This is a genomic window from Solibacillus ferritrahens (assembly GCF_037027585.1).
Taxonomy (GTDB): Bacteria; Bacillota; Bacilli; order Bacillales_A; family Planococcaceae; genus Solibacillus; species Solibacillus ferritrahens.
In genome coordinates this window covers 230687-346029 of record NZ_JAXCLE010000002.1, presented here as the reverse complement: position 1 = coordinate 346029, position 115343 = coordinate 230687, and the positions used below count along the sequence as shown (strand labels likewise).

The window sequence follows — 115343 nt, the reverse complement described above, 5'->3', positions numbered from 1 at the left end:
CCGCAATGGCATGCAAAGTTACCGTTGTTTTACCTGAAGACTCTGGTCCGTATACTTCCACAATACGTCCACGTGGATACCCGCCTATACCTAATGCGGCATCAATTGCGATAGAGCCTGATGAAGTTGTCTCCATATGTCGGTTTGAATTTTCACCCAACTTCATGACAGAACCTTTACCGAATTGTTTTTCTATTTGTTTTAACGCCATGTCTAACGCTGCTTTACGATCGCTCAAACTATTTCCTCCTTAAGAAAAAAGCTTTATTTAACTTATGTCTCTATTATACTTGCTAATGAGATAACATTCAAGAAAAAAGCGAACATATTTTCGCTTTTTCTTAGAAATCTTCTGAAAGCCTTATTTTCCGCTTCCAAAGGCTCAGTTTTCCAATAAACCTTAAACTAGATCAACTTTTTATAACCCTGTTTCGCTAGCTCTCTCATTAAATAGCTGAATGTAAATTTAACCGCCCTAATCCGGTTTGTGTTTCTGGATCCTGTTAGCTGCAAACGATACGTGAAGGGCTCAAGGTCGCAGATACTAATTCCTACCCAAATGGCCCCTGCAGGTAGACCGTCATGACTGCCTGGTCCTGCTGCGCCCGTTAGCCCAATACCAATATCTGTATGAAATTTTTCGCGAACTTTTGTAGCCATTGCAGCAGCACATTCACTACTTACAATCCCATATTCTTCAAGAAGGTCGGCAGAAATACCGAGCTGTTCTATTTTTGTTTCCTTCGTATACGTCACGACGCCGCCAATTAAAGCGGATGCGACACCAGGAATCTCCGCAAGTTCTGATTGGAACAGACCGGCAGTTAAACTTTCTGCGGCAGAAATCGTTAATTCATTTTCCAATAGCATTTGGACAAGATTAAAACCTAGTGATTCATCATTAACCCCGTAAAAATACTCTCCGACGATATCCAAAATTTCACGTTTCTTTAATTCAATTAAACGAAATGCTTGCTGTTCATTTTGCGCTTTCGCTGTAATCCGCAGCATAACTTCTCCATCTGAAGCAAGCGGCGCAACGGTAGGATTCGTTTGTTCATCCAATATTTTTTGTATACGGTGTTCCAGTTCAGCTTCCCCAATGCCATAAAAGCGCAGAACATGCGATAAAATAACGCCACCATCATGTAAAAGTGCCGCTAGCTTCGGCTTTGTTTCATATTGGAACATTGGCTCAAGCTCTTTTGGTGGTCCAGGTAACAAAATATAAATACGGTCATTTTCGGATAAAAACATTCCTGGTGCCATTCCATGCTGATTTAGCAGCACATCGCAGTCTTCCAATACAAGTGCCTGTTTACGGTTGTTTTCCGTCATAGGACGTTTTTGTTTCGAAAAGAACTCTTCAATTGCATATAGTGCTGTCTCGTCAAATACCAAATTACGATTTAAGTGCTTTGCAATCGTTTCCTTCGTTAAATCATCCTTTGTCGGTCCTAAGCCGCCAGAGAAAATGATAAGGTCTGCACGCTGTTCTGCAATACGGATTGCCTCTAGAAGTCGCGCCTCATTGTCTCCTACAACGGTATGATAATATACATTAATGCCAAGCTCAGATAGCTGACTTGAAATAAACTTTGCATTCGTATTGGCGATTTGCCCCAATAACAGTTCCGATCCTACCGCAATAATTTCTGCATTCATTCAAAGACCCCCTATATAAAATAAAAGAAAAACTAGATTAGAAAAACACTCCCCCGTACAAACGTAAAAGTGCGGGAATTTGTTTTATCCTATATGGATTCATAATACTACTATTCCTATCCATAAAGAAAATCTAACCTAGTTTTTGAAATATATTTATTTATTTTGAATCCAACAATACACGACGGTTAATGTAGAAATAATCCCATCCAGACCATACTGTAAAGAAAAGTGCAACATATAGCATAATCATATCAAATGGTATGCCAACTAAAGTAAAAATGGTATTGTGCAAAATCAATGCTGAAATCGCAACAATTTGGGCCCATGTTTTAATTTTACCAAGCTGATTTGCGGCCACTACTTCACCTTGACCAGCCAAAATCAGTCGTAAGCCTGTTACCGCAAACTCACGTGAAATGATGATAATGACAATCCAGGCAGGTGCTAAATCAATTTCCACCAATAATATAAAAGCAGCTGAAACGAGCAGTTTATCTGCAAGCGGGTCTAAAAACTTCCCTAAATTCGTCACTAAATTATATTTTCGGGCATAATAGCCATCTACCCAATCCGTTGCGGACGCTAAAATAAAAACGAGTGCACCAACAAAATAGTTCACTTGCATCGTTGCGCCAAACAACGTCATATTCCCCCAACCAAAATCAAACATCATTATAATCACAAATATTGGGATTAATAAAATGCGGGAGACTGTAATCTTATTTGGAATGTTCATTTGTTAACACCTTTCATCGAAAGAAAAGAGCCATCTTAATAGATGACTACTCTCCTTGTTGTTCTTCATTCACTAATTTCAAAATAATATTTTGCGTCATAAGATCTTGTGCGTATGTTAATTCTACATCATTTATATACACTTTAGCCACTTTTGAGTTTCCTAAACGAATTCTTGCATAGCCATCTGATGTTGAATCATTTTCCGCAATTTCTCCTGCTTTGTAAACACGTGCCGGGATTTTCTCATCACGATTTTCATTACGAATACCAACCCATGTATCGCCTGACACTTCAACACGGACATTTAATGTATCTGTTCCGGATACTTCAAACGTTGTATCTTCACCGGAAACAACACCTGAGCTAATAACTTGTGCAGGTTCAGGATCTTCTTCAATCGGTTCTACTACTGGTTCTTCATCTTCTTCGTTGTTTTCCACTGTATCTTCTACAGGTTTACTCGGTGTTGAGTTTGGATTTTGTTCATATTCAACGGGTTTATTATCTTCTTCCACTACATCTGGAACACTACCTATTTTTTTCATAGAAAGTGTAGTAATCACAATGATAATAACAATTGCAAATAAAGCTACTATTATTTTAGGCATTGTTTCCATCATTTTATTACTAGATGATGCCTTCATTGAACGTCGACTTGGACTTTGTGAGAAAGATTGCGCTACCTCTTCTTTCTGAATCTCCGGAATATCTTTACGATACTCTGTTAAAACTTCATCCGCATCCAATCCAACAGCCTCTGCATACTGCTTAATAAAAGCTCGTACATAAAATGACCCGGGCATAATCGCATAATTGCCCTCTTCTATTCCAATTAAATACCGCTTCTGAATCTTCGTGATATTTTGTAAATCTTCTAAACTATAGCCTCTAGCTAATCTCGCTTCTTTCAAGCGAGCTCCTAGTTCTGTCAAAAAAAACACCTACTTTTAATATATTAAACTAATTAATTCATAATAATATGAATTACTTTATTTTTAAAATTCAAATCCTCCAAAATGATCGGTACTTGATAACATATTGTTCTTTTCAATTATTTCATAAGTAATTTCTTCGTCTGGATCGTGGCGTAACTCAATAATATAATCGAAATCCTCTATTTTATATGATGAATGCTGTACAAAAAGATCTGGATGTTCAATGACTTTAATCGTCGGCATTCCCATGATTTCCCGAACTAACTGCTGATGCCTTTCATCAGTAGAACGACGCGTCACAGCACCATCTAAAATAAAAATATTATTCCCATTAAACTCATCGCCCATTAAAGCATTACGAACTGTTTGTTTAATCATTGTAGAAGAAATGAAAATCCATCTTTTGTTGGCACTAACACTTGCAGCAACAATCGATTCTGTCTTTCCTACACGAGGCATTCCTCGAATTCCAATTAATTTATGACCGTCCTTCTTAAATAATTCAGCCATAAAATCAACTAAAATTCCTAATTCATCCCGGACAAATCGGAATGTGTTCTTTTCATCAGCATCCCTTGGGATATAGTGCCCATGGCGAACTGCCAGCCGGTCCCGCAACTTTGGTTCACGAAATCTGGTCACATTAATATTTTCCATTGTGGAAACGATTGAAATAAACCGTTGAATTGATTCTTCGTTTTCTGTAGACAGCAACATACCTCGATGCCCTTCATCCACACCGTTAATCGAGACAATATTAACACGAAGCATCCCTAGTAGCGAAGCGATATCGCCTAATAAACCTGGTCGATTCACTTGAATTTCGTATTCAAAATACCATTCGCCCATTTTTTTATCTGTCCCCTCGTAATAGAAACGTTTTTATTTCTTATAAGTTCCATCATAGCGGATTTTGTACCTATTGAAAAGTTAGAAACCCACGTTTTTCTTAGATTTCTTGAAATTATTTTAGAAAAACCTCTTACAGAAATTTTAAGACCGAAAAAAATGCCGCTCACTGATTTGTGAGTGACATTTTTTTCAAAATTCAATTAATGTGTTGGCTTATTTTGAACAAGTTTCATTATACAGCTGGCAATTGCTTGCTTTTCATCTTTCTCAGCAACTGACCATAAATCTGATAATACACGCTCTTGCTCATTTTGTGGGTCAACGTTTTTCGCTAGATACTCACCAATCTGAACTGCGGCCTTCTCAATCATTTTAGTAGGCATGCCGCTTTCTTTTGCGTCAGATACTTGTTTACCTAAAAAGCTTGTCCATTGCTCCCAGTTTTGTAAAATTCCCATATGGCTTATCCCTCCTCTCGCACAAATAGTATGTGCGGATATCGGGAAATTATATGTACCATCCGCCATTAACACGAATTATTTGTCCGGTTACATAATTAGCTCGTCCACTCAAATAAAAAGCCGCCATATTCGCGATATCAATCGCCTCACCAAATGATTGCAATGGTATTTGACTTTCGATCATTTCGCGCTCTTCAGCATTTAACTTTGCGTTCATGCTCGTATTAATGATACCAGGTGCAATCGCATTAACGCGGATGCCGCTAAACGCCGCTTCCTGCGAGTATGCTTTCACGAAGCTGTGCTGGGCGCCTTTTACAGCTGAGTATGCGACTTCGCCGGCTGCACCGACATCACCCCATATCGAACCAATTACAAGTACATAGCTGACTTTATTCGCTCGTAATTTGTTCGCGAGCAATGCCGTCGTACGCATTGGATTTTGTACATGGACATGCCAAAGTTTCGTCATTTCCTCGGCTGGTGTATTTTCCAATAAATCATAAAATGCATGGCCGCTCGCATAGACGATCGCCTGCAACGAAAAAATTTGGGCGGCAATTTGCTCCGCCCCGGTGTCACTGCTGAAATCTGCTTTTACTGGCATAAATTCCTGATTCGGGTACTTTTCGGTAAAAATCTGAAGCATACCGTCAATGACAGTATGCCCAGTATGGTAATGCAGATAGAGTGACCAACCATCCTGTGCCAATTGCTGACAAATAGCTTGCCCAATCGCACCGGAAGCACCGCACACTAATGCAAATTTCTTCATTTTTTATCGCGCTCACTAATCGGCATGATTGTAAACACGGTTTGTTGGTCTTCACCTTGAATTGTTTCAAATGCTTTTTCAATATCTTCAACAGTAATTGTCTCAAGAACCGGGACAACATCGAATAAGTTCATATCGTTGAATTTATAACGTGTAAATTGATTTGCGATAAATTCAATTGAATTTAGTGCTCGCAGGAATAATCCGATTTTTTTGCGTTTAATTCGTTCTACATCTTCAGTCGTGAATAAGTTATCACTTTCTGCCTGTGCCAACTTCTCTTTAATCAAGTTAACAAGCTGCTCTGGCTGTTCTGTATCGGATCCAATTAAAGCAAAACCAAATCCTTTTTCCAAAGTAAAATCATATCCATATGACTCATCAATCAAGCCGTCTTCATAAACATCCGTATAAAACGAAGAAGCACGCCCGAATAAGCATTCTACGGCAATTTGTACAGCAAGTTCATGTTTGAGCATTTCTTCGCCGCTAAGATCGACTTGTTTAGCCTTTAATCCAACATAAACTTTCGGCTTTTGAACATCCATGTGAAGAACGCGTTCTGCTTTCGCAACATCTGTCGGCTCTTCATCAAACATTCTTGTTATATCAGTCGGTTCTGGGAACGTCTTTTTACGTTGATTGTCTTCAATAAATGCCATCATTTCAACAGGATCTACTGCCCCGATAACGAATAGCAGCATATTCGATGGATGATAAAATGTGTTGTAGCATGTGTATAAATGCTCCGCCGTTATACCATCAATTGATTCAATCGTACCGGCGATATCGATTTTCACAGGGTGATTATGATACATATTTTCAATTGCACCAAAATATAAACGCCAATCAGGCTGATCATCGTACATCGTAATTTCCTGACCGATAATTCCTTTTTCCTTATTAACCGTTTCCTCAGTGAAATAAGGCTCTTGAACGAAATTCAGTAATGTCTCGGTACTTTTGTATATATGATCTGTTGCCGAGAATAAATAAGCCGTTCTTGTAAACGATGTAAAGGCATTGGCCTGTGCACCTACTTCACTGAACTTTTGAAATACATCTCCATCTTCCTTTTCGAACATTTTATGCTCCAAAAAGTGGGCAATACCATCAGGGACTGTAATAGGCTCAGTCCCTCCAAGCGGTACAAAAGTACGGTCAACCGAACCATATTTAGTTGTAAACGTTACAAATGTTTTGGAAAAACCTTTTTTCGGCAAAATATATACGTCTAATCCATTATTTAATCGCTTAAAATATAATGTTTCATCTAGTTGCTGGAATTCAATTGTCTCCATGGATTACTCCCCCTTACCGCATAAGAAATACGTTGCTTGCAATTCGATTTGCTGCGCCATTTTCTGCACATCTTCTTTTGTGACAGATTGCCAGCGCAATGTCCACGTATCTAATGTAAACGGTTCGTCTAAAGTTTTATATTGGTCAAAAATTTCAATTTGCCCACGTGGCGAATCTAATGCTTCTTTTAACTGGTTAATGAGCATTGCCTTCGTTTGCGCCAATTCTAAATCAGAAATTTCACCGTTCTGCATCACTTTTAATTGTTCGTCAATTAATTTGCGCGCCTTTTCTTCATTTGCCGGTTCAATGCCTGAAACGACAAATAATAATCCGTAGTGTGAAGCATAGGAGCTTGAAGCATAATAAGCTAAGCTTTCTTTTTCACGCACATTCATAAATAATTTTGAATGTGCGTAGCCGCCAAAAATCCCGTTGAAAATTTGCATTTTCGGGAAATCTTCGTCTCCAAAACGTACAGGTGTCGAGTAGCCGATATGCAGCTTTCCTTGCTTCATTTCCTGTGTTTCTTTTGTATATGGCTCAACTTTTGTCGAAGTGGAATTTTCTTTTGTCGATTGTGGTACATTACGGTCAGCAAATGGGAATGCTGCTTTTAACTGCTCAGTCATTTCTTGAACATTAATATCACCTACAACATAAATATCAATCACATCATTTGCGATCATCTCTTCATATGTTTTTGTAAGTGATTGTGGTGTAATTGCTTTTACCGTTTCAATTGTTCCGTTCGCAGAAATAGACGCTGCGCTATTAGGACGCATAATTTCTGTTAAACGTTTTTGTGCATAGCGAGATTTGTCATCAAAAATCGATTGGATACGTTGGATGACCATTTCTTTTTCACGTTTTACAATGGCCTCTTTAAATACTCCGTTTTCAAAATTCGGTTTAAAGATGGCTTCCTGAATAAGGCTAATTACTTCATTTAGTACATTGCCATGCGATAAGTACTGGTCATTAACCGTTTCGACATTTAATAGTACAGTATGCTCTTGACCGCGCTTTGTCGTATCAAAATACAATACCGTCCCAAAAAGGTCATCTAAATAGCTACGGTAACTAGCCGCTGTTGGAAATTTCTCGTTACTGTGCTGCAGTACATTCGATAATACAGTACGCTCTGCCGCTGTTTCTTCATTTAATGGCGCTCTCCACTTGATCGAAAAGTTAACCGTCTTAAATTGAGCGGTTTGTCGTATATGAAGCGAAACACCTTTCGCAATTTCTGTCTTTAAAAACAAAAAAACTCCTCCTGACTACCTCTTGAATATGGATAAAATTGCTTCTTCTCTACTATACATGTGTTACCTTCATTTGTGCAAAGTTATTATACGTACTAAGTGTTCCCTAAAACGTGACAAATATGAACAAAAAGTATTTGCTGTTTTAAATTTAAAAAATTGATTTCTTTACACTTTCTGCTTTTCTTAATACGTTCGTTGTACTGCGTTCCGGGAAGCCAACACGATGTTGGTCACGAATGCGTTGTCACACGATGTGACGCTCTTAGCATTCGTTCCTTTTACCCTGAGGGCATGGCTCCAAAGCTTTGAATAAAGCTTTGCGACTAGTAACCGCAGGAGCAACCTGGATTTTCCGCGCATGCTTAATCCCCAAGGAGTCTGCCCCTCCACTCCGCACAACTAAGTTTTGATATAAGGTTTGAGCTAATTAGTTAATTTGAGTCAAGGTTCGTTGATTAGATTTATCTAATTACTCATATAATTTGCTAATAAAATCCGCGCTATCCACTTAATCGACACAAAAAAACTGTCTGCACAAAAGATACTTTGTACAGACAGTTTTTAAAATTTATCGTTTCCCTTTAATATAAGGAACCCCTGAAGCTTTCGGAGCAACTGCTTTACCGATGAATCCTGCCAACGCTAAAATCGTCAACACATACGGTAAAACTTGCAGAATAACGGATGGAATATCCTGAACGAAAGGAATGTTACCTCCACCGATACTTAACGTTTGTGCTAATCCGAAGAACAGCGCTGCACCTAATGTACCTAGTGGATGCCATTTACCGAAGATCATTGCTGCAATGGCAATGAACCCTTGTCCTGCTACTGTAGAACCAGAGAAATCACCAGATGATGTCATTGCTAATGACGCACCACCAACACCTGCTAATGCTCCGGAAATCATAACGCCGATATAACGCATTTTTGCTACGTTAATCCCCATTGTATCTGCTGCCATTGGATGTTCTCCAACTGAACGAATACGTAAACCGAATGGCATTTTGTAAAGAACAAACCATGCTCCTACCGCAACAACCAATGCAATAATGGTTGTGGAGTATACATTCTGGAACAATAGTGGTCCTAAAAACGGTATATCTGATAAAAACGGTATTTCAAAACGTTGTAATGGTGCAGAAACCATATCCGTTTGGCCTTTACCGTAAATTAATTTTACTAAGAATACTGTAATCGCTGCAGCAAGCATATTTACTGCTACACCTGTAACAGTTTGGTCTGCACGGAACGTAACAGCAGCAACCGCAATAATTAACGAGAACACTGCACCAGCTAGTAATGCTGCCAATAAAGATAGCCAAATGACGTTTTTCCCAAAGTCAGCATAGTATTCTAAGTTTATATAAATACCTGTAAATGCACCGACAATCATTAACCCTTCAACACCAAGACCAATTACCCCAGCACGCTCCGAGAATAGAGCCCCGATACCTGTTAAAATAAGCGGTGTTGCGTATAAAAGAGCGGAAGGGACGATAAAGTATAACACTTCTAAAAAGCTCATGTTACTTGCCCTCCTTTTTCTTTCCAAATTTCTCTAATGCGACACGCAGAATATAGCCTGATGCTACGAATAAAATAATAACCGCAATAATGATCGATACAATTTCTTCTGGGATTCCAGCTGCATTTGGCATGTTTAGAGAGCCGTATTTCAGGGAACCGAATAAAGAGGCACCGAAGAATACTCCGATTGGATTGTTCGCACCAAGCAATGCTACGGCAATCCCGTCAAATCCGATACCTGATGCTGCTGCTTTAATAGATGCATTTTGGTATGTACCCAATGCTTCCATCGCACCACCTAGACCAGCAAAAACACCGGAAATTGTCATAGCTAAAATAATATTGCGGTTTACGTTCATCCCTGCATATTCAGCAGCATTTTTATTGAAACCTACTGCTTTTAACTCATAACCACGAGTAGTTTTTTCTAAAATAAACCACATGACAACAACCATTAAAATAGCAACGATTATTCCTAAGTGAAGGCTTGAATTATCGGTAATTTCACGTAACCACTGATTACGTAATGTTGCTGATTCCAAGACAGTCGGTGTTTTAAAGCTACCACCCGACAATGATTTAATCGCAGCATTCGTTAAGTATAATGCTGTGTAGTTTAACATGATTGAAGCAATTACTTCGTGTACATGAAGTTTTGCCTTTAAGAAACCGACGATAAATGCCCAGAAAGCACCTGCTGCCGCTGCTGCAAGTAACGCCAATGGCAAATGGATAATTCGTGGCAGCCCTTCGATTGCATAACCTACATAGGCTGCTGCAAGCCAACCCATTAATAGCTGACCTTCTACCCCGATGTTGAATAAACCTGTACGGAAAGCAAATGCTACAGCAAGACCTGATAAAATATACGGTGTAATTTGACGAATGGTATTACCGATAGAATAGGCATCTCCAAAGATACCATTCCATAAGGCCGTATATCCTTCAATGGCGTCATAGCCACTAACAATCATAATGATACCACCAACCAGTAATCCTAAAATTACTGAGATGAGTGGAACGAGTATATTTACAACTCGATTTGACATTATTCGTTCCCCTCCTTGATAGCCTTTGCCTTACGCTTTTCACCGGCCATTAATAAGCCAAGTTCCTGTTCGGAAGTTTCTTTCGGGTAAACAGTATCTACAATCATTCCATCATAAATTACCGCAATACGGTCCGAAACGTTCATTACTTCGTCCAATTCAAAGGAAATCAATAATACGGCTTTCCCTTTATCACGCTGTTCAATTAAGCGAGAGTGAATAAACTCAATGGCGCCAACATCCAGTCCGCGTGTAGGAAGTGCAGCAATTAAAAGATCCGGATCACGATCCACTTCGCGCCCAATAATTGCTTTTTGCTGGTTACCACCCGAAAGTGCGCGTGCAGGAGTCATCTCACCTTGACCCGTACGAACATCAAACTCTTCAATTACTTGACGTGCTTTTTCACTGATTTTTCGGTAGTCCATAATGAAGCCTTTTGAAATCGGTGACTTGTAATAAGTCTGAAGTGCAATATTATGTCCAATCGGAAAGTCCAATACTAGTCCGTGCTTATGTCGGTCTTGAGGTATATGCCCTAGACCTGTTTCTGTAATATCACGCGGCTTTAAACCGGTAATATCTTTGCCGTTTAAAGTGACTTTACCACTTTTAATTTTACGTAATCCTGTAATCGCTTCGATCAATTCCGATTGACCATTCCCGTCAATACCGGCAATACCGACAATTTCACCTCGACGCACCGATAAGTTCAGACCTTTTACTTTATCAATATTACGGTAATCGGCTACGATTAGATTTTCTATATTAAGAATCTCTTCTGTAGGATGAGCTTCCCCTTTTTCGGTTTTGAATTCCACTTGACGACCTACCATTAATTCAGCAAGTTGATCCGGATTAGTTTCATCTGTTATAACGGTTCCAATCCCTTCACCTTTACGAATAATCGTTACACGGTCTGATACTTCCATAATTTCTTTTAATTTATGTGTAATAATAATAATCGATTTACCTTCTTTAATCAGAAGCTTTAAGATAGCTATCAATTCCGTAATTTCCTGTGGTGTCAATGAAGCTGTCGGCTCGTCAAAAATCAGAATTTCTGCACCGCGGTATAGTGTTTTTAAAATTTCTACTCGCTGCTGCATCCCAACTGAAATATCTTCAATTTTTGCATATGGGTCAACGTCCAAATTATACTTTTTGGATAAAGCAGCAATATTTTTTGCTGCATCCTTGATATTAATAGCTCCTAGTTTAGTAGGCTCACTACCTAGAATAATATTTTCAGTTACCGTAAAGTTCTCAACAAGCATAAAGTGTTGGTGAACCATTCCGATTCCTAAATCATTTGCTTTGTTTGGATCAGTAATTTTCACCGATTCCCCACGTACTTTTATTTCACCTGCTTCAGGTTGATAAAGACCGAAAAGCACATTCATTAAAGTCGACTTACCTGCACCATTTTCACCGAGTAGTGCATGAATTTCGCCTTTTTTTAATTGGAGGGTGATATTATTGTTCGCTACGAAACTTCCGAATTCTTTTCGGATTCCCAGCATTTCAATCACGTATTCCACAAGACTCACTCCCTTAGGCTTATTTATATTTTAAAAAATTTTTTTGAAATTAACACATGAAAGATTTTTTACAAAATCTTTCATCTATTAACTTTTATTCCAACCTTTTATTCCAATTATACCATTCGATATCATAACAATTATATCTTTTTCATTATTATATTGGAATAGAACGCTTACATTTTTACAATTTCCACAATTATGAAATTTCCGTTAATATAAATCATACTTTGCAGAATATTTAAAATTATTGTATACAGTAGAAAATCATCATAGGGGAATAATTCCCCCATGATGATTACTCCGTTAAAGTGTATATTATTGTTTTGGTTTTTCTTCAGAAACTGTAATTTCACCTGAAGCAATTTTTTCTTTATATTCTTCTACTTTATCCATTACATCTTGTGGAATTGCACCACGAGAATCTGCTAAGCCAACACCATCTTCAGCTAAACCGTAAACGATTGTTTCGCCGCCTGGGAAGTTACCTTCTTTAGCTTGTTTAGCTACATCAACTACTGCGTTGTTAACACCTTTTAACATAGAAGTTAATGTGATGTTTGTTGAACTATCTACTTGACCCTCAGCGTACTGGTCAGCATCTACACCAATTACCCATACGTTTGCATTTTTGTCTTTTGCTTTACGTTCTTTTGCTTCAGAGAATACACCGTTACCTGTACCACCAGCAGCGTGGAAGATAATATCTACGCCTGAAGAGTACATAGAGTTTGCAGCAATTTTACCTTTTGAAGCATCATCAAATGCACCTGTATAGTTTACTTGAATTTCGATATCCGGGTTAACTGCTTTTGCACCTTCAACAAATCCAGCGTGGAAGCGGTTAATTACTGGGATGTCAACGCCACCAACGAAACCAATTTTACCTGTTTGAGACATTTCAGCGGCAACTACACCCGCTAAGTATGCACCTTCTTGCTCTTTGAAAAGAATATTCACTAAGTTAGGCGCAGTTACGTCAGCAGAGTCAATTAATGCTAATTGTGAATCTGGATTTTCATTTGCTACTTCTAACATTGCGTCAGCCATCATGAAACCAACACCGAATACTAAATCGAAGTCACGGCGTAATAAGTTGTTTAAGTTTGTATTGTAATCAGCATCTGATTGTGACTGTAAGTAATCGAAACCACCGTTACCTTTAGATAAGCCGTTGTCAGCACCAAACTTCTGAACACCTTCCCAAGCTGATTGGTTGAATGATTTGTCGTCAACGCCACCAACATCCGTTACCATTGCGATAGAAAATACATCGTCGCCAGAACCAGTGTTTGTTTCAGAACCAGTATCATTGTTTGAAGTGTCTTTTGAATCCGTTTTTTCTTCGTCGGTACCACATGCAGCTAAGATTGCTCCAGTTGCTACTACAGATGAAATTAATAAACCAAATTTACGCTTTTTCATTAATGAGTCCCCCTCAAAGGTAATTGATATTAGCAGGAATTAAATAATAGAAATTATTGTTCTACACCCGTTTTCGTACTACATGGAAACTAAATTTGTCAGCTCTGAAATAATTTTTTGAATAAAGCACTACACGATCACTTTCGTCATAGTGTAGCTGTTTCAATACAAGTAAAGATGTTTCCGGGCCACATTTTAATATCGGCGATACTTCATCATGGAAGCCTACAGGATCAATATAGGTCACCGCATATGCGACACGGATGGCACCAGTTTGCTCTAATGCCGAAAATATTGAAACGTTTTGATCACTTATAAATTCTTTTGGCAGTAAACTTGCCGGTACTTTGTCTACACAGTAGACAACTGGCTCATTGTCTGCCGTCCTTACACGTTCAATCGTGATAACATTGTCATCAATGTCCGTTTGGAAGCGTTCCACATCATCTTCCGTTGCCGTTTCTTCCTTTGCACTAATAAAAATTGTGCCCGGCTTCATCCCAGCGTTTTCTATCATAGATGATACACTCGATAATTGTTCAATGCCTGATGAAAATACTGGCTTTGGATTTACAAATGTTCCTACTCCATGACGACGGACTATGATATTTTCTTCTTCTAACAGTCGAAGTGCTTCACGAAGCGTTGCACGACTTACTCCGAGTGTTTTTGAAAGTTCAAATTCAGAAGGTAATTTTTCGTTTTCACAATAAATCCCTTTATCTATATCTGATTTTAAACGGTCAATAACTTGTAAGTATAGATGACGATGATCCGCTTTAATTGTCATTTAGTATCACCACCATAACATAGAGATCAGACATCTGATGTACAACATTCCTACTAATTCGTGAATAATATAACACTTTCACCGTAAAAAGAAAACATATTTCTTTAAATGTGTTATGTTATTGTGAAAATTTAGCGAATTTATTTGAAAACTTATAGAAAATGATATATTCAGAAATATTGAAATAGTCCGTTATAACGGGCTTTCTAATACTTTAAAACTTGACGTGGTTTGCTTCCTTCTGGTGGTCCTACGATGCCGCGCTGTTCCATTTGATCGACAATTCGCGCAGCCCGTGAGTATCCGATTCTAAATCGGCGCTGCAATAAAGAGACAGATGCGGTTTGCATTTCCATTACAAGTTGAACTGCATCATCATATAATTCATCGGTTTCATCCATTGCATCTATTATCGGTTCATCTGTAGGAATCATTGCTTCCTCGTACTGTGCTTTTTGCTGCTGGATGACACTTCCTATCACTTTTTCCACTTCCTGATCACTTACAAAAGCCCCTTGAACACGTACTGGCTTGGATGCACCTGCTGGTAAGTACAGCATATCCCCTCGTCCAAGCAAACGTTCAGCACCACCCATATCCAAAATCGTCCGTGAATCTACTGCGGAAGAAACGGCAAATGCAATTCGTGATGGGATATTGGCTTTTATTATTCCAGTAATAACATCTACAGATGGTCGTTGCGTAGCAATGATAAGATGGATTCCTGCAGCTCGGGCCATTTGTGCAAGCCTTGTAATTGCGTCCTCCACTTCACTAGAAGCGACCATCATTAAGTCTGCCAGCTCATCCACAATAACGACAATATACGGTAGTTTTGGCTGTTTTTCAGACAACCCTTCATTGTTCATCTCAATGAAATCATTATAGCCTTCGATATTTCTTGTACCCGAGTGCGAAAATAAATCATAGCGGCGTTCCATTTCCGAAACTACTTTTTGCAATGCTTGGGCAGCTTTTCTTGCATCAGTTACAACAGGGGCCAATAAATGTGGAATCCCATTGTACACACTGAGCTCTACCATTTTTGGATCAATCATCATCATTTTCACTTCGCTTGGCTTAGCACGCATTAACACCGATATAATAATGCCATTAATACATACACTTTTACCACTACCTGTAGAACCAGCAACGAGTAAATGTGGCATTTTATTCAATTCAGCGGAAATGGATTGACCTGTGACATCCCGGCCTAAACTAACGAACAACTTTGAGCCTACTTTTACTTGTTCGTTTGCTTCAATTACTTCACGTAACGTGACCATAGCAACTTCACTGTTTGGAACTTCTATCCCAATGGCAGACTTTCCGGGTATCGGCGCTTCAATCCGAATATCCTTTGCAGCTAGCGCGAGTGCTAAATCATCCTGCAGACCAACTATTTTACTTACTTTCACGCCTGTATCTGGCAAAACCTCATATTTTGTTACTGCCGGTCCTAAATGGACTTGCGTAACTTTTGCTTTTACACCGAAGCTTAAAAAAGTTTGTTCCAGCTTTTTAGCGTTCATTTGAATGACCGAATATTCCCCACTTTGATCGTGTTCAGGCGGTGCATTTAATAATTGAAGGGATGGCAGCATATACGTTTGATCTGTATTGGACTCCATACTAATAATCGGCTCACTCAATGGTACTTCTTCCACATCGATGTCTTTTTGTTTCTCTTGTTTTACTTGCTCCACAAAATTTGAAATAATCGGCTCCTGTCGGACTGGTGCGGCTGTAATAATTAGTTGTTCCAAATCCGCGGCATCTTCTTCTTCCATGGGTGGCTCTACATTAGAACGTCGAACTTTTTTTTTGCTTTCGGCATTTGCCTTACTTAATTTGCTTCGTTTCGTTCTTTTCAATGTGCTCTTAATATCTGGTGCTTTTTCCATTAGTAACGGAACGAGTGCTTTACCGGTAATCAAAATAAAACCAATTGCCATTAATACGAATGCGGCAATTTTTGTACCCGATGCATCAAACAGCACATGGAACATACTAAATAAAATCCCGCCAATCATGCCACCGCCAAGAGAGTTACTACGATTCGTAATGCCCTCCATACTGATTAGTATTCTCCAAGTTTCCTTTAATACCGAATTTGACAGCAACGTATTTGTGGCAAGTAATTGTTCAAATAACAAGCCATGACTAAATATCGTTAAGCTTGCCCCGACAAAAAGCACTCCATAAACAACACGGGTATTAAAAGCGACTCCACGTCGTTTTACCATTAACATTCCTGCGACTAAAAAGCATAGTAACGGAATAATGAAATGCAAATTCCCAAAGAAAAACATCGCCAATGAATGGAGCCATCTACCAACCAGACCAAATTCTAAAAACTCGATAATAGCTATGGCGATCAGCAGCACTCCGATAATTTCATATGCAAGTGGATGCATTTCCTCTTTACTCTTTGCTTTTAAGGATGGCTTTGCTTTTGGTTTTGATTTAATATTTCTCTTTCTTTCCAATTGATGTTCACCTACTTCAAGTTGTTCCTAATGATAAACGCCGAACTTATACATTTGGCTTCCATTTTCCCTATAGTAATTTCATCATATCCTTCGTCTTTTGCTAGGATCGTACTGAAATTAAGTTAGAAAAAGGGTTTTCTCACGCAAATAGTAAGAAAACCCTTTTTATCTTCATTCAGCAGCTTGCACTGCCTTCAAACAAACTGACGCAATTACGCCATTGTGTAATTGAATTGATTAATATTCCATAATAATTGGAATGATCATCGGACGACGCTTTGTTTTTTGGAATAAGTATTGATTTAATGTATCTCGTATTTCCTGTTTAATATTCGTCCATTCAAACGTTTCTTTGCCAACGTATTTTTCAATTACTTCACGTGCCATGTCAGCCGCTTCTTCCATTAACTGCTCTGACTCACGCACATAAACAAATCCACGTGATAAAATTTCCGGACCTGATGCAATTTTCTTCTGTGCACGGTTCAGTGTCACAACGACAATAAAAATTCCATCTTGAGAAAGTAACTTACGATCACGTAGTACGATATTTCCTACATCGCCTACTCCAATTCCGTCAATCAGAACATTTCCGGCTTGTACACGGCCTGTCATGCGCATTTTACCGTTTTTGTATTCGATAATATCGCCTTTATCCGCGATGAAAATTTGTGACTTTTGTAAACCTACTTGTTGCGCCAACTTAGAGTGCGCAATTAGCATACGGTACTCTCCTTGAATTGGCACAAAGTATTTAGGCTTCATAAAGTTAAGCATTAATTTTAAATCTTCTGCACTACCGTGACCCGATACATGTACTTTCTTATTTGAAGTCATGACGTTTGCGCCCGCTTTTGCAAGCTGGTTCATTGTATTGTACATCTGCACTTCCATGCTTGGTGAAGGTGTGAATGTAATTAATACTGTATCTGTATTTTTTATTTTAATATCTCGGTGATGTTTACGGACAATTTTATCAAGTGCATCAAGTGGCTCGCCTTTATTGCCTGTTGCCATCACAATGATTTCATCGTCCTGATATTTATGGATTTCATTTACTGGCACAATGATTTCATCGTCCACTTCCAAATATCCTAAGTTAACCCCGATATCGACAATTTTCTCCAAAGATTTCCCTACTACTGCAACTTTTCGGTGCGATGAAGCAGCTTGTTTAAATACCTGCTGAATACGAATGAAATTGGAAGCATATAGTGCTACTATAATTCTGCCTGGTGCCGAGTGGAACGTTTTTTGCAATTCTTCTGCAACAACCGCTTCACTTGTTGTATAGCCTGGGCGTTCTGCTTCAATAGACTCCGATAAAAGCATAAAGACGCCTTCTTCTCCAAGCATCGCCATTTTCGCTAAATCCGGCTTAAACTTGCCTGTTGCCGATTGGTCAAATTTAAATTCACCAGTATGAACGATTGCCCCTTCGGAAGTATGGAACACAATACCTAAAGAATCAGGAATACTATGTGTCGTATGGAAGAATGTCACATACGTTGAATTAAAGTTCATACGGCTATTGCTCGTTACTTCAAAGAATTTCACCTGATATGGTGCCGGCAATTCTTTTAAATGCTCTTTTGCCAGTGCAATTGTTAATTTAGACCCGTACACAGGTGCCTTTACCTTTTTCAATACATACGCAATCGATCCAATTGCATCTTCATGTCCGTGCGTAAGGAAAATGCCTTTTACGCGATCTTTGTTTTCCTCTAAATAAGTAATATCTGGAATTACAATATCTATGCCCAGCATTTCGTCCTCTGGGAACATGAGCCCACTGTCTACTACGAATAGCTCTTCATCGATTTCTATTACATACATTGATTTTCCGATTTCGCCAACTCCACCTAATGGAATGACACGGATTAGTTCATTTTTTGTTTTTGTCACTTTATTTCCTCCTAAATTGTTCCGAACAGCAACCACTTAAACTTCATTATACGGTGAGAATGTCGTTAGTACAAATAAAAAAGTGATTTTATCTTTTTTATGAAAAATATGTAAAACTAAAACTATTACAGTGCCTAAAGAGTTTGTTATTCTCAATATAACATATTGTGCGTTCTAATCGATTTATATTACTTATAAAAAAACAACCACTACCTCCTTTTGAAAGTAGTGGTTGTTTACTTATTAGTTTGTTTGTAGAGCGCGGAACTGTTCTGCTTTTGCCTGATACGTATTCCAAATTTCATCAAATGCAGCTTTTTCTTCAGGTAGCATTTCCATCATTGGCATTCGAACATCTAATGTATCAAAGCCTAATTTTGTCATTGCATACTTAATTGGTGATGGATTAGGCTGTGCAAATAATGCACGGACTAGTGGTAGTAAGGCACGGTGAATCTGGGCAGCTTCCTGATGACGACCTTCTTCAAAAGCACGAATCATTTGCTGCATATCTTTTCCGACTACATGTGAAGCAACTGATATGATGCCACGACCGCCGATTGCAAGTAATGGTAACGTCAACCCGTCATCTCCTGAGTATACGAAGAAATCCGAATCGACATTTTCAATAATATCACCCATTTGATCTAAATTGCCGCTCGCTTCTTTAATGCATGTAATATTCGGTACATCCTTGCTTAATGCAATAGTTGTTTCCGCTAAAATATTTGCACCCGTTCGACCAGGTACATTATATAGCATTATAGGTAGTGTTGTTTCCTTGGCAATAGTTTCAAAGTGAGCATACATACCGCGCTGGTTTGGCTTGTTATAATATGGTGTAACGAGCATAATGCCATTTGCGCCATTTTCTTCAGCTTTATGTGTCATCATAATTGAATAGGCAGTTTCATTATCTCCTGTACCTGCAATAACAGGCACACGACCTGCCACTTTTTCCACAGTAAAACGAACGACCTCAATTTTTTCCTCTGTTGACATCGTTGGGTTTTCTGAAGTTGTTCCACAAGCGATAATTGAATCTGTGCCATTGTCAATCAAATGGTTAATAATTCGCTCTAATTCAGGATAATTAATCGTGCCGTCCTTTTTAAACGGTGTAATCATCGCTGTACCAATTCGTCCAAAATCCATTACTAAATCCTCCCCTTATAGTAAGTTATCCTCTAGCATAGCTTCTGCAATTTGAATTGAATTAAGTGCAGCACCTTTTAGTAAGTTATCTGACACAATCCATAAGTGGAATCCTTTTTTATTGTCCAAATCTTGGCGAATACGTCCAACGAATGTCGGTTCTTCGTTTTCTGCAAATATTGGCATAGGATAAACTTGCTGTGCTGTATCATCCTGTAAAACGATTCCTGGAGCATCTTTTAATACGTCGAAAATCTGCTGTACTGTCGCTTCTTCCTCAAGCTCAATATACACTGATTCCGAGTGGCCAGATACGACAGGAACACGGACACAAGTAGCAGCAACTTTTAATTCAGGTGCTTCCATAATTTTTTTTGTTTCGTTAATCATTTTCATTTCTTCATATGTAAAGCCATTATCCGTAAACTTATCAATTTGCGGAATGACATTACGAGCGATTGGATAATGCTTTTTATCGGATTTCACAGGAAGAACATTTGCTTCTACGTTTTTTCCTGCATCCCATTGTGTACTTTGATCGCGCAATTCTTCAATCGCTGCTATACCTGAACCTGATACAGCCTGATATGTCGATACGACAATTTTTGTTAAGCCGAACTTTTCACGGATTGGCTGTAATGCTGCGACCATTTGAATTGTCGAACAGTTTGGGTTTGCTATAATCCCTTTAGGAATTGTCTTTAATGCATGGCGATTTACTTCAGGTACTACAAGCGGTACTTCCGGATCCATACGGAAGTGGCTCGTATTATCAATTACAATTGCGCCGCGTTTTGCTGCTTCGGGTGCCAAAGCCTCCGAAACAGCGCCACCTGCAGAAAATAAAGCAATATCAATACCTTCAAAGCTTTCCGGTTTTGCTTCTTCTATTGTATATGTTTCACCGTTGAATTCTATTTTATTACCTGCCGAACGAGCAGAGGCTAAAAATTTAATAGATGCAATCGGAAATTTACGTTCCACTAATTTCTCCATCATTTTTGTACCAACTGCCCCAGTTGCTCCTACTACCGCAACATTTAACTTTTTCAACATGTCTCATCTCTCCTAAAAATATCGGTATGTATATAATGTTGGATATTGTATCATATATTATTTGAATTGTGTTAGATTTTTTGATTATTTAAAATATTGTATAAATATAGGTTGAATCTGTTTTTTATGAGCGAGCGTATATGCTACAGTATCGAGCATTTTTGTGAAATCTGCTATTAGCGATGTAGGTTTATTAATTGGATCATCCTGACCGAATGGAATGAAAAATATGTTTTTGGCATTCATAAGTTTCATTAAATTCATCCCATTTAAACCAAGTGCATCATTCGTTGATATACCAAGTACAACAGGTGAGCCATTACGCAATGTCGCCTTTGCAGCCATCAATACTGCACTGTCTGTAGCAGCATTGGCAAATTTACTGATTGAATTGCCTGTCATTGGTGCAATCACCATACAATCCAATGGATTTTTGGGTCCAAACGGCTCTGCCTCCGCTATTGAACTGACCACCTTTTCCCCCGCCTGCTCTTCTATTTTTGCAATCCACTCTTCACCTGTTCCGAATCGTGTTGCAGCATGTAATACAGAAGGAGTAATGATCGGTACTACCGTTGCACCGGCTTCCCGAAATTGTGAAATTTTCGGTACAACATCTTCATAGGTACAATGTGATGCAGTTATCCCTAAACCAATGCGTTTTCCTTCAAGCACTTGTTTCCTCCTTTCGCAATTCTAGTATTGTTTCTGTTAATAACTTGGCTGCAGCCTGCGGAAAGTATATACCAGGTAATCCAGGCAGCAACTCATACTGAGATAATTTTAAATCATCTAGACACCCTGGACTTGAAGCAAGGTCGTAAATAGGGCGAGTAGTCCATGATGCGTAGTCTTTTGTTAGCCAATTAGTTGGAATCGTATTTATAAGGAAATCAGCATCCACACTGTTTTCTCCCTTTAATTCTACGCCTTTGTAACCATATGCAAGCGCTTCAGCCTTCTGATGTTCGGACCTTACTGCGATAATGACTTTTGCATTTAAACGTGTTAAAAACAAAGCAAGCATTTTTGCTACGCGTCCAAATCCTGTGATGATGAATGTTTTATACTGCACATTTACTTTTGCCTGATATAAATGAGCTAAAAAGCTTTCTGCAGTAAGCGCCGCATTTTTCCAGATAAATGTTTCATCTGTTAAATAATAATGAATGCGTTTCCCCTGTAGAAGTTGTTGCCATTGGTCGTTAAGTTTTCCTGAAAAAAACTGCGCTTGGCGTATACCTAATAGTTCATCCACTTGAATCGTTAAAGGATGGATTGGCAGAACAATTTCTGTTGGGTGTAACTCTAATGCTACTTTGTTTAACGCTTCATCCCATACAGCAGTGTTCTTGTAATAAACCGTTCGTTCATTCGTAGATAAATGCTTTGCTAAAAAACGCATTCGTTCATCTGTTCCAATTATAAGCCAGCGTTCATTCATCATTTGCATGCTTTAAAGTTGATGTTGTTTTTTGAAATAATACCCGATCTTCGCCAATCAAAATAATTTCTTCCCAAGGAATATACTTCACCATACCCGGCTTTTTCTTTTGAAATGGCATTTTCACCATTTGTGGCGGCATTTCAAAGCCTGTAATTTTCCCTGTTTTTGCATCGAAAATACATTCGGTCTCTGCTAAAAAGCCATAACGAACCCCGTTCTCCATTTCGATCAATTCTTTCTCAGCGAGCTCTGATAAAAGCATTGTATCCCTCCTCTTGTAAGAGCCTACCATTACTATATGCATCAAGTCAGTTAGAAGTGAAATGGTTCTCATATTAAGTTTAAACGGCGGTGACTCCAGATTTACTAGGTATTTGCTTTGTAAAAATAGAGGTAAGAATTTCCCTTATTTGATAAATCTCATTAAAAACAGCTGAAATAGCGGTAGAAATTTCCCTTATTGAGTAAATATCAATGAAAAAAATTAATTTTTCGAAGGATAACGGAAATCTATTCCCTTATCTTCCTATAAAAATAAGTAATTTTTAAAATAAGGGTAAAATTTCCACTTATTTCAGTACATCCAAATTTTTCTAACTTTTCAGTAGACACACATCGAATAACTGTATATACTGTACATATACAGTTTTACATTAGGTGGTGAAAACAGTGATAATCAAATTAAGTAATAATAGCGACAAGCCGATTTATGAGCAAATTACCGACCAGTTAAAACAGGCTATATTGACTGGTGTTCTTGTAACAGGGGATTCCCTTCCTTCTATAAGAGCATTGGCGAAAGAGCTGAAAATTAGTGTAATGACGACAAAGCGGGCGTATGCGGATTTAGAACGGGATGGATTTATTGAAACCATTGCCGGCAAAGGAAGCTATGTATCCGAGCGCAATCAGGATTTTTTGCGCGAAGAGCTGATTCGTCAGATTGAAATTCATTTTACTAAAGCAGTATCCATTGCAAGAACGGCAAATGTGCAAAAACAGGAGCTGCATGACTTACTCGATTTACTATTGGAGGAATGACGATGAATGCAATTGAAGTAAAAAATGTATCGAAACAATTCAAGAATTTCCGGTTAAATAATATATCCTTTACTGTTGAAAGTGGAACGATTGCAGGTTTTATCGGGCAAAATGGTGCGGGGAAATCTACGACAATAAAAGTCATATTAAATTTACTCAAAAAAATAGAGGGCGATATTCTCCTGTTCGGAAAGGACCATATTGCGCACGAAGTGGAGTTAAAGGCTCAAATCGGGGTAGTGTTTGATGAACTGCACGTACCTGAAAACTTTACTACTAAAGAATTAGATGTACTTTACGGCAATGTGTACCCTACCTGGGATCGTCCTTATTTTAATGATTTACTAGAACAGCTAGATGTACAAAAATACGACAAAATCAAAACGATGTCCAAAGGAACTAAAATGAAGCTAGCTCTATCATTGGCATTGGCACATCGACCGAAACTTTTACTGTTGGATGAACCAACGGCCGGACTTGATCCGATTGTACGCGATGAAGTGCTGGGTATGCTACAAAACTTTATGGAACAGGAAGGCCATGCGATACTGTTTTCTTCTCATAATACAACTGATTTAGAGAAAATTGCGGATACGATTACGTTTATTCATGAAGGCGAAATTCTGTTTAGTGAAAACAAAGACGATTTGCTGTACGGCTATGGGATTTGGAAAGGATCACTTGAAGAAGCGAAAGTAATTCCGAATCATTCGATTGTCGGTAAACGGGATTATGTATTTGGAGTCGAGTACTTAGTTATGCGTGAATTTGTGAACCCTGTTATTGAACTGCAAAAACCGACGATTGATGATCTGATGCTGTTTTTCGTAAAGGGGCGACAACGATGAAACAGATGCTTTTCCGTTATTATGAACAAGAGTTGTCTGCATGGGTTTTATTTACACCGCTTGTGGCATCATTTTTCGCGCTCCCTCTATTATTTGAAGGTGGCGAACTCGCTGCCTATTTTATTCTGTCTATCAGCATAACGGTGCTGTGTGCAACTTATTTGGATTTACGCGAAAGCCAGCTCGTCATGACAAGTTTATTTCCTATTTCAAAAAAGACGTTTTTCATTGTGGATATTTCTTTTATCGGTCGGTACGCCTTGTACTATATACTTTATACAATCGTAGTAACTTCGGTTATTCAAACTTTACTAGAGCAGCAGCTTGTACTTCCTTCTGCCAAACAAATTTTGTTAAGCATTGTTATCAGCTTTTTAATAATTAGTATTTTCCTGCTGTTACGCCGTATCAAATATGGGTATTACGTTAACCTTTCCATGTTTTTTATCCCGTTAGCTTTTACACAATTAATATCCTTGATTATTAGGCTTTCAACATTTCACAGCATACTATTATTCTTTAGTTCACTAGTACTTATTATCATCGCAGCAAGCATCACTTATTTTCGTGAAAACAGGAGGGACGTCACATGATTTCACTGTTAAAAATACATTTTTATTTATCACGAAAGCTACTCTTTACCGCATTTTTATTCATTATAGGGCTCATAGCAATTCAGTGGGTTATCCTTAGAGAAATTAATTTAGGTTTTGTGACAATATATTTTATAAGCTTAACGCCCGTATTAAGTATTAGTTATTTACTCGAAAACCACTTCATAAGAAAGTTTCGGGTAATGCCGATTGCGCCTAAAGACTTTGTGAAAAGTTTATTTATTTTCAGTTTACTACAGATACTTATCATTCTGCTTCCTATTGGAATTTATCAAACGATTATATATTCGGATAATCAAATAGAGGCCTTTGAATTATCATTTATCGTCATCTTCTTTACTGCAGGAATTGCTTCTATTGGTTCGATGCTGAAAAACTATTTAAGCAATCCTTCACAGGGTACGAAAAGTATTTCAATTTGGTCCATTATCGGTTATTTGTTCATCTTTACTATTGTGCATTTCTTCATCATGCTTATATTTAGTATCATGGACATCAAACTAATGGGGGCAATCTTCTTGCCGATTATTGGGTTAATTGTTTACTATCAATACTATAAAACAGCCGTAACAAAATTTAAGACAGCTGAATTTTAAAAGGACAGCGCTTGCTAAATGTTAGCTGCGCTGTCCTTTCTTTTATTCGTTTTCCGGTCCGATAATGGCAATCGCGGGCTCGGTTAATAAAATTTGTGTAATGAGCTCATCGATGGTTTCCATTGAGATTGCATCAATTTTTTCCAATACTTCATTAACAGTACGATGGTTTTGATGAATAAGCTCATTAACCCCGTTACGGTTCATAAAGTCTTCGGTTCCTTCAAGGCCTAATACGAAGCCGCCTTTTAGTTGTTCCTTTGCATTATCAAGTTCAACTTCCGTTATCCCGCCTGTTACGAGATCAAATAAAGTTTGATCTATTTGCTGCTTTAACGCATCCAAGTTTTGTTTGGAAGCTGAAGCATAAATTGTAAATGTTCCAACATCCTCAAAACTTGACTGATAGCTGAATACGGAATACGCCAGTCCGCGCTCTTCCCGTACTTCCTGGAATAGACGAGAGCTCATATTACCGCCAATAATATTGTTCAGTGCAATAAAGCTGTACATTTTAGGATCTTTTACAGAAATCGCGGGAAATGAAATGGCGATATGTGCTTGTTCTGTATCTCTTACTTTTTCAATTTCACCTGGTATAAATGTAGGATAAGAAGGCTTGGAAACAATCGATTCCGAGCTTGCTTCATAGTTTCCAAATAAAGCTTCTACTTTTTCCAATAAATCTTTTTCAATATTACCAGCAATCGAAATGACAACATTTTGAGGACCGTAATGTTTCGCCATATATCCGCGAATCATCTTTTCGTCAAATGTTGCCAACGTTTCGGGTGTTCCTAAAATTGGTCGCCCTAACGCATCTTCAGGGAACATTACTCCCCATAATTTTTCATGTACATCATCAGCTGGATCGTCTTCACTCATATAAATTTCTTCTAGCACAACTTGTCGTTCCCGCTCGATGTCTTCCTGCGTAAATAAGGAATTAAAAAACATATCGGCTAAAATATCAACTGCCAGCTCCCCATGATGGTCCAGCACTTTTGCATAATAGCACGTATGCTCTTTTGACGTGAAGGCATTAATCTCCCCACCAATACGGTCAAATTCTTCGGCAATTTGACGGGCTGTCCGGTTTTTTGTTCCCTTAAATAGCATATGCTCGATAAAATGGGTAATCCCATTTTCTTCTTTCATTTCATAGCGTGAGCCTGCATTGACCCATATTCCGACCGATAAAGATCTGACATGAGGCATCTGCTCTGTCACAATGCGCACACCATTTTTTGCTGTAATTACTTGTACCATAAAATTTTCTCCTTTAATTCGACTCTTATTAATCATCTTATTTAAAAAAGAGGCTGTACAATAGTGTACAACCTCCCTTTTCATCTTGTTGAAAACGCTTGAAATTAATTATTTCCCTTGTTCTGCGCGCTCTTTTTCTTCTTTAATAACTACTTTGCGTGATAAGTTTACGCGACCTTGCTTGTCAATTTCAATACACTTTACAAGTAATTCATCGCCTAGTTTTAATACGTCTTCTACTTCTTTCGTACGTTCTTCCTGAATTTCCGAAATGTGTAGTAAGCCGTCTTTACCTGGGAAGATTTCACAGAATGCACCAAATTTTTCAATACGTTTTACTGTTGATAAGTAGTACTCGCCTACTTTAGCTTCACGTACGATTGATTCGATCATTTCTTTTGCACGGTTAATCATTGCTTCATCTGCTGAAGCGATGTAGATTGTGCCGTCTTGTTCTGTATCAATTTTAACGCCTGTTTCATCAATAATTTTATTGATTACTTTACCACCCGGTCCGATTACGTCACGGATTTTGTCAGGGTTAATTTTGATTGAAACGATTTTTGGTGCATATTGTGATAATGAAGTACGAGAATCAGAAATCGTTGACATCATATGATCTAAAATGTGCAAACGACCGATTTTCGCTTGAGTTAATGCTTCTTCTAAAATATTACGAGATAGACCATCGATTTTAATGTCCATTTGAAGTGCTGTTACACCTTTAGCTGTACCTGCCACTTTAAAGTCCATGTCACCAAGGTGGTCTTCCATACCTTGGATATCTGATAATACTGTATAGTGCTCGCCTTTTTTAACAAGACCCATTGCAATACCTGCAACTGGTGCTTTAATTGGAACGCCGGCAGCCATAAGTGCCATTGTAGAAGCACAAATCGATGCTTGAGAAGTAGAACCGTTTGATTCTAATACTTCCGATACACAACGAATTGCATACGGGAATTCTTCTTCTGATGGCATTACTGCTAAAATCGCACGCTCACCTAATGCACCGTGACCGATTTCACGACGACCTGGGCTACCGTATCGACCTGTTTCCCCAACTGAGAATTGTGGGAAGTTGTAATGGTGCATCCAACGTTTTGAATCTTCAATACCTATGCCGTCAATAATTTGTACATCACCTAAAGCACCTAATGTACAAATTGATAATGCCTGCGTTTGTCCACGTGTGAATAAAGCTGAACCGTGGGCACGTGGCAATAAATCAACTTCAGAAGAAAGTGGACGGATTTCATCTTGCTTACGACCATCCGGACGAACTTTGTCTTCTGTAATTAAACGACGCACTTCATCTTTTACCATTTTATCTAAAATAGCCTTAACTTGCTTCATCGTCGCATCATCAGCTTCTTGAGCTTCATATCCTTCGATAATACGTGTTTTTACAGCTGTAATATTTTCTTCACGTAATTGCTTGTCCACTGTTTGGATCGCTGTATTCATATCAGCTTCACATTCAGCTTTAATCGCTACTGTTAAGTCTGCATCTAGTTCATATAATGTTACTTCTAATTTTTCTTTACCTACTTCAGCAATAATTTGCTCTTGGAAGGCAATTAACTTTTTGATTTCTTCATGGCCAAACATAATTGCTTCAAGCATGATGTCTTCAGTTACTTCTAAAGCACCTGCTTCTACCATGTTAACCGCATCTTTATTACCTGCTACTGTTAAGTGAACAGTCGATTTTGCTGCTTGTTCCACTGTAGGATTCACAACGAATTTACCGTCGATATAGCCTACATGAACACCAGCGATTGGTCCATCGAATGGAATATCCGAAATAGCTAATGATAATGAAGAACCAAACATTGCCGCTACATCTGCTGGGCAATCTGAATCATTTGACATAACCATTAAAATTGATTGTACTTCATTACGGAAACCATCCGGGAACATTGGACGGATTGGACGGTCGATTAAGCGAGAAGTTAATACTGCCGCTTCTGATGGACGTCCTTCACGTTTAATGAAACCGCCTGGGATTTTTCCTGCTGCGTATAGACGTTCTTCAAAGTTAACTGTTAACGGGAAGAAATCTAATGGCTTTGGTTGTTTAGACATTGTTGCTGTAGCTAACACTGCTGTTTCGCCATAGCGTACCATTGCCGCACCATTTGCTTGTTTTGCTAACTGACCTACTTCTACTACGAGTGGACGACCTGCCCATTCATACGAAAAGACTTTTTTTTCGTTCATTAATTGAACCCCTTTCTTATTGAAACACTCTACGTATCATTTTATGTACCATAGTAAGTGTATCAAAAAAGCGTTTTCTATGCTAAATTTTTTGATTAAATTTATATAAATTTAATCATTATTTTAAACTTTCCAGCAATGGTTTAACTTCTTTCAACAGGCGTTTATACACCTGCTCAAAGAAGTTAAACATCGCACCATTGTTATGGAAAGCTGACTGATTTCAAAACATAATAAAAAGCGGGAAAAATCCCGCTTTTTATATTGTCAGATTAGCGACGTAATCCAAGTTTAGTAATTAATTCACGGTAACGAGCTACATCGTTTTCACGTAAATATTTTAATAAATGACGACGTTTACCTACCATTTTAAGAAGACCACGTTGAGAGTGGAAATCTTTCTTGTGAGTAGCTAAGTGAGCGTTTAAAGCGTTGATTTCTGCAGTTAATACAGCTACTTGTACTTCTGGAGAACCAGTATCTGTTTCGTGCACGCGGTACTCAGCGATAATTTCGTTTTTACGTTGTTGTGTAATTGCCATTTAAAATGACCTCCTAATAAATAAAATATCCCCAATAGCACAGCAATCGCTGGAGTTGCGTGAAAGCCGAGCTAAGGTTCATACGAGAGTTTCGTACTTATGAATAGTACCATAGTTCTTTATATGTGTGCAACTATTTAGCGCAGTTCTTCAAAATAGGCGATTGCTTGTTGTTTATCCATTTCGATTTGCTCAATTAAAGCTTCTATTCCGTTGAATTTCCGTTCACTGCGAATACGTTTATACCAGCCTACGATTACCTCTTCACCGTAAATATTTTTATCAAAATCCAAAATATGCACTTCGATGGATAGTCGCTTTTCGTCCGGATTGTGGAAAGTCGGTTTATAGCCAACATTGCATACACCTTTATACCACTCATTTTGCACTAAAATTTTTACTGCATAGACACCTGTAGCTGGTATGTAACATCCTTCCATTGCCTGCACATTTGCTGTAGGGAATCCCATCGTACGTCCGCGCTTATCCCCATGGACAACAATACCTGGAACTTCAAATGCACGCCCCAATAAGTTACGAACTTGCTCCATCTCACCGTCTTGTAACGCTTTTCGAATACGCGTAGAACTTATTTTTTCTTCAATATCTGAAAGCTTATCAATAACTGTCACACCGTATTTACCGTTTGATAATTGTGCCATAAGCTCCATATTCCCTTTTCCGAATGCTCCAAATGAGAAATCAAAGCCTGCAGTAACATGCAAAACGTTTAAATCAATAATAAAATACTCGATAAATTGTTCAGGTGTTAGCTTCGCAAAATCTGATGTGAAATTCACAACAAATACAGTATCGACATTTAGTTTTTCCAGCGTATCCAACTTTTGTGAAAGTGGCGTAATATAAAACACCTTTTCATTGCGTCCACCTAATACGATTGATGGATGTGGATCAAATGTCATGACAGCACTTTTAATATTTAGTTCTTCTGCTTTTTGTTTTGCAGCCTCAATAACCGCTTGATGCCCTTTATGTACCCCATCAAAAAAACCGATTGCCAATGAATAGGGCTGTTTTCCTTTTTGAGCTAATTGATGGGGGTATTTTAAATGAATAACGTTCATTATGTGCCTCCTAATTAATTTCGGGGAACATTTTATCTGGCTTCATTTGCCCTTGTTTAGTCGGATGGGCGATATAAACCGCAAATGCTCGTCCCTCTACACCATACACAATTTTATCATGTTCTTTTAATAATGCATGCATTGGGAGAACTTGTCCATTGAAAATTTGTTTTTCAATATCAGCCGTAATTTCAATAAAGGGATAATCCGACAAGGCATATTCAACAGGCAGTAAAAATTTCCCCTGTTCTCCGGATTCCATCATTTCAGCGATTTGTGCTAAAGTGAAACAATTGTCCTTTGTAAATGTACCTGAAGCAGTACGAACAAGTTCATGCATATGTGCCGGGTAGCCTAATGCTTCCCCAATTTGAACGGCTAATGTTCGAATGTAAGTGCCTTTTGAACATTTAATGCGGACCTGGAATGTCACTTCTTCTCCCTCAAATTTTTCGGCATCATCTAATAATTCCAGCTCATATATTTTAATTTTACGTGTTGGGCGCTCTACCGTCTGACCTGCCCGCGCATATTCATAAAGCTTTTTCCCGTTTACTTTTACAGCCGAGAACATTGGAGGCGTCTGTTCGATTTCTCCCGTTAACGTTGTAAGTGCCTGTAAAATATCAGCACGCGAGAAGGATTTAACATCGCTGTTTTGTTCGACAGTTTCCCCTTCTGCATCTTCTGTTGTAGTCGTACGTCCGATTGAAACGACCGCTTCATACGTTTTGCCTGCATCAGTTAAATATTCTGCAATTCTTGTAGCCTGGCCTATGCAAATTGGTAAAACACCTTCAACACCTGGATCCAGTGTCCCTGTATGTCCTACCTTTTTTGTCTTTAATATTTTTCGTAATTTAAACACGCAGTCATGACTTGTCATGCCGCGCTCTTTCCATAATGGCAAAATACCGTTCATATGCTTGCTCCTTTATTTGTACTCCATGTGTGCGAATCCCAGGTTAGTCGAAATTAAAATAACGGTAAGTTTTACTGTTATTTGTAGATAAGGTCTTATTTTGAGAGAAATAAGGGTAGATATTTCCCTTATTCATCGAAAAATCATATTTTTAAATGGTTTTTAGGTGAATAGAGGAAATTCCTACCGCTATTTTGACCTTTTTTCACTCGATTTTCCAAATAAGCGGAATTTCTCCTTAAATTTAATCAAAGTGAAGTGCCCGCTTTCCTGAGGTTGTGGCTCCAGCTGTATTGTGACTCTACCTTAGCATAAAATTTATTTCCTTCACAAAACTTCTGATTTTAAAGTAACTTCTAAAACAAAAAAGTCTGCCTGCATAGTTATGCAGTGCAGACTTCTTAGTTTTATTTATCTTCGTGTAATCCACGTAGTAATGCATCAATTTTATTACCGTATTCGATTGCTGTATCGAATTCGAATGCTAGTTCAGGCGTACGGCGTAAGCGAATACGTGAACCAACTTCAGAACGGATAAAACCAGATGCTTTTTCTAAAGCTTGCAATGTTTCCGAACGTTCTCGGTCATTACCTAACGATGTAATATAAACAGTTGCTTGCTGTAAGTCTCCTGTTACGGCTACATCTGTAACTGTAACGAAACCTACGCGTGGGTCTTTGATTTTGCGTGCAATGATTTCAGTAATTTCCTTTTTCATTTGCTCGCCAACTCGATTAGAACGTAGAGACATAAATGTCACCTCATTTAACTTGCGTAATTGATGTTTTAATTTCCACTATATGTGGACTTTACAAATATTCACGATAAAAATCCAACTGTTCCCATTGTGGATTTGACTGTAAAAAGTGTACTGCACGCATTAGCTCGCGTTCAGCAGCTTCTTTGGAAGAAGCAACTGACACAAGTGCTAATCTTGTACGCTGCCATACATCTTGATGGTCAATTTCAGCAACGGAAACATTGAACTTTTGTTTCGTCCGCATTACCATTCGTTGTAGAACAGCACGCTTTTCTTTTAATGAGTGGGCAGTCTGAATGATGAATTCAATCTCTGCATACACAATCATTACTTACGAACAATCTCTTCCATTACGAAGGCTTCGATAATGTCGCCTTCTTTAATGTCATTGTAGTTTTTAACTGTGATACCACACTCATAGCCTTTTGCTACTTCTTTTGCGTCATCTTTAAAGCGTTTTAATGAATCTAATTCGCCTTCAAAAACAACAACGTTTTCACGGATTACACGTACACCCGCATCGCGTACCATTTTACCTTCAATAACGTATGAACCTGCAATTGTACCGACTTTAGAGACTTTGATTGTTTGACGAACTTCCGCTTGACCAACGATTTTTTCTTCGTATTCTGGATCAAGCATCCCTTTCATCGCTTGTTCGATTTCTTCGATTACTTTATAGATGATACGGTGTTGACGAATATCTACACCTTCTTCATCCGCAGCACGCTTAGCGTTCGTATCAGGACGTACGTTGAATCCGATAACAATAGCGTTTGATGCAGCAGCAAGTGAAATATCTGATTCTGTAATAGCACCCGCACCTGTGTGGATGATTTTTACGTTAACACCTTCAACATCAATTTTCATTAATGAAGAAGCCATTGCTTCCACTGTACCTTGTACGTCTGCTTTTACGATTAAGTTTAATTCTTTCATCTCGCCTTGGCTCATTTGTTCAAATAAGTTATCAAGTGTTACACGTTGCTTTTCAGAACGCTGTGCTTGAATCGCAGTCATTGAACGTGACTCACCAACTTGACGAGCTGTTTTTTCGTCTTGGAATACAACGAAACGGTCACCCGCTTGTGGTACTTCATTTAGACCAGTAATTTCTACTGGAGTTGATGGGCCAGCAGTTTTAATACGACGACCTAAATCGTTTACCATAGCACGTACACGACCATATGCGTGACCAACTACGATTGGGTCACCAACACGTAATGAACCATCTTGAACTAATAATGTTGCAACAGCACCGCGACCTTTGTCTAATTGTGCTTCGATTACTGAACCGATAGCAGCACGAGTCGGATTCGCTTTTAGTTCCCCAACTTCTGCAGTTAAAAGAATCATTTCTAATAATTCATCGATTCCTTCACCTTTTAGTGCTGAAATTGGAACAAAGACTGTCTCTCCACCCCATGCTTCAGGAACTAAGCCATGCTCTGTTAATTCTTGCTGAACGCGGTCAGGGTTTGCTGAAGGTTTATCCATTTTGTTTACAGCTACGATAATTGGTACTTCGGCTGCTTTCGCATGGTTGATTGCTTCTACTGTTTGAGGCATTACACCGTCATCAGCTGCTACAACGATAATCGCGATGTCTGTTATAGATGCTCCGCGCGCACGCATTGTAGTGAATGCTGCGTGTCCTGGTGTATCTAAGAACGTAATTTTCTTGCCATTTTCAGTAACTTGGTAAGCACCGATATGTTGAGTGATACCACCTGCTTCGCCAGCAGTTACTTTTGTGTTACGAATTGAGTCAAGTAAAGTTGTTTTACCGTGGTCAACGTGACCCATGATTGTTACAACTGGTGGACGCTCTTCTAAAGCATTTTCATCCACTTCTACGATTGAATCATCGAAGTACGTATCTAAATCTGTTTTGTCGATACGAATTTCTTCTTCCACTTCTACACCGTAGTCAGCACAAATAAGCTCAATCGCATCTTTGTCTAACTCTTGGTTAATTGTTGCCATTACACCAAGCATGAATAATTTTTTAATAATTTCCGATGGCTCACGGTGTAATTTTTTTGCAAGTTCTGCAACTGACAAGCTTTCGTAGAACGTGATTTTTTCCGGTAATTCTTTTTGTACCATTGGCTGCGGTGCTGGGCGATGCGTACGACGTTTACCGCCATTAATTCCTGGCTTTCTACGTTGTTGGTAGCCACCCTTATTCTGCGTGTTACCGCCTTTATTATTACTATTATTTTGGTTCGTTCCGCCTTTGCGGTTGTTATTAGTATTTTGAGTCATATTTCGATTTTGGTTACCTTTTTCATTTCTTTGTTTTTCGCCTTGTTGCGATATTGTTTGCCCTTGGGCATTTGTTGATTTGTTCGGTTGTTGCGGTCTTGTTTGCCCTTGGGCATTTGCCGGTTTATTCGGTTGTTGCGATCTTGTTTGCCCTTGGGCGTTTGCCGGTTTATTCGGTTGTTGCGATCTTGTTTGCCCTTGGGCGTTTCTTGGTTTGTTCGGTTGTTGGTTAGTTGAAGCAGATTGTGGACGATCCTGCTTTAGATTCTGTTGTGCGTTTCTCTGCCCTTGCTCACCAGGTTTTGGCGATGCATTTACAGCTTTGACAGATGGTTTTGCAGGAGAATCTTTCGTTGGTTCTGCTGCTTGCTTAAAGACAGAATTTAGTTTTGATACCGCCTGTTCATCAATTACCGCCATGTGATTTTTCACTGGCAGATTGAAACTTGCAAGCTTCTCAATAACTTCCTTACTTGTTTTATTTACCTTTTTCGCATATTCATGAACTCTTACTTTGCTCATCTGCTCACCCCCGATTAATTTTCGTTGAGTAGACTAGACATTTTTTTAGCAAATCCGCTATCTGTAATAGCAATCGCTACACGGGCTTCCTTCCCGGTAGCATGTCCAAGATCATATCGATCTCCGAAAACATAATACTCAACGTTATAAAACGTACATTTATCTTGAATTTTTTTACTTGTATTCGCTGAAGCATCCGATGCTAAAAATACTAGTTTAGCTTTGCCATTACGAATTTCCCTTATGACAAGCTCTTCTCCAGAGATTGTTTTTCGAGCACGTGCCGCTAAGCCTAATAGCTGCAGCAATGCAGGGTTTGTCATAAAATCGACTCCCTGCGGATTAGTGTCAGCAATTCCTCATACACTTCATCCGGCACTTTTGCATCAAGCTGGCGATCTAAAATATTCTTTTTACGTGCGATTTCCACCGCTTGTTCCGTTTTAGAAACATATGCTCCACGACCGGATTTTTTTCCTGTAATGTCAACTGTTACTTCGCCTTCTTTAGAACGAACGACTCGAATCATTGACTTTTTTGGAAGCATCTCACCTGTTGCGACACATTTACGTAAAGGAATTTTTCTATTAACGACCATTTTGCTCACCCTCCTTGCAAAATCATTCCAACAGATGATTATTCTTCATCTTCACCATATAAATCAAATTGTACATCTTCATTATCTTCATGTGGTATGAATGTGCTCGTTTCAGAAGGATAGATTCCTAATTCACGTGCATCAGTTTCACTCTTAATGTCGATTTTCCAACCAGTTAATTTTGCGGCTAAACGTGCATTTTGACCGCGTTTACCGATTGCTAAAGATAGTTGATAATCCGGTACAACAACCGTTGTTGACTTTTCTTCTTCATTTACTTGAACGTCTAAAACTTTTGAAGGACTTAATGCATTTGCAACGAATACGACTGGATCCTCAGACCATTCAACGATATCGATTTTCTCGCCGTTTAGTTCGTTTACAATTGTTTGCACACGTGCACCTTTTGCACCAACACATGAGCCTACAGGATCTACTTCTTCATTATGTGCATATACAGAGATTTTTGAACGGTCTCCCGCTTCACGTGCAATTGATTTAATTTCAACTGTGCCATCATAAATTTCTGGAACTTCCATTTCAAATAGACGACGCAGTAATCCAGGATGAGTACGAGATACGATTACTTGTGGACCACGTGTTGTGCGCTCAACTTTAGTAATGTAAACACGGATGCGTGAAGTTGGCTTATACACTTCACCTTGAATTTGTTCGTTCACTGGTAATGCTGCTTCTACTTTACCGATGGATACGTAAATATTACGTGCATCTTGACGCTCAATTAATCCAGTAACGATATCATCTTCACGGTCTACATATTCTTCATAAATCAAACCGCGTTCTGCTTCACGTACACGTTGTGTTACAACTTGTTTTGCAGTCTGTGCTGCGATGCGCCCGAAGTTACGTGGTGTTACTTCTTCTTCTACGATGTCACCAATTTCATAAGCTGCATTAATAAACTTCGCATCTTCCAATGCGATTTCTAAGCGATCGTCTTCTACTTCTTCCACTACGTCTTTACGCGAATAAACGACCATTGAACCTGTTTCAAGGTTAAGGTCGACACGAACGTTTTGTGCTTGGTTGAAGTTACGTTTATACGCAGTTACTAAAGCCGCTTCAATCGCTTCAATCAATACATCTCTTGAAATACCTTTCTGCTCTTCAAGGGCAGTTAGGGCATCTAGTAATTCACTACTCATTTTGTTTTCACTCCTAAATTTGCTTATCTGAAAAATCGATGGCAAGACGTGCCTGCGCAATTTTTTCTTTTTCAATTTGTACTGTAACTTTACGTGTTTTAATACGGAATTCGATTTCTAAATATTCATCTGTATATGCGCGTAAATAACCATAGAATTCTTTTAAATCCTTAATTGGCTCATAAGTTTTCACAAAAATGTATTTGCCGATTGCTTTTTCAAAGTCCTGTTGTTTTTTTAATGGACGTTCGGCTCCTGGTGAAGAAACTTCTAAATAATAGTTTTGCTCGATTGGATCGTTTTCATCCAGTTTCTCGCTTAAACGCTCACTCACTTGTGCGCATTGTAAAATATCAATGCCGCCCTCAGGTGTATCAACGTAAATACGAAGGAACCAGTCGCGTCCTTCTTTTAGGAACTCGATATCAACTAATTCTAATTCAAGCTCTTCCACGATCGGTGTCACTAGCTCTTCAATGATCGACGTAACTTTGCTCATCGTATCCTCCCTAGCGTCTTTGTCTCTTAAAAATCATGATGTTATTTGTTAAACAAAAGACGAGTATTCATTGAATTGTTTCAATTGAAATTTGTGATATTCGCCAGTGGTTTATCTTCATTCAGCAAGCGTTTTAAAACGCTTGCTGAATGAAGATAAATAGTTGTGTAAACAACAGAAAAGAGCGGGAAAACCCACTCTTTTGCTGGCGAACTATCAACAAATTATTGATTTTAGCATAGCATAAAGGCTTATTGAATGCAAATATTGCCTTTTGCTGTATGCTACAATATAATTTCGTCTTAAAATAGTGAAAGCTGATTGGCATCCGGCATACCTTCAAGGCAGCCTAATTCATCCATGTACTCAATTAAAGTTTTCGATACACGACCACGTTGCTGTAAATCCTCTTTTGATAGGAATTCACCGTTTTTTCGCGCTTCTACGATTTGTTTTGCTACGTTTGTACCAAGTCCAGGTATCGCATCAAACGGTGGAATCAACGAATTCCCTTCAATTATAAACTCACTCGCATGTGAACGGTATAAATCCACTTTCTTGAAGCTCATGCCTCGTTCACACATTTCAAGCGCAATTTCCATAACCGTTAACAAACTTTTTTCTTTCGGAGCTGCATCGAGCCCCTTCATATTAATTTCATCAATTTTTTTACGAATCATGACAGAACCCTGTGTCATCGCAATTAAATCAAAATCAGATGCACGCACTGTAAAGTAGGCTGCATAATAAAGTATTGGATGGTGGACTTTAAACCATGCGATACGTACCGCCATTAAAACATAGGCTGCGGCATGGGCTTTCGGGAACATGTATTTTATCTTTTTACATGAATCGATATACCATTCCGGTACTTTTTTCGCGCGCATTTCAGCTTCCATTTCTTCTGTTAAGCCTTTTCCTTTACGTACAGATTCCATAATTTTAAAGGCAAATGATGGCTCTAAATCCTGATAGATTAAATACACCATAATATCGTCACGACAGCCAATTACTTCTTTTAATACACAAGTACCGTCTTTAATAAGCTCGGCTGCATTTCCTAACCAAACGTCCGTTCCATGAGAAAGTCCAGAAATTTGTACAAGTTCACTAAATGTCGTTGGTTTTGTTTCTTCCAGCATTTGACGAACAAACTTTGTACCAAACTCAGGAATGCCAAGCGTACCTGTTTTTGCACCTATTTGTTTATCTGTCACACCAAGTGTCTCTGTCGAACTAAAAATTTTCATGACAATTGGATCATCTGTTGGAATTGTCTTTGGATCAATTCCTGATAAATCCTGTAACATACGAATTACAGTTGGATCATCGTGACCGAGTATATCGAGTTTTAAAATATTATCATGAATCGAATGGAAGTCAAAGTGAGTTGTTTTCCATTCAGAGTCTTGCGCATCTGCAGGGAACTGTACCGGAGAGAAATCATATATATCCATATAATCCGGTACAACAATGATTCCACCTGGGTGTTGCCCTGTTGTACGTTTTACGCCTGTACATCCTTGAACTAAGCGATCTACTTCGGCATTGCGGTACGTTATACCATTATCGCTTCCATAACCTTTTACATAGCCATATGCTGTCTTTTCCGCAACTGTCCCTATTGTTCCAGCACGGAATACATATTCTTCACCGAAAAGCACCTTCGTGTAATTATGGGCTTGCGGCTGATATTCTCCTGAGAAGTTCAAATCGATGTCGGGTACTTTATCTCCCTTAAATCCAAGGAAGGTTTCGAACGGGATATCCTGACCGTCTTTTTTATACTGTGCCCCACACTCCGGACATTCTTTGTTCGGTAAGTCATAACCGGAGGCAACAGATCCATCTGCAATAAACTCCGAATGTTTACAATTAGGGCAGACATAATGCGGAGGCAACGGATTCACTTCAGTAATTTCCATAAATGTGGCAACGAGTGATGATCCGACCGAACCACGCGAACCTACTAAGTATCCATCTGCCAATGATTTTTTTACAAGCTTTGCCGAGATTAAATAAATAACGCCGAATCCATGTCCTAAAATGGATTTTAGCTCTTTATCGATTCGAGCTTGTACAATTTCCGGTAAATTTTCCCCGTAAATCAGATGTGCCATTTCGTATGTTAAATTCGTTACTTCGTCATCAGAACCTTCAATTTTCGGTGTATACAAGTCATCTTTAATCGGTTTTACATCACCAATCATATTTGCAACTAGCTGTGTATTCGTTACAACAACTTCTTTCGCTAAATCTGGTCCTAAAAAGTCGAATTCCTTCAACATTTCATTTGTCGTACGGAAGTGGACTTTTGGCAAAGGGTTACGATTCAGTGGATTTGCACCACCCATCGAACCGACTAGAATTTGGCGGAACTTTGCATCTGTTTCATGCAGGTAATGGACATTTCCTGTTGCAACAACAGGCAGGTTCAACTTTTTACCAAGTTTTACGATACGGCGAATAATATCCTCCAAAGCCCATTCATCATGTACCGTACCCCCATCAACCAATTGAGAGTAAACAGGTTTTGGCATGACTTCCAAATAATCATAAAACTTTGCAATGCGTTCGGCTTCTTCCTGTGTTTTATTCATCATTGTTTCAAACAACTCACCATTCGAACAGCCTGAACCGACAATTAAACCTTGGCGTAACCGCTGCAGATCCGAACGGCGAATACGTGGTACTCGATAAAATGTTTCCGTGTGCGATATCGAAATTAATTTGAAAAGATTCTTCAAGCCAGCATCATCCACTGCCAATACTGTACAGTGACTTGGGCGTGCCTGCTTATATCCTTCTTCGCCGCCTACATGGTCATTCATTTCAATCAGGTTTTTTATACCTAAATCGGCGGACTGTTTGAGTAAATGCAGGAATAGTTCACCGGTAGCTTCCGTATCGTAAATTGCCCGGTGATGCTGCGTTAATTCAATATTATATTTTTTCGTTAATGTTTTTAAGCTATGCGATTTTTGTCCGGGATTTACAAGTCGGGAAAGCTCGACCGTATCGATACCTGGATGCCTAACTTCAATGCCTGCGTTTTTGTAGGCAACATATAAGAAACCTAAATCGAACGCTGCATTGTGGGCAACGACAACCCCGTCGCCAATAAAGTCATGAAATTCACGGATTACATCATTAAGCTCTGGTGCATTGACGAGCATATCATCTGTAATATGTGTAAGTTCAATGATTTTTGCTGTTAGTTTGCGATGGGGATTTGAAAAACGTTCAAACGTATCTATAACTTGGCCATTTTTTATTTTTACAGCCGCTAGCTCGATAATCGTATCATATACATTTGAAAAACCTGTTGTCTCTACGTCAAATACGACGTACGTAGCTTCCTCCAAATCAATATCAATCGGATCATACACAATTGGCTTCCCGTCATCCACTAAGTTTGCTTCCACACCATAAATAACCTTTATGCCATTTTTCTTCCCTGCAGCATATGCATCAGGGAATGCCTGCACGACTGCATGATCGGTTATCGCAATTGCGGGATGCCCCCATTTTGCTGCTTGGGCAACTAATTTATCAACGGACGTCATAGCATCCATCTGGCTCATCGGCGTATGCAAATGAAGCTCAACTCGTTTTTCACCTTCTGGAGCATGATCTTTACGAGGTTCATGCTTAATTTCATTAATATCCTTCACCATCATAACTAAATCACGGGCAAATGTATCAAGTTGGATTGAGCCGCGTACACGAACCCACATTCCTTTACTTATTTGCTTCATTTTCACAACATCTTCGTCACCGTTTGAGAACATTTTTACGAGAAGAGAATCGGTGTAGTCGGAAATTTTAAGTTCCAATAATGAACGGCCACTTCTCAGTTCCTTCACTTCACAAGCAAAAATAAAGCCTTCCAATACAATTGAACGCTCTTCTTCCAACACTGTACGGATTTCAACTGGCTCTGGATTTTTTATAAGTGCACCAATTTGGAATGGAGCATCTCCTTGCATCGCAGCGCCCGGATTATTTGCCTTCTCTTTTTCACGTGCTGCAAAATCGGCCATTGCCTGTTTTGACAAACGTTCTTCCTCTTCTTTACGCTGCTCGTAAAAAGCTTCCTGCTGTGCGATGAACTCATCCGATTCCTCAATAAGTTGGAATTCTAATGGAATATGTGGAAAACCAAATGTTTTATAAGACTCCGCAATTTTATCCGTATACTTTGATTTTAATGATAAATATTCCACTTCCAGCATCGATGTCACTACAAGCTTATGACCTGTCCATCGTGGTGTTTGTTTCATGAGGTTTTCGCGCAATAATGGCGACATGTCGCTCATTTGTTCAATTGCCACTTGCCAATAGTCAAGAATATGCTGCTCATTCACTACAGGATTGTGGGATTCTACTGTTAATAGGACATTGGCTATATGAGAAAACTTCTCTGCTAGACGCATACGAAGTAATTGATACACTTGGAATGGCAAAATATTTTCTATTTTAATTTTAAAATGCCAAATTCGTTTCTTTTTATGGACGGTTACTCGTTCGAGTGTGCCATTTTCAAAAAAGGACATGTAGACATCATCAGTTAATTCAAGTTGTTGGATTAATAGTAGGAATTTTTGTCTTCCTTCCTGTTTTGACAATTGTTTCAACCCTTTCTTTTAATGCTTTTTTTCAATATGAGGTGGAGGAATTCCGGGCGGGCACAAAAAAAAACAATCCCCTTCGTTTAAAATAAGCGGAGTTTTTACCGTTATTTGCAGTTTGGGCTTCATTTGGATGTAAATAAGGGTAGTTTTTACCGTTATCCATTGAAAAATCAGCGTTTTTCATGTTTTTCAGTATGCATAAGAGGAATTTTTACCTCTATTTCGACTGAATTTCAATTAATTTACCAAATAAGCGGAATTGTTACCCCTAATCAGCTATAACAACCCCCGCCATCAATTATGGACCCTTCACATCCAATGAAAAAGAAAAGAAAGTACATGTAAATTGTACTTTCCCATTCTCTCTATCTTAACAAATTATTAGTTTTGACGGAAAAATTCGTTTAAACGATCTACTACTTCTTCTTTAGCCCATTCTGCCGATTCGCCAGTCGCACGGAACTTCACTTCTACTAAACCTTCAGAAGCTTTTTTACCTACTGTAATACGGACAGGCAAGCCAATTAAGTCTGCATCGGCAAATTTAACGCCTGCACGCTCAGCACGGTCATCATATAGCACGTCATAACGATACGATTTTAATACACCGTATAGTTCGTCTGCTAATTGTACTTGTGCTTCGTCTTTTGTATTAATCGGTACTAATTGTAAATCATATGGAGCTAATTGTGCAGGCCATACAAATCCGTTTTCATCTTGGAAATGTTCTGCAACAGCAGCTAATAAGCGTGAAACCCCAATACCGTAGCATCCCATAATAAACGGTTGTGCTTTCCCCTGCTCATCAAGGAACGTAGCATTTAATTTTGCTGAATAAGTTGTACCTAATTTGAAGATATGACCAACTTCAATTCCTTCAGCAAATTTAATAACTCCCTCACCATCTGGAGAAGGGTCTCCTACTTGGATAAAGCGAATATCTTCATAAGAACCGATTGCAAAGTCACGCTCAGGATTTACGTTTAATAAGTGGAAGCCATCTTCATTCGCACCGGCTACACCGTTACGAATTGATTTAATTGCATTATCGGCAATAACTTTTACATTGACCGGTAATTTAACTGGACCAATTGAACCTGGTGCGCAGCCCAGCAATTCTTTTATAGCAGCATCATCAGCTAACTCTACAGACGTAGCTCCCAATGCATTTTTAAGCTTAATATCGTTAATTTCGTGGTCGCCACGTGCTAAAACAACAACCAGTTCCCCATCAACATTAAATACTAATGATTTAATAACATTCGATGCTTCTACATTTAAGAATGTCGAAACTTCTTCGATTGTCTTTTGATCAGGTGTTGCGATCTTTTCAACTTCTTTCATTGGCGTTGTAGGTGCTGTATATTCTACAACAACTTCCGCCATTTCAATATTGGCAGCATAATCAGAAGAATCCGAGTAAGCAATTGTATCTTCACCAATTTCAGATAGAACCATAAATTCATGAGTACCTTTACCGCCAATCGTTCCAGCATCCGCAATTACTGCACGGAAGTTTAAGCCAAGACGAGAGAAAATATTTGAATATGCACGGTACATATCATCATAAGTCGCATCTAACGACTCACGAGAAGCATGGAATGAATACGCATCTTTCATGATAAATTCACGACCACGTAATAAACCAAAGCGTGGACGTTTTTCATCACGGAATTTACTTTGAATTTGATAAAGTGTTAACGGTAACTTTTTGTATGATTTTATTTCATCACGAACTAAAGTTGTAATTACTTCTTCATGTGTTGCCCCTAATGCGAAATCACGGTCATGACGGTCTTTTAAGCGCATAAGTTCTGGACCATATGCTTCCCAACGACCTGATTCCTGCCATAGTTCAGCTGGTTGAAGTGCTGGCATTAATAACTCAATGGAATTAACTGCTTCCATTTCTTCACGGATAATTTGCTCGATTTTCGCTAATACTTTGCGAGCTAATGGTAAGTATGAGTATACTCCCGATGCGTTTTGGCGGATAAAGCCTGCACGCATTAGCATGCGGTGTGATTTTACATCGGCATCAGCTGGATTCTCCCTTAAAGTAGGAATAAACGTTTTTGTTTGTTTCATAAGTAGTGCCACCTTTTTTAATTTAAGAATGATCTATATTTCATTATTATCTGCGCTATAGCCAATGATTGTTGAATACACATTAACTAAATTAAATGCTACTTCTATAATACTAATCAAATTTAGCTTTGAACGCTAGTATTATTCATACAAACGCTCAAAGCCGTCATTTTTAAACCTATTTTGTTTAAAAGAGATTCTACATCGACATGGGGTAGATTTCCATTACGGGTCGGACGCTTTCCGGGGGGCGTGGCCTGAGCCTGTAGTCTCAGGCGTCACGCTATTCCCCCAGGAGTCGCCTCCCCTTCATTCCAATCTACTTGCTGGTCACTTAGCTAAATCATCTTAATTAATTTTAGAAGAAGAATCGCTGGATATCGTTCCAGGTCACTACGACCATTAATATCATCAAGAGCAGAATTCCGACGAAGTGAACCATGCCTTCTTTTTGACGATCAATTGGTTTACCTCTTACCGCTTCTACTGCGAAGAATAATAGGCGGCCTCCGTCAAGTGCCGGTAAAGGAAGCAAGTTCATGATTCCCAAGTTTACGCTTAGCATTGCGGCGAAGTATAGAATATTATAAAGACCGAAAGTTACAACAGTTTCAGTTGTTTTATATATCCCTACCGGACCGGACAAAGCATCAATCGAGAATTGGCCTGTAACCAATTTACCAACAAGAGTACCAATGAGAACAATCATATTGTAAGTTTCCTCCACACCATAGACAACTGCCTTGAGTGGATTTTTTTCCATCGTACGCATAACACCAATTTGTCCATAAGTTGCGCCGTCTTCCTGCTCAACTTGTTTTGGTGTCAGTTCAATTATTTCATTTCCTGTTTCACGTTCAACTTCAAATGTTAGTGTTTTATTCGGATTATCGTATATTTGTGTTGATAATTGCTCCCAGGTAGAAATAGCTTGACCATTTACCTTCACGACTTTATCGCCTTCCATTATACCTGCATTGCTCGCAACGTTATTATCGATTACTTCTGCAATGATTGGCTCTTCGGAAGGGATTCCCTGAATAAGTCCGATAACAAGGAAGATGAAAAACGCTAAAATAAAATTGAATAATGGACCTGCGAAAATCGCCATTGCACGAGCACCGACAGATTTTGAATTAAATTGGCGGTCTAGAGGTGCAATCATTTGCTCCATTCCGTTCTCAACAACCATTGCTGTACGCGATACATTGTAGCGTACGAATTGGTCATCCTCATCATAGCCTTCAATCCAAAGTTCACGTTCTAAATCTGCTCGTTCCACTTCCAAAAATATAACATTTTGATAATGTGTTTTTTGATTTAGTATAATTTTTTCTACAATATTGTCTTCGTTCGTTATTAAAGCTACCCGATAACCCGGTTGTAATTCTACGGTATCAGTATCCTCACCAGCCATCCTCACGTAGCCGCCAATTGGCAAAAGACGCAGCGTATAAATGGTTTCACCTTTCGTCATACCGAAAATTTTCGGTCCCATACCTATCGCAAATTCGCGTACCATTATGCCCGCGCGCTTTGCAAGTAAGAAGTGACCTAGCTCATGGAAAAAAACGAGTGAGCCAAAAATTAAAATAAAGGCTATAACTGTTTGCATAATCTCCCACCTTCATTGGAACTGAGTCATAAAGTTAGTTCTCTTTTTTTCTAGCGTTAACTGATTAAAAAATACGCTCTATACGCATATGAATGTCCAACTAATAGTTGACGGACACTCTTTTTTCTCACACCTCACTATTTTACCATGCTTGCCACTGTTTTTCTTGTTTCACTATCAACATGTAAAATTGTTTCTAAATCTGGTAATGCGATATTGTTATGACTATTCATAATACGCTCAATACATTCTTCAATTTCTAAAAATGTTATTTTTTCTTGTAAAAATAATTCGACAGCCGCCTCATTTGCCGCATTCATTGCCGTTAAAATTGTACCGCCCATTCGACCGGCGTCATAGGCAAGTTTTAAGGCACGGAATCGATCAAAATCGACTTCCTTAAAGTGAAGTTGTCCAATTTGAGCTAAATTTAAACGTTGACCATTTGAAAGGGGCAAGCGATCCGGATAGCTTAGCGCATACTGTATCGGCACACGCATGTCCGGTGTTCCAAGCTGCGCTATAACGCTAGTATCTTCATACTCCACCATAGAGTGAATAATACTTTCACGGTGCAGTAATACATCGATATTGTCATACGGCATATTGAATAATACATGTGCCTCAATAACTTCAAGTCCTTTATTCATCATCGTTGCAGAGTCGATCGTAATCTTAGCCCCCATCGACCAGTTCGGATGATTCAGAGCGTCTTTTACCGTTACACCGACTAATTCATCACGTGCCTTATCGCGGAATGAACCACCTGAAGCTGTTAAAATGATCCGTTCAATACGTTTTTTATTTTCGCCGTTCATTGATTGAAAAACAGCAGAATGCTCACTATCTACAGGCAATATCGGTGCATTGTACTTTTGTGCTTCTGACATCACAAGGTGTCCTGCTGTTACAAGTGTTTCTTTATTCGCAATGGCAATCGTTTTTCCCATACGTATTGCTGCAAGTGTAGATTCCAACCCGACACTGCCTAAAACTGCATTGACAAGTACCGTTGAATCGGAATGTGTCGCAACTTCCACTAATCCTTTTTCACCATATGTAAAGGAAACGTGCGGAAATTCCTTCTGTAAAGTTTTCGCCGCTTCCTCTGTCTGCATTGAAACTAGCTCCGGTTGTAACTTTTGAATAATTTCACGGGATTTTTCAATATTTTTTCCGGCAGAAAAAGCAACAAGCCGAAAAGCATTTGGATGTGCAAGTAAAACATCAAACGTTTGCCATCCAATGGAGCCCGTTGCACCTAATAAACTGATTTTTTTCACAATGATACTTCCTCCTAACAAATCAATTGCGTTACAACGCAATTTCGTTTGATACAGCCTGTTTTTTTGCGTGTATCTACATACTTACTGAAAGAAATTAAGCAAAAAAGTGCAAGAAATGAAGTAAAGGCACTACAAATAAGAGGCTGTCAAAACGATCTAAAATGCCCCCATGCCCTGGTAAAATATTGCCTGAATCCTTCACACCGTAGTGTCGCTTAATTGCAGATTCAACAAGGTCACCCATTTGCCCGACAATCGATGCTACAATCGTTACAATAATTAATTGAATCCAACTTGAAGTGATCGGGTACATAAGTTGCAATGCGATAGCAAAACATACCGCGATGACGATGCCACCGACAAAACCTTCAACAGTCTTTTTTGGGGATATTTCCGGCCATAATTTATTTTTCCCTAGCTTACGCCCAACAAAATATGCGCCAGAATCTGTTGTCCAAACAATTAACAATACAAATACGACATATTCTAATCCGATAAACCGGGTTTCGATAAAATAATGGAAACCAAGTCCGACATAAAAGGCGCCAATTAATATAAAACCGATTTCATCAAAAGTCATTTTATTTTTTACAAGGACTGTATAAATTAATAATAAGGCAATTATACCGTATACAATCATTAAAGTTGATTCATATTGTAGAAATTCAACTACGTTTTTGGACCAATCACTCGGTACTACTAATAGTAACAATGCAAGTGTCCCTAACATTCCCGGAACGGATGCAATTGAAATTCCTTTCATTTTCAATAATTCATAAAAGCCAACAACTGCGATGATACTCATTAAAACCGCAAACGGTCCGCCTCCATAAATTACGAATGGAATAAATAGTGCTGCAGCAATTACTCCAGTAATGATGCGCTGTTTCAATTTGTTTCTTCTCCTTTCAGCCCTCCATAACGACGGTTACGGTTTTGATACACAGAAATCGCCTCTTTTAAACATGCTTCGTTAAAATCCGGCCAATGCGTATCAGTAAACCAAAACTCCGTATAAGCAAGCTGCCATAGCATAAAGTTACTTATGCGAACTTCTCCACTTGTCCGAATCAATAGATCGGGTTCTGGTAAATGAGCTGTCATTACATATTTTGAAATATGTTGTTCATTTAATTCGTCGATTGTCAGTCTTCCAGCTTCAACGTCATTCATCAGTTGCTGCATCGCCATAACAATTTCCGCGCGACCACCATAATTCATCGCAAAATTTAAAACTAATCCTGTATTATCTTTCGTTTCATTCATCGCTTTTTTAAGAGCTGATTGAGTATACTCCGGCAAGGAATCCATTACACCAATCATTTCGACTTTAATATTACGCTCCATAAGCTCCGGTAAAAAGGATGTTAAAAATTGCTCTGGTAAACGCATTAAAAATTCAACTTCTGATTTAGGCCGCTTCCAATTTTCCGTCGAAAATGCATACAGCGTTAATACTTTTACTCCTAAATCACAAGCACAACGTGTTATTTTCCGGACATTTTTCATTCCTTCATGATGTCCTGCAACTCTTGGCATCGAACGTTTTTTCGCCCAACGTCCATTTCCGTCCATAATAATTGCAATATGGGTAGGGATATCCTCTCCCTTAACTAAGTCCATACTTCCATCACTGAATGGTTGCTCTTTACTTGTATTTTTCCCAAAAAGTTTTTTAAACATAGTTAATTCCCCCAACTGCACAAATCGGACTACCTACTTCTCCATCATATCAAAAAAGGGATAGCATGTCCTTATCACATCACTAACTCTTCTTTGAAATAATCAAAATTGTCCTTTTATTAACTTGCATATGTATCATATTCACAATTTATACTTTAACTTCAGATAAAAGTTAACATAGATCATCTATCTCCATTATTAAAAAAACGTCCTTACTAACAGGACGTTTTAATCCATTTAAAGTTCTTTTAACGGTAGAAAAAAGATTTCGCGCTAAAGTGGTCCAATAGCGCGAAAGTGTCTTCACCGAGGAAAGTAAATTCCAATACGGATTCAATAACAATCTTTTAGTGAAGTTTTAGGATTAAACTGTTAAAATTTCTTTTTCTTTCTCTTTTACTAACTCGTCGATTTTTGTAATTGAGTTATCTGTTAGTTTTTGGATATCTTCACCGAAGCCGCGTAATTCGTCTTCTGTAATTTCTCCGTTTTTCTCTAACTTTTTCAAGTCATCATTTGCATCACGACGTACGTTACGTACAGCCACTTTTGCTTCTTCTGCTTCTTTTTTCACCTGTTTTACTAGCTCTTTACGACGCTCTTCTGTTAAAGCAGGTACTGCCAAACGAATAACATTACCATCGTTTGTCGGTGTAATACCAATATCAGAACGCATAATTGCTTTCTCAATTTCACCTAAAATAGATTTATCATATGGTTGGATAACTAAAAGACGCGCTTCTGGTACAGAAATACCAGCCATTTGGTTAATAGGTGTCGGTGAGCCATAGTAATCCACTGAAATTCGATCCAATAATGCAGCATTCGCTACACCAGCGCGAATTGAAGCTAATTCACGTGAGAAGGCACCAATTGATTTTGTCATTTTTTCCTGTGCTTGATTCAATACTTGTTTAGTCATTATGCATCTCTCCTAACAACTGTTCCAATTTTTTCGCCCATTGCGGCACGTTTAATATTACCACGTTCTGACAAGTTGAAAACGACAAGCTTAATATCATTATCCATACATAATGTTGAAGCTGTTGAATCCATTACTTGTAAACCTTGTTGAATAACGTCTAAATACGTAAGTGTGTCATACTTAACTGCTTCAGAATCTAATTTTGGATCTGCCGAATAAACGCCGTCCACGTTGTTTTTCGCCATTAAAATTGCATCTGCATTAATTTCTGCGGCACGCAATGCTGCTGTTGTATCAGTCGAGAAATAAGGGTTACCTGTTCCTGCAGCGAAAATTACGACACGTGACTTTTCCAGATGACGAACTGCTTTACGTCGAATATATGGCTCTGCCACTTGTGTCATAACGATTGATGATTGAACACGTGTTGGAACACCTAGATTTTCTAGAGAGTCTTGTAGGGCAAGTGCATTCATCACTGTTCCTAACATTCCCATATAATCTGCATTGGCACGCTCCATACCCATTTCAGCACCGATTTTCCCGCGCCAAATGTTGCCGCCGCCGACAACTAATGCGACCTCTACGCCTAAGTCGATAACATCTTTAATTTCTGCAGCGATTGATTTAATTACATCTGGTGAGAAACCGAAGCCCAATTCCCCAGCTAATGCTTCCCCGCTTAGTTTAATTACTACTCGTTTGTATTGTGACACACTCATAGTAGACCTCCGTTACTCATTTATTTATAAGGAAATACGATTGTATTTTCTATGTATCGTACTTCACTTAAATCAAAAATAGATTTCTTTAAAAATAGGGAACACGCAAATGGTGCTCCCTACTGTTTGCTTAAATTATGGTAAATTTAAGTTGTAATTTAATTAGTTGTTACCTTTAACTTGGCTCATTACTTCTTCAGCAAAGTTATCTTCACGTTTTTCGATACCTTCACCAACAGCATAACGAGTGAAGCTTGTTACAGTAGCATCTAAAGATTTCACGAAGTCACGTACTTTTTGATCTGAGTTTTTAACGAAAGCTTGGTCTAATAAACATACGTCTTCGAAATATTTACCAAGACGACCTTCTACCATTTTCGCTACGATGTTTTCTGGTTTACCTTCGTTTAACGCTTGCTCAGTTAATACTTTGCGCTCACGTTCAACTTCGTCAGCAGAAACTTCATCACGAGAAATATAAGTTGGGTTGATTGCAGCGATATGCATTGCGATATCTTTTGCAGCGGCAGCGTCAGTAGAACCTTCAAGAACTACTAATACACCAATACGGCCGCCCATGTGTAAGTATGAACCGAAAGCATCTGCATCTGATTTAGTTTTAATTTCGAAACGGCGTAATGAAATTTTCTCACCGATAGTTGCAGTAGCAGTAGAAATTTGATCAACGATTTTCACGCCGTCTTTTTCTAATTCCATAGCAGCTTCTACTGATTCTGGTTTAGCAGTTAATAATTGCTCTGCTAATGAAGAAACTAAGAATTGGAATTTGTCGTTTTTCGCAACGAAATCTGTTTCAGCATTTACTTCTAAAAGAATTGCTTCATTACCGTTTTCTAAAATGTAAGTTGTACCTTCAGCAGCGATACGGTCAGCTTTTTTGCCAGCAGCAGCTAAACCTTTTTCACGTAGGAAATCGATTGCAGCATCGATGTCACCTTCTGTAGATACTAAAGCTTTTTTACAGTCCATCATACCTGCGCCTGTTTTTTCGCGTAATTCTTTTACTAATTGTGCAGTAACGTTTGCCATGTTGAGTTTCCTCCTAGATATATTGAAAAATTTATTCACACTATTTCATACTTTAAGCGATAAATCGCGAAGTTTCAACGATTCACACATTTTTACATTCATTTCTCAAAAAAAGGTGATAAGGGGTTCATCCACTTATCACCTTTTTTAACAGTGAATTACTCAGCTGTAGCTTCTTCTACTTCTGGAGCTTCTTCTTCACCTTGTTTTGCTTCTAATAAAGCGTCAGCCATTTTAGCAGTTAATAATTTAACCGCGCGGATAGCATCGTCGTTTGCAGGGATTACGTAATCAATTTCATCTGGATCACAGTTAGTGTCTACGATACCAACTAGAGGGATGTTTAATTTGATTGCTTCTGCAACTGCGATACGCTCTTTACGAGGGTCTACTACGAACATTACGTCTGGAACAGCTTTCATATCACGGATACCGCCTAAGAATTTAACTAAGCGTTCGTGTTCTTTTTTAAGTTGGATTACTTCTTTTTTAGGAAGTACAGCAAAAGTACCGTCTTCTTCCATTTTTTCGATATCTTTCATACGTTTTACACGTTTTTGAATTGTACCGAAGTTTGTTAAAGTACCACCTAACCAACGTTGGTTGATGTAGTAGTTACCTGAACGTTCAGCTTCTTCTTTGATCGCTTCTTGTGCTTGTTTTTTCGTACCTACGAATAAAACTTTACCACCGTCTTGACCAACTTGACGCATGAAATCGTATGCTTCTTCTAATTTTTTAACCGTTTTTTGTAAATCGATAATGTAAATACCGTTACGCTCTACGAAGATATATTTCTTCATTTTTGGGTTCCAACGGCGAGTTTGGTGACCGAAATGTACACCAGCTTCTAGTAATTGTTTCATTGAAATTACTGACATGAGTGTTTCCTCCTAATATGTTTGGTTTTTTTCCTCCGCATTTTTCATCTGCAACAAGCTACCCGTAGACTTACGAGCACCACTTACTACATCAAAATACGTGTGTATTGTTAACACCGCTTGTAACTATATCATACTCGTCTTTCAAGTGCAACTCCTTTACGCATGGAACTTTACTAGAAGTTCAATTTCAGTTTTGCCTCGTTGCATAATTTTAGCAATTTCTTCTATTGACTTTCCGTTTCGGTAAAGCTCGACTGCTTGCTGTTCAGTTGTTAACGGTTTTGACGGTACATGTTCGGCATCTTTGAATAATTCTGTTTCCACGGACTCTTCAACCTCATCAAACTGCTGATTTTTTTGCTTCTTGTAGGCATGTGCAGCTTGCTTGACAGGAATAAATTTACGCGGTTCTGGTTCTGAAACCTGATTTATTTTGTTTGTTACAGTGGCAGCTTGATTTTGGCTCTTTACCATCTGTTCATCTGCAGAATACTGTGTACTACTCTGTTTATCTGTATTTAAATGCACTGATCTTTGAAGAACAGGCTGCTTTTTCAGTTCATTAATTAGTCGGTCATTTTCTTCTCTCATTTCCATTAAATACACACTAATGGCGTTATCCATCTCATTCACCAATTCATTTTGACGCTTTTCCAAATCATGAAATTCGGAAAGTTTGCTGTTCAAGATGACAATGGCAAAAATTGTTATTAATTGAACAAGAAAGAGCGTAACTATTAGTACTGTCGTCATAACTTCTCCTAACCACTAAAATCAAAAAGATTTCCCTTAAAAGGATGTTGTGCTTTTTGTTCCAATTGGTCTTTATTTTTCTTATTTTGCTGCGTTTGTGACTGATTGTGTTCAGATTGTTCGTCATCATCTTTTAGAGCATCCATTTTATCCGATTCGTTTACCGATAGTTGCTTGCGTTCTATTTCCTTTTTAAGTGTTTCATTAGCATGCATTTGCTGAAGAATATTGTTTTGTTGACGCTGATCCGCCATTTTGCCAGCATCAAATGTTTTTGGTATAGCAATTTGCAGCTCCAGCCCTTTTAGACTCATACAGACGCCTCCTTACGTATTAATCATTTCTGAAGATAATAATTTACGTAATTTAAACAGTGCTTTAGAGTGTATTTGAGAAATGCGTGACGTAGATAACTCCAATACTTCCCCAATTTCAGTCAATGTCATTTCTTCTGTGTAGAATAAGCTAATGACAAGCTGTTCTTTTTCGTTTAGCTTTTTTATATTTTCCGCCAAATCTCCTAAAAGCTCTAAATGTATTGTTTGCTGTTCGGGTGTCTTTGTTTGGTCATCGCGAATGACGAAAGATTTGCCTTCACTGTCTTCTTGATCAAGCTGTTCATTTATTGAGAGCACATTCGAAAAGAAGTGCTCCTGATAGGTTTGATAAACTTCTTCCACAGGTAAATTCATCTGTGCAGCAACTTCTTCAGGTGTTGCATGGCGCATGAGTTTTTGCTCAAGTGTTTCAATTTGAGCTTCCAACTTTTTAGCCTTTTCACGTGCTGAACGTGGAAGCCAGTCTTCTTTTCGCAGTCCATCGATTATTGCACCACGTACGCGAAAGGAAGCATACGTATCAAATTTTAAATCTCGATTTATATCAAATTTATTTAATGCGTCAAAGAGTCCCATCATTCCGAGACTCATTAAATCATTTCTCGAAACATTTTTAGGAAGTCCAGTAGCTATACGCTGAACATGATACGTTACAAGTGGCTTATATTTTTTGATTAAAATGTCTCCTGCTTCGGGATCTCGGTTTTTTGTCCAACGAATCCATAATGCTTGTTCGTCTCCATGTCCTTGCTCAGTCAAACGTACCTCCCCCTTTTATTTTAAAGTGAGTATAATTACTATTCATTATACCAAAAAGCCCAAAAATAAACATGTAAGGAACTGTGAGACACAACATCTACACATTTTCCTGAATACAAAAAAAGAGCCGAAAGTACGACTCTTTTATCGTGAAAGTGCCTCATCGCCATGCAACATCGTTCGAACAACTTGAGCAATATCCTCCGTATTTTCTTCATCAAATTCCATTGTGGACTGATTACTACGAGTTGTGAATTGCTGATTACTCTCGTCTATCGTTGTTTTACTTATAATCTCATCTTCGGTTTCTACAAAGACAGGAGTTTCCGGTGTATAGAAAACATAGCCTAGGAAATAACGAAGGAAATACGTACCACAAAATGCAATGAACGCGACTAAAAAAGATGTACTTATTATTTGGAATGGCAAAGCATATGGATTTTGAATTGCCCAAATAAAATAAACAGCGAACGATAGTAATGCTGCCCATAAGTTATAAAATATTGAACCAAACATCATATTTCACTCACTCCTTTATTAACTGTTCGGACATTGAGCATGTTTGTTACTGGACTAAACTCGATTGTGCGACCACTATTTCCACCAGTGTCTTCTGAAATAATGGGTATGTTCAGCTTTTTCAATTGGGTTTTTACGGCATCGACATTTCTTGGACCGATACGCATCGAATCTTTATCTGATGTAAATTGGAACATTTGTGCCCCACCGGCAATTTTAGCTTTCATTTTATAGCTTTGTGCCCCTTCTCGCTTTAAACTGTCTACTAAAGCAAGAATACCCGTATCAGCAAATTTGGCTTCATTAATAGTGTTGGTACGATTCAGGCTTGAATCAGGTAACATTACATGAACCATTCCACCTATTTTTTTAGATTCGTCATAAATAACAACTCCAACACAGGAACCTAGACCTGAAGTACGAATCGTATTAGGAGCTTTAACGATATCCATTTGTGCAATCCCTACTTTAATCACATCATTTAAATTAGTAACAATCATGTAGTAGGTACTCCTAATGCTTTAAAAATTGTTGCAAATGAATCCGGTTCCGGCATTAAAAAGAAATGCCCCTTCACCGCCTTATCATCGGAAATCGCTTCCTCATAAATAGATGTATTTATAACAATTACAGTGTCGCTTATTTGCGATAGTTCAATAAGCCCAATACTAATAATAGCCCCGAACATATCAATACTTAATCCCGGTACAGTCGGATAGATTTTAAGTCCAGTAAAATCAGATAAAGCAGATAAATAAGAGCCCGATAAAATATTGCCCATTTCCTGCATTGCAGATAAACCTAAGTCAGAATAAGGAGGCGTATTAAAATCAAAAGAATCATCACGTATTAAGCTACGAATAAATCGATTGGCCTGCTCAAGCGGTAGGATAAAAAACATACTCCCATTAGCATCACCTTCAATACGAAGATAAATTCCAACAACGACATTTTCCGCCCCACCCGCCAGTTCCATCATTTCATTAAATGAAACCATTTTTACATCTGGTACGCGCATATCTATTTTCTTCTGCAATAAATTTGATAATGCCGTAGCAGCATGTGCAGCACCGATATTTCCAATTTCCTTCAATACATCTAAATGGATCGAAGTAATATTTTCATTGAAGTTCATTTATAATCCCTACTTTAAATAGAATCCACATAAGATAATATTGGAAAATTTATTATTTCTCAATTGTATTTAACACTTTATCCAAATGAAGTAAAATCAATAAACGGTTTTCTAATTTGGCAACCCCTGCGATAAAATCCTCGTCAAGGGAGCCAACTACTTCTGGTTGCTGTTCAATAGATGTCGCATCAATGTCTAACACATCATTTGCAGAATCAACTATAAAACCAACTTCCATTGTTTCCAATGCTATTATAATAATTCGTGTTGTATCTTCATTTCCCGATATCGGCAAGTCAAAACGTTCACGTAAATCGATAACTGGTGTTACGACGCCTCGAAGATTAATCACGCCTTTAACATAACGCTCTGTTTTTGGTACACGGGAAATGTGCATTAATTTTTCAATTCCCTTAACGTGAGAAACAGGAATTGCATATTCTTTATCAGCTAATTGAAATACAATTACTTTTAAGTTTTTTTGCTCTATTGCATTCGTCATCTTTCACACCTCTTATCCTTTTTACTTCATTAATGCATTACAATCCACAATTAATGCCACTTGACCATTTCCTAAAATCGTTGCACCAGAAATCGCAAAAATATTTGTCAAATAATTCCCTAATGACTTCAGGACTATTTCCTGCTGTCCTATAAATGAATCCACTACTAATCCCGCTAACTTGTCACCTTTACGAACAATAACGACAGAATGGAAGCCATCATCATTTTTCTCTTCACGCGGTACTTCGAAAATCTCTTCAAGGAAGACAAGCGGTACAACTTTCCCACGGAAATCAATAACTTTTTGATTATGGGCATTTAAGATATCAGAAGTACGGATAATGGATGTTTCAATAATTGACGATAATGGAATTGCATAAATTTCCTTTTCAATTTCCACTAACATAACAGAAATTATCGATAGAGTTAATGGTAATTGGATAGAGAATACAGAACCAACATTTTGTGTCGATTCGATGGAAATATTACCACCTAATGATTCAATTGTCGTTTTAACAACATCCAAACCTACACCGCGACCAGAAACATCAGAAATGACATCCGCCGTCGAGAATCCTGACGCTAAAATCAGCTCATTAATTTGCTTGTCTGTCATAGCCAATGACTGTTCATGTGTTACGATTCCCTTAGAAAGGGCTTTTGCCAACACTTTATCACGATTAATTCCTGCACCATCATCTTCTATTTCAATAAAGACATAATTACCGCTATGGTAGGCGCGGAGTTCGACTGTTCCTTCTTCCGGCTTGCCTTTTGAACGTCGTACTTCCGGACTTTCAATGCCGTGGTCTACAGAGTTTCGAATTAAGTGGACGAGTGGATCTCCTATTTCATCGATTACTGTACGGTCAAGCTCTGTTTCAGCACCAACAATATTAAGTTCAATTTTTTTATTTAAATCACGGGATAACTGACGTACCATTTTAGGGAAACGGTTAAATACTGTTTCTACCGGAACCATCCTCATTGTCAAGACGATATTCTGCAAATCGCCCATTGTGCGACTCATACGTTCCACCGTTTCATTTAATTCTCCGTGATTGACTTCATTAGCAATCGACAATAAACGACCTCGATCAATTGCAAGCTCTTCAAATAAATTCATTAAAATATCTAGACGTTCAATATTTACACGAATTGTTTTGCTAGTAGTATGGCCGCTAGATTTACTGTTAGTATTTGATGCCGTTTTTTGTTTTTCGGCAGGAACAGAAACATCATTGGCTGACGGTGCCACCTCATCCTGAATAGGTACTTGTACGTCAATCGCATTTGTTTTTGTAACAAACACATCCTGATGAATTTCATTGACAATGACGCTATCAATTTCGGAAACTTTCATCAACATTTTATGTAAATCTACAGATGACTCCCTCGAAATAAAAGCAACATGGAATTCACTGTCGAACTGTTCTTCTTCCAGTCTATCTACGGTTGGCGATGATTTAATTACATCACCGTTTTTTTCCAAAATTTCAAATACCATATAAACACGGGCTGCTTTTAATAAGCAATCTTCTCGTAAAGCTATCGTAATTTCATAGGCATTAAAATCTTGTTCTGATGACTGGAAAATAACTGTCTTTTCAAAGTCATCATAAGATAATTTTAAATCAGCTGCTGTAAGAAAAGTTTTTTCATTTGGCTCGACAACCATTGTAGCTGCACTTTCCAATTGTGCTAATTTTTCTTCGGCTACCATTGTAGCTGGTTCTCCCGATTCAATACGCTTTAACTTTTCAACAGTCTCTTGGACATTCCGTTTTCCATCTCCACCATCAGCGATATGAAACACCATCTCTTCAAGATGATCGACAGATTCAAATACAACGTCCAAAATTTCTGCAGTAACTTTAATTTTTCCGTTACGGATGGCATCTAGTATATTTTCCATTTTATGTGTTAAATCTGCTAAATCCTCATAGCCCATTGTTGCTGCCATCCCTTTTAATGTATGGGCAGAACGGAATATTTCTCCAACAATTGTTAAATCGTCCGGATTTTTTTCTAATTCTAATAAATGTTCGCTGCATGCTTGTAAATGTTCTTTGCTTTCTTCAATAAACATTTCTAAATATTGATTTAATTCCATTTAAGACACCCCTTTTTAAGGCATATATTTCATAATTGTCTGTGCAATAATATCAACATCCGCCACTTCATCTATAAGCTGCGTTTCCACGGCAGCTTTTGGCATCCCATAAACGATACACGTTTCGGCTGACTCTGCAATAGCAATTACATTTCCTGTTTTTTTTAGTGAAACTAGACCTTTAGAACCATCATAACCCATTCCGGTCATAATTACTGCAATTTTATCAAACTCGGAATATTGACTTACATCTTCAAACATGACATCTACAGATGGGCGATGCCCCGATCGTGGGGGCTCATTTTGGTCCAGTAAGACAGCGAACGTTGAACCGACTTTTCTTAATTTAAGATGATATCCGCCTGGGGCAATATAAGCCGTTCCATTTTGTAATATATCACCTTGTTCTGCTTCTTTTACATGAATATCACTTAAATGATCAAGTCTTGTGGCCAACGATTTTGTGAATCCTGCAGGCATATGCTGAACGATCAAAATCGGTGCGTTTACAGATGCAGGTATTTTTGTAATCACTTCCTGTAATGCCCTTGGACCTCCTGTAGAAGTACCGATTAATATAATTTTTCTGGACGTTTTCCCCCATACTTTTAGGGGGATTGCAGAATTAATCGTTTCCAACGGTTTTGTCTTTTTACGGTTAATGGATTCTTCATTCGCAAATGTCATACGTTTTGGTTGATTAATGGCTAAAGATGTACGTAACGGCTTTTTCAACTTCGAGATGGAAATTTTCGAAGCTCCAACCACTTTCCGAACTAACTCATCTTGAATTTTATGTAAATCTAACGAAATTGTTCCACTCGGTTTAGCTACAAAGTCAACAGCACCATACTCCATGGCCATTAAGGTATTATCTGCTCCTCGTTTCGTCGTACTTGAAAGCATGACGACAGGCACAGGATACTTTAGCATAATTTCCTTTAAAGCATCCAAGCCATTCATTTCGGGCATTTCAACATCCATAGTCACTACATCCGGTTTTAGCTGTTCTATTTTTTTTAGTGCGTCTTTGCCGTTGCGTGCTGCTCCTATTACTTCAATGTCTGGATGGTCCAAAAAAAAATCACTTATTAACTTCCGCATAAAGGCAGAATCGTCAACAACCAATAACTTACTTTTCTTTAGGATGTTCATTTAACCACGACCTCTCGAAAAGATGTTTTTTAATTTGGATAAAAACTTACTCGATTGACTAGAAGCATGCACTTCTTTCATTTCTGTTGCTGCTGTTAAAAACTGCTGAACGAGCTTGCCCATAGTTTTTGAGATAGGAGCGTCTGGATAGGACGTCGTAAACAAGGTTTGCTGACGTACTGCTTGGCGAACAACTGGATCCTCCGGAAGGGAACCAAGAATGTGGACATCCTTTCCCAAAAACTTCACCATGACCGTTTTTAACCGCTGAGTCGTTTCCAAGCCTTCCTCTGCTGTAAATGCACGATTACATAATAAATAAAACTCCTTCTGAGGATCTTTTAGGTGAATAAACTTCATCATCGAATAGGCATCCATTAAGGAAGTTGGTTCAGCTGTTGAAATAACGATGATTTCCTCGATTGATGTCAATAAATCGAGCGACCACTCAACGACACCAGCACCCATATCAAAGAATACAAAATCATATTCCTTTTGCAGTGATTCAAAAGCATTTATTAGACGTTCAAATACAGCCGGGGACCAATCCATTAATGACGACATACCTGATCCGCCTGATATATAGCTGACACCTTCTTCTGTTTTAAACGTAGCATCATCCAGTGCCACTTGACCATCCAAGTAATCTTTCAAACTATATTTCACAGACTTGCCCACTAAAATATGGACATTCCCCATCCCGATATCCATATCCAAGATGATTACCTTTTTACCTGCTTTAGCTAATAGTGTTGCAAAGTTGGTTGTAAAATTGCTTTTTCCTACTCCGCCTTTTCCACTTACAACTGCAATCGATCTTCCTATATGTTCTTCGCTTCCAAGCATTTTTTGACGTAGTTTCTCAGCTTGATCCTTCATCTAAAATCTCCTTGAAAAAAAGCTCTAGTAAGTTATCACTACTTGGTTGTTCTATATCTTCTGGTACTTCTTGACCATTAGTATAGTAAGCGAGTCCCTTATTATATTTAATCATTAAATTAAACATAGTGCCAATAGAATTTGTTTCATCAAGCTTTGTAAAGATAAATTTTTCTATATTTATGTCTTTAAATTGATCAATAATTGATTCTAAGTCTTTTTGCTTTGCCGTTAAAGACAACACTAGGTAAGATTCCAGTTGGTCATCAAATTGAATTAGAGACTTTAAATCTTCTACATATTTAGCTTCTTTATAGTTTCTTCCGGCAGTGTCGATAAAAATTAAGTCTAAATGGGCTAATTTTTTTATCGCCTCAGCATAATCCGCAGCATTATAAACGACCTCAACAGGTGCCTGTAATAGAGCCGCGTAAGTTTTCAATTGCTCTATCGCTGCAATTCGATATGTATCGGTCGTTATAAATCCAATCTTCTTTTTCTTTTCCAAAACTGAGCGTGCTGCTATTTTTGCAATCGTTGTCGTTTTTCCGACACCTGTTGGACCTAAAACGTTTATATATTTTTTATCATACAATATTCCACTAATCGGAAGATCGTATAATTCTTTTCTTAAATAGTCTTTAGCAATCTCCTGCATTTGATCCCACGTAATTTGATTGCCATTTTGACTGTAATATTCAAAAAGCTCATCACTAATTGCTGTGATAAGCTCCTCTCCAAGTTCCTGCTGTTGTAAAAAATCGACAAATGGTAGGAATTCATCAGGATATTGAGATTGTGTCGACATACGTTGCATTGATTGTATCATAGACTTTAATTCAGCAATTTCTTTCCCGAAATTTCCTGATATTGCAGATCCATCCACTTGCGAAGCCTTTTTAGGTAGTTCCACAGGTGTAGATGGCTGAATCATCGGTGTTGATCCATCATCCCTGAAAGATGGGATAGAGGGAATGTCTTGTAAAGGAAAGTAGGTTGATTTTTTCTCCACTTGATCATAGCCAGCTATTACTTCATAACTTTTATTTTTCACCAAACCAAAAAACTTTTTCGTTATAACAACTTTTGAATTTAAAATCACTGCATCCTCGCCTAAATCTGACCGGATTTGTTTCATAGCTTCGGCAATGGAAGGTGCATTATACTTTTTCATCTTCATTCGACATTCACCACCCCAACACTTTGAATTTCTACTGCTGCATCCAGCTCATTATAGGATAGAATTGGAACCTGCGGGAAATAACGCTCTGTCAATTGTCTTAAATACAAACGCACACCAGGTGAACATAGCATGATTGGTGATTGCTCCATATAAGAAACTCGCTCAACTTCTTTTGCAATTGCTTCTAGAACAAATTGTGATTCTTGTGGATCCATTGCTAAATAGTTACCATGGTCTGTTTGCTGAATGCTGTCTGCCAATAACTTTTCCACCTTTGCAGAAACAGTAATGACCTTCAAGGCTTGTTGACCACCCACAAACTGAGCCGTTATTTGTCTTGCCAATGCTTGTCTTACATACTCGGTTAATATATCTGTATCACTCGTAAGCTTTGCATAGTCTGCTAGCGTTTCAAATATGATTGGTAAATTGCGTACGGAAACATTTTCACGCAATAATTTTGCCAATACTTTTTGCACTTCTCCAATTGAAAGTGGCGCTGGAATTAATTCATCCACTAATATCGCATGCGTTTCTCGCAAGTGGTCTATTAATTGTTTCGCTTCTTGACGTCCCAGTAAATCATGGGCATTTGCTCGAATAATTTCAGTTAAATGAGTTGATACCACACTCGGTGGATCTACTACTGTATATCCAAACATTTCTGCATCTTCTTTTACTGCTTCTGTAATCCACTTTGCAGGAAGACCGAATGATGGCTCAATTGTATCAATTCCATCAATAGAGTCGTCATCTCCAGGACTCATTGCTAAATAATGGTCCAGCAGTAATTCACCTCTTGCCATTTCATTACCCTTAATCTTAATTCGGTATTCATTCGGTTGTAGCTGTATATTATCACGAATACGAACAATTGGAATAACAATCCCAAGTTCCAATGCAAGTTGACGACGAATCATAACAACTCTGTCCAGTAAATCTCCACCTTGCGCAGCATCCACCAATGGAATCAACCCATATCCAAATTCAAATTCAATTGGATCTACATTTAATAGGTTAATAACATTTTCGGGACTCTTCATCGTATCCGAAGCCACTTCTTCCTCAATTTCCAACATTTCTTCTGGTGTTTCATCCTTTTTACGATCCATTAGGAACGCACCAATTGCCAATACTGCAGCAACTGGAATTGTTATCCAATCTGGGATCGGTGTAAACAATCCAAGTAATAAAATCGTACCTGCAGCAACATATAGTAATTTTGAATGCGCAAATAATTGATCGGTGATGTCCGAACCAAGATTTCCCTTAGAGGCAGCACGTGTTACTACAATCCCTGTAGCGGTTGAAATTAATAACGCGGGAATTTGTGATACAAGCCCGTCACCTACTGTTAGTAACGAATATTTTGCTGCAGCTTCGCCAAAGCTTAGCTCCATTTGGATCATACCAATAATCATACCGAAAAGTAAGTTTATTCCTACCATGATAATTGAAGCAATAGCGTCACCTTTTACGAATTTTGTAGCACCATCCATGGCACCATAAAAGTCCGCTTCTCCCGCTACCTTTTCACGTCGTTCACGCGCTTCCTTTTCTGAAATCATCCCTGCATTTAAATCAGCATCAATACTCATTTGCTTACCCGGCATCGCATCCAAGGTGAAACGTGCAGCTACTTCTGCAACTCGCTCAGCACCTTTTGTAATAACGATAAATTGAATAATAACTAGTAATAGGAATATTACTAAACCGACTAAAATGTTACCGCCCGTCACGAAATTCCCGAATGTTTCTACAACTTGTCCTGCATCACCTTCTGCTAAAATTGCACGCGTAGTAGAAACGGATAAGGCCAAACGGAAAAGTGTCAATAAAAGTATAACAGTCGGAAAAATCGAGAAATCAAGGGCTTCTTTCATATTCATTGCTGTTAATAATACGAGAAGCGCCAATGTAATATTGACGATAATCAAAAAGCTTAATAGCCAAGGTGGAAGAGGGATAATGAGCATCGCTACAACCATAATGACTGCAGCTAAAACCCCTAAATCGCGTATTTGCATTGATGTCCCTCCTGAAATCTCTGTTAAATTTTGCGTTTAATACGGTATACATATGCAAGAACTTCAGCGACCGCTTTGAAAAATTCTTCAGGCACTGCTTGGCCGATTTCCACTTGATCATACATTGCACGGGCAAGTGGCCTGTTTTCGACCATAATGACATCATGTTCTTTTGCAATGAGTTTTATTTTTTGTGCGACAAAATCAGTACCTTTTGCCACTACTCTTGGGGCGTCCATTTGGTCCTCATCGTATTTTAACGCAATGGCATAATGGGTCGGGTTTGTAATAACCACGTCTGCGGCAGGGATTTCCTGCATCATTCTACGCATCGCCATTTCCCGTTGACGCTGTTTAATTTTGGACTTAATTAAAGGATCGCCTTCCGAATTTTTATGTTCATCTTTAATATCCTGCTTTGACATTTTCAATTGTTTTTCATATTCGTATTTTTCATAAATATAATCAATCAATGCGATGAACACGAGCATTATAGAAGCCGCTATTCCCATAATGGCAGATAAATAGGCAACAGTCGCCAATATTTCTGCGGGACTATGTAAAGCAAGCGATAATACATCTTCTAAGTAGATGATGATTACCACTGTGGTAACCGTTCCGATCAATGTCACTTTCAATAATGATTTAATTAAATTGACGATTGCCCGGACAGATATAATTTTTTTTATCCCTTTAATAGGATCCATTTTCTTTAAATCGATTTTTAAAGTTTCTGTTGTAAATAATAAGCCAAATTGAAAAAAGTTAGCTCCAATACCTGCAATCATGGCGACAACCATAATAGGTAAAACTATAATCGCCATCTCTTTTATGGACTCGACATACATATACATAACTGTTTCGGCATTCAGCGTTTCAATTAACATATTGCGCTCAAGCCCTTGTAGTAAAAATCCTTTTACCCCGTTATACATAAATGGTGCAAAAAAGAGTAAAAAGAAAAATGACAGTAATAATAATACAGCTGCAGTTACATCTTGACTCTTTAATACTTGTCCTTTTTTACGTGCATCCTGTCGCTTTTTTGGTGTTGCCTTTTCAGTCTTTTCTCCTGCAAAAAACTGAAGATCTACTTTTATTAAAAGTTTTAACTCCATCTTAGCCACCACCTAAAATAACCATTAATTCACGTAATGAAACAATCATAAATTCAATCAGTTCCTTCATAACTCCAACTAATACACCCATAGTCACTATCATTACAAGAAAGCCTACCGCTATTTTAATAGGAAAGCCGATAACAAAAATATTCATTTGTGGCACGGTTTTCCCGGTAATCCCCAACGCTAATGTTACTAAAAACAGAGTTGCAACTATTGGAGCTGACATTTGAAATGCAATGGCAAAAACAGAAACAAACATTTTCATAATAAACAATACGGTTCCTTCTTCCCCAAAGTTCGGAAAGAATTGGTCCATAGGTAAAAACTGATAACTATAAAATATACCATCCAAAAGTAGATGGTGACCATTAATCGCCAACAATAAAAGCAACGTTAAAAAGTTTAGAAATTGCCCCATTAAAGGAGATTGTGCTCCTGTTTGAGGATCAATAATATTTGCCATCGCAAATCCCATTTGGAAATCGATGAACCCACCTGCAATCTGAACAGCAGATAGAATAATCATCGCAGCTAAACCTAACATCAGCCCGATAATCGCCTCTTTTAAAACGAGCAATAAATACACACCATTTATTTCAAATGGTTCCATATTAAACGTGTAATACATCATCCACGCTAAAACAACCGCCAATGTAATGCGTACTTGTGGGGGAATTGTACGGTAAGAAAATAAAGGTACAGTGACAAAAAAAGCAGAAACGCGAACTAAGATTAATAGTAATATTGATAGATTCGGTATTATTTCCGTCATTTCCTCACCCAATATACCGGACTAAATTATTCAAAATATCATGAAAATAATCTGTCATTCTCGAAATCATAAAAGGACCAAAAAATATAATCGCAACCAGTACAGCTACGATTTTTGGTACGAACGCCAATGTCTGCTCTTGAATGGAAGTTGTCGCCTGAAATATACTTACAACTAGACCGCTAGCTAACGCGATTAAAAGTAATGGTCCCGAAACTATCAATATTGTAAAAACTGCATTTTCTGCAACTGCAATGACCATTTCCTGTGTCACTATGTATCATCCCCTAAAAACTTTGAAGTAAAGATTTCATCACTAAATACCAACCATCGACGAGTACAAACAACAATATTTTAAATGGTAGTGAAATCATTACTGGAGGTAGCATCATCATCCCCATCGACATAAGTGTACTTGCGACAACCATATCAATAACTAAAAACGGAATGAAAATCATAAAACCCATTTGAAATGCTGTTTTAATTTCACTTAAAGCAAATGCAGGTACTATTAGCGTCATCGGAATTTCTTCAATCGAATCCGGATACTCCGCTTGGTTATATTCTATAAATAACTCTAGATCTTTTTGCCTTGTATGCTGTGCCATAAATTGTTTAAATGGTATCGTTGCTCGCTCATACGCTTCCTCTAAATTTATTTCTTCATCAAAGAGTGGCTGCAATGCCTGCTCATTTACTTGTTGGAATGTTGGTGCCATTATAAAAAATGTCAAAAACAAGGCCAAACCAATAATGACTTGGTTAGGAGGCATTTGGTTTGTAGCTAAGGCCGTTCTTGTAAAAGACAAAACAATGACAATACGAGCGAACGATGTCATTAATATTAAAAGACTTGGTGCTAAAGAGAGAACCGTCAACAAGAATAATAGCGTAACCGATGTGGATACATTCCCCGGATCGCTTTCAGAAAAGACGGAAAGAAGATCGTTCATCGTTCATCACGCTCCCGTTCTTTCCAACGCTCTAACTCATTACTACGCTGTTTCTTTATTTCCCCTATTTTTTCATTGAACATATCATTAAATTTAGGGCTATTTGAAATATCCTCTGGTCGATTCTTTTTTGAAAATTTCTTAAATAACTCTGCAATATAAGGTGATGTTTTCATCATATTTTGGTTACTTTCAGTTTGACTAAGCAATTGTTCAATCTCCTCTTCGGAATCAATTTCCTTGAGAAGCTGAATATTATCACCTACACCTACTACATATACACTTTTACCGATTAGCAGTAATTGTACAGACTTTTGCTGCCCTACAGACAAGCCGCCGATATTTTTAACTACGGCATTTTGTTGATAGTTTGAGTTACGCTTGTTTAAATACTTCAAAATAAACAATAATAGCCCTAGTACAAATACAAGCGCTATTAAAACTTTTATGTAGTCCCAGAACCCGATGCTGACAGATGCCGATTCAGTATTTTCTGCGTCGGCATCTGTAGCATTGTCTTCTGAAATATTTTCTTCCGAACATACTTCAGGGTTTTCATTACAGTTCTCGTAAACGTTACTAACCATCGCAAAAGTTCCATTTGAGATTGGTGTAAATAATGCCGTTATCAATACTATTCCAACAGCGAGCCAAAATCGAAATGATTTTTTTGCTTTCATGACATCAACCTAATGCTTTTTGAATGGCTTCAATTACACGGTCAGCTTGGAATGGCTTGACTATAAAGTCTTTTGCACCGGCTTGAATGGCATCAATTACCATAGCTTGTTGACCCATTGCTGAACACATAATGACAACAGCGTTTGGATCTGTGCCCTTAATGGCCTTTAATGCAGCAATACCATCCATCTCAGGCATTGTAATATCCATTGTTACTAAATCCGGACGTAGCTCATTGTACTTATCAACTGCTTGTATACCATCAGCTGCTTCCCCAACTACTTCGTATCCATTTTTTGTTAAAATGTCTTTGATCATCATGCGCATGAAAGCCGCATCGTCAACAATTAAAATCCTTTTAGACATAATCTGATTCCTCCAATTAGAAAACTACCTTAGATTGTTCAAGCGATCGGCTTGACTTAAAATATCTGTGATTCGAACACCAAAGTTCTCATCAATTACTACAACTTCACCTTTTGCGATTAACCTGCTGTTTACTAAAATATCTACAGGTTCACCAGCTAGCTTATCTAGCTCAATTACAGACCCACTGGAAAGCTCCAATATTTCTTTTACTGAACGTTTTGTTCGCCCTAGCTCTACTGTAACCTGCAATGGAATGTCAAGCAGCATATTTAAATTGCGCGCTTCTGTCTGTGATATATTTGCAGATTCGAAGTTGGCAAATTGAGCTTGCTGTACATTTGCTGGCGGTGCCGAATAAACTGGTTGTTGATACATAGACTGTTGAGCCGGTTGTTCAGGCATTGGTTGCTGATACATTGGTTGTGTCGGTTGTTCAGGCATTGGCTGTTGAACTTGTGCTTGCTGTACCTGTTCCTGCTGCTGTATCGTTTGTTGCGGTGCTGACGATGACACAGGTGCAGGAGGAACTGCTGTAGTTGCGGCAATAGGCTCATCAGTTTCTCCCATTAATGACTTTACTATTTTTTTACTAAATTTTAAAGGTAGTAATTGCATTAAATTAGAATCTATTAATTCCCCAATGCGTAGTCTGAATGAAATTTTTACTAATAAATCATCCGGCGGTATATTATCTGTACCTTCATTTTGAGAAATATTCATTAAATCAATGGATGGTGGAGAAATATCCACCTTTTGATTAAATACAGTTGACATAGATGTAGCGGCAGAACCCATCATTTGATTCATTGCTTCCTGAACTGCACTTAATTGTATTTCATTTAACTGGGGTTTAGGGTTTAAGCCATCCCCACCTAGCATTAAATCCGCAATAATTGCAGCATCCGATTGTTTAATAACAAGTAAATTCATGCCGGATAGGCCAACTGTATATTCTACTTGTACGGCAACATACGGATTAGGGAATTCTTCTTCTAAACGATTACGATTAATCATTGAAATACTTGGCGTTGTTATATCTACCTTTTGTCCTAATAATGCAGATAAAGCAGTTGCGGAGCTACCGAATGATATATTCCCTACTTCACCTAATGCATCAATTTCTATTGGAGTTAAATAATCCTCAACTTTTACTTCTTCATTTTGAGGCTCAAGGTTAGCTGAAACATCATCCAATGTCTCGCCTCTTAATAGGGCCTCAATTTCTTCTTGGGAGAGCATTTCATCACTCATCTTCGTCTCCTCCTTTCAAAGGTTCGATAATCTGGACAGCCATTTTTTTATTTAGTTTACCAGGCTGAACGGTGAATTTAGGTAAATCCCCCACTTTTAATGTCAACGGATGTTCAATTTTTTGATTTAGTGGAATGACATCTCCAATCGTCATCATCAAGAAATCTTCAATCGTAATATCTGTCGTGCCTAATTCGGCAATAACAGGTAATTTTGCTTGTTTCACTCGTTTTTCAAGCATCTTAGTTTGCTCAGGAGAAATCTCCTTCGTATTAGTCTGCATCCAGTAACGGACAGATAAATTCGGTACAATTGGCTCCAATACAACATGTGGAATACAAATATTAATCATCCCAGTTGTTTCCCCGATGATAGTATTCAAAGAAATAACAACTACTGTTTCATTCGGTGAAATCATTTGTAAAAATTGCGGATTAACTTCCAATTCTACTAGCATAGGATCGATTTCAGCGACATTTTCCCATGCTTCCCGCAAATTATCAAATGAACGTTCGAATAGATTGGTCATAATTTTTGTTTCTATTTCGGTTAAATTATCGACATTGCTATGACTTGCACCCGTTCCTCCCATCAATCGGTCCAACATTGAATAGGCAATATTCGGGTTAATTTCCATTAGAATATTACCATCCAATGGTGGAACCTCGAAAACATTGATCAATGTCATATTCGGTATAGAACGAACAAATTCTTCAAATGGAATTTGGTCAACAGATGCAACTGTTATTTGTACATAGCTCCTTAACTGAGCGGAAAAGAAGGTTGTTAATAGCCTTGCAAAATTTTCATGTATACGGGTCAAACTTCGGATTTGGTCTTTAGAAAAGCGTAAAGCACGTTTAAAGTCATATACTTTAACTTTCCGTGTTTCGTCATCTTTTTTCATGTCTGCTGCCGACATTTCACCTGTTGAAATCGCTGACAAAAGCGCATCAATTTCGGATTGGGACATTATATCTCCTGCCATTTGCCCACCTCCATTTCAAGATATAAAATAATGTAAACTAATTTATTGAAGTACATATGAAGTAATATATACTTGTGTAATTTCTCCAATTTGCATTAACTCATTTACTTGAGATTTTATTGCATTTTGGAATGCCGTTTTACCTTGTTTTCCCTCTAAAGCCTCTTCTTCCGTTTCTGAAAGTTCCTGAATGACAATATTTTTCACTTGGAAGTCACGCTTTAACAGTTCTTCACCTGCTTTTTTATCTGATGCTTGAATTTTTAATGAAATTCGAACAAAGCTTCCATCAGCTAAATTTGTTGTGATTTCAGGTATATCGACAGAAGACTCAACGATATCATCAATCGTTGGACCACTTGGCGATTCTTTGTCTAGCTGTGTTAATAACACCACTACAATAACACCTATAAGTGTTATCGTCACTAATATAATTAGCATAATTGTTAATAATTTATTGTTCTTCATCTTTTTCACCTCTTAGATGCGGGTTTGATAAAACTTGTATATTCTGATAAAAGACCTTTACCTTTTGCCGCACCTGTTCTTCAGTTTCTAAAACAATGAATTTACGCCCAGTCGTCAGCGTAATTTGAGTATCTGGGAAAGCTTCGACTGTTTCTATGTATAATGCATTTAAAGTAAATGCTTTGCCATTTAAGCGAGTGATTTCGATCATTGAAATAGGGCCGGACCTGCAATAGAGAGCCGGCCCGACCCTCCTTTACAATGAATATATAATATATATTTTAGATTATCGTTTTAAGTTAACTAACTCTTGTAAAATCTCATCTGAAGTTGTGATAATTCGTGAGTTCGCCTGGAATCCACGTTGTGCCACGATCATTTCAGTGAATTCTTCAGAAAGGTCTACGTTGGACATTTCCATGAATCCTGATTGAACAGAGCCAATACCTTCAACAGTAGCTGTTTGACCATATGCAACTCCCGAGTTTGCAGTTTCTTGGAAATAGTTACCTCCATTTTTCTGTAACCCTGATGCATTTGGAAACTTCGCTAATATAAGTTGTCCAGCATATTGGAGGTCTCCTTTATAGTCAACATAGTTAACTGTTCCATCTTGACCAATTGTCATTGACTGTGCTGTAGTAGGAATACGAATAGGGTTACTAAATGCTGCTAAATCAATTTGCGGCGCACCACCACTCCCATCAATTAAGTTTCCTGGTAAAAGTAAACCATTATTTGCTTTATCATTATCCGCTTCACTACCATCAATTGTAGTTGTATCGTCAATCGATAAAGCATCATTAGCATGACCTACTAAATATTTACCTTCTCCATTTACTAAATAACCATTTCTATCCATATAGAAATTACCAGCTCGCGTATAAAGAATGTTTTCATAACCTGGGTCTGCAATATCACCAGTAATAGGATCTGGTTCACCCAACGAGTCGGCTACCATGAAGAAACCATCACCTGAAATTGCTAAGTCAAGAATACGTCCTGTTGTTTGCATTGATCCTGGATTATGAATAGTATCAATTGCTGCTAATTGAGAACCTAAACCTACTTGAGTTGCGTTTACTCCCCCACGAGTTGGAGTAGGAGCAGATGCACCTGCTTGTGTTTGTGAAATTAAATCTTTAAAAATTGTGCGCTCCTTTTTAAATCCGTAAGTATTAACATTTGCGATATTATTCCCAATAACGTCTAATTTCGTTTGGAAGTTTTTTAACCCTGAGATACCTGAATACATTGAACGTAACATATTATGTCGTTCTCCCTTCAATTTCCACTTTTATATTTTTGTTCAGTTGTCTCAATCAGTCAACAACTGTAGGCTTCCTTACTTCTGAAGGTCCAGCCTATAAGAGAATTGTTCCATCGATATTTGTAAATATTTGCTGTTTTGCTTCGGTACGGTCTAAAGCTGTAATGACCGTTGCATTTTTGGCACTTACTATTAAAGCCGCCTGTTCAAGAAGAACCAATGGCTGTTTCACACCTTTATCTTTTGCCTCGGAAACCTTTTCAGTAATTTGCTGCCATTCTTTCGCTGAAATTGAAATATTACGTTCTTTCAGACGTTCCGATGCGTGCTTACTCATTTTAAGTTCTTCGACTGTTACTTGTTTCAAATGGTCAATAAATGATTGCTTTGAAACTTGTTCAGTTTTTTGTTTCACGGCTGGCTGAGTAGGTGGATAATACGGTATATGTTGTATATTTACTCTATTCATCATATTCCCCTCTTACTCTGGTGCTGTTTCAGTATTTGGTGTGATGATAGTAAATTGTTCTTTCGTTAAACGTGATCCATCATTTAAAATATACTCGATATTCACGTTATTCGTTTTAATAGCTTCAATAATGGCTTCAATTAACTGGTCTCCACTCGTATATTGAATCTTTTGTCCAATAAGCTGACTAGCTTCTGCTAATGGGTTTCCAGCTGGGATACTCGGTTGTGCTGAACTGTCACTACCTAAAATAGATGAAATATTACCAGGCTTTATTTCTTTTCCGTCTGCTAGGACGAATACTGCGTCACCGTCTACAAATTTCAACTCTTTAATAACGCCTGTACCTTCGTTATAAATTGGTTTTTTATCTGCATCTAGTTTATCTGTAAGCTCATGCCATTTTACTTCTTTGCCTACGAAAGTAGAATAATTCATCAACTGTGTTTGCTCTTGAGATGCGAGTAAATTCTCCATCGCCTTTGTCATATTTTGCATTTGCTCTAAAGATGAGAATTGAGCCATTTGTGCAATGAATTCTTTATCGTCCATCGGGCTTGTTGGGTCCTGATTTTGAAGCTGAGTAATTAATATTTTTAAAAACGCATCTTTTCCAAGTGCTCCATTATCTTGCTTATCTGTTACTTTGAAATTGGGATTATTTGCAGGTAAATAATAATCGTTTGAAATTGGGTTTGTCATTTACTATACCTCCTCACTTAATAAATCTTTAAACGAGATAACTTCTTCTTCTTGATTATCTTCTTTTTCCTCTACTTCATCTTCTTCCTTTTGTTTACCAAAGAAGTTATTCAAGAAGCTTTGGTCACGAGTATTACGATCCGCATCCTGTAATGATTGCGCGACATCTATTCTATCCATTTGGATATTTTGCGCTACAAAACCAGCTTTTAATTGGTTCATATTATTTTCTAATAGTTCTTTACCAATTGCAGTCGTTGCTAATAATCGAGCAGTAAGTACACCATCTTTTTGCACTAATTCAATACGGATTTGGCCTAAGTTTTCTGGGAATAGCTTTAAAAATAATTTCATATTGCCTTGTTGACCAGAAAGTTGACTACGATTGATTAGGTTTTGAATTTCTTTTAATAGTGCCTCTGATTGCGCTGGTTTTTCAGCTGGTAATGTAATTGTTACGTTTTTTATTTGAGTTGCTTGTTGCTGTAATTGAATAGCCGGTTGTGTATCAGATTCAATTTTCACAGTAGTCTGTTGAGCTGGTTGATTTTGTTGTGACTGATTTTGACTGTTTTGCTGAGCCGATTGCTGTGTTACTTGTTGTACTATTTGTTGGAAATTAGTTGTTTTCGTCGTATTTTGCTCTAGATCAACTGTTTTTCGAGCTTCATTTGCTAATGCTAATAACGCTTCTTTTAATTGTGCTAATTGAACTTCCTGCTGATACACTGTGTCAACTTTATTTCCTAAAAGCTGTGTCAACTTTAAAAATTGAACGACTTGTTGTAATTCTTTCGGTTGAACATTTAAGGAATCATTTTGTTGTAACCCTTGAATTGTCGCTAATATTTCACTCAAAATTTGTGGTGCTTGCTCGATAATTGACCAAATATCTTTACTTTCATGATTCGTATTACCTAATAACTGATCAATAATTCGAGTAAGTTGCTCCTCAGTCATGCCTACAAGTTCTGCTATGTTTTCAAGTGACAACATTTCATCAACTGCAATTGGTGTACCTTCCTCGCCAATGAAAGCAAATAACTCCGACTCGTCCATCTCAATACCTAACTGCTGTAACAAACTTGGCAATGAATCATTTTCTAAAATGCCTATCACACTGTTAGCTAAAGAATCTTCAGTTGATTCTATTTGTTGAACAGTTTGCTTTGTTGATGAGACGATGGATTGAAACACACTTCCAAAAGCCTTTGCATCGGGTACAGAAGATTGTACTGTATTTGAGTTCGATATCTGCTTTGGCATTTTTGTTTGTAACATTCCTATATTCATTTGTTCCACCTCCCTTCAAAGTCACTTATTGTTGAGATAATAGTTCGGTATAACGAGCCGCATCTGCAGGAGTCATTTTTGTAAAAATTGCTGATAATGTATCGGGTTTCATGCTCGCCATTATACGTAAGCTTTCCGTATCGCTCATTTGAACCAGTATCGGCGCTGCTGATTTAGCCGACATTTTTTCAAAAGTTGATAAGATTTCTTTAAATTCCTTTTGCGTCTCTTCCTGATTGCGCTTTAGTTTTTCAATTTCAAACAGTAGACGTTCCTGCTCAACTAACAGCTCTTCCTTTTCAAGTGCAGAAGAATCTATTTGTGATTGCAGTTGGGAAATTTGAGCCTCTTTTTCCTGAATTTCCGCTTGTAGTTCTACAACTTTTTCTTCATTTAATAAACTGTTTTCAATTACGCCGTCGCCTTCATCCGAGCTGATAAATGGAATTTTCTCAACGACACCATCCGCCATTTTAAACACGTTATATTCCGTCACAGATGTAATAATTAATAAAATTGCAATGAGGAACATAAATGGAATTAAAAATAAATAGAAAAACTTTTTGAAAAAACCGGCTTGATTTTCTACTTCATTATCTTTCATGTGTTGTTCCATTTTATTTTTATCTCTTTTTGCCACGGAATCACCTAATTTCTTTCTTGAAAAACGCAATCGTCGAAAGCTCATCTAGTTGCATTGCTTCAATGCGTAACTGATCTTCTTTGAATCTTTCAAAATCGTTTTCACGCATTTTTTCATATTTACGTACTTCCAAGTTTTTTTCTAATAATTTTTGCTCATGCCAATTCATTTTCGCCCGTGCCTGTGTTACTTTTTGCTGGGCATCTTCAATTGTTTTTTCCATACTATCGATGAATTTGGAATAATGATTAATTTCATCTATGGAAGAGCCTACTTTTAAGCGTTCCTGCTGATAGTCAATTAAATCTTCTTTTTTCTTCAATAGTTCATATAACTTTGTCGCAATTTCCTCAAACACATGGACTGATTCTTTAAATGCGAGTTCAGATTCTGTTTTTTCCTGATCTTTTACAATAAGAATTTTTTCAAAACGATAATTGTAATTCATACTTAACGTGCACCACCATTCGATAACGCGATAATTTCATTTACAGTTTGATCGATTGAAACTTTATCTTTATATCCTTGCTTTAGAAACTCGGTAATAAGCGGTTCATGCAAAATGGCTTCATCGATTTCTTTAGATGTACCACGTTTATAAGCACCAATATTTATTAAGTCCTCCGATTTCGAATACGTGTAATACAACTCCCGCAATCGGTTTGCTGCACTAACATGTTCCGGATCAGCGATATGATTCATTAATCGGCTTACGCTCTTTAACACATTTATCGCAGGATATTGCCCTTTATTCGCAAGATTCCGATCCAATACGATATGTCCATCTAATATTCCGCGCACTGCATCAGCAATCGGCTCATTCATATCATCACCGTCTACCAACACAGTATAAAATGCGGTAATTGTCCCGTTAACATTCGTTCCGGAACGCTCCAATAACGTTGGTAAAATGGCGAATACAGAAGGTGTATACCCTCTAGTCGCAGGGGGTTCCCCGATAGCAAGTCCAATTTCACGTTGGGCCATCGCTACACGGGTTACGGAATCCATCATTAACATTACGTTTTTCCCACGATCACGGAAATATTCTGCAATCGCTGTAGCTGTAAACGCTGCTTTTATTCGCATAAGTGCTGGCTGATCACTTGTGGCTGCCACTACGACAGAACGCTGTAATCCTTCAGGACCTAAATCACGTTCAATAAATTCACGAACTTCCCGTCCACGCTCACCAACAAGAGCGATTACATTAATATCCGCCTCTGTATTACGTGCAATCATACCTAGCAATGTACTTTTACCAACGCCTGAGCCGGCAAATATACCGACACGTTGACCGCTTCCTACAGTAAGCATCCCGTCTATAGCCTTTACCCCAACTTCCAATTGTTCATTTATTGGGGGACGACTTAATGGATTTGGGGGCTCCTTTTCTGTTTGGACTGTTGTTAAACCTCTCGGCAACGATTGCCCATCAAACGGATTCCCCATCGCATCCAATACTTTCCCGATTAGTTCCGGACCTACTTTCACCTCTAACGGTGTTCCTGTTCCTTCTACGAGACAGCCGATTGATATTTCCTTTAAAGACGAATACGGCATTAAAATGACGATTTCATCTTTAAAGCCCACTACTTCAGCTAACAAAACTTGTGTACCATTTTTGGACGTTTGAACATGGATTTTACATACGTCACCAATAGAACTTTCCGGACCTTGCGACTCAATCATTAAGCCTACAACCCGAGTAACTCTTCCATATTTTTTAAATGTATTTAAATTAGGAATCTGTTCAACTAATTGAGCCGCTTTCATCCATATCAGTCCTTACTTTCGATTAGTTCATATAATTGTCGGCGTAGCTCTTGCAATTGGTCATCTATCGATACGACAATTCGTCCATGATTCGTTTCTATATAACTTTCAGTAGACTCTAAATCTTCATTCACAAAAATCATAAAGGGTACATTAACAGGAAACATTTCAGCCAATTCATTATGATTCTCTGTAATGAGCGCATGGTATTCAGGCGCTACATACAATTTTATTTCTTTCATTTCACGCGCCTCTTTTAATCCACGTTCAATAATTGAAACAAAATGCTGATCATTACGGTCAAGCTGTGCATTAATAATACGCTCCGCAGCCGTCATAGCTAGTTCCAGTAATACCGCTTCTTGCGATTCAATATAGGCGGCAGCATTTTTCTGTGCATCAGTCATTGAATTATTGGCTATTTGCAATTGCTGTTGCATATTTGCATTTGCCTTTTGGACACCATCCTCGTACCCTTGTGCAAATCCTGCATCATACGCTTCCAGTTGAAGTGATTTTTTTTCTTCTTCCCACGTTTGCTTTAGCGCTTCAATTGTAGCGAGCTGTTCATTACGATATTGCTCAAACTGAAGTTTTTGATTCTCTATTTCATTTGATGTCTCTTTTAACATTTTTTGACGCTCATGTTGAATGTCTTCAATAGTTAATTGAGGTGTATCGTCCATTTGTTCTTCTTCCGTTTTCGCATAATGAATTGGCTCGAAGAAGTTTTGAAGTTTAATCTCTACAGTAGACGCTTCTTCTGCTTTTTGTGCATTTGTTGAACGGATGATTCTAGACAATTACGTCATCTCCTCCACCACGTGCAATTATAATTTCCCCTGCATCTTCTAAGCGGCGTATTACTGCAACGATGCGGGATTGAGCTTCCTCTACATCACGCAGACGTACTGGCCCCATAATTTCCATTTCTTCACGGAATGTCTCAGCCATACGTTGCGACATATTGCGGAAAATAATTTCCTTAACTTCGTCTGAAGAAACTTTCATTGATAATAGTAAGTCTTCGTTTTCACAGTCGCGGATAACACGTTGAATTGAACGGTTGTCCAGCGTAACAATATCCTCGAATACAAACATGCGTTTCTTAATTTCCTCTGCAAGTTCTGGATCTTGAATTTCAAGCGCATCGAGAATTGTCTTTTCTGTTTGACGGTCTACACCATTTAATACTTCCACCACTGCATCGACGCCACCTGTTTCCGTGTAATCCTGCGTAACTGTCGATGATAATTTACGTTCCAGTACAGATTCAATTTCACTAATTACTTCTGGTGAAGTAGATTCCATAATGGCAATTCGTTTTGCAATATCCGCCTGAACTTCCTGAGGCAATGAAGAAAGAATTACCCCTGCTTGCCCTGGTTCCAAATAAGAAAGAATAAGCGCAATTGTTTGAGGGTGTTCATTTTGAATAAAATTAAAAATTTGTGACGGGTCTGCTTTTCTAGCAAAATCAAATGGTCTTACTTGCAACGAGGAAGTTAGACGATTTAAAATAGCCTGCGCTTGTTCAGCACCTAATGCTTTTTCAAGAACTGTCTTTGCATAACCAATACCACCTTGCGTAATATAATCTTGCGCAAGTGCTATTTGATGGAATTCTTCTATAATCTCTTCTTTAACATTCGATTCTACTTTTTTTACACCGGAAATTTCCAGTGTGAGGCGTTCAATTTCCTCTTCGCTTAAATGCTTATATACAGAAGCCGAGACTTCCGGTCCTAGAGAAATCAGCAGTAAAGCAGCCTTTTGCTTTCCTGACAAGTCTTTATCTTTCTTGGACACAGCTGAACCTCCTATTAGTCTTCAGCAATCCAACTACGCAATAGCTTTGCAAAATCTTCTGGCTTTTCTTTTGCCATTTTTTCTAATTGCTTACGGCGTACAGTCGCTTCAGTTTCTTTTTCTTCAGAAATATCTTCTATTTCAATTAATTGTTGTTGCTGTTCTAATATTTCCAACTCTTCTTCTTCTTGTTTGCGTCTACGTGTACGAATTACGTAAACTATTAGCAATATAATTGCAACCAGTAAAATTCCACCTATTACCCATATCCACCAAGGAATAACTGATTCTGGTTGTTCATTAGCCGAATCGTTACCGTGGAATTGCTGAACAGATACAACTATACGATTAGCAATCTCTTCATCTGTTAAATTACCGGCAGCTTCTTGATCAATTGAAGTACGTACAATTGTCGATAAAATTTGTTCAATATCTGTACGAACACCTTGATCAAATTCATCCACTGCGTTAGGTGGCTCTACCATTACTTGAATGCCTAAATTACGGATTTTGTATGGACTTTCCTGGATTTCTCGGCGTATACGGTTTACATCGTTGTTAATTGTTTCTTCTACACGTTCATAATCGCCATCCCCTGTAGAACCTTCCACATAATCAACAAAGTTATCCGTAACCCCTCCAGCTTCTGTAGTACCGTCTGCCATGGTCCCACCTGAATATGTTTCAGTGATACGTTGGGCACTTATTTCTATACCTGTCATATTTTCTTCATCTACAGGCTGTACTAAATTTTCTTCACGATTTTCTTTTTTAAAATCAATATCGGCCGAAACATTTACTACGACTTTTTCGGGACCGATTAACGTTCCAAGCATTTGCTGAACTTGACGCTGTAAGTCACGTTCAATCGTTTTTTTCACTTCCATCTGCCCAGTAACAGTATTTATCCCATTACCTCCACTTTCTGCAGAAGCAAGGTCATAATATTCAGAATATTGATTCATTATCGTTATATTTTCTTTTGGTAAGTTCGGAATACTCATTGAAACTAAATTAAATAATCCTTTAATTTGGTCATCCGAAAACTTATGCCCTGGAGCTGTATTTAATACTATAGCCGCTTGCGCTTCACCTTTTGCATCTTTAAGGAATACGCCTTCTTCCGGCAAACTTATCATGACACTTGCATCTTTAACGCCTTCGAATTTACGGACTAAATTAGCTAAATCAGTCTCAATTGTCGCTTGTTTTATAACATTGAATTCGTTGTCCGTCATCCCAAACCCGGCATTTGATGTAAAGAACGAAGTATCAATTTCACCAGAATCTGGATACCCCTGTGCTGCTAAGGATACTTGCAGATCCTGCACTTTATTTTCCGGGACCAATATTATTGTTCCACCATTTGTCACTTCATATTTTACACCTTGCGAAGCAAGCACTTCCGTAATTCTTCCTACCTCAGCTTGAGACATTTCCGGGAATAATTGTGCCATTGTAGTGCGGGTAGAAAAATATGTAATAGTAGCTGCAATTACAATAACAGCTAAAAGTGCTCCAATTATCGCACCTTTTTGATTTTTTGTGCGACTTTGCCAAAAACCAGTGGAGTCGCTTTTAATTTTAGTAAGTCGTTCATTCATTATGAATCCTCCGCTAATAGTGAATGCCCAACAATTTATTATTCGTTGTTCAAATCATTACACACTCATACGCATAATTTCTTGATAAGCCTCTACAGCTTTATTACGAACTTCAATTGTTGTGTTTAAAGTAACACTTGCTTTCTGCGCTGCAACCATTACTTCAAATAAATCAACATCTCCACCATTGATTAATTTTTGTGTCATTGTATCTGATGTTTTTTGATGTTCATTTACACTAGCAATCGCTTCTTTTAAAGTATTAGCAAATTGTTGCTGTGCATTTGCAGGTGTTATTTGACTCTGAACATTTAATTCATTCACAGATTGTGCGGGAGACATAAACGATATTGGATTAATTGCCATTTAATAATCATCCTTTCCCAATTTCTAAAGCTTTTGTTAACATGTTTTTGTTTGCATTAAAAACAGTTATATTCGCCTCATACGATCTGCTCGCTGAAATCAAATCAACCATTTCCTTTAATAAATCAACATTTGACATTTGTACATAGCCATCTGCATTCGCATCAGGATGTGTAGGGTCATAAACTAGCTTAAATGGTGTCTCAGTATCATCTTTAATAGAAGAAACTTTCACGCCATTCCCAGCACCGCTTTTCACCGTTTTACCCATCGCACTATTCAGGAAGCTGGAAAATTGACCTTCCTGTTCTTTTAAAGTAACAGATTTCCTACGGTACGGCTCCCACTCCCCGTTCACTTGCTTTGCCCGGGTCGTATCTACATTTGCTATATTTGACGATATAACATCCATTCGCAAACGTTGCGTTGTTAAGGCAGAAGCTGTCGTATTCATACTATGAAAAATCGACATGACTATCTCCCCCCTTTGACAACGTTATTTAACGTAGAAAATTTACTACCAATTCGATCGATAAGGGCATTGTAGTAAATGGTGTTTTCAGCTAATTTCGCTTGTTCCGCATCCATATTCACTGCATTACCATTTGGTCTAGTACGGAAATTATTTGAGTACACACCATTGCCGCCGATTTCCATTTTAAAATCATAATGTCTAGCATCTGTTCGATTGGCCGAGATTGAATCTTTTTTCACATCATTAAAAACATCTTTAAAGCTTACTTCTTTCGTTTTATAGTTCGGTGTATCAACATTCGCAATATTTTGGGAAATTGCTTTATTCTTTAATGTAGCGTACGAAAGTCCTTTTTCCAGACTGTTTATAGTACCACCAAATAAATCCAAAATGCTCACCTCATTCATTGTTTACTAAATAATGTACATGAAATCTTAATAATACAATTGTAATTATATTTTTTTGCAGTGTCTATCGACTTTAGACCCTATTAGATAGTCTAAATTAACCATTTTTCGCGATTTTTTTCTTTATTAATTGGAATTATAGTGAAAAACAAATATATATTTCCTAGTAATATAATCCTTTTGAACCTATCATTCTATCCTGCAATCAGGAAAATACTAATTTATAATATATAATACCTTTCATTATAAATGATTTAATAGAACTAATATATAAATTAGACTCAAATATCATACACTAAAACCCTGTAAAAGTTGGACTTTATAATAATAATTCATAAAATTGTAACAAACCCTTTGTCATACGGTTTTATTTTTATATAGGTATAAATATTATTTATTTTATTGTAGTAACCAATCCATAACTATCATTTGTTTTACATAAACAGTAAAAAGTACCCAAATCGCCCTCAAAAAAAAAGACACAACAAGGTAGAAAAACCTCATCATGTCTGTTTATTATTTATTTCATTTTGATTTCTGCCAAAGCTGTAAGGAATTTATCGTTCAATACTTTAATATATGTTCCCTTCATCCCTAACGAACGCGATTCAATAACACCTGCGGATTCCAGCTTACGTAAAGCGTTAACGATAACCGAGCGAGTAATTCCTACACGGTCTGCAATTTTAGAAGCTACAAGCAAACCTTCATTGCCATCAAGCTCTTCAAAAATATGCTCAATCGCTTCAAGTTCAGAATAAGATAACGAGTTAATTGCCATTTGAACGACAGCCTTCGAACGAGCTTCTTCTTCAATCTCTTCCGACTTTTCGCGTAAGATTTCCATACCAACTACTGTTGCGCCATATTCAGCAAGAATTAAATCATCATCTTCAAACTGATCGCTAATGCGAGCTAAAATTAACGTTCCTAAACGGTCACCGCCACCAATAATAGGAACAATAGTAGTTAATCCGTTTGAAAACAAGTCTTTGTTTTCAACAGGGAATGCTGTATGTTCATTATTAACATCCAAGTTAGGAGATGTTTCAGTAATATTGAATAAGTTTTGTGTATATGCTTCTGGGAATTGGCGCACTTCAAACATTTTTTTCATACGCTCATTTTCGATTTGCTGGTGAATGGAAATACCAAGTAACTTCCCTTTACGGCTTACGATAAATACGTTACTTTCGATTATATCACCTAAAGTATTTGCCATTTCTTTAAAGTTAACCGGTTTCCCAGCAGATGCTTGTAACATCGAATTGATTTTTCGTGTTTTTGTTAATAAATTCATTTCTATTTTCCTCCTACAGGACTTGTTTAATTCACTTAATATTCTAAAGGTTTTTACAATTTAAAGATACTAATTCAACTTATAATTAAAGAATAAATTGTGATAAATCTTTGTTTTTTACTATATTCGACAATTTTTGATCGACATAGTTCGGGGTAATGTCGATATGTGCTGGTGCAATTTCAGAAGCCTCATAAGAAAGTTCTTCAAGTAATCGTTCTAAAATTGTGTGAAGTCGACGCGCACCAATATTATCCGTTTCCTGATTTACTTCAGTAGCAATTTCTGCAATACGTTCAATTGCTTCTTTTGTAAATTCAAGTGTAACGCCTTCCGTTTCAAGTAATGCTTTATATTGTAAAATTAACGATTGATCAGGCTCCTGTAATATACGTACAAAATCGTCCTTCGTTAATTTTTCAAGTTCTACACGAATTGGGAATCGCCCTTGCAATTCTGGGATTAAATCGCTCGGCTTAGATATATGGAACGCACCTGCTGCTATAAAAAGCATGTAATCGGTTTTTACAGTTCCATATTTCGTTGTTACAGTTGACCCCTCTACAATCGGTAATATATCACGTTGCACCCCTTCACGGGATACTTCGGCAGATGAAGAACCTTTACTCGCAATTTTGTCAATTTCGTCAATAAAAATAATACCGGACTGCTCTGCACGGTTAATTGCTTCACTGGATAAAGCATCTGTATCGATTAGTTTATTGGCTTCTTCCTGAACTAAAATGCGGCGTGCATCCTTTACTTGGACTTTACGTTTTTTTGTTTTTTTCGGCATTAAATTAGACAGCATATCCTGCATACCATTCGCATTATCGATATTCATTCCGGGCATCGCATCAAAAAGTGATGGTGCACTTTCCGTCACTTCTATCGTTACCCACTGTTCTTCTAATTTTCCGTCTTTTAAATCCTGAGCAATTTGCGCACGTCTAGTACGAATCTCAGGCTCTTCTTGTTGAGCAGCATCTTCTTGTGCTGTGTCTTTTTGTCCAAAGAGCATTTCAAATGGATTTTGCGTCAGCTTTTCTTTTACTTTTGAAGGGACTAATAATTTTATTAGCACTTCATTTGCATTGCGCTCAGCCTGTTCCTTTACTGCTTCAACCATTTCGTCTTTCACAAGGCGCCGAGACGCTTCTACTAGGTCACGCACCATTGATTCAACATCACGACCTACATATCCAACTTCCGTAAACTTTGTTGCTTCCACTTTAATAAATGGGGCATTTGTTAGTTTAGCAATTCTACGCGCAATTTCTGTCTTCCCTACACCAGTAGGTCCAATCATTAATATATTTTTCGGTATTACTTCAGTTTTTAATTCTTCACTTAGCAATGAACGGCGGTAACGGTTGCGTAATGCAATCGCCACAGCGCGCTTGGCTGTTTCCTGACCAACAATATGTCGATTCAAATGTTCCGTAATTTGTCTTGGTGTTAAATTGATCGAAGTCATTATAATACCTCCAAGATTATATTATGGTTTGTAAACACACAAATATCCGCAGCAGTCGTTAATGCAGCTTCTGCGATTTCCTTTGCCGATAAATGATCTCCAGCATGTTTCTTCAATGCTCGACCAGCCGATAAAGCATAATTACCTCCGGAGCCGATCGCTAAAATCCCATCATCCGGCTCAATAACTTCACCTGTACCTGATACAAGCAGCAATGTTGATTCGTCCATGACGAGCAGCATCGCTTCAAGCTGTCGTAGCATTTTATCTCCACGCCATTGCTTTGCTACTTCGACTGAAGCCCTTTGTAGATTCCCATTATACTCATTGAGCTTCGCCTCAAACATTTCAAATAATGTAAAAGCATCTGCGACAGAACCTGCGAATCCCGCTAAAACTTTCCCATTAAACAGACGTCTGACCTTACGTGCCGTATGCTTCATTACAACTGCATTCCCTAATGTAACTTGACCATCCCCTGCCATTGCACATTCACCTTTATGATGAATGGCGAATATCGTTGTCGCATGAATTTGACCCATATTTCATTCCCCCTTAACTTTATGCTCTCGGATGACTATTCATATATGTCTTTCTTAAAGCTTCTTTCGTTACATGAGTATAAATCTGAGTTGAAGATAAATTCGCGTGTCCAAGTAATTCCTGAACTGTACGCATATCCGCTCCATTATTTAATAAATGCGTAGCAAATGTGTGGCGCAGCATATGTGGATAAATTTTAGTGTGCATACTTGCATTATCGATCATTTCACTTAATATATAACGCACACCACGGGTAGTAAGTTCGCCACCTCGCATATTGACAAAGACTTTTTGATGGTTTTCTTTTTTCATTAAAGATGGACGGACCTGCTCTATATAACGAGTAAGTGCCTCATGTGCATACTGTCCAAAGGGAATAATTCGCTCTTTACGGCCTTTTCCCATGACACGGACGATACTGTAATGAAAATCGATGTCTGCAAGCTCTAAACTTACACATTCACTTACACGCATGCCGGTAGCATATAGAATCTCCAACAATGCGATATTACGAATTTGGATAGGCTCATTGCCTTCATTTTTTTCGAATAGTTGTTTTAATTCTTCCTCATAAAAAAAGCTCGGTAATCGCTCTTCCTTTTTCGGATGATAAAGTGAACGAAACGGAGCATCATCAATATTCAGTTCTCGATTTAAAAACCGGAAAAAAGAACGGATAGATGAGATTTTCCTTGAGATGGAAGTTCTTGCTTTTTGTTCATCATAAAGCTTTGTTACATACAAACGTGCATGGATATATTCAACTTCTGTAATTTTTTGTACACCTTCAGAATGTAAAAATGCAAAGAACTCATGTAAATCAGATTGATATTCTCGTACAGTATGTAGAGAAAAGTTCTTTTCCAACTGTACGTAGCGAATAAATTGTTCTAAATGATTTTGCAATGTTACATCCATCCTGTATACCCCCAGTTATTCCAAAAGAGAAATGATGTGTATGGACACTTAATATTTCCTAAAAAAACATACATATTGACACTATACCTATCATGATAACTTTTCAAGTAAAATATGCTAGAATTATTCACTTTTCTTGTATTTATTCGGCAATTCCAATAATTATCACAATATTTTTCTAGTTTACCCAATATTTCACTGAATTTTATAGCATAAATGTAAAAGCCCCTAAAGTATATCAGTCTTTAAGGGCTTTTCGCAATTAAACTACTTGAGTATTAATAAAATTCTGAATTGATTCTAATGCGCGGTTTGCATGGCGTTCTGCTCGCTCCGGCTTTGATTTAATACGTTCGCCAAGCTCCGGGAAAATGCCGAAGTTTACGTTCATTGGTTGGAAGTTTTTCGCATCTGTATGTGTAATGTAACGAGCCATCGCACCTAAAGCTGTTTCGTGCGGGAAGTACAGCAACTCTTGACCTAGCGCCATGCGAGCTGCGTTGATTCCTGCAATTAACCCACTGCCTGCAGATTCTACATAGCCTTCCACACCTGTCATTTGACCAGCAAAGAATAGATTTGGACGAGCCTTTAATTGATAAGTTTGCGTTAATACCTTTGGTGAGTTGATAAATGTATTACGGTGCATTACCCCGTATCTTACAATTTCTAAATTCTCTAAACCCGGAATCATGGAGAATACACGCTTTTGTTCCGGCCATTTTAGGTGTGTTTGGAAACCTACCAAATTATAAAGTGTTCCTGCAGCATCATCTTGACGCAATTGAACAACGGCATATGGGCGTTTATTTGTTTTAGGATCTTCTAAACCTACTGGCTTCATCGGACCGAATGTCATCGTTTTTTCACCACGGGCAGCCATCACTTCAATTGGCATACAGCCTTCGAAATACTTTTCTTTTTCGAATTCCTTTAGTGGTGCACATTCTGCAGTAATTAATGCTTCACGGAATGCATTGAACTCTTCTTTCGTCATTGGACAGTTCAAATATGCTGCTTCACCTTTGTCATAGCGTGATTTCAAGTATACTTTGTCCATGTTGATTGAATCTTTTTCGATGATAGGTGCCGCTGCATCATAGAAGTATAAATATTCTTCCCCAGTAAGACCTTGAATCTCCTTCGCTAACGCTTCGGAAGTTAATGGTCCTGTCGCAATAACAGTAATCCCTTCAGGAATTTCAGTTACTTCTTCATTGATAACCTCAATTAGCGGATGATTTTTAACTTTATCTGTTACATGTCCCGCAAACTCATGTCGGTCTACAGCCAAGGCACCACCGGCAGGTACTGAACTATTGTCCGCTGCTGCTATAATAACAGAATCCAATTTACGCATTTCCTCTTTGATTACACCAACAGCGTTTGTTAAGCCATTTGCACGTAAAGAGTTTGAGCATACAAGCTCAGCGAATTTATCTGTGTGATGTGCAGGTGTTTGCTTTACTGGGCGCATTTCATATAAACGTACGTTCACACCGCGCTTCGCAATTTGCCAAGCTGCTTCTGAACCAGCTAAACCTGCTCCAATTACATTTACTATTTGTTGTGTCATTTTTGTTACCTCTTCATTTTATTGTGACGGTGTTTCTTCATAATCACATTCACTGTTTGTACATTGAATTTGAACACCTTTTTTCAATTTCTTCTCTACTAATAATGAACTACATTTCGGACAAGGTCTACTAATCGGCTTATCCCATGATACAAAGTCGCACTCCGGATAGCGATTGCACCCGTAGAAAATACGCTTCGTTTTGGATTTACGCTCAACAATTTCACCATCGTCGCATGTTGGACATTTTACATCGATTGGTTTGACTATCGCTTTTGTGTTACGGCAATCAGGGAAGTTTGAACAAGCCATAAATTTCCCGTAACGTCCAAGTTTAAATACCATTGGATTGCCGCACTTTTCACAGTCTTCCCCTGCCGGCTCATCTTTTATCTCGATTTTTTCCATCACTTCATCTGCGTGTTTAACACGTGGTTCAAAATCTTTATAGAATTCATCGATTACATTTACCCATTGTGTAATGCCTTCTTCGATTTCATCCAGGTTCTGTTCCATTTGTGCAGTAAATTCTATGTTAATGATTTCCGGGAAAAACTCCAGTGTTGCCTGATGGACAATTTCTCCAAGCTCCGTAGGTACGAAACGTTTTGCATCCAGTTGAACATAACCACGTTTTTGAATTGTATCCAATGTCGGCGCATATGTTGATGGTCGACCTATACCCAGCTCTTCTAACGATTTCACAAGACGTGCCTCCGAATAGCGCGGTGGTGGTTGTGTGAAATGTTGCTTCGGCTCGATTTCAAGTGACTTTACTTTATCGCCAATATTCATTTCAGGCAGAAGTTTATTCGTTTCTTCTGCTTGATCATCTGTTCCTTCAATATAAAGTTTCATGAACCCCGCAAACTTTACTTGAGAACCATTTGCGCGGAATAATACATCGTTATTCTGAAGGTCCACTGTTACCGTATCTAGGACAGCTGGCGCCATTTGACTAGCAATAAAACGTTCCCAAATTAAACGGTACAGACGAAGCTGGTCACGGCCTAAAATCGTTTTTAATTCTTCTGGCGTTCGCATCGCACTCGTTGGTCGAATCGCTTCATGGGCATCTTGTGCATTCGCCTTTGATTTCACTTGCTTTTGCTCTAAAGCGATGAAATCTTTGCCGTATTTTGTTTCGATATACGACATTGCTTCCGACTTGGCAGTATCGGAAATTCGTGTAGAGTCTGTACGCATATACGTAATTAATCCGACTGCCCCTTCTTTTTTGCTTAGCTCTATCCCTTCATAAAGTTGTTGGGCAAGCATCATTGTTTTTTTCGCACGGAAGTTTAATTTACGCGCGGCTTCTTGTTGCAGTGACGATGTTGTGAAGGCTGGTGATGCATTGCGCTTACGTTCTTTCTTTACAACATTCATAACTTCGAAGTCAGAGCCTTTTACACGTTTTAAAACATCCTTCACCTGTGCTTCATTTGTTAGCTTAATTTTTTCTTTACCGTCTCCGTAGTAGAAAGCATCAAATTGCTTTTTACTTTTCTCGAAACTAGCATCAATTGACCAATATTCTTCTGGTATAAAGCTTTTAATTTCATTTTCCCGATCGATAATTAAACGCAATGAAACCGATTGCACACGGCCTGCCGATAATCCTTTTTTCACTTTTTTCCATAGAATCGGGCTAATATTATAACCTACTAGACGATCTAGAATACGACGCGCTTGCTGTGCATCAACTAGATCCATATTAATCGGACGTGGGTGTTTGAAGCTTTCTAATATGGCTTCTTTCGTGATTTCATTAAATACGACACGGCAATCGGAATGAATATCTACATTCAATGCAGTGGCTAAATGCCAGGCAATTGCTTCCCCTTCACGATCTGGATCGGCTGCGAGATAAATCTTTTTTACCTTTTTTGCTGCTGATTTCAGATCCTGGAGTACCGGACCTTTACCTCGAATCGTAATATATTTTGGTTCATAATTATTTTCGGTATCAATTCCCATTTGACTGCGTGGTAAATCACGAACATGTCCAATTGACGCTTTTACTTTATATTTTTTCCCTAAGTATCGTTCAATTGTTTTTGCCTTTGCAGGTGATTCTACAATTACTAAATAATCTGCCATCTGTTTTCCTCCTTATAGAGGTATTGTTATTTTCTTAAATTCAATCAAATGAATTTGTCAATGTTTTTCAAAGCTTTCCTGTTGCAAAATGTATAACAGATTGGCTAATAATGCAACTTTTTTTCAACGGTATTTTGAAAACATTTGTAATTCCTGAAGGATTTGAAAGCCATTCCATACCGGAATTGCCCCTTCTTTTATTAATTTATTTGTCCCGCGCGACTGCTCACTGAATATATTCCCAGGCACCGCAAACACTTCTTTTCCTTGTTCAAGTGCAAGCTCTGTAGTAATTAATGTACCGCTTTTAAGCGCTGCTTCTGTGACAATAAGTGCTTCACTTAGACCGCTGATAATCCGGTTACGTGCAGGAAAATGCCATTTCTGCACTCCTACATAGGGAGGGTATTCTGTTACTAATAAATGTTGGCTTGCCATATACTTGCTTAGTACTATATTTTCTTTCGGATAATTATGGAAGAACCCATGCCCTAATACACCAATTGTCTTTCCACCATAACCAATTGTTGCCTCATGTGCAAGTCGGTCTGCTCCTTTAGCAAGACCGCTGACTACGATAAATTGTTCATCGATTAGTGGAGGAATCAGCATTTTCAATACTTCCTCACTATAGTTTGTTGCACCTCTGGAACCAATGATCGCAATTATTTTTGACTTATTTAATAATTGTATATCCCCTTTTGCATAAAGAACTGCTGGTGCATCGTATAGTTGTTTCAAGCGTTGCGGATAAAATTGGCTTGTATAGGGAATGGCGTGAATATTTTCTTGTTCATAATATTTCGTCATCGATTTTGACAATAGTTCTTTGTAATGTCGAATAAGCTGTATTGCTTTTTCTTCTTTAATATTTAAATGTATTGCTAAATTTTTTGGTGAAAAATGTAATATTTTGTCGAAATCATCTAAAATAGTCATCAAATTTTGGAATTTTTGCCATGTTAGAGGAAGGATATAGTGTAGTTTTAATAGTTGTTCATTCAATAGATTCATCATTTCAACACTCCTTTTATAATAGAAGAAATTAAAATGACCGCTTTTAAAAATAGTGAGGTAGACATACGAAAAAGATGTAGCGAGGCGTCCGCTACATCTTTAATATTAATGTGTTTTACAAACTTCGTATAGACCTTTTTCTTTAATTACTTTAATTAATGTTTCACCAATAACGGAAGGTGTTGGGGCAACTTCAATTCCCGCTGCATTCATTGCTTTAATTTTCTCAGCAGCTGTTCCTTTACCTCCGGAAATGATGGCACCTGCGTGACCCATACGTTTACCTGGAGGAGCTGTTTGACCGCCGATAAAGCCTACTACTGGTTTCGTCATGTTAGCCTGAATCCATTCTGCAGCTTCTTCCTCCGCAGTACCGCCTATTTCCCCAATCATTACTACTGCATATGTTTCAGGGTCTTCATTGAACGCTTTAAGACAATCGATGAAATTTGTACCATTTACTGGGTCTCCACCGATTCCTACTGCTGTTGTTTGACCAATACCTGCTTGAGATAATTGATGTACTGCTTCATATGTTAATGTTCCAGATCTAGATACAACACCAACATGACCTTTTGTATGAATATAACCTGGCATAATACCAATCTTGCATTCTTCTGCAGTAATAACACCAGGGCAGTTTGGTCCAACTAAGCGCGTTTTTTTGCCTTCCATATAACGCTTAACTTTTACCATATCAAGGACAGGAATATGCTCTGTTATACAAATAGTCATATCCAAACCAGCATCCACCGCTTCAATAATTGCATCTGCTGCAAATGGTGCCGGAACATAAATTACCGATACGTTTGCACCAGTAGCATCCACAGCTTCCTGGACAGTATTGAATACAGGAACACCCTCAATTTCAAGACCGCCTTTACCTGGTGTTACCCCAGCAACGATTTTTGTTCCGTATTCCAACATTTGTTTCGTATGGAAAAGGGCTGTTTCTCCTGTAATCCCTTGTACGATTACTTTTGTGTCTTTGTTAATGAATACGCTCATGACTTAACCCCGCCTTCAGATTCAACTAATTCCACGATTTTTTGTGCGCCATCAGCCATAGAGTCAGCGGCTACAATATTTAAACCGGATTCATTTAATAATTTTTTACCAAGTTCTACGTTCGTTCCTTCTAAACGCACAACTAACGGAACTTTTAAGCCTACTTCTTTTGCAGCTGTAATAACACCTTCTGCAATGATGTCGCACTTCATAATTCCACCAAAAATGTTGACAAAAATACCTTTTACATTTTTGTCTGATAAAATAATTTTAAATGCTTCTGTTACTTTTTCAGCTGTTGCACCGCCCCCAACATCAAGGAAGTTTGCGGGTGAACCGCCGTAGTAGCTAATCGTATCCATCGTTGCCATTGCAAGACCTGCACCATTTACCATACAGCCAATGTTGCCATCTAAAGAAATATAGCTTAAGTCATATTTAGATGCTTCAATTTCCTTTGCATCTTCTTCATCAAAGTCACGTAATTCAACAATATCTTTATGACGATAGAGTGAATTCGCATCAAAATTGAATTTTGCATCAAGCGCCACTACTTGATCATCCCCAGTAACTACAAGTGGGTTAATTTCCACTGTCGATGCATCCTTATCGATAAATGCTTTATAAATGCCCAGCATCAACCCTACTGCTTTGTTGACTAATTTAGCCGGAATATTCATATTGAACGCCATGCGTCGCGCTTGGAAGGCATTTAAGCCTGTCACTGGATCAATGATTTCCTTGAAGATTTTTTCAGGATTTGATTCTGCTACTTCCTCAATATCCATACCGCCTTCTTCAGAACCCATCATTACTACTCTAGAAGTTGCACGGTCTAATACTAAACTTAAATAGTACTCTTTTTTAATGTCCGAACCTTCCTCTATATAAAGACGTTTTACTTCTTTACCGTCTGGACCTGTTTGGTGTGTCACTAAAATTTTGCCTAGCAGTTCCTTTGCGTAAGAGCGAACTTCATCTAAGTTTTTCGCGATTTTTACGCCCCCTGCTTTACCGCGCCCACCTGCATGGATTTGTGCTTTTACAACTGTTACATTTGAACCTAGTTCTTTCGCAGCCTTTACTGCTTCGTCTGGTGAAAACGCGACACTCCCTTTTGGAACCGCAACGCCGTACTGCCTTAATATTTCTTTCCCTTGATACTCATGGATATTCATGATACATCCTCCCATCGGACATTTGGAAATTATTCTACTAACATAATCTATTTTATACAATAATTCAGACAATGTCTATATTTGTCACACAAGCAATTTTTACTTTATTTTATGTCAAAAAATTCTCTCTAAATATATTTTCTGATTTCCCGAAAGATATATCCTCCTAAAAAGATAAACTTCACATTATTCTCTTGCTGTTTAAGGTTAGCTTGTGCTTGTCATCTAAGTGATAAATAAAGGCAAATACTTCAGCAACAGCCTGGTACAGTTCCTCTGGTATGGACGTATTTAAATCCAATTGGCCGAGCAGTTCTACTAAGTTTGGATCTTCATATATAGGTACATCATGCATGGTGGCTTGCTCTAGTATGTTGTCTGCAATTTTACCTTTTCCTTTTGCGATAACTGTAGGTCCACTACTTTTCTGAGAGTCATATGATAGAGCAATTGCTTCTTTTCGCACATATTTTTTTTCGTTCATACCCGAATATCCACACCACCTTGTTGTTGTTCTTCCGATTGTTTTGAAAGCTTTGAGCCAGTTGTTTTTATTTCCTGATTTCCAAAAGGTTTGATGAATAAACCGGATAATGTATATTCCTTGTCAAGTAAACCCGTCTTTAGTGTAGCTTTTAATGATTCAGCTAATGAATTCAGATTTGGAATATCATTATATACATTAATCGTTACTACCCGATTTTGTACTTGCATGTCAATGACGGTTTGTTGCAACGATTCCATATTTAAATAAAACATAATCCGCGCAAAATTGGCATCAATTTTACCATCTTCCTTCATACGGCCATTCCATTGAAGTGTTGCATCCATTTTCTTTCCGAAAAAGTCCAATGGCAGTTGCATTACAAGCTGATGCTGATGCCCGTTTTCTCCTGAAGACAGCTGCATGCCATTCAGTCTGGCCATTACCATCTCAGCCGTGTCCTTTAAGACAGTGGGGGTCTGAACATCTTGAAGAAGTGCTAATAGCTGCGGCTTAAGCTGCTGTGCAATCACTTGTATATCACCAGCCTTGTTTGCAAGCATTGCCTCATAGCTAACTCCCAGCCCTTTTAAAACTGTTTTTATTGCTTGTTCCATTGCACGGCTGTCTACAGCTGATTGTACTTGTGCCTCAGCTTGAGTAAGAGTGCTTTGCATGACTGGCTGTGGACTATCAGCCGTAACTTTCACTAAATTTCGCAAAAGCTGATCAGCGAGCGGGAGATTAGAATCCGGCTTAATCAATGAAAGAAGCTGGTCCTTTGCGGAAATTCCTTGGTCATTTTGTATAAATAACTTTGACGTTATACTTTCACTGTATCCACTTGTCAAGTGTTGCTGTATTTGGTTTGTCAATGCTTCTATTCCCTGTTTTGACGCAGGTATCTGTTCAAAACGTGTCATTAACTGCTGTAATTGCTGCTTTTGTGTTTGGGACAACAGATTTTCGTTATTAATCCAAGCCTTTACTTGATCCATCATCGGCTTTATATGCTCGGGGGCAGTTTGCGCCAACTGTCGCAGCATTTGCCCTGCTTCCTTTAGTAACGGTGATGCAGGAGATTGATTAATGGCTTGTTGGTTTGCCTGTTGATTAATATTTTGCCAATTGTGTATAGTTGCATTTTGCGGTAAAATTCCCGCTTCCTTTAAGATTGTCAGTGCTTGAAGCTTGGAAGCAATGGGCGCACCATTATCCACTAGTGTTTGTGTTGCCCGTGCAAGTAGTATGCCACCTGTTTCATTGTTCAACGGCTTTGCCAGCAGCTCGATTTGTTGGCGTAAATTTAATTTAATCGTTTCATTTCCGCCTGGTTGATTTGCCAACAGTTGAGCCAAATTTGCCAAATTGGTAGATAATCCATCAGTTTTTATTCCTTGTGTTAACGCTTGGAACACTGTATTCGTAAATGGCATCTTTAACTCAACCATTCGCTGCAATGCTTGTAGAGCATTATTTTTATCTACTCCGGGAGGCAAGGCTTTCATCCAACTTTCTGCAGCTAGCAACTGTTCTTTTGCAAGTGGGATCTGATTCTTCATAAAATGTGAGAGTACTTGTTGCATTTCATTCGATTTGGGTAAATTCATCGTTTCTAATAATTGGGACAACTGCTGTCCCGCTGTCATAGATTGGGACATGGGACCTGTTACAACTTTCAGCTCTGTTTGTGGATTCGTTGCGGTTACTTGAAAGAAATGTGCGTCCCCTAACTTTAAAGGCACTTCAAGCTTAGCCATAAGCTTTTGATTTCCTACTTGAACTTCCGCCATTTGATTTGGATATAGCTGCTTAATTGTCCCGTGAAATATTTGGTCTTGTTTCAATGATAATGGCTGATTTGCTGTCGTTTGTTGTGTCATATTTGTTTGGATGGAATTTGAAGATGCGAAGTTCATGCCATTACTCCCTTCTTTGAAGCATCGATTTTATCGGTTCAAATGTTTTTCGGTGATGAGCTGTTGGTCCATGCTGCTGGAGTGCTTCTAAATGCTGCTTTGTACCATAGCCGGCATGTTGTGCAAATCCGTATTGTGGGTGTTGTAAATCCAAGTTTTCCATATACTCATCACGTGCTGTCTTAGCTAAAATGGACGCTGCTGCAATCGCTAAACTACGTGCATCACCTTTTATTATTGACGCTTGGGGAATCGTTACCGATAACGTCATTGCATCCGCTAAAATAAAATGTGGCGTTGCCTCAAGTGCTTCTATACTTTTTAACATCGATTGCCGTGTCGCCTCATAAATATTCAAGCGGTCAATTTCTTCTACACTTTGAAAATGAACGGCATAGTAAAGTGCATGTTTTTTTATTCGCTCCGCATACTCTTTGCGCTTCTCCTTAGACAATAACTTTGAATCATTTACACCTAACAATTCCTGACAGTAATTTGGTAAAATAACTGCCGCTGTTACTACAGGTCCCGCTAATGGACCTCGTCCCGCTTCATCAGTACCTGCTATATAAGCGTCTTCATATGGCAGATACCCTGCATCAAATTGTAGTTTCTCGTCATGCGCTTTTTGCAGTACCTCTACTTTTTCTAAACGTTTTTGAAATTGCGTCCATACTTTCATTACACCTGCACGTTCATCTTGTGCAATCTGATCCATCCACGGCTCAATTTGTGTAGATGCCTTTAATGCTTCTGTTATCTCTTTGATTGTTTTCATTTATATTCCTCTAATCTTTTATGTTCATAGTAACTAATTATATAGAGTTGATTTCTATTACGGGTATAACTTTTGATCCTACCCTTAATTCCAATCAACTTAACTTTGGATCTAACTGTTATATCGTCTATTCTTTTTATTATAAAAGAAAAAACCTTTTTCAAATAATGAAAAAGGCTTTGCTCCTAATTTTATTGCTCAGTTTCTTGTTTTTGTTGGCGACGAAGTGCTGCTGTTTTTTGTCGACGTTCTTCATTTTCTATTTCAATCGCTTCCGCTAATTGCTCTTTTTCAACTTGCTCAGACACAAAGTCGAATGTGAGCTTTCCAAGATGCTGATCACGAATATCACGTACAATCAATACTGCTACTTGATCGTAATCAATTTCCCCACCTTGTCCAAATACACGACGTAATTTTCCAATGGCATCAAATGTTTCAACTAATTCTTCAGACACAGAGGAAATTTTATAACGTTCTTCCATTCGATTTGGGTAATGTAATGCTAAAAAGTTTAAGCCGTATACAGCCAAGTCTTCCATATTAGTAATTGTATCTTTAATGGCACCTGTCAGAGCAAGCTTGTAGCCGACTTCCTGATCCTCAAACTTCGGCCATAAAATACCTGGTGTATCCAGAAGTTCGATCTCTTTACCGACTTTAATCCATTGCTGTGCTTTCGTGATCCCTGGTGTATTTCCCGTCTTCGCTAAGTTTTTCTTTGCCAAACGGTTAATCAATGTTGATTTCCCTACATTCGGAATCCCTACAATCATTGCCCGAATTGCACGAGGCTTCATACCTTTTGATCTCATACGGTCCCATTTGTCAGCTAGGATCTCCTGTGCAGCTTTTGTGACCGCCTGTAAGCCTTTACCTTCCAATGAGTTGATTGCCACTGCCTTAAATCCTCTGTCAGCGAAATATTGAATCCAGCGACGTGTTTCATGCTCATCTGCCATATCCTGTTTATTTAAAACAAGTAGACGTGGTTTTTGATGGATTACCTCATCAATCATTGGATTACGTGATGATAAAGGCAAACGTGCATCCACCAGTTCAAAAATGATATCTACTAGCTTTAAACTTTCCGATACTTGACGACGCGCCTTTGCCATATGTCCGGGAAACCATTGAATTGTCATATTAATACCTCCTGAAAATAGTTCATATCTCTATTCATTTACAATTGTGTTACTCGTTCAGCCCAGACTTCCTGCTTTTTTTTAAAACTTAGAAACCCATTGCTTAGTTATTCACATTTGTGATAATGATAATTTCTTAAACAAAAAAATGAGGAGTTTAGACTATCCCCCTCATTTTAGACAATATTTATAATTTAGAACGATAAATATTATTTTACGATTTCAATTTCGCTTAATGGCCAGAAAATAATACTCGTATTACCGATAATTTCCTTTTGCTCGACAATACCGATATGACGACTATCTTTACTGAAGCGGCGATTATCGCCCATTACGAATACATAACCTTCTGGAATTACATCTAATGATGGATCAATATCTTTTAGGGAGAAGTCACCTGTTAAGTTGCCTTCGCTAATTTGTGCTTTATATGCATCTAAATATGGTTCATCAATCGCTTCACCATTAATGTATAGTTGGTCATCTTTATATTCCACAAAGTCTCCTGGAACGCCAATGACGCGTTTTATATAATCTTTTTGTTCAGGTGCGTGGAATACGACGATGTCAAAGCGACTAGGTTCGCCGATTTTATAGCTAAATTTGTTAACAATCATCCGATCACCATTCTCAAGGGTTGGCATCATTGAGTCCCCATCTACTACAATCGGTGTAAATAAAAAGTAGCGAATAAATGCGGCAATTGCAAACGCAATAAGTAGAGCTTTCGTCCATTCCCACAGCTCATTTTTTTCTTTTTCAGTTTTTTCCACGTAGCTATCCCCCTTGCTCATCACATTTATTGTATACGAAATATGTATTTCAAGCAAAAATCTAACCTGTATTTATTTATCCAACTAATAAGCTTTATGTATATAAACGTATATTTAATACAATTTATTTGAGAAAGAAAGAAAGAAAGAAAGAAAGAAAGAAAGGGACTTGTAGATACAAGCCCCTTCTAAATAGTTCTTATCGAATTTCTTTAATACGAGCAGCTTTACCACGTAGGTTACGTAGGTAGTAAAGTTTAGCACGACGTACTTTACCTTTACGAACTACTTCTAAATTAGCGATTTTTGGAGTGTGTACTGGGAAAGTACGCTCTACACCAACGCCGTAAGAAATTTTACGTACTGTGAAAGTTTCGCTAATTCCGCCACCACGACGTTTAATAACTACACCTTCGAATAATTGGATACGCTCACGAGTACCCTCAACGATTTTAACGTGTACCTTAACTGTGTCACCTGGTTTGAATGACGGTAAGTCTGAACGTAATTGATCTTTAGTGATCTCTGTAATAATGTTTGACATTGTTTTCTCTCCTTGGACAGATGCTCTTGCACGCTAATCTCAGCCACAGCGGAACACCGTAATTCAGTGCCTACATAGAAGCACAAAATGAATCTTATCATAAAATTTACAAGCTTGCAAGTAGTTTTGCTTTACATTTCACTCTTAATCTTTTCAAGCAATTTCAATTGTTTATCCGTCAATTCTAATGCATCGAATAAATCGGGTCTGCGTTCCAATGTACGGACAAATGATTGCTCCTCACGCCAGGCATCGATTTTCGCGTGATTACCTGACAACAGTATATCCGGTACCTTCATACCTCTAAAATCAGCCGGTCGTGTATAATGTGGATGCTCTAGTAGCCCTGTGGAAAATGAATCTTGGATATGCGAATCTTCCTGCCCAAGTACCCCCGGCAATAAGCGGACAACCGCGTCGATTACCGTCATGGCTGGAAGCTCTCCTCCTGTTAACACAAAGTCACCAATGGAAATTTCATCAGTTACAAGATATTGACGAATACGCTCATCATATCCTTCATAATGACCACATAAGAATACTAAATCTTCTTCCTTCGCTAATTCCTCTGCCTTTTTCTGGGTGAAGCGCTCACCTTGTGGGCACATTAAAATAACGCGTGGCTTGCGACCTTCCGTAATAGCCTCAACAGCATTAAACATTGGCTCTGGCTTTAATACCATTCCTGCACCACCACCATACGGGTAGTCATCAACCTGCTTTTGCTTATTTTCACTATAGTCCCGAATATCTGTTACTGCTAACTCCACCGCACCTTTTTCCTGAGCCTTTTTTAATATCGATGCACCAAAGACACCTGAAAACATGTCAGGAAATAAACTCAATACATGAATCTTCATTCTAATAGACCTTCCATTACATGAATAATAATTTTCTTCTCTTCGACATCGATTTCTTTTACGATATCCTCAATATAAGGAATGTAATGCTTTTTACCGCCTGATGCTTTAACTTCCCATACATCATTGGCGCCGGTTTCCAGAATGTCGGTTACAACTCCAACTAATTCGCCTTCTTCTGAAAACACTTCACAATCTTTAATTTCAAAGTGATAGTATTCGTTTTCATCCAGCTCGTCTTCTTCCAGCTGATCCATCGTTATTTTCAGTAGACCTTCCTTAAAAGGCTCCACTAGGTTAATGTTTTCCATTCCTTCAAATGTTACTAAAATAAAGTTTTTATGGCGACGGGATGAAGCGATTGTTACCCAAGTCGGCTTTTTATCATCCTTTTTAAATGCCGCTAATTTAGAACCTACAGCAAAACGCTCTTCTTCAAAATCTGTTGTCGATAAAATCCGAAGTTCTCCACGAACTCCATGTGTATTTACAATACGTCCTACATTAAACCATTCCATGTATATTCCACCTCTAATATCCCGTTGATTTCCATTTCGGTGGACGCTTTCCGCGGGCACGGCCTGAGCCTGTATCTCAGGCGACGGTGCTCCTGACGCTATGCTTTCGTCGCAAAATAAATTTCGCTCTTCCCGCTGGAGTCACCACCTCCATTCCAATCAACTAGTTGTAATCATTCAATAAAATATCGCTGATTGAATTATCATAACAAAAAAAGAAGGGTTAGCAAAATGCCACCCTTCTTTTATTAATCCAATATATCGACATATGTCTTTTTCTTCTGGTGGCCGCCCGCTGCTGAGTACACAATCGTACGAATTGCCTTCGCAACACGTCCTTGCTTGCCTATCACTTTCCCTCGATCCTCTGGATGAACAAAAAGCTTATAAACAACTCGATTTGAAGTTTCATCCGTCTCAATACGAACGTCTTCAGGATAATCGACTAATGGTTTAACAATTGCTTCAATCAGCTGCTGCATAATGCCACCTCCGAATTAATCATTGAATTATTTGCTGTATTTAGCGTTATGGAATTTTTCCATGATACCTTGTTCTGAGAACAGGTTACGTACAGTATCAGATGGTTTTGCACCATCAGTTAACCATTTAAGAGCTTTCTCTTCATCGATTTGTACTGTAGCTGGAACTGTAAGTGGGTTGTAAGTACCTACTGTTTCGATTTGACGGCCGTCACGTGGTGAACGAGCGTCTGCAACTACGATACGATAGAAAGGAGATTTTTTAGCTCCCATACGTTTTAAGCGAATTTTAACTGCCATTTTATATAGCACCTCCGAATAAGTTTCACACAAGATATTATATTATCAATGTCTTAGTGGTTTGTAAAGTGTTTTTTCTTAACACCCTATTTTTTTTATTTAAATAACGAATCTAAACCAGGCATTTTCATCTTTTTCTTACCTTTACCCTGCGTCATACCTGTCATTTGTTTCATCATTTTTTTCATATCTTCAAACTGCTTCAATAAGCGGTTTACTTCTTGAATTGTCGTGCCTGAACCAGTTGCGATACGTTTTTTGCGGCTCGCCGAAATAATTTCAGGGTTTGTCTTTTCTTTTGGTGTCATCGAATAAATAATTGCTTCAATGCGCCCCATTTGCTTTTCATCAACCTTGACATTATCTAAGCCCTTCATTTTGTTTGCACCTGGAATCATTTTTAATAATTCATCCAGCGGTCCCATTTTTTTCACGGCTTGAAGCTGCTCAATAAAGTCATCAAACGTGAAAGATTGCGTCATAAACTTTTCTTCAAGTTCTTTCGCTTTTTCCATATCAACGTTCGCCTGTGCTTTTTCAATGAGTGATAATACGTCACCCATTCCTAAAATACGTGATGCCATGCGTTCTGGATGGAATGGCTCCAATGCATCCATTTTTTCGCCCATACCAACAAATTTGATCGGCTTTTCAGTAACGGCACGGATTGATAAAGCCGCACCACCACGTGTATCACCATCTAATTTTGTTAAAACAACCCCCGTAATGCCGACTGCTTCATTAAAGTTTTGCGCAACATTTACCGCATCTTGACCTGTCATCGCATCAACAACTAAAAATACTTCGTCCGGCTCTTTTAATGCTCGAATATCCTTTAGCTCCTGCATCAGTTCTTCATCAATATGGAGACGGCCGGCTGTATCGATTAATACAACATCATGATGCTCTTCTTTTGCATGTTCAATCGCTTGACGTGCAATTTCAACTGGGGAGACTTCTGTACCAAGTGAGAACACTGGTAAAGAAAGCTGCTTCCCAATTGTCTGTAATTGCTGAACAGCGGCTGGACGATATACATCCGCTGCAACCAATAGTGGTTTTTTATTGTATTTTTTACGTAATACATTTGCCAATTTACCTGTAGTCGTCGTTTTACCGGCACCTTGTAACCCTACCATCATAATGATTGTTGGGGGACGGTTGCTGAATTTAATAGGGCTTTGTTCTCCACCCATTAGGTTCTTCAATTCATCCTGTACAATTTTAATGACCTGCTGACCAGGCGTTAATGACTTCATAACGTCGACGCCGACCGCACGCTCACTAACCTTTTTAACGAATTCTTTTACTACTTTTAAGTTTACGTCCGCTTCGATTAAGGCAAATCGGACTTCACGCATCATTTCTTTAACGTCTTGTTCCGTAACTTTCCCTTTACCTTTAATCTTTTGGATCGTACCTTGGAGTCGCTCTGCTAAACCTTCAAAAGCCAACTCGTTCGCCTCCTAATCCGATTCCTTTAATTGTTCAACCAATGCCAGCTTCAATTCTACTGTAGAAGCTTCATCTTGTATCGCATTCGTCAATTGTTTTAATACTTGTTGACGTTGTTGAAACTTTTCGAATAAATTTAATTTTTCTTCATATTCTTCAAGCATCGCCTCAGTACGGCGAATATTATCATAAACTGCCTGGCGTGAAATGTTATAACTTTCGGCGATCTCTCCTAACGAGTGATCGTCCAAGTAATAAAGTTCCATATAGCTGCGCTGTTTGTCTGTTAATAGTGCTTGATAAAAGTCGAAGAGAAAGTTCATGCGTGTTGTTTTTTCAAGTAGCATTTTATCTCTCCAATCATAATTTGTCTATCTTATCATAATCTTGTGAGCAGTTACTGTCAAGGTAATCTCCTTGTCCAAGGAAAATGTTAACGGAAAAAACGAGCAACAAATTTCCTCTGTTGCTCGTTCATATTTAATCTTCTATTTTTTCTAATTCCTTTTCCAATCCATCAGCAAATAAACCATAAACATAACGTTCTGCATCAAATGGCTGCAAGTCATCCATTTTTTCACCAAGGCCAACGAATTTTACTGGAATATGCAATTTGTTGCGAATAGCCAATACAATACCGCCTTTAGCAGTACCATCCAACTTTGTTAATACAATACCTGTAACATTCGTTACTTCTTTGAAAGTTTGTGCCTGTACTAGCGCATTTTGACCTGTTGTTGCATCCAATGCCAATAGCACTTCATGTGGTGCATTTGGAATTTCACGTGAAATGACACGGTGTACTTTTTGAAGTTCGTTCATCAAGTTGACTTTATTTTGCAAACGACCGGCTGTATCACAAATTAAAATATCGACACCGCGTTTTTTCGCTGCACGAATCGCATCATACATCACCGCTGCCGGGTCAGAACCTTCAGATTGTGCAATTACTTCCACCCCAACACGTTCGCCCCACACTTGTAACTGATCAATTGCGCCTGCACGGAATGTATCACCTGCAGCAAGCATAACTGATTTACCGTCAGATTTCAGACGATGCGCTAATTTACCAATTGTCGTTGTTTTACCAACTCCATTAACACCAACGAACAAAATAACTGTTAAATCGCCATCTTGCTGAATGTTTAAGTCAGTTAAGTTTTCTTCACCAGATTCATAAATTTCTACCAATTTTTCAGAGATAATGGATTGAATACCGTTTGTATCTTTAATATTTTGACGCTGTACTTCATAGCGCAATTTATCCATTAAATCCATAACCGTTTCAAATCCTACGTCTGCTTGTAGCAGTAATTCCTCTAGTTCTTCAAAGAAATCTTCGTCAACTTTACGGTAACGGGCTACTAAATCATTCACTTTGGAAGTAAATGAATTACGCGTCTTTTCCAAACCGGCTTTGAATTTTTGTGTGATGGACCACGCAGAAGGTTTAATTTGTTCTTCTGCCTGTTCATCAACAACTACTAACGCTGTATCACTATCGCTCAGTGACGGTTCTTCTTGAGGTGTTGATTCTTCCACACGTGAAACATTAACATCTACTTCAACCGCTTCTTGTTCCACGGAGTTTTTTATTGCCGTTTCTTCAATCAATTTAGGTTGGAGGCTATCAGCCAGTTGCTGTTCATCAAGCTCTGGTTGGTCAACTTTTTGTTCCAGTTCCTCATTACCGCCAGTTAGCTTTTCTTTTAGTCGTTTAAAAAAGCTCATTTATTGACACTCCCTTACATTACTAATTCCGTTTGTTCTTCCAGTTTTACCGAAACAAGCTTCGACACACCTGATTCCTGCATTGTAATTCCATATAGAACATCCGCACCTTCCATCGTACCTTTACGGTGAGTAATGACGATAAATTGTGTATGGTCACTATATTTACGTAAATAATCGCTATATCGTGCTACATTCGATTCGTCCAATGCTGCCTCAACTTCATCTAAAATACAGAATGGGACAGGTCGTGTATTTAAAATAGCAAATAATAGAGCAATGGCTGTCAATGCACGTTCACCACCAGAGAGCAAACTTAAGCTTTGCAGTTTTTTTCCTGGTGGTTGGGCAATAATTTCAATGCCTGTCTCTAGCATGTTACTAGGATCCACTAATACTAGATCTGCTGTACCGCCTCCGAATAGCTCCCTAAATGAAATAACGAATTGCTGACGAATTTGCCTAAATGTTTCGCTAAATCGTTCCGTCATTTCTTCATCCATCTCACCAATCGCTTTGTGTAGCGTATCTTTTGCAGAGACTAAATCTTCTCGCTGTTCACTTAAAAATGTATAGCGTTCCTGCACCCGATCATACTCTTCGATTGCTGACAGGTTGACTGGACCAAGCTCTTCAATGGATTGTTTTAATAACTTTACTTTACGGCGCACATCTTCTTCATTCTCTATATCAATTACTTCGGCCTGAGCAGATAAGAAATCCAACTCATACTGTTCGAGTAGCTGCTCTTGTAAATTATTCATTTCAAATTCAGTGCGATTGCGCTTTAATTCTAAAGCTCGCAATGCATCAACATAACTTTTATGTACACGCTGAATTTCCTGTAAATGAATTTCATTTTCCGTAATTTGTTCGTGTAGAACTGAACGAGATGAACGATTTTTTTGAATAATCTCTGTTAATGCTTCCTTTTTTGTCACCCATTGAATGATTGTTTGTTCCAACTCATCTGCAGAAGGTCCGTTTAATCCATCTTCAGATTCGATCCACTCTATTTCCTGGGAAATTTTTTCGACCGTATTCTGTGCTTTCGTTAAGTTTAGCTCAATTCCTGCAATGGATGCCTGTACTTGCGTTAACTGTTCTTGTGCAACTGCAAGTTCTGATCGTTGGACTGCCAACTGTTCACGTAATACATCTTTTTGCGTTTCACTTTGAGTTTTAGCGAGTGTGAGCTCATCAACCGTTTGCTGTATTTCCTGCAATTCTTCGCTCAATTCTGCTAATCTTTTTTGGGCAATTTTTTGCTCTACACTTAACGATTGCTTTCTTGTAGAAACGGATGATTGCTCCGATTGTGTAATCGTAGCAGTCGTCTGCAAACTTTTCACAATCATATCCAACTCTAAAAGCTTTGCCCGATGAATCTGTTCTTGCTCTCGCATCGACTCACCTTGAAGCTTCAACTCTTCCAATGCATCACGCATTTCGGCAATTTGTTCTTTTTTCTTCGCTACTGTCTGCTCAGCGGAATGGATTGTTGCTTCCATCCCCTCTAATGTAGCGACAAGTTTATCGAGCTCGGCTTTCCTTGAAAATAGTGAGCTTTGTTGTTTCAAAGCACCACCTGTCAATGAACCACCTGCATTTACGATATCTCCTTCAAGAGTTACAACACGGTATTTAAATCCACATAAACGCGCTATTTGACTCGCACCCTCTAATGAAGAGGCTACAAGTACATTACCTAAAAGGTTTTCAATTATTGTCGTATTTTCCTGTGCATAGCTAACAAGCTCATATCCTAATGCAATAAATGCTGGGTGTGATTGAATATCACTTAGTTGCTGTGCATGGATTTTTCGAGAACGCATAACTGTTTTCGGTAAAAATGTTGCCCGTCCTGCACGCTTTTGCTTCAGCCAAGTTATTGCCTTTTGGGCATGTTGTTCGTTTACTGTAACAATATGCTGAGATGCTGCACCTAATGCGGTTTCAATTGCTTGAGAGTACTTTGCCTCAACTTGAATCAGTTCCGCTACAGCACCTTCAATTCCATGCAGCTCCCCACGATCACGTGCTAATAACACTTCCTTAACACCATGGAAAAACCCGGAAAAATCAGCCTCTAATTCCGCCAATGTTTCTTTTCGTGCCTTTAATTGCTGATGATGTTGATATGCCTTATATAATAGCGCCTGCTTCTCATCTAAATCTGATGAAGAAGCTTTTAATTGAACTTGCATTACATCAAATTGGCTAAGTTGTTCTTTAACGGATTGTACAGTCTGCTCAAGGGCCTGCTCTGTCATTTCCTTTGCCAAAAGGGCTTCCGTCAAATCTTTTTGTACTTCTGAAGAACGACCTGTCATACGTTCTACAGAAGCCTGCTCTTGCGTTAATTGTTGATCAATATGTTTTAATTCATTTTTAACTGTTGCCTCTTCATTAAGCAAATTGATATACGTATTTTTTGCTTCTTCAATTTCCTGTTCAATTTCAGAAGCTGAACGCGTCAATGCCTGATCAACTTGTTTCAAGGCCGAACGAATTTGTGAAACTATTTTTTGTTTTTCAGTGAATTGCTGATGTTTTTCCTGCTTTGCTTTTTCCAGTTCAATAACAGTGTTTGATGCTTCTGTTAAGCTTTCATGCAATTGTTGCGCTTGCTTTTCGGCATTCGAGCGCTTTTCGTTAAATAGCGCTTTCCGTCCTTCCCAGCGCTCTACTTCAGCACTGGCTTCAACAAGCTGCTCTTGCGAACTATCCAATACGTCATCAATTGCTTTTAACTCATTGCGCATTTTACGCAATTGTTGTTCAACTTTTGATATCTCGATGGCATGTTCTTTTTCTGCCGTATTTAGTTTTTGCTGTTCTTTAATATAATTTTGCAATGTATTTTCAAATGTACTGATGTCATGCACCATTAATGCAATATCAAAATCTTTTAATTCCTCTGTCATACGAACATAATCTTTTGCACTTGATGCCTGAATTTTTAACGGTTCAAGACGTTGGTCAATTTCATGCAGAATATCTAAAACACGATTTAAATTCTCATCCGTTTCAACAAGCTTATGCTCCGCTTTTTTCTTGCGTTGCTTGTACTTGAGTACACCAGCCGCTTCCTCAAAAATACTGCGGCGATCATCGGGACGGCTGTTTAAAATTTCATCAACTCGTCCTTGCGAAATAATGGAAAATGCTTCTTTTCCGAGTCCTGAATCCATAAATAAATCCGTTATATCCTTTAGGCGACATTGCTGATTGTTAAGTAGATATTCGCTCTCACCTGAACGATATACACGTCTAGTTACACTTACTTCAGTGTATGGTATCGCTACTTGCTGATCTGTATTATCCAGTACAAGTGTTACTTCTGCAAAATTCAATGCTTTACGTGATTCGCTTCCTGCAAAAATAACATCTTCCATTTTAGCACCACGTAAACTTTTAACAGACTGTTCACCCAATACCCAGCGAACCGCATCAGTTACATTACTTTTCCCACTTCCATTTGGTCCTACAACTGCTGTAACACCCGGGACAAAATCGATTCCGATTCGCTCGGCAAAAGATTTAAAACCTATTACTTCGAGTCTCTTAAGGAACATGTTATTCCCCCTCTTGCTTTGACTGCTTAAGCATTAGCATGGCACTCTGCGCCGCTTGCTGCTCAGCCTCTTTCTTTGATTTTCCACGGCCAATACCCAATTCGTCATCATTTAGCAGCACACGGGAAACAAATGTCCTATTGTGTGCCGGACCTTTTTCATCAACAATTTCGTAGTATAAAAGACCGTTATTTGTTTGTTGTATAATTTCTTGCAATTGACTTTTAAAATCCATCACATGCGAAAAAGCACCGACTTCAACTTTAGGGAATACGATACGCTCTAAAAAGGCGACAACTACATCTAAGCCTTGATCTAAATAAAGGGCACCAATAAATGATTCAAATACGTCAGCAAGCAATGCTGGACGCTCACGACCACCAGTTAGTTCTTCCCCTTTACCTAATAAAACATATTGTCCGAAATCAAGTTCATTCGCAAATACAACGAGCGACGGCTCACATACAATTGATGCACGTAATTTAGTAAGCTCGCCTTCACTCATATTTGGGAATTTTTCAAATAAATATTTGGATACAGATAATTCTAGTACAGCGTCCCCTAAAAATTCTAATCGTTCGTTGTCCGTAAATAGTTTGCGGCGATGCTCATTCACATAGGATGAATGCGTAAAAGCTTGATATAATAAAGCTTTATTTTGAAAATGAATATTCATTTCATCTTGGAAAATTTGGAATTGCGATTTTACTTTTTCAGGGAGTACACCAGGTTTGTGGTTGTTCCCTTTTCTTCTTTGGGTCATAGAGTTTCTGCCTTCCTATTAGTTTCTCACGTTTAGTTTACCTTGTTCTATAGTATTGTGCAAAGGGTATCAGCCAAAATAGTACCGAAAACCTTTTTATTTTGTTTCTCCAATAAATTCGGATAATTCACCTGAAAAGTCAGTTAATTTCCCCTTCCGGAATTTTGGTTTGAGGGGAAAGTAAAAATTGAAAAATAAGATTTGCTCATGAAGTCCGTTCTGCTACGCTACGGGGAAAGCACGTTGGAGAAATTGAATTGCATAATGAGATAAATAGCGGAACAAATTTCCCTTATTTCGAAAATAAATAAAAAAATAGTCAAAATAAGGGAAGGAATTTCCGTTATTGACTAAAAAAAACATGAAATTTCACGATTTTATTTGAAATAACGGTAAAACGTTCCCTTATTTATCCTAAAAATGAGCTACATCATTCAAATAACGGTAAAATCTCCCCTTATTTAGGAGGGCGCTGAAAACTTATATTTTTGCTAAAAGACTAAATCCAAATTAGCAAAATTCCTCCGTTTATCTCCCCCAATACATAAAAGGGCTGTATAAAAGTCAAATCGACTTTTAATACAGCCCCAATAATTCTATGAATTAGCTAATTTTGCTTTCGATGTATGAAATTGCATTACCAACTGTAGCAATTTTTTCTGCATCTTCATCAGAAATTTCCATATCGAATTCATCTTCAAGTTCCATTACTAACTCAACAACATCTAATGAATCTGCACCTAAATCCTCACGGAATGATGCTTCTAATTTCACTTCGCTTTCGTCAACGCCTAAACGGTCAACGATAACCTTTGAAACACGCTCAAATACTGTAGACAAATCAGTCACCTCCCCTCAATGAATACTGATTAATAATATAACTAATAATGGTTTCTACTACTAACAAGCGAAACTAGAGCTCGCTTTTCACGGGCGGTGAAACTTATATATTTAATATTAAGCCATCACCATGCCGCCGTCTATTTGCAGTGTTTGTCCTGTAATATAGTTGGCGCTGTCCGAGGCAAAAAATACAACCGCTTTCGCAACATCTTCTGGTTGACCTAGTTTCGCTAATGGAATTTGCTTCAACATTGTTTCTTTTATCTCTTCCGGCAATGCTTCCGTCATTTCAGTTGTGATGAAACCTGGAGCGATAGCATTCACTAATATATTCCGGGATGCGAGTTCCTGGGCAGTTGTTTTCGTTAATCCGATAACACCGGCCTTTGCCGCCACGTAATTTGCCTGTCCTGCATTTCCTGCTACACCTACTATAGAGGAAATATTAATAATACGACCTGAACGTTGCTTCATCATTTGGCGTGTTACAGCTTTTGTACATAGGAAAACGCCTTTTAAATTTGTATCGATGACGTCATCCCATTCGTTTTCTTTCATACGCATCAATAAATTATCGCGTGTAATACCTGCATTATTTACTAGAATATCAATCGATCCATACGTATCAATTGCTGTTTTCATTAAGTTTTGAACGGAATCGGATTCTGCAACATTCGCCTGTACGGCAATAGCTTCTCCGCCGTTATTTTTAATCTCTTCTACAACTTCTAGTGCCTTTTGCTCGCTGCCGCTATAATTGACAACCACTTTAGCCCCTTCGCTTGCCAAATGTAACGCTATAGCGCGACCAATACCTCGGGAAGCCCCTGTTACGACTGCACACTTACCAACTAAACCCATTGTTTCCACTCCTTTGATGCTTCGATAACTTGCGTTAAACTCGCCTCATCATAAACACAATATGTTTGTACATTGCGGTCAATTTTTTTCACTAAACCTGATAATACTTTTCCAGGTCCACATTCAATAAAAATTGTTACGCCTTCTGCAATCAGCTTCTCAATGTTTTGCTCCCATTTTACTGAGCTAGTTACTTGTGCAACCATTTCTTGTTTAATTGATTCTACTGATGTTAATAGCTCTGAAGTAACATTGCTTACTACTGGAATCTTAGGTTCTTGTAGGATTAATTTTTCTACCGTATTTTTTAAGTTATGTGCAGCCTTCTGCATTAATGAACTATGGAATGGACCACTTACGACTAATGGCAATGCTCGTTTAGCTCCTGCTTCCTTTGCTCTTTTGCATGCTTCGTCAACACCTTGTTTCGTCCCTGAAATCACAATTTGACCCGGGCAATTGAAGTTTGCTACTTGCACAACTTCACCTTCAGCGGAAACTTTTTGGCATATAGCGTCTAGTTTTTCAGCATCTAACGCTAAAATCGCTGCCATCGCTCCCTGACCTGCAGGTACCGCCTCGTCCATAAATACACCCCGCTCATGAACCGTTTTTACTGCATCCTCAAATCCAATAACTCCCGAAATGACAAATGCACTATACTCTCCTAATGAGTGTCCCGCCGTATAATGCGGTGTAACGCCCGCATCCATCAGCTTATTGGCAATCATTACCCCAGTTGTTAACAAGGCAGGCTGAGCATGGTAAGTTAGCGTTAACGTTTCTTGAGGACCGTTCAGCATATAGTCCGACAACGGAAGTTGCAGAACGTCATTTGCTCGCTCATAAAACTGTTTGCTTTTTTCATCATTACCAACGAACTCCGCGCCCATCCCTACAGATTGTGAACCTTGTCCTGGAAAAATAAAAGCAATTTTTGTCATTACATAATCCCCTTTGTAAAGTTCTTATTCTGGCTTTGGCATTTGCTCGATTGTTTTGGCAATCGTTTCGCAAACTTCATGCTCTACCATAATCGTCGCTTGGCGAATAGCACTATAAATGGCACGTGCATTCGATGAACCATGAGCTTTAATAACCGGTGCTTTCAAACCGAATAATGCTGCACCACCATATTCTGTGTAGTCCATTTTATCTTTTAATTGTTTTAAATCATTTTTTACTAAAGCAGCTGCGATTTTCGTTTTTGTTGTAGAAAACAATGTTTCTTTCAGCATTTTGAAAATTGTACCCGCAGTTCCTTCGATTGTTTTGAGTACCATATTCCCAGTAAAACCATCTGTTACGACAACGTCTGCAACACCATTCAATAATTCACGCGCTTCCACGTTCCCCTTGAAATTAAAGTCAGCTTCCTTCAACATTGTAAATGCTGATTTTGTCAGCTCATTGCCTTTTTTATCTTCTGTACCGATGTTCAGTAATCCAATGCGCGGAGCTTTTTGCGCACGTACTTGCTTTACATAAATATCACCCATAATGGCAAACTGAAGTAAATTTTCGGCTTTGGCATCCGCATTGGCACCTAGATCCAGCATTAAGAAGCCTTCCCCATTCATCGTTGGTAATGTCGTTGCTAATGCAGGGCGTGATACGCCTTCTATACGTCCTACCTTAAATAGACCACCCGCCATTAAAGCACCTGTATTTCCCGCTGATAAACAAGCATCTGCTTTTCCTTCAGCAACAGCATCCAGCATACGTGCCATTGAAGAGTCCTTTTTACGACGTACAGCACGCGCCGGATCATCCTCGGCTTCTACTACCTCACCGCAATGTATGATCGTTAAACGGGTATGTTTTTTTAAATATGGAGCCATTTTTTGTTCGTCACCATATAAATCAATTGTTATATTCTCAAAGTCTTCCAGTGCGAGTAGCACACCTTCTACGATAGCTTGTGGGGCGTTGTCTCCACCCATACCGTCTACTGCTATTTTCATATTATTTATTCACCTTTCGTACGGTACATTTCAAATTCCCCTTTGAAAACCAATTCGTTATCAACAGAAGAAATTACTTCAACAAATGTACGGTTTTTTTCCGGGTTTTTCCCCTTTACAATTGCTTTCGTTACGACACGGTCACCCGCACGAACAGGTTTTACGAAAGCAACATTTGATTTTACTGTAAGGGCAAGCTCGTCATCAATTACCGCTACCGCCAAAGAGTTAGCCTGTGCAAATAAATGATGCCCACGTGCTATGCCGTTGCGTTGGAATACATGCTCTTCTCCAACATCAAAAATGGAGATAGCCCGATTATCCAACTCAATGTCAATAATTTCACCGATAACTTCATCTAGTGGTAATGATTTTACTTCATCATACTTTTTAGCAGCAACATCTTTAATACGCTCTCGTAATTCCGGGATAGCAAGTTCCATCCGATCCAGTCGAATCGTTTGAACGCTCACATTAAATTCAGCTGCTAATTGTTCATCAGTAACGAAAGGATTGTCGGCGATTTTTTCAGTCAATAATGACTGTCGCTCTTTTTTGGAACGCTTCATACGTATTTGTTACCTACCTTTAATTTTATAAAAGATTAGTATTAGCACTTGGTACTAATATCAATATACAGGTATAAAAAAAGGAACGCAACATATTTTTGCTGCGTTCCAAAAAAACCTATGTTTCTAGCTGTTCTAATAACTAATCAATCCGTTCACCTTGCAGAACACCGGAAGCCTCTAACTCTTTACGAAGGTACTCATATTCATCATCGTGCCAAAATGCTTCTTCATACAGCATTTTAGCAGCATCTTGTCTTGCGGTTTCCAAAGCACGGTAATCGTGGACAAGATCAGCCAATTTAAATTCCGGCAATCCACTTTGACGCTTACCGAAAAAATCTCCTGAGCCCCGAAGCTCCAAATCTTTTTCAGCTAATCGGAATCCGTCATTCGTCTCCGTCATGCTCATCATGCGTTCTTTTCCTTCATTTGTTTTTGGATCCGCTATAAGCACACAATACGATTGATGCTCTCCCCGGCCAACACGTCCACGCAGCTGGTGAAGTTGGGCTAAACCAAATCGTTCCGCATCATAAATTGTCATAAATGTTGCATTTGGAACATTTACCCCTACTTCAACTACGGTCGTTGAAACAAGAACATGGATGTTACCTTCACTAAAACCGCGCATTACCGCATCCTTTTCATCTGAATGTAAGCGCCCATGCATGAGCCCTATTTCAAATTGATTACCGAAATATGCTTTCAATTGTTCGTAAGCCTCGACTGCATTTTGCACATCAAGCTTATCGGATTCTTCAATTAATGGCGTAATAACATAAGCTTGGCGACCTGATGCAAGTTCTTGTTTCATACGCATTAATACACTATTTAACTGCTCTTTTTTTAGCCAATGAGTTTCGATTTCCTTACGTCCTGCAGGCAATTCATCAATGATAGAAACATCCATTTCACCAAAGGCTGTAATTGCCAATGTACGGGGAATAGGAGTGGCGGTCATAAACAATACATCTGGACTTTCTCCCTTTTCACGTAATACACGACGTTGCTCCACTCCAAAACGATGCTGTTCATCTGTAATTACAAAACCTAATTTATGGAATTGAACATCCGGCTGAATCAGTGCATGTGTACCAATCAGTATATCAATTTCTCCTGTTGCGAGCTGTGCCAATAACTCACGACGGGCCTTTGCTTTTGTCGAGCCAGATAATAAAGCGACTTTGACACCAATTGCATCAAACCATGTATGTAAGTTTTCAGCATGCTGCTCTGCTAAAATTTCGGTTGGCGCCATTAAAGCCCCTTGATAGCCCGCTGTTACCGCCGCATAAAGACCGATTGCAGCCACAACAGTCTTACCGGAACCTACGTCCCCTTGGAGAAGGCGGTTCATACGTTGCGGGAGTAGTAAGTCTTTACATATTTCATTGACTACTCGCTTTTGAGCACCCGTAAGCTCATAGGGTAATGTGGCGATAAAGACCTTTAATTTTTCTAAGTCAAAGCGAATTGAAATTCCCTTTTCATTTTCCTTATTTGCTTTTCTTAAGGCTTGAATACGCAATTGAAATTGTAATAGCTCCTCATAAACAAAACGACGGCGCGCCTGTTTTGCATGTTCAGCATTTAACGGAAAATGTACACCTTCAAGCGCATCCTGAATACTTACCAATTGATAACTTTCGCGCAATGCTGTCGGTAATGTGTCAGTTAATTGTTCCTTTACAGTATCTAATGCTTGTCGCATATATTTACGAAAACGCTTTTGCTGGATATTTCCCTTTAAACTATATACCGGCTCGAAATCAACCTGATCGATTTTCGGTCCAAATGTTACTGAGGAACCAACAATTACCTGACGACCACGATCCCATTTTCCTGTTACCGTAATAATGTTGCCGGTTAATAGCTTTTGTCGCAAATAATTTTGATTAAAAAATACTACTTTTATTAAATGTCTTCCTGCGAGTGCCGTAAATTGAAGTCGCGATTTATTTTTTCCTAAAAATAATACTGTTGGTTCACTTTCAACACGAGCTTCAATAGTGACACGCTCATTATGGGGTGTTTCTGTTAAATCTTTCAATCGAAAGTCTTCATGGCGATACGGAAATGTCCAAATCAAATCATGAACGGTATGTATGCCAATTTTCATTAAATTTTCAGCTGTTTCTTTTCCGATACCTTTTAATTGTGAAACTGGCTCATGGATCATTGTCGACACTTCCTTTACGAAATATTTGTCCTTTTAGAATAGCATAAAACAAGTGCATACGTTCCCTTTTAAAACTAAAAAAAGCTTGTGCTAAAAAATCTTAAAGATCTTTAGCACAAACAGTTATTCTGACGGTATCCACTTAAATATTAATTGCTGTTTACCCGTGATTTCAAAAGGCTTTTTAAGTCTCCACCTTCAAAAATCGCATGTGTAATGGCTTTGCCAGTTGGTGTTGCCGCTAAGCCACCCCGTGCCGTTTCTTTTAGGTTCGGACTCATTGCCTGGCCGATACGATACATGGCACCAATAACTTCATCACAAGGGATGCGGCTTGTCACACCTGCCAACGCCATATCCGCTGCAACGAGTGAATTCGATGCACCCATTGCATTTCTCTTTACACATGGTACTTCTACAAGGCCGGCAACCGGATCACAAACTAAACCAAGCATATTTTTTAATGTAATTGCGAATGCTTCCGAACTTTGCTGAGCAGTGCCTCCAGCCATTTCGACAATCGCTGCAGCAGCCATTGCGGATGCACTTCCCACTTCTGCCTGACAGCCACCTTCTGCTCCTGAAATCGAGGCATTGTTTGCCACGATAAAACCAAATGCTCCTGAAGTGAATAAATAGCGGATCATTTGTTCACGCGTTGGGTTCAATTTATTTTGCACAGCAAATAATGTGCCCGGAACTACTCCCGCTGAACCTGCAGTTGGAGTCGCACAAATTGTACCCATTGCTGCATTCACTTCATTTGTTGCAACAGCTTTGCTGACAGCATCAAGTAAAAGGTCTCCGGCTAATGTATTGCCTTTTTTAATATAATTTTGAATGAGTACAGCATCTCCACCAGTTAAACCTGTTACGGACTGTACTCCTTTTAAGCCGCGCTCAACCGCTTCTTCCATGATTGTCAAGTTACGATCCATCTGTGCAAAAATATCTTCGCGCGACCGGCCTGTAATTAACATTTCTTGCTCTATCATTAATTCGGAAATAAGCTTTCCTTCTGTCTCTGCTAATTCCACCAATTCTCGTACACTACGAAATAATACATCCATATTTGTCACCCCTTAATTATTAATTTTTGAAACTTTCGTAATATGCGGGATGTAAGAAATTTGTTCTAATAGACGGTGATCTATATTCTGGTCCACTTCAATAACCATTAAAGCAGTTAAGCCACGTTCGATGCGTGATACTTCCATATGCCCAATATTTACGTCATGCATGGCTAAGCAATTGGCTACGTTTGCGATACATCCAGCACGGTCATCATGTACGACTAAAATAGCCGGCATTCCTCCAGTAAGTCGCAGCTTGAAGCCATTTACTTCACTAATTTCAATTTTACCGCCACCGATTGAAATACCCTCAACACTCATTTCCGATTCGTCATCGCCCATTAAAAGACGTGCTGTGTTCGGATGTTCTTTATTTGCTGTTTCAG

General features: G+C 38.4%; 114 protein-coding genes (2 of these 114 running past the window's edge). 4 read left to right on the top strand and 110 right to left on the bottom strand.

The window, feature by feature from the left end:
* From recA to SNE38_RS03695, 21 genes are all read right to left on the bottom strand, one after another.
* A protein-coding gene (gene recA, locus SNE38_RS03795; protein WP_191702445.1) for a recombinase RecA crosses the window boundary here: on the bottom strand, positions 1-238 show its beginning. It extends 827 nt beyond the left edge of the window; the window shows 238 of its 1065 coding nt (coding positions 1-238); it begins with the start codon at positions 236-238; its stop codon lies off the left edge, out of view.
* Between the two features lie 167 nt (positions 239-405).
* Complete coding sequence (locus SNE38_RS03790; protein ID WP_191702444.1) at positions 406-1665, bottom strand: competence/damage-inducible protein A; 1260 nt, start codon at positions 1663-1665, stop codon at positions 406-408.
* 160 nt (positions 1666-1825) lie between these two features.
* Complete coding sequence (pgsA, locus tag SNE38_RS03785; RefSeq protein WP_191702443.1) at positions 1826-2404, bottom strand: CDP-diacylglycerol--glycerol-3-phosphate 3-phosphatidyltransferase; 579 nt, start codon at positions 2402-2404, stop codon at positions 1826-1828.
* A 46-nt stretch (positions 2405-2450) separates the two neighbouring features.
* Positions 2451-3347, bottom strand: coding sequence for a helix-turn-helix domain-containing protein (locus SNE38_RS03780; RefSeq protein ID WP_318247656.1), 897 nt, complete (start codon positions 3345-3347; stop codon positions 2451-2453).
* 54 nt (positions 3348-3401) lie between these two features.
* Entirely contained in the window at positions 3402-4190 is a 789-nt protein-coding gene (locus SNE38_RS03775) for a DUF3388 domain-containing protein (RefSeq protein ID WP_191702441.1), read from the bottom strand.
* Positions 4191-4393: 203 nt separating this feature from the next.
* On the bottom strand, positions 4394-4651 hold the full coding sequence (locus tag SNE38_RS03770; protein WP_191698343.1) for a DUF3243 domain-containing protein: 258 nt from the start codon (positions 4649-4651) through the stop codon (positions 4394-4396).
* A gap of 49 nt (positions 4652-4700) precedes the next feature.
* On the bottom strand, positions 4701-5429 hold the full coding sequence (ymfI, locus tag SNE38_RS03765) for an elongation factor P 5-aminopentanone reductase (protein ID WP_191702440.1): 729 nt from the start codon (positions 5427-5429) through the stop codon (positions 4701-4703).
* A complete protein-coding gene (yfmH, locus tag SNE38_RS03760; RefSeq protein WP_336045878.1) occupies positions 5426-6730 on the bottom strand; it encodes an EF-P 5-aminopentanol modification-associated protein YfmH in 1305 nt (434 codons plus the stop codon). The genes ymfI and yfmH overlap by 4 nt, the downstream gene beginning before the upstream one ends.
* A gap of 3 nt (positions 6731-6733) precedes the next feature.
* On the bottom strand, positions 6734-7996 hold the full coding sequence (yfmF, locus tag SNE38_RS03755) for an EF-P 5-aminopentanol modification-associated protein YfmF (protein ID WP_191702438.1): 1263 nt from the start codon (positions 7994-7996) through the stop codon (positions 6734-6736).
* 571 nt (positions 7997-8567) lie between these two features.
* Complete coding sequence (locus SNE38_RS03750; protein WP_336045877.1) at positions 8568-9527, bottom strand: ABC transporter permease; 960 nt, start codon at positions 9525-9527, stop codon at positions 8568-8570.
* 1 nt (position 9528) lies between these two features.
* Positions 9529-10578 carry an ABC transporter permease gene (locus SNE38_RS03745; RefSeq protein ID WP_336045876.1) on the bottom strand — a complete coding sequence of 350 codons (1050 nt, stop codon included), beginning with the start codon at positions 10576-10578 and terminating at the stop codon, positions 9529-9531.
* Positions 10578-12119 carry an ABC transporter ATP-binding protein gene (locus SNE38_RS03740; protein ID WP_336045875.1) on the bottom strand — a complete coding sequence of 514 codons (1542 nt, stop codon included), beginning with the start codon at positions 12117-12119 and terminating at the stop codon, positions 10578-10580. The genes SNE38_RS03745 and SNE38_RS03740 overlap by 1 nt, the downstream gene beginning before the upstream one ends.
* Before the next feature lie 318 nt (positions 12120-12437).
* On the bottom strand, positions 12438-13544 hold the full coding sequence (locus tag SNE38_RS03735) for a BMP family lipoprotein (RefSeq protein ID WP_336045874.1): 1107 nt from the start codon (positions 13542-13544) through the stop codon (positions 12438-12440).
* A gap of 61 nt (positions 13545-13605) precedes the next feature.
* Complete coding sequence (locus SNE38_RS03730; RefSeq protein WP_336045873.1) at positions 13606-14334, bottom strand: GntR family transcriptional regulator; 729 nt, start codon at positions 14332-14334, stop codon at positions 13606-13608.
* A gap of 206 nt (positions 14335-14540) precedes the next feature.
* Positions 14541-16751 (bottom strand): FtsK/SpoIIIE family DNA translocase, encoded by a 2211-nt coding sequence (locus SNE38_RS03725; protein ID WP_408022374.1) that lies wholly within the window; start codon positions 16749-16751, stop codon positions 14541-14543.
* A 312-nt stretch (positions 16752-17063) separates the two neighbouring features.
* Positions 17064-18731: a ribonuclease J gene (locus SNE38_RS03720; protein ID WP_191702431.1), complete on the bottom strand. Its 1668-nt coding sequence runs from the start codon at positions 18729-18731 to the stop codon at positions 17064-17066.
* A 243-nt stretch (positions 18732-18974) separates the two neighbouring features.
* Positions 18975-19886 carry a 4-hydroxy-tetrahydrodipicolinate synthase gene (gene dapA, locus SNE38_RS03715; protein WP_191702430.1) on the bottom strand — a complete coding sequence of 304 codons (912 nt, stop codon included), beginning with the start codon at positions 19884-19886 and terminating at the stop codon, positions 18975-18977.
* A gap of 15 nt (positions 19887-19901) precedes the next feature.
* A complete protein-coding gene (locus SNE38_RS03710; protein ID WP_191702429.1) occupies positions 19902-20942 on the bottom strand; it encodes an aspartate-semialdehyde dehydrogenase in 1041 nt (346 codons plus the stop codon).
* A gap of 84 nt (positions 20943-21026) precedes the next feature.
* Positions 21027-21617: a dipicolinate synthase subunit B gene (locus tag SNE38_RS03705; protein ID WP_191698355.1), complete on the bottom strand. Its 591-nt coding sequence runs from the start codon at positions 21615-21617 to the stop codon at positions 21027-21029.
* Entirely contained in the window at positions 21610-22386 is a 777-nt protein-coding gene (locus SNE38_RS03700) for a dipicolinate synthase subunit A (RefSeq protein WP_336045871.1), read from the bottom strand. Before SNE38_RS03700 ends, SNE38_RS03705 begins: the two co-directional genes overlap by 8 nt.
* Positions 22379-22651: a YlmC/YmxH family sporulation protein gene (locus SNE38_RS03695; protein WP_191702427.1), complete on the bottom strand. Its 273-nt coding sequence runs from the start codon at positions 22649-22651 to the stop codon at positions 22379-22381. The genes SNE38_RS03700 and SNE38_RS03695 overlap by 8 nt, the downstream gene beginning before the upstream one ends.
* A gap of 407 nt (positions 22652-23058) precedes the next feature.
* Here SNE38_RS03695 and SNE38_RS03690 point away from each other — a divergent pair, with 407 nt between their 5' ends.
* From SNE38_RS03690 to SNE38_RS03675, 4 genes are read left to right on the top strand one after another with little or no spacing between them, the layout of a single operon-like run.
* Complete coding sequence (locus tag SNE38_RS03690; protein WP_191702426.1) at positions 23059-23430, top strand: GntR family transcriptional regulator; 372 nt, start codon at positions 23059-23061, stop codon at positions 23428-23430.
* A 2-nt stretch (positions 23431-23432) separates the two neighbouring features.
* Positions 23433-24278 (top strand): ABC transporter ATP-binding protein, encoded by an 846-nt coding sequence (locus SNE38_RS03685; protein WP_336045870.1) that lies wholly within the window; start codon positions 23433-23435, stop codon positions 24276-24278.
* Complete coding sequence (locus SNE38_RS03680; RefSeq protein WP_336045869.1) at positions 24275-24871, top strand: ATPase; 597 nt, start codon at positions 24275-24277, stop codon at positions 24869-24871. Before SNE38_RS03685 ends, SNE38_RS03680 begins: the two co-directional genes overlap by 4 nt.
* Positions 24868-25488 (top strand): hypothetical protein, encoded by a 621-nt coding sequence (locus SNE38_RS03675; RefSeq protein ID WP_191702423.1) that lies wholly within the window; start codon positions 24868-24870, stop codon positions 25486-25488. The genes SNE38_RS03680 and SNE38_RS03675 overlap by 4 nt, the downstream gene beginning before the upstream one ends.
* Before the next feature lie 42 nt (positions 25489-25530).
* Here SNE38_RS03675 and SNE38_RS03670 read toward each other — a convergent pair whose 3' ends face one another.
* From SNE38_RS03670 to sdaAB, 89 genes are all read right to left on the bottom strand, one after another.
* Positions 25531-26757: a M16 family metallopeptidase gene (locus tag SNE38_RS03670; RefSeq protein ID WP_336045868.1), complete on the bottom strand. Its 1227-nt coding sequence runs from the start codon at positions 26755-26757 to the stop codon at positions 25531-25533.
* A gap of 108 nt (positions 26758-26865) precedes the next feature.
* The gene (gene pnp, locus SNE38_RS03665; protein ID WP_191702421.1) at positions 26866-28980 is read right to left on the bottom strand and encodes a polyribonucleotide nucleotidyltransferase; all 2115 of its coding nucleotides are present in this window, start codon (positions 28978-28980) and stop codon (positions 26866-26868) included.
* A gap of 272 nt (positions 28981-29252) precedes the next feature.
* Entirely contained in the window at positions 29253-29522 is a 270-nt protein-coding gene (rpsO, locus tag SNE38_RS03660; RefSeq protein WP_191698364.1) for a 30S ribosomal protein S15, read from the bottom strand.
* A 137-nt stretch (positions 29523-29659) separates the two neighbouring features.
* Positions 29660-30607: a riboflavin biosynthesis protein RibF gene (gene ribF / locus SNE38_RS03655; protein ID WP_191702420.1), complete on the bottom strand. Its 948-nt coding sequence runs from the start codon at positions 30605-30607 to the stop codon at positions 29660-29662.
* A 10-nt stretch (positions 30608-30617) separates the two neighbouring features.
* Positions 30618-31529 (bottom strand): tRNA pseudouridine(55) synthase TruB, encoded by a 912-nt coding sequence (gene truB / locus SNE38_RS03650; RefSeq protein WP_191702419.1) that lies wholly within the window; start codon positions 31527-31529, stop codon positions 30618-30620.
* 407 nt (positions 31530-31936) lie between these two features.
* The gene (gene rbfA / locus SNE38_RS03645) at positions 31937-32281 is read right to left on the bottom strand and encodes a 30S ribosome-binding factor RbfA (RefSeq protein WP_191702418.1); all 345 of its coding nucleotides are present in this window, start codon (positions 32279-32281) and stop codon (positions 31937-31939) included.
* A gap of 58 nt (positions 32282-32339) precedes the next feature.
* Entirely contained in the window at positions 32340-32618 is a 279-nt protein-coding gene (locus SNE38_RS03640) for a DUF503 domain-containing protein (RefSeq protein WP_191698368.1), read from the bottom strand.
* Complete coding sequence (gene infB / locus SNE38_RS03635; protein ID WP_336045867.1) at positions 32618-35080, bottom strand: translation initiation factor IF-2; 2463 nt, start codon at positions 35078-35080, stop codon at positions 32618-32620. The genes SNE38_RS03640 and infB overlap by 1 nt, the downstream gene beginning before the upstream one ends.
* Positions 35081-35094: 14 nt before the next feature.
* Positions 35095-35403, bottom strand: coding sequence for a YlxQ family RNA-binding protein (locus SNE38_RS03630; protein ID WP_191698370.1), 309 nt, complete (start codon positions 35401-35403; stop codon positions 35095-35097).
* A complete protein-coding gene (gene rnpM, locus SNE38_RS03625) occupies positions 35400-35678 on the bottom strand; it encodes an RNase P modulator RnpM (protein ID WP_191702416.1) in 279 nt (92 codons plus the stop codon). The genes SNE38_RS03630 and rnpM overlap by 4 nt, the downstream gene beginning before the upstream one ends.
* Before the next feature lie 38 nt (positions 35679-35716).
* Positions 35717-36844: a transcription termination factor NusA gene (gene nusA / locus SNE38_RS03620; protein WP_336045866.1), complete on the bottom strand. Its 1128-nt coding sequence runs from the start codon at positions 36842-36844 to the stop codon at positions 35717-35719.
* Between the two features lie 13 nt (positions 36845-36857).
* Complete coding sequence (gene rimP / locus SNE38_RS03615) at positions 36858-37343, bottom strand: ribosome maturation factor RimP (RefSeq protein ID WP_191702414.1); 486 nt, start codon at positions 37341-37343, stop codon at positions 36858-36860.
* Between the two features lie 302 nt (positions 37344-37645).
* Entirely contained in the window at positions 37646-41971 is a 4326-nt protein-coding gene (locus tag SNE38_RS03610; protein ID WP_336045865.1) for a PolC-type DNA polymerase III, read from the bottom strand.
* A gap of 387 nt (positions 41972-42358) precedes the next feature.
* Positions 42359-44065 (bottom strand): proline--tRNA ligase, encoded by a 1707-nt coding sequence (locus SNE38_RS03605; RefSeq protein WP_336045864.1) that lies wholly within the window; start codon positions 44063-44065, stop codon positions 42359-42361.
* Between the two features lie 358 nt (positions 44066-44423).
* Entirely contained in the window at positions 44424-45680 is a 1257-nt protein-coding gene (rseP, locus tag SNE38_RS03600) for an RIP metalloprotease RseP (RefSeq protein WP_191702411.1), read from the bottom strand.
* 137 nt (positions 45681-45817) lie between these two features.
* Entirely contained in the window at positions 45818-46963 is a 1146-nt protein-coding gene (gene dxr, locus SNE38_RS03595) for a 1-deoxy-D-xylulose-5-phosphate reductoisomerase (protein ID WP_336045863.1), read from the bottom strand.
* Between the two features lie 97 nt (positions 46964-47060).
* Entirely contained in the window at positions 47061-47858 is a 798-nt protein-coding gene (locus tag SNE38_RS03590) for a phosphatidate cytidylyltransferase (protein ID WP_191702409.1), read from the bottom strand.
* Complete coding sequence (locus SNE38_RS03585) at positions 47855-48649, bottom strand: isoprenyl transferase (RefSeq protein ID WP_191702408.1); 795 nt, start codon at positions 48647-48649, stop codon at positions 47855-47857. The genes SNE38_RS03590 and SNE38_RS03585 overlap by 4 nt, the downstream gene beginning before the upstream one ends.
* Before the next feature lie 364 nt (positions 48650-49013).
* Complete coding sequence (gene frr, locus SNE38_RS03580; RefSeq protein WP_191702407.1) at positions 49014-49571, bottom strand: ribosome recycling factor; 558 nt, start codon at positions 49569-49571, stop codon at positions 49014-49016.
* Positions 49571-50296, bottom strand: a complete 726-nt coding sequence (pyrH, locus tag SNE38_RS03575) for a UMP kinase (protein ID WP_191698381.1) — start codon at positions 50294-50296, stop codon at positions 49571-49573. The genes frr and pyrH overlap by 1 nt, the downstream gene beginning before the upstream one ends.
* A gap of 162 nt (positions 50297-50458) precedes the next feature.
* The gene (gene tsf, locus SNE38_RS03570; RefSeq protein ID WP_191702406.1) at positions 50459-51346 is read right to left on the bottom strand and encodes a translation elongation factor Ts; all 888 of its coding nucleotides are present in this window, start codon (positions 51344-51346) and stop codon (positions 50459-50461) included.
* A 158-nt stretch (positions 51347-51504) separates the two neighbouring features.
* The gene (gene rpsB, locus SNE38_RS03565; RefSeq protein ID WP_191702405.1) at positions 51505-52227 is read right to left on the bottom strand and encodes a 30S ribosomal protein S2; all 723 of its coding nucleotides are present in this window, start codon (positions 52225-52227) and stop codon (positions 51505-51507) included.
* A 159-nt stretch (positions 52228-52386) separates the two neighbouring features.
* Positions 52387-52983 (bottom strand): hypothetical protein, encoded by a 597-nt coding sequence (locus SNE38_RS03560; RefSeq protein ID WP_336045862.1) that lies wholly within the window; start codon positions 52981-52983, stop codon positions 52387-52389.
* A gap of 8 nt (positions 52984-52991) precedes the next feature.
* Positions 52992-53297 (bottom strand): RNA polymerase subunit sigma, encoded by a 306-nt coding sequence (locus tag SNE38_RS03555; protein WP_191702403.1) that lies wholly within the window; start codon positions 53295-53297, stop codon positions 52992-52994.
* Between the two features lie 12 nt (positions 53298-53309).
* Positions 53310-54080, bottom strand: coding sequence for a FliA/WhiG family RNA polymerase sigma factor (locus SNE38_RS03550; protein ID WP_191702402.1), 771 nt, complete (start codon positions 54078-54080; stop codon positions 53310-53312).
* Positions 54081-54224: 144 nt separating this feature from the next.
* Positions 54225-54599: a multidrug transporter gene (locus SNE38_RS03545; RefSeq protein ID WP_225223616.1), complete on the bottom strand. Its 375-nt coding sequence runs from the start codon at positions 54597-54599 to the stop codon at positions 54225-54227.
* Positions 54596-55099, bottom strand: a complete 504-nt coding sequence (locus SNE38_RS03540) for a chemotaxis protein CheD (protein WP_191702401.1) — start codon at positions 55097-55099, stop codon at positions 54596-54598. Before SNE38_RS03540 ends, SNE38_RS03545 begins: the two co-directional genes overlap by 4 nt.
* Complete coding sequence (locus SNE38_RS03535) at positions 55096-55734, bottom strand: chemotaxis protein CheC (RefSeq protein WP_191702400.1); 639 nt, start codon at positions 55732-55734, stop codon at positions 55096-55098. Before SNE38_RS03535 ends, SNE38_RS03540 begins: the two co-directional genes overlap by 4 nt.
* 52 nt (positions 55735-55786) lie before the next feature.
* Entirely contained in the window at positions 55787-56236 is a 450-nt protein-coding gene (locus tag SNE38_RS03530; protein WP_191702399.1) for a chemotaxis protein CheW, read from the bottom strand.
* A gap of 21 nt (positions 56237-56257) precedes the next feature.
* Positions 56258-58351: a chemotaxis protein CheA gene (locus SNE38_RS03525; protein WP_191702398.1), complete on the bottom strand. Its 2094-nt coding sequence runs from the start codon at positions 58349-58351 to the stop codon at positions 56258-56260.
* A 15-nt stretch (positions 58352-58366) separates the two neighbouring features.
* On the bottom strand, positions 58367-59506 hold the full coding sequence (locus SNE38_RS03520; RefSeq protein ID WP_336045861.1) for a protein-glutamate methylesterase/protein-glutamine glutaminase: 1140 nt from the start codon (positions 59504-59506) through the stop codon (positions 58367-58369).
* Positions 59507-60385 carry a MinD/ParA family protein gene (locus tag SNE38_RS03515; RefSeq protein ID WP_336045860.1) on the bottom strand — a complete coding sequence of 293 codons (879 nt, stop codon included), beginning with the start codon at positions 60383-60385 and terminating at the stop codon, positions 59507-59509. It abuts the gene before it with no gap.
* Complete coding sequence (gene flhF / locus SNE38_RS03510) at positions 60369-61565, bottom strand: flagellar biosynthesis protein FlhF (RefSeq protein ID WP_336045859.1); 1197 nt, start codon at positions 61563-61565, stop codon at positions 60369-60371. Before flhF ends, SNE38_RS03515 begins: the two co-directional genes overlap by 17 nt.
* Positions 61562-63595 (bottom strand): flagellar biosynthesis protein FlhA, encoded by a 2034-nt coding sequence (gene flhA / locus SNE38_RS03505; RefSeq protein ID WP_191702395.1) that lies wholly within the window; start codon positions 63593-63595, stop codon positions 61562-61564. The genes flhF and flhA overlap by 4 nt, the downstream gene beginning before the upstream one ends.
* Before the next feature lie 23 nt (positions 63596-63618).
* A complete protein-coding gene (gene flhB, locus SNE38_RS03500; RefSeq protein WP_336045858.1) occupies positions 63619-64713 on the bottom strand; it encodes a flagellar biosynthesis protein FlhB in 1095 nt (364 codons plus the stop codon).
* A 1-nt stretch (position 64714) separates the two neighbouring features.
* Positions 64715-65491 (bottom strand): flagellar biosynthetic protein FliR, encoded by a 777-nt coding sequence (gene fliR, locus SNE38_RS03495; RefSeq protein ID WP_336045857.1) that lies wholly within the window; start codon positions 65489-65491, stop codon positions 64715-64717.
* Between the two features lie 4 nt (positions 65492-65495).
* Entirely contained in the window at positions 65496-65765 is a 270-nt protein-coding gene (gene fliQ, locus SNE38_RS03490; protein ID WP_191698397.1) for a flagellar biosynthesis protein FliQ, read from the bottom strand.
* Positions 65766-65778: 13 nt separating this feature from the next.
* Positions 65779-66444 carry a flagellar type III secretion system pore protein FliP gene (gene fliP / locus SNE38_RS03485; protein ID WP_191702392.1) on the bottom strand — a complete coding sequence of 222 codons (666 nt, stop codon included), beginning with the start codon at positions 66442-66444 and terminating at the stop codon, positions 65779-65781.
* Positions 66441-67124, bottom strand: a complete 684-nt coding sequence (locus tag SNE38_RS03480; protein ID WP_191702391.1) for a flagellar biosynthetic protein FliO — start codon at positions 67122-67124, stop codon at positions 66441-66443. Before SNE38_RS03480 ends, fliP begins: the two co-directional genes overlap by 4 nt.
* A 4-nt stretch (positions 67125-67128) precedes the next feature.
* Positions 67129-67491 carry a response regulator gene (locus SNE38_RS03475; RefSeq protein WP_191702390.1) on the bottom strand — a complete coding sequence of 121 codons (363 nt, stop codon included), beginning with the start codon at positions 67489-67491 and terminating at the stop codon, positions 67129-67131.
* Positions 67492-67515: 24 nt separating this feature from the next.
* On the bottom strand, positions 67516-68745 hold the full coding sequence (gene fliY / locus SNE38_RS03470; protein ID WP_191702389.1) for a flagellar motor switch phosphatase FliY: 1230 nt from the start codon (positions 68743-68745) through the stop codon (positions 67516-67518).
* The gene (fliM, locus tag SNE38_RS03465) at positions 68738-69733 is read right to left on the bottom strand and encodes a flagellar motor switch protein FliM (RefSeq protein WP_191702388.1); all 996 of its coding nucleotides are present in this window, start codon (positions 69731-69733) and stop codon (positions 68738-68740) included. Before fliM ends, fliY begins: the two co-directional genes overlap by 8 nt.
* Before the next feature lie 42 nt (positions 69734-69775).
* Entirely contained in the window at positions 69776-70201 is a 426-nt protein-coding gene (gene fliL / locus SNE38_RS03460; RefSeq protein ID WP_191702387.1) for a flagellar basal body-associated protein FliL, read from the bottom strand.
* Positions 70188-70412, bottom strand: coding sequence for a flagellar FlbD family protein (locus SNE38_RS03455; protein WP_191702386.1), 225 nt, complete (start codon positions 70410-70412; stop codon positions 70188-70190). The genes fliL and SNE38_RS03455 overlap by 14 nt, the downstream gene beginning before the upstream one ends.
* A 75-nt stretch (positions 70413-70487) precedes the next feature.
* Positions 70488-71468: a flagellar hook-basal body complex protein gene (locus SNE38_RS03450; RefSeq protein ID WP_191702385.1), complete on the bottom strand. Its 981-nt coding sequence runs from the start codon at positions 71466-71468 to the stop codon at positions 70488-70490.
* A gap of 97 nt (positions 71469-71565) precedes the next feature.
* Complete coding sequence (locus SNE38_RS03445) at positions 71566-71940, bottom strand: TIGR02530 family flagellar biosynthesis protein (RefSeq protein ID WP_191702630.1); 375 nt, start codon at positions 71938-71940, stop codon at positions 71566-71568.
* A gap of 12 nt (positions 71941-71952) precedes the next feature.
* Entirely contained in the window at positions 71953-72642 is a 690-nt protein-coding gene (gene flgD / locus SNE38_RS03440; protein WP_191702384.1) for a flagellar hook assembly protein FlgD, read from the bottom strand.
* Between the two features lie 3 nt (positions 72643-72645).
* Positions 72646-73935, bottom strand: coding sequence for a flagellar hook-length control protein FliK (locus tag SNE38_RS03435; RefSeq protein WP_191702383.1), 1290 nt, complete (start codon positions 73933-73935; stop codon positions 72646-72648).
* A gap of 25 nt (positions 73936-73960) precedes the next feature.
* Positions 73961-74551: a MotE family protein gene (locus SNE38_RS03430; RefSeq protein WP_336045856.1), complete on the bottom strand. Its 591-nt coding sequence runs from the start codon at positions 74549-74551 to the stop codon at positions 73961-73963.
* Between the two features lie 28 nt (positions 74552-74579).
* On the bottom strand, positions 74580-75026 hold the full coding sequence (gene fliJ / locus SNE38_RS03425) for a flagellar export protein FliJ (RefSeq protein ID WP_191702381.1): 447 nt from the start codon (positions 75024-75026) through the stop codon (positions 74580-74582).
* A 2-nt stretch (positions 75027-75028) separates the two neighbouring features.
* Positions 75029-76354, bottom strand: coding sequence for a flagellar protein export ATPase FliI (gene fliI / locus SNE38_RS03420; protein WP_336045855.1), 1326 nt, complete (start codon positions 76352-76354; stop codon positions 75029-75031).
* Positions 76355-76359: 5 nt separating this feature from the next.
* Complete coding sequence (locus tag SNE38_RS03415; protein WP_336045854.1) at positions 76360-77157, bottom strand: FliH/SctL family protein; 798 nt, start codon at positions 77155-77157, stop codon at positions 76360-76362.
* The gene (fliG, locus tag SNE38_RS03410; RefSeq protein ID WP_191702378.1) at positions 77150-78163 is read right to left on the bottom strand and encodes a flagellar motor switch protein FliG; all 1014 of its coding nucleotides are present in this window, start codon (positions 78161-78163) and stop codon (positions 77150-77152) included. Before fliG ends, SNE38_RS03415 begins: the two co-directional genes overlap by 8 nt.
* Positions 78164-78177: 14 nt before the next feature.
* On the bottom strand, positions 78178-79767 hold the full coding sequence (gene fliF, locus SNE38_RS03405) for a flagellar basal-body MS-ring/collar protein FliF (RefSeq protein WP_336045853.1): 1590 nt from the start codon (positions 79765-79767) through the stop codon (positions 78178-78180).
* A gap of 57 nt (positions 79768-79824) precedes the next feature.
* Positions 79825-80133: a flagellar hook-basal body complex protein FliE gene (gene fliE / locus SNE38_RS03400; RefSeq protein WP_336045852.1), complete on the bottom strand. Its 309-nt coding sequence runs from the start codon at positions 80131-80133 to the stop codon at positions 79825-79827.
* Positions 80134-80140: 7 nt separating this feature from the next.
* On the bottom strand, positions 80141-80605 hold the full coding sequence (flgC, locus tag SNE38_RS03395) for a flagellar basal body rod protein FlgC (protein WP_191702375.1): 465 nt from the start codon (positions 80603-80605) through the stop codon (positions 80141-80143).
* A gap of 2 nt (positions 80606-80607) precedes the next feature.
* Positions 80608-80997, bottom strand: coding sequence for a flagellar basal body rod protein FlgB (flgB, locus tag SNE38_RS03390; RefSeq protein WP_191702374.1), 390 nt, complete (start codon positions 80995-80997; stop codon positions 80608-80610).
* Between the two features lie 538 nt (positions 80998-81535).
* Positions 81536-82315, bottom strand: a complete 780-nt coding sequence (codY, locus tag SNE38_RS03385) for a GTP-sensing pleiotropic transcriptional regulator CodY (RefSeq protein WP_191698416.1) — start codon at positions 82313-82315, stop codon at positions 81536-81538.
* Between the two features lie 85 nt (positions 82316-82400).
* Complete coding sequence (gene hslU, locus SNE38_RS03380; protein WP_191702373.1) at positions 82401-83792, bottom strand: ATP-dependent protease ATPase subunit HslU; 1392 nt, start codon at positions 83790-83792, stop codon at positions 82401-82403.
* Entirely contained in the window at positions 83792-84334 is a 543-nt protein-coding gene (gene hslV, locus SNE38_RS03375; protein ID WP_191702372.1) for an ATP-dependent protease subunit HslV, read from the bottom strand. Before hslV ends, hslU begins: the two co-directional genes overlap by 1 nt.
* Positions 84335-84353: 19 nt before the next feature.
* Positions 84354-85253 (bottom strand): tyrosine recombinase XerC, encoded by a 900-nt coding sequence (xerC, locus tag SNE38_RS03370; protein ID WP_191702371.1) that lies wholly within the window; start codon positions 85251-85253, stop codon positions 84354-84356.
* 262 nt (positions 85254-85515) lie between these two features.
* Positions 85516-86829, bottom strand: coding sequence for an FADH(2)-oxidizing methylenetetrahydrofolate--tRNA-(uracil(54)-C(5))-methyltransferase TrmFO (trmFO, locus tag SNE38_RS03365; RefSeq protein WP_191702370.1), 1314 nt, complete (start codon positions 86827-86829; stop codon positions 85516-85518).
* 18 nt (positions 86830-86847) lie between these two features.
* A complete protein-coding gene (gene topA / locus SNE38_RS03360) occupies positions 86848-88932 on the bottom strand; it encodes a type I DNA topoisomerase (RefSeq protein WP_191702369.1) in 2085 nt (694 codons plus the stop codon).
* Positions 88933-89055: 123 nt separating this feature from the next.
* The gene (gene dprA / locus SNE38_RS03355; protein ID WP_191702368.1) at positions 89056-89949 is read right to left on the bottom strand and encodes a DNA-processing protein DprA; all 894 of its coding nucleotides are present in this window, start codon (positions 89947-89949) and stop codon (positions 89056-89058) included.
* Positions 89950-90054: 105 nt separating this feature from the next.
* Positions 90055-90957: a succinate--CoA ligase subunit alpha gene (gene sucD, locus SNE38_RS03350; protein WP_191702367.1), complete on the bottom strand. Its 903-nt coding sequence runs from the start codon at positions 90955-90957 to the stop codon at positions 90055-90057.
* On the bottom strand, positions 90954-92135 hold the full coding sequence (sucC, locus tag SNE38_RS03345; RefSeq protein ID WP_191702366.1) for an ADP-forming succinate--CoA ligase subunit beta: 1182 nt from the start codon (positions 92133-92135) through the stop codon (positions 90954-90956). The genes sucD and sucC overlap by 4 nt, the downstream gene beginning before the upstream one ends.
* A 181-nt stretch (positions 92136-92316) precedes the next feature.
* Positions 92317-92619, bottom strand: coding sequence for an EscU/YscU/HrcU family type III secretion system export apparatus switch protein (locus SNE38_RS03340; RefSeq protein ID WP_336045851.1), 303 nt, complete (start codon positions 92617-92619; stop codon positions 92317-92319).
* Entirely contained in the window at positions 92616-94538 is a 1923-nt protein-coding gene (locus SNE38_RS03335; RefSeq protein WP_336045850.1) for a hypothetical protein, read from the bottom strand. The genes SNE38_RS03340 and SNE38_RS03335 overlap by 4 nt, the downstream gene beginning before the upstream one ends.
* 4 nt (positions 94539-94542) lie before the next feature.
* Complete coding sequence (locus tag SNE38_RS03330; protein ID WP_191702363.1) at positions 94543-95316, bottom strand: ribonuclease HII; 774 nt, start codon at positions 95314-95316, stop codon at positions 94543-94545.
* A 191-nt stretch (positions 95317-95507) separates the two neighbouring features.
* Entirely contained in the window at positions 95508-96461 is a 954-nt protein-coding gene (gene ylqF, locus SNE38_RS03325; protein ID WP_191702362.1) for a ribosome biogenesis GTPase YlqF, read from the bottom strand.
* Between the two features lie 209 nt (positions 96462-96670).
* Positions 96671-97234 (bottom strand): signal peptidase I, encoded by a 564-nt coding sequence (lepB, locus tag SNE38_RS03320; protein ID WP_318245167.1) that lies wholly within the window; start codon positions 97232-97234, stop codon positions 96671-96673.
* A gap of 199 nt (positions 97235-97433) precedes the next feature.
* Positions 97434-97778, bottom strand: a complete 345-nt coding sequence (gene rplS / locus SNE38_RS03315; protein WP_191698429.1) for a 50S ribosomal protein L19 — start codon at positions 97776-97778, stop codon at positions 97434-97436.
* 131 nt (positions 97779-97909) lie between these two features.
* Positions 97910-98638, bottom strand: coding sequence for a tRNA (guanosine(37)-N1)-methyltransferase TrmD (trmD, locus tag SNE38_RS03310; protein WP_336045849.1), 729 nt, complete (start codon positions 98636-98638; stop codon positions 97910-97912).
* Positions 98635-99156 (bottom strand): ribosome maturation factor RimM, encoded by a 522-nt coding sequence (gene rimM, locus SNE38_RS03305; protein ID WP_336045848.1) that lies wholly within the window; start codon positions 99154-99156, stop codon positions 98635-98637. The genes trmD and rimM overlap by 4 nt, the downstream gene beginning before the upstream one ends.
* Before the next feature lie 248 nt (positions 99157-99404).
* Positions 99405-99638 (bottom strand): KH domain-containing protein, encoded by a 234-nt coding sequence (locus tag SNE38_RS03300; protein ID WP_008403311.1) that lies wholly within the window; start codon positions 99636-99638, stop codon positions 99405-99407.
* A gap of 27 nt (positions 99639-99665) precedes the next feature.
* Entirely contained in the window at positions 99666-99938 is a 273-nt protein-coding gene (rpsP, locus tag SNE38_RS03295; RefSeq protein WP_008403312.1) for a 30S ribosomal protein S16, read from the bottom strand.
* 95 nt (positions 99939-100033) lie between these two features.
* Positions 100034-101392 carry a signal recognition particle protein gene (gene ffh, locus SNE38_RS03290; protein WP_336045847.1) on the bottom strand — a complete coding sequence of 453 codons (1359 nt, stop codon included), beginning with the start codon at positions 101390-101392 and terminating at the stop codon, positions 100034-100036.
* Positions 101393-101404: 12 nt separating this feature from the next.
* Positions 101405-101740: a putative DNA-binding protein gene (locus SNE38_RS03285; RefSeq protein WP_191702359.1), complete on the bottom strand. Its 336-nt coding sequence runs from the start codon at positions 101738-101740 to the stop codon at positions 101405-101407.
* 133 nt (positions 101741-101873) lie between these two features.
* Positions 101874-103124 (bottom strand): signal recognition particle-docking protein FtsY, encoded by a 1251-nt coding sequence (gene ftsY / locus SNE38_RS03280; protein WP_336045846.1) that lies wholly within the window; start codon positions 103122-103124, stop codon positions 101874-101876.
* A gap of 14 nt (positions 103125-103138) precedes the next feature.
* Positions 103139-106702, bottom strand: a complete 3564-nt coding sequence (gene smc / locus SNE38_RS03275) for a chromosome segregation protein SMC (RefSeq protein WP_191702357.1) — start codon at positions 106700-106702, stop codon at positions 103139-103141.
* Between the two features lies 1 nt (position 106703).
* The gene (gene rnc / locus SNE38_RS03270; RefSeq protein WP_191702356.1) at positions 106704-107465 is read right to left on the bottom strand and encodes a ribonuclease III; all 762 of its coding nucleotides are present in this window, start codon (positions 107463-107465) and stop codon (positions 106704-106706) included.
* A 603-nt stretch (positions 107466-108068) separates the two neighbouring features.
* Positions 108069-108305, bottom strand: coding sequence for an acyl carrier protein (acpP, locus tag SNE38_RS03265; protein WP_191698438.1), 237 nt, complete (start codon positions 108303-108305; stop codon positions 108069-108071).
* A 117-nt stretch (positions 108306-108422) separates the two neighbouring features.
* Positions 108423-109169: a 3-oxoacyl-[acyl-carrier-protein] reductase gene (fabG, locus tag SNE38_RS03260; RefSeq protein ID WP_191702355.1), complete on the bottom strand. Its 747-nt coding sequence runs from the start codon at positions 109167-109169 to the stop codon at positions 108423-108425.
* The gene (fabD, locus tag SNE38_RS03255) at positions 109160-110113 is read right to left on the bottom strand and encodes an ACP S-malonyltransferase (RefSeq protein ID WP_191702354.1); all 954 of its coding nucleotides are present in this window, start codon (positions 110111-110113) and stop codon (positions 109160-109162) included. The genes fabG and fabD overlap by 10 nt, the downstream gene beginning before the upstream one ends.
* 24 nt (positions 110114-110137) lie before the next feature.
* Positions 110138-111133, bottom strand: coding sequence for a phosphate acyltransferase PlsX (plsX, locus tag SNE38_RS03250; protein ID WP_191702353.1), 996 nt, complete (start codon positions 111131-111133; stop codon positions 110138-110140).
* 5 nt (positions 111134-111138) lie between these two features.
* Positions 111139-111702, bottom strand: a complete 564-nt coding sequence (gene fapR / locus SNE38_RS03245; protein ID WP_191702352.1) for a transcription factor FapR — start codon at positions 111700-111702, stop codon at positions 111139-111141.
* 142 nt (positions 111703-111844) lie between these two features.
* On the bottom strand, positions 111845-113884 hold the full coding sequence (recG, locus tag SNE38_RS03240; protein ID WP_191702351.1) for an ATP-dependent DNA helicase RecG: 2040 nt from the start codon (positions 113882-113884) through the stop codon (positions 111845-111847).
* 149 nt (positions 113885-114033) lie between these two features.
* Positions 114034-114954 carry an L-serine ammonia-lyase, iron-sulfur-dependent, subunit alpha gene (gene sdaAA / locus SNE38_RS03235; protein WP_191702350.1) on the bottom strand — a complete coding sequence of 307 codons (921 nt, stop codon included), beginning with the start codon at positions 114952-114954 and terminating at the stop codon, positions 114034-114036.
* 12 nt (positions 114955-114966) lie between these two features.
* On the bottom strand, positions 114967-115343 hold the 3' portion of the coding sequence (gene sdaAB / locus SNE38_RS03230; protein WP_191702349.1) for an L-serine ammonia-lyase, iron-sulfur-dependent subunit beta. 286 nt of this gene lie beyond the right edge of the window; the window shows 377 of its 663 coding nt (coding positions 287-663); its start codon lies off the right edge, out of view — the gene reads right to left on this strand; the stop codon is at positions 114967-114969.

Bases quoted from the DNA above. Each gene is read 5' to 3' on its own strand.
- SNE38_RS03560 (WP_336045862.1), bottom strand. From the start codon at position 52,983: ATGACGACAGTACTAATAGTTACGCTCTTTCTTGTTCAATTAATAACA.
- rpsB (WP_191702405.1), bottom strand. From the start codon at position 52,227: ATGTCAGTAATTTCAATGAAACAATTACTAGAAGCTGGTGTACATTTC.
- pgsA (WP_191702443.1), bottom strand. From the start codon at position 2,404: ATGAACATTCCAAATAAGATTACAGTCTCCCGCATTTTATTAATCCCA.
- SNE38_RS03435 (WP_191702383.1), bottom strand. From the start codon at position 73,935: ATGAATATAGGAATGTTACAAACAAAAATGCCAAAGCAGATATCGAAC.
- sucC (WP_191702366.1), bottom strand. From the start codon at position 92,135: ATGAATATCCATGAGTATCAAGGGAAAGAAATATTAAGGCAGTACGGC.
- flhF (WP_336045859.1), bottom strand. From the start codon at position 61,565: ATGAAGATGAAAAAGTATAATGCACCTTCCATTGCCGAAGCTATGAAA.
- SNE38_RS03455 (WP_191702386.1), bottom strand. From the start codon at position 70,412: ATGATCGAAATCACTCGCTTAAATGGCAAAGCATTTACTTTAAATGCA.
- SNE38_RS03340 (WP_336045851.1), bottom strand. From the start codon at position 92,619: ATGAACGAAAAAAAATATGTGCGAAAAGAAGCAATTGCTCTATCATAT.
- SNE38_RS03555 (WP_191702403.1), bottom strand. From the start codon at position 53,297: ATGAGTCTAAAAGGGCTGGAGCTGCAAATTGCTATACCAAAAACATTT.
- SNE38_RS03770 (WP_191698343.1), bottom strand. From the start codon at position 4,651: ATGGGAATTTTACAAAACTGGGAGCAATGGACAAGCTTTTTAGGTAAA.
- SNE38_RS03630 (WP_191698370.1), bottom strand. From the start codon at position 35,403: ATGACAAACCCTGCATTGCTGCAGCTATTAGGCTTAGCGGCACGTGCT.
- SNE38_RS03605 (WP_336045864.1), bottom strand. From the start codon at position 44,065: ATGAAACAAACAAAAACGTTTATTCCTACTTTAAGGGAGAATCCAGCT.
- SNE38_RS03525 (WP_191702398.1), bottom strand. From the start codon at position 58,351: ATGGAATTAAATCAATATTTAGAAATGTTTATTGAAGAAAGCAAAGAA.
- SNE38_RS03730 (WP_336045873.1), bottom strand. From the start codon at position 14,334: ATGACAATTAAAGCGGATCATCGTCATCTATACTTACAAGTTATTGAC.
- nusA (WP_336045866.1), bottom strand. From the start codon at position 36,844: ATGAGTAGTGAATTACTAGATGCCCTAACTGCCCTTGAAGAGCAGAAA.
- hslU (WP_191702373.1), bottom strand. From the start codon at position 83,792: ATGACTTCGATCAATTTAACACCAAGACAAATTACGGAACATTTGAAT.
- smc (WP_191702357.1), bottom strand. From the start codon at position 106,702: ATGTTCCTTAAGAGACTCGAAGTAATAGGTTTTAAATCTTTTGCCGAG.
- flhA (WP_191702395.1), bottom strand. From the start codon at position 63,595: ATGCAAATACGCGATTTAGGGGTTTTAGCTGCAGTCATTATGGTTGTA.
- fliI (WP_336045855.1), bottom strand. From the start codon at position 76,354: ATGAAAGCGGCTCAATTAGTTGAACAGATTCCTAATTTAAATACATTT.
- rnc (WP_191702356.1), bottom strand. From the start codon at position 107,465: ATGACCCAAAGAAGAAAAGGGAACAACCACAAACCTGGTGTACTCCCT.
- SNE38_RS03745 (WP_336045876.1), bottom strand. From the start codon at position 10,578: ATGTCAAATCGAGTTGTAAATATACTCGTTCCACTCATCTCAGTAATT.
- SNE38_RS03330 (WP_191702363.1), bottom strand. From the start codon at position 95,316: ATGAAAACAATCAAAGAGATAACAGAAGCATTAAAGGCATCTACACAA.
- topA (WP_191702369.1), bottom strand. From the start codon at position 88,932: ATGGCAGATTATTTAGTAATTGTAGAATCACCTGCAAAGGCAAAAACA.
- SNE38_RS03725 (WP_408022374.1), bottom strand. From the start codon at position 16,751: ATGCATCCACTTGCATATGAAATTATCGGAGTGCTGCTGATCGCCATA.
- yfmH (WP_336045878.1), bottom strand. From the start codon at position 6,730: ATGGAGACAATTGAATTCCAGCAACTAGATGAAACATTATATTTTAAG.
- rimM (WP_336045848.1), bottom strand. From the start codon at position 99,156: ATGGAATGGTTTAATGTAGGACGTATTGTAAATACACATGGAGTTCGT.
- ymfI (WP_191702440.1), bottom strand. From the start codon at position 5,429: ATGAAGAAATTTGCATTAGTGTGCGGTGCTTCCGGTGCGATTGGGCAA.
- hslV (WP_191702372.1), bottom strand. From the start codon at position 84,334: ATGGGTCAAATTCATGCGACAACGATATTCGCCATTCATCATAAAGGT.
- ribF (WP_191702420.1), bottom strand. From the start codon at position 30,607: ATGAACGTTATTCATTTAAAATACCCCCATCAATTAGCTCAAAAAGGA.
- fapR (WP_191702352.1), bottom strand. From the start codon at position 111,702: ATGAAGCGTTCCAAAAAAGAGCGACAGTCATTATTGACTGAAAAAATC.
- SNE38_RS03680 (WP_336045869.1), top strand. From the start codon at position 24,275: ATGAAACAGATGCTTTTCCGTTATTATGAACAAGAGTTGTCTGCATGG.
- truB (WP_191702419.1), bottom strand. From the start codon at position 31,529: ATGAACGGTATTTTGCCATTATGGAAAGAGCGCGGCATGACAAGTCAT.
- SNE38_RS03515 (WP_336045860.1), bottom strand. From the start codon at position 60,385: ATGAAGGATCAAGCTGAGAAACTACGTCAAAAAATGCTTGGAAGCGAA.
- trmD (WP_336045849.1), bottom strand. From the start codon at position 98,638: ATGAAGATTCATGTATTGAGTTTATTTCCTGACATGTTTTCAGGTGTC.
- SNE38_RS03700 (WP_336045871.1), bottom strand. From the start codon at position 22,386: ATGAATGAACGCTGGCTTATAATTGGAACAGATGAACGAATGCGTTTT.
- SNE38_RS03775 (WP_191702441.1), bottom strand. From the start codon at position 4,190: ATGGGCGAATGGTATTTTGAATACGAAATTCAAGTGAATCGACCAGGT.
- sdaAA (WP_191702350.1), bottom strand. From the start codon at position 114,954: ATGGATGTATTATTTCGTAGTGTACGAGAATTGGTGGAATTAGCAGAG.
- SNE38_RS03535 (WP_191702400.1), bottom strand. From the start codon at position 55,734: ATGAACTTCAATGAAAATATTACTTCGATCCATTTAGATGTATTGAAG.
- rpsO (WP_191698364.1), bottom strand. From the start codon at position 29,522: ATGGCAATTACACAACAACGTAAAAACGAAATTATCGCTGAGTACCGC.
- fliR (WP_336045857.1), bottom strand. From the start codon at position 65,491: ATGACGGAAATAATACCGAATCTATCAATATTACTATTAATCTTAGTT.
- pyrH (WP_191698381.1), bottom strand. From the start codon at position 50,296: ATGAGTGTGTCACAATACAAACGAGTAGTAATTAAACTAAGCGGGGAA.
- xerC (WP_191702371.1), bottom strand. From the start codon at position 85,253: ATGGATGTAACATTGCAAAATCATTTAGAACAATTTATTCGCTACGTA.
- ftsY (WP_336045846.1), bottom strand. From the start codon at position 103,124: ATGAGCTTTTTTAAACGACTAAAAGAAAAGCTAACTGGCGGTAATGAG.
- SNE38_RS03790 (WP_191702444.1), bottom strand. From the start codon at position 1,665: ATGAATGCAGAAATTATTGCGGTAGGATCGGAACTGTTATTGGGGCAA.
- flhB (WP_336045858.1), bottom strand. From the start codon at position 64,713: ATGGAGTTAAAACTTTTAATAAAAGTAGATCTTCAGTTTTTTGCAGGA.
- rbfA (WP_191702418.1), bottom strand. From the start codon at position 32,281: ATGTCTCTACGTTCTAATCGAGTTGGCGAGCAAATGAAAAAGGAAATT.
- flgC (WP_191702375.1), bottom strand. From the start codon at position 80,605: ATGTCGATTTTTCATAGTATGAATACGACAGCTTCTGCCTTAACAACG.
- rseP (WP_191702411.1), bottom strand. From the start codon at position 45,680: ATGCAAACAGTTATAGCCTTTATTTTAATTTTTGGCTCACTCGTTTTT.
- tsf (WP_191702406.1), bottom strand. From the start codon at position 51,346: ATGGCAAACGTTACTGCACAATTAGTAAAAGAATTACGCGAAAAAACA.
- rpsP (WP_008403312.1), bottom strand. From the start codon at position 99,938: ATGGCAGTTAAAATTCGCTTAAAACGTATGGGAGCTAAAAAATCTCCT.
- plsX (WP_191702353.1), bottom strand. From the start codon at position 111,133: ATGAAAATAGCAGTAGACGGTATGGGTGGAGACAACGCCCCACAAGCT.
- SNE38_RS03430 (WP_336045856.1), bottom strand. From the start codon at position 74,551: ATGGAACAACACATGAAAGATAATGAAGTAGAAAATCAAGCCGGTTTT.
- SNE38_RS03475 (WP_191702390.1), bottom strand. From the start codon at position 67,491: ATGTCTAAAAGGATTTTAATTGTTGACGATGCGGCTTTCATGCGCATG.
- SNE38_RS03675 (WP_191702423.1), top strand. From the start codon at position 24,868: ATGATTTCACTGTTAAAAATACATTTTTATTTATCACGAAAGCTACTC.
- SNE38_RS03530 (WP_191702399.1), bottom strand. From the start codon at position 56,236: ATGACGAATGCAATAGAGCAAAAAAACTTAAAAGTAATTGTATTTCAA.
- SNE38_RS03585 (WP_191702408.1), bottom strand. From the start codon at position 48,649: ATGTTTAAAAAACTTTTTGGGAAAAATACAAGTAAAGAGCAACCATTC.
- infB (WP_336045867.1), bottom strand. From the start codon at position 35,080: ATGAGCAAAGTAAGAGTTCATGAATATGCGAAAAAGGTAAATAAAACA.
- fliP (WP_191702392.1), bottom strand. From the start codon at position 66,444: ATGAACGATCTTCTTTCCGTCTTTTCTGAAAGCGATCCGGGGAATGTA.
- SNE38_RS03285 (WP_191702359.1), bottom strand. From the start codon at position 101,740: ATGCTACTTGAAAAAACAACACGCATGAACTTTCTCTTCGACTTTTAT.
- flgD (WP_191702384.1), bottom strand. From the start codon at position 72,642: ATGACAAACCCAATTTCAAACGATTATTATTTACCTGCAAATAATCCC.
- pnp (WP_191702421.1), bottom strand. From the start codon at position 28,980: ATGAACGAAAAAAAAGTCTTTTCGTATGAATGGGCAGGTCGTCCACTC.
- fabD (WP_191702354.1), bottom strand. From the start codon at position 110,113: ATGACAAAAATTGCTTTTATTTTTCCAGGACAAGGTTCACAATCTGTA.
- trmFO (WP_191702370.1), bottom strand. From the start codon at position 86,829: ATGACACAACAAATAGTAAATGTAATTGGAGCAGGTTTAGCTGGTTCA.
- SNE38_RS03735 (WP_336045874.1), bottom strand. From the start codon at position 13,544: ATGAAAAAGCGTAAATTTGGTTTATTAATTTCATCTGTAGTAGCAACT.
- SNE38_RS03545 (WP_225223616.1), bottom strand. From the start codon at position 54,599: ATGATGTTTGGTTCAATATTTTATAACTTATGGGCAGCATTACTATCG.
- dprA (WP_191702368.1), bottom strand. From the start codon at position 89,949: ATGATGAATCTATTGAATGAACAACTATTAAAACTACACTATATCCTT.
- fliE (WP_336045852.1), bottom strand. From the start codon at position 80,133: ATGGCAATTAATCCAATATCGTTTATGTCTCCCGCACAATCTGTGAAT.
- SNE38_RS03480 (WP_191702391.1), bottom strand. From the start codon at position 67,124: ATGAAAGCAAAAAAATCATTTCGATTTTGGCTCGCTGTTGGAATAGTA.
- SNE38_RS03520 (WP_336045861.1), bottom strand. From the start codon at position 59,506: ATGAACATCCTAAAGAAAAGTAAGTTATTGGTTGTTGACGATTCTGCC.
- fabG (WP_191702355.1), bottom strand. From the start codon at position 109,169: ATGGGTTTAGTTGGTAAGTGTGCAGTCGTAACAGGGGCTTCCCGAGGT.
- SNE38_RS03750 (WP_336045877.1), bottom strand. From the start codon at position 9,527: ATGAGCTTTTTAGAAGTGTTATACTTTATCGTCCCTTCCGCTCTTTTA.
- recG (WP_191702351.1), bottom strand. From the start codon at position 113,884: ATGATCCATGAGCCAGTTTCACAATTAAAAGGTATCGGAAAAGAAACA.
- fliL (WP_191702387.1), bottom strand. From the start codon at position 70,201: ATGAAGAACAATAAATTATTAACAATTATGCTAATTATATTAGTGACG.
- SNE38_RS03540 (WP_191702401.1), bottom strand. From the start codon at position 55,099: ATGATTGTTACTAATTTAAATGATGTGATTAAAGTAGGGATTGCACAA.
- SNE38_RS03710 (WP_191702429.1), bottom strand. From the start codon at position 20,942: ATGTTGAAAAAGTTAAATGTTGCGGTAGTAGGAGCAACTGGGGCAGTT.
- SNE38_RS03670 (WP_336045868.1), bottom strand. From the start codon at position 26,757: ATGGTACAAGTAATTACAGCAAAAAATGGTGTGCGCATTGTGACAGAG.
- fliM (WP_191702388.1), bottom strand. From the start codon at position 69,733: ATGGCAGGAGATATAATGTCCCAATCCGAAATTGATGCGCTTTTGTCA.
- fliF (WP_336045853.1), bottom strand. From the start codon at position 79,767: ATGAATGAACGACTTACTAAAATTAAAAGCGACTCCACTGGTTTTTGG.
- ylqF (WP_191702362.1), bottom strand. From the start codon at position 96,461: ATGACAATTCAATGGTTTCCCGGACATATGGCAAAGGCGCGTCGTCAA.
- fliY (WP_191702389.1), bottom strand. From the start codon at position 68,745: ATGAGTGATGAAATGCTCTCCCAAGAAGAAATTGAGGCCCTATTAAGA.
- dapA (WP_191702430.1), bottom strand. From the start codon at position 19,886: ATGGATTTTGGACGAATTGGTACAGCGATGATTACACCGTTTAAAAAG.
- fliJ (WP_191702381.1), bottom strand. From the start codon at position 75,026: ATGAATTACAATTATCGTTTTGAAAAAATTCTTATTGTAAAAGATCAG.
- SNE38_RS03335 (WP_336045850.1), bottom strand. From the start codon at position 94,538: ATGAACTTCGCATCTTCAAATTCCATCCAAACAAATATGACACAACAA.
- rnpM (WP_191702416.1), bottom strand. From the start codon at position 35,678: ATGGTCGTTAATAGAAAAATTCCTTTACGTAAATGTGTCGCAACAGGT.
- SNE38_RS03640 (WP_191698368.1), bottom strand. From the start codon at position 32,618: ATGATTGTGTATGCAGAGATTGAATTCATCATTCAGACTGCCCACTCA.
- SNE38_RS03695 (WP_191702427.1), bottom strand. From the start codon at position 22,651: ATGCTTTTATCAGAGCTCGCTGAGAAAGAATTGATCGAAATGGAGAAC.
- SNE38_RS03450 (WP_191702385.1), bottom strand. From the start codon at position 71,468: ATGTTACGTTCAATGTATTCAGGTATCTCAGGGTTAAAAAACTTCCAA.
- rimP (WP_191702414.1), bottom strand. From the start codon at position 37,343: ATGAGCAAAGTTACGTCGATCATTGAAGAGCTAGTGACACCGATCGTG.
- SNE38_RS03445 (WP_191702630.1), bottom strand. From the start codon at position 71,940: ATGAATAGAGTAAATATACAACATATACCGTATTATCCACCTACTCAG.
- SNE38_RS03300 (WP_008403311.1), bottom strand. From the start codon at position 99,638: ATGCAGCAGCTGATTGAAGCAATTGTTAAACCATTAGTCGATTATCCT.
- frr (WP_191702407.1), bottom strand. From the start codon at position 49,571: ATGACTAAACAAGTATTGAATCAAGCACAGGAAAAAATGACAAAATCA.
- SNE38_RS03685 (WP_336045870.1), top strand. From the start codon at position 23,433: ATGAATGCAATTGAAGTAAAAAATGTATCGAAACAATTCAAGAATTTC.
- rplS (WP_191698429.1), bottom strand. From the start codon at position 97,778: ATGTCAAACATTATTACAGAGATCACTAAAGATCAATTACGTTCAGAC.
- sucD (WP_191702367.1), bottom strand. From the start codon at position 90,957: ATGAGCGTATTCATTAACAAAGACACAAAAGTAATCGTACAAGGGATT.
- codY (WP_191698416.1), bottom strand. From the start codon at position 82,315: ATGAATTTATTAACAAAAACACGAAAAATCAATTCGATGTTACAAGCA.